The sequence below is a fragment of the Nocardioides sp. GY 10113 genome (assembly GCF_004919105.1).
Lineage (GTDB): Bacteria > Actinomycetota > Actinomycetes > Propionibacteriales > Nocardioidaceae > Nocardioides.
Window position 1 is genome coordinate 230,687 of sequence record NZ_STGK01000004.1, and the last position, 112,307, is coordinate 342,993.

At 73.3% G+C, this 112,307-nt stretch carries 111 protein-coding genes, 2 tRNA genes and 1 pseudogene (2 of these 114 running past the window's edge); 86 read left to right on the forward strand and 28 right to left on the reverse strand.

Annotated features, from left to right (window positions below):
• A protein-coding gene (locus E8D34_RS07145) for a red chlorophyll catabolite reductase (protein WP_168929361.1) crosses the window boundary here: on the reverse strand, positions 1-120 show its 5' portion. It extends 714 nt beyond the left edge of the window; 120 of the gene's 834 nt are visible here — the first part of the coding sequence; it begins with the start codon at positions 118-120; its stop codon lies off the left edge, out of view.
• Between the two features lie 49 nt (positions 121-169).
• Between E8D34_RS07145 and E8D34_RS07150 the strand changes: the two genes are divergently transcribed.
• The 15 genes from E8D34_RS07150 to E8D34_RS07220 all read left to right on the forward strand — a co-directional run bounded on the left by E8D34_RS07150 (position 170) and on the right by E8D34_RS07220 (position 13,673).
• The gene (locus tag E8D34_RS07150) at positions 170-520 is read left to right on the forward strand and encodes a hypothetical protein (protein WP_136593923.1); all 351 of its coding nucleotides are present in this window, start codon (positions 170-172) and stop codon (positions 518-520) included.
• Entirely contained in the window at positions 517-1,230 is a 714-nt protein-coding gene (locus E8D34_RS07155) for an alpha/beta fold hydrolase (RefSeq protein WP_136593924.1), read from the forward strand. Before E8D34_RS07150 ends, E8D34_RS07155 begins: the two co-directional genes overlap by 4 nt.
• Positions 1,227-1,778: a MaoC family dehydratase gene (locus tag E8D34_RS07160; RefSeq protein ID WP_136593925.1), complete on the forward strand. Its 552-nt coding sequence runs from the start codon at positions 1,227-1,229 to the stop codon at positions 1,776-1,778. The genes E8D34_RS07155 and E8D34_RS07160 overlap by 4 nt, the downstream gene beginning before the upstream one ends.
• 3 nt (positions 1,779-1,781) lie before the next feature.
• Positions 1,782-2,813 carry an LLM class flavin-dependent oxidoreductase gene (locus E8D34_RS07165; RefSeq protein WP_136593926.1) on the forward strand — a complete coding sequence of 344 codons (1,032 nt, stop codon included), beginning with the start codon at positions 1,782-1,784 and terminating at the stop codon, positions 2,811-2,813.
• Complete coding sequence (locus E8D34_RS07170) at positions 2,810-4,027, forward strand: CoA transferase (RefSeq protein ID WP_136593927.1); 1,218 nt, start codon at positions 2,810-2,812, stop codon at positions 4,025-4,027. The genes E8D34_RS07165 and E8D34_RS07170 overlap by 4 nt, the downstream gene beginning before the upstream one ends.
• Entirely contained in the window at positions 4,024-5,412 is a 1,389-nt protein-coding gene (locus E8D34_RS07175) for an MmgE/PrpD family protein (protein ID WP_136593928.1), read from the forward strand. The genes E8D34_RS07170 and E8D34_RS07175 overlap by 4 nt, the downstream gene beginning before the upstream one ends.
• A complete protein-coding gene (locus E8D34_RS07180) occupies positions 5,413-6,441 on the forward strand; it encodes a Rid family hydrolase (protein WP_136593929.1) in 1,029 nt (342 codons plus the stop codon).
• A gap of 2 nt (positions 6,442-6,443) precedes the next feature.
• Complete coding sequence (locus E8D34_RS07185; protein WP_136593930.1) at positions 6,444-6,941, forward strand: MaoC family dehydratase N-terminal domain-containing protein; 498 nt, start codon at positions 6,444-6,446, stop codon at positions 6,939-6,941.
• Positions 6,938-7,423, forward strand: a complete 486-nt coding sequence (locus E8D34_RS07190) for a MaoC/PaaZ C-terminal domain-containing protein (protein ID WP_136593931.1) — start codon at positions 6,938-6,940, stop codon at positions 7,421-7,423. Before E8D34_RS07185 ends, E8D34_RS07190 begins: the two co-directional genes overlap by 4 nt.
• Positions 7,420-8,577: an acetyl-CoA acetyltransferase gene (locus E8D34_RS07195; protein WP_136593932.1), complete on the forward strand. Its 1,158-nt coding sequence runs from the start codon at positions 7,420-7,422 to the stop codon at positions 8,575-8,577. The genes E8D34_RS07190 and E8D34_RS07195 overlap by 4 nt, the downstream gene beginning before the upstream one ends.
• Complete coding sequence (locus tag E8D34_RS07200; protein WP_136593933.1) at positions 8,574-9,047, forward strand: OB-fold domain-containing protein; 474 nt, start codon at positions 8,574-8,576, stop codon at positions 9,045-9,047. Before E8D34_RS07195 ends, E8D34_RS07200 begins: the two co-directional genes overlap by 4 nt.
• A 1-nt stretch (position 9,048) precedes the next feature.
• Positions 9,049-10,209 (forward strand): acyl-CoA dehydrogenase family protein, encoded by a 1,161-nt coding sequence (locus E8D34_RS07205; protein ID WP_136593934.1) that lies wholly within the window; start codon positions 9,049-9,051, stop codon positions 10,207-10,209.
• Positions 10,199-11,086, forward strand: a complete 888-nt coding sequence (locus E8D34_RS07210; protein WP_240771192.1) for an aldolase/citrate lyase family protein — start codon at positions 10,199-10,201, stop codon at positions 11,084-11,086. Before E8D34_RS07205 ends, E8D34_RS07210 begins: the two co-directional genes overlap by 11 nt.
• A 108-nt stretch (positions 11,087-11,194) precedes the next feature.
• Complete coding sequence (locus E8D34_RS07215) at positions 11,195-12,574, forward strand: hypothetical protein (RefSeq protein WP_136593935.1); 1,380 nt, start codon at positions 11,195-11,197, stop codon at positions 12,572-12,574.
• Positions 12,575-12,869: 295 nt separating this feature from the next.
• Positions 12,870-13,673, forward strand: coding sequence for a hypothetical protein (locus tag E8D34_RS07220; RefSeq protein ID WP_136593936.1), 804 nt, complete (start codon positions 12,870-12,872; stop codon positions 13,671-13,673).
• Between the two features lie 60 nt (positions 13,674-13,733).
• Here the strand turns inward: E8D34_RS07220 and E8D34_RS07225 are convergent, their stop codons facing one another.
• The 6 genes from E8D34_RS07225 to E8D34_RS07250 all read right to left on the reverse strand — a co-directional run bounded on the left by E8D34_RS07225 (position 13,734) and on the right by E8D34_RS07250 (position 20,581).
• Entirely contained in the window at positions 13,734-14,543 is an 810-nt protein-coding gene (locus E8D34_RS07225; RefSeq protein ID WP_136593937.1) for an SDR family oxidoreductase, read from the reverse strand.
• A gap of 19 nt (positions 14,544-14,562) precedes the next feature.
• Positions 14,563-16,029 (reverse strand): dihydroorotase family protein, encoded by a 1,467-nt coding sequence (locus tag E8D34_RS07230; RefSeq protein WP_136593938.1) that lies wholly within the window; start codon positions 16,027-16,029, stop codon positions 14,563-14,565.
• Positions 16,030-16,039: 10 nt separating this feature from the next.
• Positions 16,040-17,506, reverse strand: coding sequence for an MmgE/PrpD family protein (locus tag E8D34_RS07235; RefSeq protein WP_136593939.1), 1,467 nt, complete (start codon positions 17,504-17,506; stop codon positions 16,040-16,042).
• Entirely contained in the window at positions 17,503-18,378 is an 876-nt protein-coding gene (locus E8D34_RS07240) for a cyclase family protein (protein ID WP_240771193.1), read from the reverse strand. The genes E8D34_RS07235 and E8D34_RS07240 overlap by 4 nt, the downstream gene beginning before the upstream one ends.
• Before the next feature lie 23 nt (positions 18,379-18,401).
• The gene (locus E8D34_RS07245; RefSeq protein ID WP_136593940.1) at positions 18,402-19,595 is read right to left on the reverse strand and encodes a CoA transferase; all 1,194 of its coding nucleotides are present in this window, start codon (positions 19,593-19,595) and stop codon (positions 18,402-18,404) included.
• Between the two features lie 110 nt (positions 19,596-19,705).
• The gene (locus tag E8D34_RS07250; RefSeq protein WP_136593941.1) at positions 19,706-20,581 is read right to left on the reverse strand and encodes a 3-methyladenine DNA glycosylase; all 876 of its coding nucleotides are present in this window, start codon (positions 20,579-20,581) and stop codon (positions 19,706-19,708) included.
• A 32-nt stretch (positions 20,582-20,613) separates the two neighbouring features.
• Here E8D34_RS07250 and E8D34_RS07255 point away from each other — a divergent pair, with 32 nt between their 5' ends.
• The 6 genes from E8D34_RS07255 to E8D34_RS07280 all read left to right on the forward strand — a co-directional run bounded on the left by E8D34_RS07255 (position 20,614) and on the right by E8D34_RS07280 (position 24,693).
• The gene (locus tag E8D34_RS07255; RefSeq protein ID WP_136593942.1) at positions 20,614-21,426 is read left to right on the forward strand and encodes a fumarylacetoacetate hydrolase family protein; all 813 of its coding nucleotides are present in this window, start codon (positions 20,614-20,616) and stop codon (positions 21,424-21,426) included.
• On the forward strand, positions 21,423-22,901 hold the full coding sequence (gltX, locus tag E8D34_RS07260) for a glutamate--tRNA ligase (RefSeq protein WP_136593943.1): 1,479 nt from the start codon (positions 21,423-21,425) through the stop codon (positions 22,899-22,901). Before E8D34_RS07255 ends, gltX begins: the two co-directional genes overlap by 4 nt.
• Positions 22,888-23,883 carry a type II CAAX endopeptidase family protein gene (locus E8D34_RS07265; RefSeq protein ID WP_240771195.1) on the forward strand — a complete coding sequence of 332 codons (996 nt, stop codon included), beginning with the start codon at positions 22,888-22,890 and terminating at the stop codon, positions 23,881-23,883. Before gltX ends, E8D34_RS07265 begins: the two co-directional genes overlap by 14 nt.
• 75 nt (positions 23,884-23,958) lie before the next feature.
• Positions 23,959-24,033: transfer RNA gene (locus E8D34_RS07270), tRNA-Gln, on the forward strand.
• 132 nt (positions 24,034-24,165) lie between these two features.
• Positions 24,166-24,462: a hypothetical protein gene (locus E8D34_RS07275; protein WP_136593944.1), complete on the forward strand. Its 297-nt coding sequence runs from the start codon at positions 24,166-24,168 to the stop codon at positions 24,460-24,462.
• A gap of 158 nt (positions 24,463-24,620) precedes the next feature.
• A tRNA-Glu gene (locus E8D34_RS07280) sits at positions 24,621-24,693 on the forward strand.
• Between the two features lie 234 nt (positions 24,694-24,927).
• Here E8D34_RS07280 and E8D34_RS07285 read toward each other — a convergent pair.
• The 8 genes from E8D34_RS07285 to E8D34_RS20705 all read right to left on the reverse strand — a co-directional run bounded on the left by E8D34_RS07285 (position 24,928) and on the right by E8D34_RS20705 (position 35,649).
• Positions 24,928-26,754: a glycosyl hydrolase family 28-related protein gene (locus tag E8D34_RS07285; protein ID WP_206056591.1), complete on the reverse strand. Its 1,827-nt coding sequence runs from the start codon at positions 26,752-26,754 to the stop codon at positions 24,928-24,930.
• A 213-nt stretch (positions 26,755-26,967) separates the two neighbouring features.
• Entirely contained in the window at positions 26,968-28,557 is a 1,590-nt protein-coding gene (locus E8D34_RS07290) for a hypothetical protein (RefSeq protein ID WP_136593946.1), read from the reverse strand.
• Positions 28,558-28,704: 147 nt separating this feature from the next.
• A complete protein-coding gene (locus tag E8D34_RS07295) occupies positions 28,705-29,988 on the reverse strand; it encodes a HAMP domain-containing sensor histidine kinase (protein ID WP_136593947.1) in 1,284 nt (427 codons plus the stop codon).
• A gap of 20 nt (positions 29,989-30,008) precedes the next feature.
• A complete protein-coding gene (locus E8D34_RS07300) occupies positions 30,009-30,692 on the reverse strand; it encodes a response regulator transcription factor (RefSeq protein ID WP_136593948.1) in 684 nt (227 codons plus the stop codon).
• A 114-nt stretch (positions 30,693-30,806) separates the two neighbouring features.
• Positions 30,807-31,673 carry a hypothetical protein gene (locus tag E8D34_RS07305; protein ID WP_136593949.1) on the reverse strand — a complete coding sequence of 289 codons (867 nt, stop codon included), beginning with the start codon at positions 31,671-31,673 and terminating at the stop codon, positions 30,807-30,809.
• The gene (locus tag E8D34_RS07310; RefSeq protein WP_136593950.1) at positions 31,670-32,656 is read right to left on the reverse strand and encodes a hypothetical protein; all 987 of its coding nucleotides are present in this window, start codon (positions 32,654-32,656) and stop codon (positions 31,670-31,672) included. The genes E8D34_RS07305 and E8D34_RS07310 overlap by 4 nt, the downstream gene beginning before the upstream one ends.
• Positions 32,657-32,752: 96 nt before the next feature.
• Positions 32,753-35,059 (reverse strand): MMPL family transporter, encoded by a 2,307-nt coding sequence (locus tag E8D34_RS07315; protein ID WP_168929362.1) that lies wholly within the window; start codon positions 35,057-35,059, stop codon positions 32,753-32,755.
• Entirely contained in the window at positions 35,056-35,649 is a 594-nt protein-coding gene (locus E8D34_RS20705; RefSeq protein ID WP_168929363.1) for a hypothetical protein, read from the reverse strand. Before E8D34_RS20705 ends, E8D34_RS07315 begins: the two co-directional genes overlap by 4 nt.
• Positions 35,650-35,717: 68 nt before the next feature.
• Here E8D34_RS20705 and E8D34_RS07320 point away from each other — a divergent pair, with 68 nt between their 5' ends.
• Positions 35,718-36,194 (forward strand): hypothetical protein, encoded by a 477-nt coding sequence (locus E8D34_RS07320; RefSeq protein WP_136593952.1) that lies wholly within the window; start codon positions 35,718-35,720, stop codon positions 36,192-36,194.
• Positions 36,195-36,267: 73 nt separating this feature from the next.
• Here E8D34_RS07320 and E8D34_RS07325 read toward each other — a convergent pair whose 3' ends face one another.
• Complete coding sequence (locus E8D34_RS07325; protein ID WP_136593953.1) at positions 36,268-37,269, reverse strand: alpha/beta hydrolase; 1,002 nt, start codon at positions 37,267-37,269, stop codon at positions 36,268-36,270.
• 241 nt (positions 37,270-37,510) lie between these two features.
• Here E8D34_RS07325 and E8D34_RS07330 point away from each other — a divergent pair, with 241 nt between their 5' ends.
• The 6 genes from E8D34_RS07330 (at position 37,511) to E8D34_RS07355 (ending at position 43,080) form a co-directional block, all read left to right on the forward strand.
• Positions 37,511-37,906 carry an SHOCT domain-containing protein gene (locus E8D34_RS07330; protein WP_136593954.1) on the forward strand — a complete coding sequence of 132 codons (396 nt, stop codon included), beginning with the start codon at positions 37,511-37,513 and terminating at the stop codon, positions 37,904-37,906.
• A gap of 198 nt (positions 37,907-38,104) precedes the next feature.
• Entirely contained in the window at positions 38,105-40,732 is a 2,628-nt protein-coding gene (locus E8D34_RS07335) for a LuxR C-terminal-related transcriptional regulator (protein WP_136593955.1), read from the forward strand.
• A gap of 110 nt (positions 40,733-40,842) precedes the next feature.
• Complete coding sequence (locus E8D34_RS07340; RefSeq protein ID WP_136593956.1) at positions 40,843-41,280, forward strand: DUF6325 family protein; 438 nt, start codon at positions 40,843-40,845, stop codon at positions 41,278-41,280.
• 1 nt (position 41,281) lies between these two features.
• Positions 41,282-41,635 carry an SHOCT domain-containing protein gene (locus tag E8D34_RS07345; protein ID WP_136593957.1) on the forward strand — a complete coding sequence of 118 codons (354 nt, stop codon included), beginning with the start codon at positions 41,282-41,284 and terminating at the stop codon, positions 41,633-41,635.
• Complete coding sequence (locus tag E8D34_RS07350; RefSeq protein ID WP_136593958.1) at positions 41,632-42,147, forward strand: hypothetical protein; 516 nt, start codon at positions 41,632-41,634, stop codon at positions 42,145-42,147. The genes E8D34_RS07345 and E8D34_RS07350 overlap by 4 nt, the downstream gene beginning before the upstream one ends.
• 96 nt (positions 42,148-42,243) lie before the next feature.
• On the forward strand, positions 42,244-43,080 hold the full coding sequence (locus tag E8D34_RS07355) for an adenylate cyclase (protein WP_136593959.1): 837 nt from the start codon (positions 42,244-42,246) through the stop codon (positions 43,078-43,080).
• Between the two features lie 30 nt (positions 43,081-43,110).
• Here the strand turns inward: E8D34_RS07355 and E8D34_RS07360 are convergent, their stop codons facing one another.
• Positions 43,111-44,670 (reverse strand): Ppx/GppA family phosphatase, encoded by a 1,560-nt coding sequence (locus tag E8D34_RS07360; protein ID WP_136593960.1) that lies wholly within the window; start codon positions 44,668-44,670, stop codon positions 43,111-43,113.
• Positions 44,671-44,774: 104 nt separating this feature from the next.
• Between E8D34_RS07360 and E8D34_RS07365 the strand changes: the two genes are divergently transcribed.
• A complete protein-coding gene (locus E8D34_RS07365; protein ID WP_136593961.1) occupies positions 44,775-47,555 on the forward strand; it encodes a cation-translocating P-type ATPase in 2,781 nt (926 codons plus the stop codon).
• A gap of 57 nt (positions 47,556-47,612) precedes the next feature.
• On the opposite strand, the gene E8D34_RS21520 is transcribed toward E8D34_RS07365, so the two are convergent.
• A complete protein-coding gene (locus E8D34_RS21520) occupies positions 47,613-47,945 on the reverse strand; it encodes a thiamine pyrophosphate-dependent enzyme (protein WP_276606583.1) in 333 nt (110 codons plus the stop codon).
• Positions 47,849-49,303 carry an NAD(P)/FAD-dependent oxidoreductase gene (locus E8D34_RS07375; RefSeq protein WP_136593963.1) on the reverse strand — a complete coding sequence of 485 codons (1,455 nt, stop codon included), beginning with the start codon at positions 49,301-49,303 and terminating at the stop codon, positions 47,849-47,851. Before E8D34_RS07375 ends, E8D34_RS21520 begins: the two co-directional genes overlap by 97 nt.
• 108 nt (positions 49,304-49,411) lie before the next feature.
• On the opposite strand from E8D34_RS07375, the gene E8D34_RS07380 reads away from it, so the two are divergent.
• The 3 genes from E8D34_RS07380 (at position 49,412) to E8D34_RS07390 (ending at position 53,122) form a co-directional block, all read left to right on the forward strand.
• On the forward strand, positions 49,412-50,974 hold the full coding sequence (locus E8D34_RS07380; protein ID WP_136593964.1) for a DUF389 domain-containing protein: 1,563 nt from the start codon (positions 49,412-49,414) through the stop codon (positions 50,972-50,974).
• Between the two features lie 152 nt (positions 50,975-51,126).
• Positions 51,127-52,635 carry a DNA-3-methyladenine glycosylase 2 gene (locus E8D34_RS07385; RefSeq protein WP_136593965.1) on the forward strand — a complete coding sequence of 503 codons (1,509 nt, stop codon included), beginning with the start codon at positions 51,127-51,129 and terminating at the stop codon, positions 52,633-52,635.
• 7 nt (positions 52,636-52,642) lie between these two features.
• A complete protein-coding gene (locus E8D34_RS07390) occupies positions 52,643-53,122 on the forward strand; it encodes a methylated-DNA--[protein]-cysteine S-methyltransferase (RefSeq protein ID WP_136593966.1) in 480 nt (159 codons plus the stop codon).
• A gap of 41 nt (positions 53,123-53,163) precedes the next feature.
• Here E8D34_RS07390 and E8D34_RS07395 read toward each other — a convergent pair whose 3' ends face one another.
• Both E8D34_RS07395 and E8D34_RS07400 read right to left on the reverse strand, forming a co-directional pair.
• The gene (locus E8D34_RS07395; protein WP_136593967.1) at positions 53,164-53,415 is read right to left on the reverse strand and encodes a hypothetical protein; all 252 of its coding nucleotides are present in this window, start codon (positions 53,413-53,415) and stop codon (positions 53,164-53,166) included.
• Positions 53,416-53,508: 93 nt separating this feature from the next.
• Entirely contained in the window at positions 53,509-54,231 is a 723-nt protein-coding gene (locus E8D34_RS07400; RefSeq protein ID WP_136593968.1) for an IclR family transcriptional regulator, read from the reverse strand.
• A gap of 87 nt (positions 54,232-54,318) precedes the next feature.
• On the opposite strand from E8D34_RS07400, the gene leuC reads away from it, so the two are divergent.
• The 3 genes from leuC (at position 54,319) to E8D34_RS07415 (ending at position 57,504) form a co-directional block, all read left to right on the forward strand.
• A complete protein-coding gene (gene leuC / locus E8D34_RS07405) occupies positions 54,319-55,731 on the forward strand; it encodes a 3-isopropylmalate dehydratase large subunit (protein WP_136593969.1) in 1,413 nt (470 codons plus the stop codon).
• 23 nt (positions 55,732-55,754) lie between these two features.
• Positions 55,755-56,354 (forward strand): 3-isopropylmalate dehydratase small subunit, encoded by a 600-nt coding sequence (gene leuD / locus E8D34_RS07410; protein WP_136593970.1) that lies wholly within the window; start codon positions 55,755-55,757, stop codon positions 56,352-56,354.
• 202 nt (positions 56,355-56,556) lie between these two features.
• The gene (locus E8D34_RS07415; RefSeq protein ID WP_136593971.1) at positions 56,557-57,504 is read left to right on the forward strand and encodes an HU family DNA-binding protein; all 948 of its coding nucleotides are present in this window, start codon (positions 56,557-56,559) and stop codon (positions 57,502-57,504) included.
• A gap of 15 nt (positions 57,505-57,519) precedes the next feature.
• Here the strand turns inward: E8D34_RS07415 and cofC are convergent, their stop codons facing one another.
• Positions 57,520-58,149, reverse strand: coding sequence for a 2-phospho-L-lactate guanylyltransferase (gene cofC / locus E8D34_RS07420; RefSeq protein ID WP_240771197.1), 630 nt, complete (start codon positions 58,147-58,149; stop codon positions 57,520-57,522).
• Positions 58,150-58,256: 107 nt separating this feature from the next.
• Here cofC and E8D34_RS07425 point away from each other — a divergent pair, with 107 nt between their 5' ends.
• The 4 genes from E8D34_RS07425 (at position 58,257) to E8D34_RS07440 (ending at position 62,938) form a co-directional block, all read left to right on the forward strand.
• Complete coding sequence (locus E8D34_RS07425; protein ID WP_136593973.1) at positions 58,257-59,459, forward strand: NAD(P)/FAD-dependent oxidoreductase; 1,203 nt, start codon at positions 58,257-58,259, stop codon at positions 59,457-59,459.
• A 42-nt stretch (positions 59,460-59,501) separates the two neighbouring features.
• Positions 59,502-61,109: an alpha/beta fold hydrolase gene (locus tag E8D34_RS07430; RefSeq protein ID WP_136593974.1), complete on the forward strand. Its 1,608-nt coding sequence runs from the start codon at positions 59,502-59,504 to the stop codon at positions 61,107-61,109.
• 99 nt (positions 61,110-61,208) lie between these two features.
• Positions 61,209-61,937, forward strand: coding sequence for a lysophospholipid acyltransferase family protein (locus E8D34_RS07435; protein WP_168929364.1), 729 nt, complete (start codon positions 61,209-61,211; stop codon positions 61,935-61,937).
• A complete protein-coding gene (locus tag E8D34_RS07440; protein ID WP_136593976.1) occupies positions 61,934-62,938 on the forward strand; it encodes an NAD(P)H-dependent glycerol-3-phosphate dehydrogenase in 1,005 nt (334 codons plus the stop codon). The genes E8D34_RS07435 and E8D34_RS07440 overlap by 4 nt, the downstream gene beginning before the upstream one ends.
• 46 nt (positions 62,939-62,984) lie before the next feature.
• On the opposite strand, the gene E8D34_RS07445 is transcribed toward E8D34_RS07440, so the two are convergent.
• A complete protein-coding gene (locus E8D34_RS07445; protein ID WP_136593977.1) occupies positions 62,985-64,127 on the reverse strand; it encodes a PLP-dependent aspartate aminotransferase family protein in 1,143 nt (380 codons plus the stop codon).
• 24 nt (positions 64,128-64,151) lie between these two features.
• Between E8D34_RS07445 and E8D34_RS07450 the strand changes: the two genes are divergently transcribed.
• A complete protein-coding gene (locus E8D34_RS07450) occupies positions 64,152-65,288 on the forward strand; it encodes a D-alanine--D-alanine ligase family protein (RefSeq protein WP_136593978.1) in 1,137 nt (378 codons plus the stop codon).
• Positions 65,289-65,369: 81 nt separating this feature from the next.
• On the opposite strand, the gene E8D34_RS07455 is transcribed toward E8D34_RS07450, so the two are convergent.
• Positions 65,370-65,603, reverse strand: a complete 234-nt coding sequence (locus E8D34_RS07455) for an Lrp/AsnC ligand binding domain-containing protein (RefSeq protein WP_206056604.1) — start codon at positions 65,601-65,603, stop codon at positions 65,370-65,372.
• Between the two features lie 147 nt (positions 65,604-65,750).
• Between E8D34_RS07455 and E8D34_RS07460 the strand changes: the two genes are divergently transcribed.
• Positions 65,751-66,749: a thiamine-phosphate kinase gene (locus E8D34_RS07460; RefSeq protein ID WP_136593980.1), complete on the forward strand. Its 999-nt coding sequence runs from the start codon at positions 65,751-65,753 to the stop codon at positions 66,747-66,749.
• 167 nt (positions 66,750-66,916) lie between these two features.
• Here the strand turns inward: E8D34_RS07460 and rpmB are convergent, their stop codons facing one another.
• Complete coding sequence (gene rpmB, locus E8D34_RS07465; protein ID WP_136593981.1) at positions 66,917-67,102, reverse strand: 50S ribosomal protein L28; 186 nt, start codon at positions 67,100-67,102, stop codon at positions 66,917-66,919.
• A 198-nt stretch (positions 67,103-67,300) separates the two neighbouring features.
• Between rpmB and E8D34_RS07470 the strand changes: the two genes are divergently transcribed.
• The 11 genes from E8D34_RS07470 to E8D34_RS07520 all read left to right on the forward strand — a co-directional run bounded on the left by E8D34_RS07470 (position 67,301) and on the right by E8D34_RS07520 (position 79,556).
• Positions 67,301-69,034 carry a DAK2 domain-containing protein gene (locus E8D34_RS07470; RefSeq protein WP_240771198.1) on the forward strand — a complete coding sequence of 578 codons (1,734 nt, stop codon included), beginning with the start codon at positions 67,301-67,303 and terminating at the stop codon, positions 69,032-69,034.
• A gap of 23 nt (positions 69,035-69,057) precedes the next feature.
• Positions 69,058-71,322 (forward strand): ATP-dependent DNA helicase RecG, encoded by a 2,265-nt coding sequence (locus E8D34_RS07475; RefSeq protein ID WP_136593982.1) that lies wholly within the window; start codon positions 69,058-69,060, stop codon positions 71,320-71,322.
• The gene (rsmD, locus tag E8D34_RS07480; protein WP_136593983.1) at positions 71,319-71,915 is read left to right on the forward strand and encodes a 16S rRNA (guanine(966)-N(2))-methyltransferase RsmD; all 597 of its coding nucleotides are present in this window, start codon (positions 71,319-71,321) and stop codon (positions 71,913-71,915) included. Before E8D34_RS07475 ends, rsmD begins: the two co-directional genes overlap by 4 nt.
• 10 nt (positions 71,916-71,925) lie before the next feature.
• Complete coding sequence (coaD, locus tag E8D34_RS07485) at positions 71,926-72,420, forward strand: pantetheine-phosphate adenylyltransferase (RefSeq protein ID WP_136593984.1); 495 nt, start codon at positions 71,926-71,928, stop codon at positions 72,418-72,420.
• A 103-nt stretch (positions 72,421-72,523) separates the two neighbouring features.
• Positions 72,524-73,099, forward strand: coding sequence for a YceD family protein (locus E8D34_RS07490; RefSeq protein ID WP_136594053.1), 576 nt, complete (start codon positions 72,524-72,526; stop codon positions 73,097-73,099).
• Positions 73,100-73,116: 17 nt separating this feature from the next.
• Positions 73,117-73,302 carry a 50S ribosomal protein L32 gene (gene rpmF, locus E8D34_RS07495; protein ID WP_136593985.1) on the forward strand — a complete coding sequence of 62 codons (186 nt, stop codon included), beginning with the start codon at positions 73,117-73,119 and terminating at the stop codon, positions 73,300-73,302.
• 19 nt (positions 73,303-73,321) lie between these two features.
• Positions 73,322-74,038 (forward strand): ribonuclease III, encoded by a 717-nt coding sequence (rnc, locus tag E8D34_RS07500; RefSeq protein WP_136594054.1) that lies wholly within the window; start codon positions 73,322-73,324, stop codon positions 74,036-74,038.
• A 38-nt stretch (positions 74,039-74,076) separates the two neighbouring features.
• Positions 74,077-74,982: a bifunctional DNA-formamidopyrimidine glycosylase/DNA-(apurinic or apyrimidinic site) lyase gene (gene mutM, locus E8D34_RS07505; protein ID WP_136593986.1), complete on the forward strand. Its 906-nt coding sequence runs from the start codon at positions 74,077-74,079 to the stop codon at positions 74,980-74,982.
• Between the two features lie 80 nt (positions 74,983-75,062).
• Complete coding sequence (locus E8D34_RS07510) at positions 75,063-75,257, forward strand: hypothetical protein (protein ID WP_136593987.1); 195 nt, start codon at positions 75,063-75,065, stop codon at positions 75,255-75,257.
• Between the two features lie 250 nt (positions 75,258-75,507).
• Positions 75,508-79,107, forward strand: coding sequence for a chromosome segregation protein SMC (gene smc, locus E8D34_RS07515; RefSeq protein ID WP_136593988.1), 3,600 nt, complete (start codon positions 75,508-75,510; stop codon positions 79,105-79,107).
• Entirely contained in the window at positions 79,107-79,556 is a 450-nt protein-coding gene (locus tag E8D34_RS07520) for an acyl-CoA thioesterase (protein WP_136593989.1), read from the forward strand. The genes smc and E8D34_RS07520 overlap by 1 nt, the downstream gene beginning before the upstream one ends.
• Positions 79,557-79,576: 20 nt before the next feature.
• Here the strand turns inward: E8D34_RS07520 and E8D34_RS07525 are convergent, their stop codons facing one another.
• Positions 79,577-80,641, reverse strand: a complete 1,065-nt coding sequence (locus E8D34_RS07525; protein WP_136593990.1) for a hypothetical protein — start codon at positions 80,639-80,641, stop codon at positions 79,577-79,579.
• A 171-nt stretch (positions 80,642-80,812) separates the two neighbouring features.
• On the opposite strand from E8D34_RS07525, the gene E8D34_RS07530 reads away from it, so the two are divergent.
• The 14 genes and pseudogenes from E8D34_RS07530 (at position 80,813) to E8D34_RS07590 (ending at position 93,836) form a co-directional block, all read left to right on the forward strand.
• On the forward strand, positions 80,813-81,001 hold the full coding sequence (locus E8D34_RS07530; RefSeq protein WP_136593991.1) for a hypothetical protein: 189 nt from the start codon (positions 80,813-80,815) through the stop codon (positions 80,999-81,001).
• 79 nt (positions 81,002-81,080) lie between these two features.
• Entirely contained in the window at positions 81,081-82,253 is a 1,173-nt protein-coding gene (gene ftsY, locus E8D34_RS07535) for a signal recognition particle-docking protein FtsY (protein WP_136593992.1), read from the forward strand.
• A 150-nt stretch (positions 82,254-82,403) separates the two neighbouring features.
• Entirely contained in the window at positions 82,404-83,750 is a 1,347-nt protein-coding gene (locus tag E8D34_RS07540; protein ID WP_240771200.1) for an ammonium transporter, read from the forward strand.
• Positions 83,747-84,085, forward strand: coding sequence for a P-II family nitrogen regulator (locus tag E8D34_RS07545; RefSeq protein ID WP_136593993.1), 339 nt, complete (start codon positions 83,747-83,749; stop codon positions 84,083-84,085). Before E8D34_RS07540 ends, E8D34_RS07545 begins: the two co-directional genes overlap by 4 nt.
• Entirely contained in the window at positions 84,019-86,439 is a 2,421-nt protein-coding gene (locus E8D34_RS07550; protein WP_276606584.1) for a [protein-PII] uridylyltransferase, read from the forward strand. The genes E8D34_RS07545 and E8D34_RS07550 overlap by 67 nt, the downstream gene beginning before the upstream one ends.
• A 48-nt stretch (positions 86,440-86,487) precedes the next feature.
• Complete coding sequence (gene ffh, locus E8D34_RS07555; protein ID WP_136593995.1) at positions 86,488-88,071, forward strand: signal recognition particle protein; 1,584 nt, start codon at positions 86,488-86,490, stop codon at positions 88,069-88,071.
• Between the two features lie 10 nt (positions 88,072-88,081).
• The gene (locus tag E8D34_RS07560; RefSeq protein ID WP_136593996.1) at positions 88,082-88,456 is read left to right on the forward strand and encodes an NYN domain-containing protein; all 375 of its coding nucleotides are present in this window, start codon (positions 88,082-88,084) and stop codon (positions 88,454-88,456) included.
• Positions 88,457-88,618: 162 nt separating this feature from the next.
• Complete coding sequence (locus E8D34_RS07565) at positions 88,619-89,695, forward strand: amidohydrolase family protein (RefSeq protein WP_136593997.1); 1,077 nt, start codon at positions 88,619-88,621, stop codon at positions 89,693-89,695.
• Positions 89,696-89,875: 180 nt separating this feature from the next.
• Positions 89,876-90,334 carry a 30S ribosomal protein S16 gene (rpsP, locus tag E8D34_RS07570; RefSeq protein WP_136593998.1) on the forward strand — a complete coding sequence of 153 codons (459 nt, stop codon included), beginning with the start codon at positions 89,876-89,878 and terminating at the stop codon, positions 90,332-90,334.
• Between the two features lie 4 nt (positions 90,335-90,338).
• Positions 90,339-90,578: an RNA-binding protein gene (locus E8D34_RS07575; protein ID WP_136593999.1), complete on the forward strand. Its 240-nt coding sequence runs from the start codon at positions 90,339-90,341 to the stop codon at positions 90,576-90,578.
• A 117-nt stretch (positions 90,579-90,695) separates the two neighbouring features.
• Entirely contained in the window at positions 90,696-91,271 is a 576-nt protein-coding gene (rimM, locus tag E8D34_RS07580) for a ribosome maturation factor RimM (RefSeq protein ID WP_206056592.1), read from the forward strand.
• Positions 91,268-91,942 (forward strand): annotated as a pseudogene (gene trmD / locus E8D34_RS21295) (tRNA (guanosine(37)-N1)-methyltransferase TrmD); the annotation flags it as partial. The gene rimM and the pseudogene trmD, both read left to right, overlap by 4 nt.
• Positions 91,943-92,035: 93 nt before the next feature.
• Entirely contained in the window at positions 92,036-92,419 is a 384-nt protein-coding gene (locus E8D34_RS21300; protein ID WP_240771217.1) for a GNAT family N-acetyltransferase, read from the forward strand.
• 211 nt (positions 92,420-92,630) lie between these two features.
• A complete protein-coding gene (locus E8D34_RS07590; RefSeq protein WP_240771202.1) occupies positions 92,631-93,836 on the forward strand; it encodes an ammonium transporter in 1,206 nt (401 codons plus the stop codon).
• A gap of 82 nt (positions 93,837-93,918) precedes the next feature.
• On the opposite strand, the gene E8D34_RS07595 is transcribed toward E8D34_RS07590, so the two are convergent.
• Positions 93,919-95,151 carry a Fic family protein gene (locus E8D34_RS07595; protein ID WP_136594002.1) on the reverse strand — a complete coding sequence of 411 codons (1,233 nt, stop codon included), beginning with the start codon at positions 95,149-95,151 and terminating at the stop codon, positions 93,919-93,921.
• A gap of 177 nt (positions 95,152-95,328) precedes the next feature.
• On the opposite strand from E8D34_RS07595, the gene rplS reads away from it, so the two are divergent.
• The 10 genes from rplS (at position 95,329) to E8D34_RS07645 (ending at position 103,924) form a co-directional block, all read left to right on the forward strand.
• On the forward strand, positions 95,329-95,703 hold the full coding sequence (rplS, locus tag E8D34_RS07600) for a 50S ribosomal protein L19 (RefSeq protein ID WP_136594003.1): 375 nt from the start codon (positions 95,329-95,331) through the stop codon (positions 95,701-95,703).
• A gap of 133 nt (positions 95,704-95,836) precedes the next feature.
• The gene (gene lepB, locus E8D34_RS07605) at positions 95,837-96,661 is read left to right on the forward strand and encodes a signal peptidase I (RefSeq protein ID WP_136594004.1); all 825 of its coding nucleotides are present in this window, start codon (positions 95,837-95,839) and stop codon (positions 96,659-96,661) included.
• A 23-nt stretch (positions 96,662-96,684) separates the two neighbouring features.
• Positions 96,685-97,386: a ribonuclease HII gene (locus tag E8D34_RS07610; RefSeq protein ID WP_136594005.1), complete on the forward strand. Its 702-nt coding sequence runs from the start codon at positions 96,685-96,687 to the stop codon at positions 97,384-97,386.
• Positions 97,383-97,691: a DUF2469 domain-containing protein gene (locus E8D34_RS07615; protein ID WP_136594006.1), complete on the forward strand. Its 309-nt coding sequence runs from the start codon at positions 97,383-97,385 to the stop codon at positions 97,689-97,691. Before E8D34_RS07610 ends, E8D34_RS07615 begins: the two co-directional genes overlap by 4 nt.
• 127 nt (positions 97,692-97,818) lie before the next feature.
• Positions 97,819-98,277 (forward strand): TadE family protein, encoded by a 459-nt coding sequence (locus tag E8D34_RS07620; RefSeq protein WP_136594007.1) that lies wholly within the window; start codon positions 97,819-97,821, stop codon positions 98,275-98,277.
• 110 nt (positions 98,278-98,387) lie between these two features.
• A complete protein-coding gene (locus E8D34_RS07625) occupies positions 98,388-98,804 on the forward strand; it encodes a YraN family protein (protein ID WP_136594008.1) in 417 nt (138 codons plus the stop codon).
• Entirely contained in the window at positions 98,804-100,408 is a 1,605-nt protein-coding gene (locus tag E8D34_RS07630) for a YifB family Mg chelatase-like AAA ATPase (protein ID WP_136594009.1), read from the forward strand. Before E8D34_RS07625 ends, E8D34_RS07630 begins: the two co-directional genes overlap by 1 nt.
• Positions 100,405-101,565, forward strand: coding sequence for a DNA-protecting protein DprA (locus tag E8D34_RS07635; protein WP_136594010.1), 1,161 nt, complete (start codon positions 100,405-100,407; stop codon positions 101,563-101,565). The genes E8D34_RS07630 and E8D34_RS07635 overlap by 4 nt, the downstream gene beginning before the upstream one ends.
• Before the next feature lie 23 nt (positions 101,566-101,588).
• Positions 101,589-102,947, forward strand: a complete 1,359-nt coding sequence (locus E8D34_RS07640; RefSeq protein ID WP_136594011.1) for a deoxyribodipyrimidine photo-lyase — start codon at positions 101,589-101,591, stop codon at positions 102,945-102,947.
• 35 nt (positions 102,948-102,982) lie between these two features.
• Positions 102,983-103,924 carry a tyrosine recombinase XerC gene (locus tag E8D34_RS07645; protein WP_136594012.1) on the forward strand — a complete coding sequence of 314 codons (942 nt, stop codon included), beginning with the start codon at positions 102,983-102,985 and terminating at the stop codon, positions 103,922-103,924.
• On the opposite strand, the gene E8D34_RS07650 is transcribed toward E8D34_RS07645, so the two are convergent.
• A complete protein-coding gene (locus tag E8D34_RS07650) occupies positions 103,872-104,522 on the reverse strand; it encodes a M23 family metallopeptidase (protein WP_136594013.1) in 651 nt (216 codons plus the stop codon). The two genes, E8D34_RS07645 and E8D34_RS07650, sit on opposite strands and share 53 nt — an antisense overlap.
• A 151-nt stretch (positions 104,523-104,673) precedes the next feature.
• Here E8D34_RS07650 and E8D34_RS20710 point away from each other — a divergent pair, with 151 nt between their 5' ends.
• The 10 genes from E8D34_RS20710 to rlmN form a co-directional block, all read left to right on the forward strand.
• Positions 104,674-104,832 carry a hypothetical protein gene (locus tag E8D34_RS20710; protein ID WP_168929365.1) on the forward strand — a complete coding sequence of 53 codons (159 nt, stop codon included), beginning with the start codon at positions 104,674-104,676 and terminating at the stop codon, positions 104,830-104,832.
• Between the two features lie 401 nt (positions 104,833-105,233).
• Positions 105,234-106,091: a 30S ribosomal protein S2 gene (gene rpsB, locus E8D34_RS07655; protein WP_206056593.1), complete on the forward strand. Its 858-nt coding sequence runs from the start codon at positions 105,234-105,236 to the stop codon at positions 106,089-106,091.
• A gap of 39 nt (positions 106,092-106,130) precedes the next feature.
• Positions 106,131-106,940, forward strand: a complete 810-nt coding sequence (gene tsf / locus E8D34_RS07660; protein ID WP_136594015.1) for a translation elongation factor Ts — start codon at positions 106,131-106,133, stop codon at positions 106,938-106,940.
• A 173-nt stretch (positions 106,941-107,113) separates the two neighbouring features.
• On the forward strand, positions 107,114-108,244 hold the full coding sequence (locus tag E8D34_RS07665) for an SPFH domain-containing protein (protein ID WP_136594016.1): 1,131 nt from the start codon (positions 107,114-107,116) through the stop codon (positions 108,242-108,244).
• A 17-nt stretch (positions 108,245-108,261) separates the two neighbouring features.
• Complete coding sequence (locus tag E8D34_RS07670) at positions 108,262-109,497, forward strand: hypothetical protein (RefSeq protein WP_206056594.1); 1,236 nt, start codon at positions 108,262-108,264, stop codon at positions 109,495-109,497.
• A gap of 93 nt (positions 109,498-109,590) precedes the next feature.
• Positions 109,591-110,304: a UMP kinase gene (pyrH, locus tag E8D34_RS07675; protein WP_136594017.1), complete on the forward strand. Its 714-nt coding sequence runs from the start codon at positions 109,591-109,593 to the stop codon at positions 110,302-110,304.
• Positions 110,305-110,338: 34 nt separating this feature from the next.
• A complete protein-coding gene (gene frr, locus E8D34_RS07680) occupies positions 110,339-110,893 on the forward strand; it encodes a ribosome recycling factor (protein ID WP_206056606.1) in 555 nt (184 codons plus the stop codon).
• Between the two features lie 38 nt (positions 110,894-110,931).
• A complete protein-coding gene (locus E8D34_RS07685) occupies positions 110,932-111,801 on the forward strand; it encodes a phosphatidate cytidylyltransferase (RefSeq protein WP_346763606.1) in 870 nt (289 codons plus the stop codon).
• The gene (locus E8D34_RS07690) at positions 111,798-112,229 is read left to right on the forward strand and encodes a hypothetical protein (RefSeq protein ID WP_240771203.1); all 432 of its coding nucleotides are present in this window, start codon (positions 111,798-111,800) and stop codon (positions 112,227-112,229) included. The genes E8D34_RS07685 and E8D34_RS07690 overlap by 4 nt, the downstream gene beginning before the upstream one ends.
• A gap of 65 nt (positions 112,230-112,294) precedes the next feature.
• Positions 112,295-112,307 carry the 5' end (the start) of a 23S rRNA (adenine(2503)-C(2))-methyltransferase RlmN gene (gene rlmN / locus E8D34_RS07695; protein ID WP_136594020.1) on the forward strand. It continues 1,145 nt past the right edge of the window, so 13 of the gene's 1,158 nt are visible here — the first part of the coding sequence; its start codon is at positions 112,295-112,297; the stop codon falls past the right edge of the window.

The following is a 112,307-nucleotide window of genomic DNA, read 5'->3' on the forward strand; positions in this document are numbered from 1 at the left end:
GATCCGGTCCTTGGCCTCGCTCAGGATCCCCCAGAGCGCCGACCACAGCTCGGAGTTGTCGACGTCGGGCGCCTCGGCCAAGAACTCGTGAATGGTCTTGATCTGTGTGCTGCTGCTCATATGCCGGAGCATATGGATATATGATCTATTTCGCTAGGAGGTGAGGCGAATGATCGTCGTGGTCAGCCAGGCATGGACCAAGCCCGCGGAGGAGCACGCCCAGGCCTACATCGCCCTGAACGGCGAGTTCGGGCGGTTCTTCCGGGCGCACCCGGGCTACCGGGGCCGGCGCCTGGTCCGCGGGGTGGAGAACCCGTGGCACTTCACGCACCTGCGCTACTTCGACACGGTCGAGGCGTACGAGGAGTGCACCCGGGCCGAGGGCTACGTCGAGCACACCGTCGCCATGTACGAGCACCTGGAGCCCTACGACTCGTACCCGCGCGAGTACCTCGAGGTCGTCATCGACGAGCCCGACCCGCGCGCGGCGTCGGACCTGGCCGGTGAGCCCGCCCCGTGACCTCCTTCGTCCTCGTCCACGGCGCGTTCCGCGGCGGCTGGGCCTGGCGCCGCGTGCGCCCGCACCTGATCGCCGCCGGCCACGACGTGCACGCACCCAGCCTGCTCGGCGCCGGCGAGCACGCCGGCCTGATCGACGCGGTGACCGGCCTGGAGGTCTGGGTCGACCAGGTCGCGCGGCTGATCGAGCTCGAGGACCTGTACGACGTGGCGCTGGTCGGCCACAGCCAGGGCGGCCTGGTCACCACCGCGGTCGCGGCCCGGATCCCCGAGCGGATCGGCCACCTGGTCCACCTCGACGCGGCCGTCCCGGCGCCGGGCGAGCGCGCTGTCGACCTCCATCCCGGGGGAGCGCCCGACCCGCTGCCGCCGCGCGCCGCCGTGGTCCCCGCTCCCGCTCCCGCGTCCGACCTCGACGCGTCCGCCGCGGCCTGGCTGGCCGAGCGGACCACCGCCACGCCGGTCGCGGTCGCGCTCGACCCGGTCCCCGCGGCACCGGACGGCGTACCGGAGCACTTCGTCTTCTGCGACGCGACCCCGCCGGGCTATCCGGCCACGGCGGTCCGCGCGCGGCTCGACGCCGAGCGGCGCGACTACCGCCTCCTCGAGAGCGGCCACGACGCGCCGCTGACCGCACCCGCGCAGGTCGCGCGGCTGCTGATCGACGTGACGACGGCCGTGCCGTCGTCCAGGGAAAGGAGTCCACGATGACGGTTCAGAAGGGCTGGGAGGGCCGGTTCTTCGAGGACTTCGCGGTGGGTGACGTCTACCAGCACCCCCTCGGCCGCACGGTCACCGAGAACGACAACATCACGTTCTCGCTGATGACGATGAACACCAACCAGATGCACTTCAACAGCGAGTACGCCGCCCGCTCGGAGTTCGGGAAGCCGCTGGTCGTCTCCACGCTCACCGTCGCGATCGCCGTCGGTCAGAGCGTCACCGACCTGACCCAGAACGCGTTCGCCAACCTGGGCTGGGACGAGATCCGGATGACCCACCCGGTCTTCGCCGGCGACACGCTCTACAGCGAGTCGCTGGTGCTGGAGAAGCGGGAGTCCGACAGCCGCCCGCACGCCGGCATCGTCACGGTGAAGACCCGCACGCTCAACCAGCACGGCGACGAGGTGTGCTCGTTCAAGCGGACGTTCTACGTCTACAAGGCCGGCGCCGAGCAGCTGGAGGGGATCTTCCCCGTGGGCAAGCGGTCGCTCGAGGCCGGCACGCCCCTCGCCGACTCCGCCGAGCGCCGGGCCTGACCCGTGCGGATCACGTTCGCCCCGTGGGGGGAGACCCTCGCCGAGATGGCCGACGCCGCGGCCCGCGCCGAGCGGGCCGGGGCGGCGGTGGTCTGGGCGCCGGAGCTGCACCGCAGTGCCACCGTCAGCGCCGCCGCGCTCGCCCAGGCGACCAGCACCGCCCAGGTCGGCACCGCGATCGCGCTCGCGTTCACCCGCAGCCCGATGGTGACCGCGCTGGAGGCCCTCGACCTCGACGAGATCTCCGGCGGCCGGTTCCTGCTCGGGCTCGGCACCGGCGTGCAGCGGCTCAACGAGGACTGGCACCACGCCCGGTGGGGCAAGCCGGTGACCCACCTGACCGAGACCGTGCGCAACGTCCGCGCCTTCTGGGCCGACGCGTGCGCGGGTCGCGAGATCGACCTGGACGGCGAGCACGAGCCGATGCGGATCCGCGGCTACGAGCGGCCCTACCCGATGGTCCGCGACAGCATCCCGGTCTACCTGGCGGCGATGGGCCCCGCGATGACGAGACTGGCCGGGCGGATCGCCGACGGCTGGATCAGCCACGAGCTCTGCTCCCCGGCCTACCTGAAGTCCCGGATCCTGCCGGAGGTCGAGACCGGCCTGGAGGCCGCCGGCCGCGACCGCGACGAGATCGAGCTCGTGGTCTCCGCCTGCTGCTCCGTCGACGCCGACCCGGCCGCCGCGGTCGACCGGGTCCGCGGGCACGTCGGGTTCTACGCCAGCGTCCGCACCTACGCCGACTTCTTCGACTTCCACGGCCTCGGCGAGGCCCAGCAGCGGGTGGTCGAGGCGTTCCGCGCCGGGGCCGGCGCCGAGCACCTGGCCGAGGTGGTCACCCCCGGCATGGTCGACGCGATCACCCTGAACGGCGACCGGGACCGCGTCGCCGAGCAGCTGTCGGCGTACGAGGGGATCGCGGACGCGGTCAAGCTCTCCGCCCCCACCCACGGGCTCACCCCGGCGCAGGTCCGCGCCGGCCAGGACGAGGTCATCGCCCTGATCCACACGCTGACAGGAGGACGGCAGTGAAGCCGCTCGAGGACGTCCGGATCATCTCGCTGGAGCAGTACGGCGCCGGCCCGTTCGGCAGCGTGCACCTGGCCGACCTCGGCGCCGAGGTGATCAAGATCGAGGACCCGCGGGTCGGCGGCGACGTCGGCCGGTACGTGCCGCCGTACTTCTCCGGGGAGGACTCCCTCTTCTTCGAGACCTTCAACCGCAACAAGCGCTCGCTCTCCCTCGACCTCTCCACGCCCGCCGGGCGGGAGGTCTTCGAGGAGCTGGTCAAGGTCTCCGACGTCGTCTACTCCAACCTACGCGGGGACGTGCCGGCGAAGATCGGCATCACCTACGACCAGCTCAAGCACCTCAACCCGGCCATCGTCTGCTGCTCGCTGACCGGCTTCGGGATGACCGGGCCGCGGCAGAAGGAGCCCGGCTACGACTACGTGCTCCAGGGGCTGGCCGGCTGGATGGACCTGACCGGCGAGCCCGACGGCCCGCCCACCAAGTCCGGCCTGTCGCTGGTCGACTTCTCCGGCGGCTACGTGGCCGCGCTCTCGCTGCTCGCCGGGCTGCACGCGGCCCGCCGTGACGGGGTCGGGATGGACTGCGACGTCAGCCTCTACGACACCGCGATGGGGATGCTCACCTACCCCGCGACCTGGCACCTCAACGCCGGCTACACGCCGACCCGGACCCGGCACTCGGCGCACCCGTCGCTGGTGCCGTTCCAGGCGTTCGAGGCGAAGGACGGCTGGTTCGTGGTGGGCTGCGCGAAGGAGAAGTTCTGGGCGCGGCTGGCCGACGTGGTCGGCCACCCCGAGTGGGCCGAGGCCGGCTCGCCGTACGGCGACTTCTCCGGCCGCCAGCAGCGGCAGGCCGAGCTCGTGGCCCAGCTGGAGGAGATCTTCAAGCAGCGCACGGTCGACGAGTGGCTGGGCGAGCTCTACCCGGCGTCGGTGCCGTGCGGGCCGATCAACGACGTGCCGGCCGCGCTGCGCGAGGAGCACACCATCGCCCGGAACCTGGTGGTGGAGACCGAGCACCCGCACTACGGCACCGTGAAGCAGGTCGCCTCGCCGGTCCGCGTCGGCACCGAGCCGCCGACGTACCGCCGCGCGCCGCAGCGCAACGAGGACTTCGGCTGGGTGATGGACGACGTGCTCGGCCTGGACGCCGAGCGGGTCGCGCGGCTGACCGAGGACGGCGCCTTCGGGGACCAGCCCGGGAGCGGCGCTTGATCGCCCCCGACCTGGCCCGCTGGGCGGTCGGCGACGTGGTGGTGCCGGTCGCCGTCCGCGAGGCCGCCCTGCGCCACCTCCTCGACGGCCTCGGTACGGCGGTCGCCGCCGCCCGAGCCGACGCCGCCGGCCCCGCGGTCGAGGTCGCGCGCGGCCTCGGCGGTCCCGCGGAGGCGACGATCCTCGGCGGCCGCGACCGGGTCGGCGCGCCCGCCGCCGCGCTGGCCAACGGCACGCTGGTGCACGCGCTGGACTTCGACGACACCCACGCCGGCGGGCTGGTGCACGCGACCTCGGTCGTGCTCCCCGCGGCCCTCGCGGTGGGGGAGCAGGTCGGGGCGACCGGCGCCGAGGTGCTCGTCGCCGCGGTCGTCGGCTACGAGGTCGCCTGCCGTGTCGCCGCGGCCGCGCCGCACGGGTTCCACGCCCGCGGCCTGCACGCCACGATGGCCGCCGGGGTCTTCTCCTCGGCGGCGATCGCCGCCCGCCTGATGGGGCTCGACGGCGCCACCGCGACCCACGCGCTCGGCATCGCCGGCAGCCAGGCCGGCGGGCTGCTGGCCTTCCTCGCCACCGGCGCCAGCACCAAGCAGCTCCACCCCGGCTTCGCCTCCCAGGCGGGGATCACCGCGGCCCGACTGGCCGCCGCCGGCGCCACCGGCCCCGAGACCGTCCTGGACGGGCCGCACGGGCTCTACGACGCCCTGACCACCGGGGTCGTCGAGCGGACGGCGATCCTGGCGGGCCTCGGCGGCGCCGACCCGACGGACTGGGAGACCACCCGGATCGGCATCAAGCCCTGGCCGACCTGTCAGCTCGCCCACGCCAGCATGGCGGCGGCCGGCGCGGCCCTGAGCACCGCCGGTGCGACGGCCGGCGACGTCGTCGCCGTGCATGCGCTGGTCCACCCCGACTCGGCGTCCGTGGTCTGCCCGACGGATCGCGATCCCGCCCGCCCCGCGAGCCCCTACGCGGCGAAGTTCAGCCTGCCCTGGAGCGTCGCCGCACTGCTGCACGACGGCACCGTCGGCGTCGACACCTACCGCGACGACCAGCTCGCGCGTCCCGAGGTCATCGCGCTGGCCGCGGCCACCACCTGGGAGCCCACGACCGGCCCCGCGGCCGGGATGGCCGCGGCCGATGCCGCCGGCGAGGTGACGCTCACCCTGGCCGACGGCCGCCTGGTCACCGGCCGCGTCGACCGCAGTCCCGGCGGCGGGGCGGCGCCGTTGAGCGACGCCGACCTGCTGGCCAAGTTCGCCGGCAACGCCGGACCCGGCTCCGTGCCGCTGGTGACCGCGCTCCGCGGCCTGCCGGACGCCCCCGACCTGACCGACCTGATCACCTGTGCGGCCGACGCGGCCGCCGTACCGATGGAGGCCTGAATGACCGGCAGCGGATCGATGCAGCACGGCTCGATGGAGCAGCAGGCGCGCACCGCCTACGCGGCCGCACTGGCGCGGCTCGAGGCGTCCGGCCTCGGCCCCGAGCACGTCACCCGGGTGACCGAGAACGTCACCGTCGCAGGACTGGCCGAGTACCCCGACGCCGCCGGCGTCCGCGCCGACGTCCTCGGACCGGACGCCGGTGTCAGCACGGTCGTCGTCGAGGGGCTGATCGACTCCGACGCCCCGCTGGCCGTCGAGCTGCACACCGACGGTCCGGGCGACGACGGCGTGCTCCACCTGCCCACCGTGGTCCCGGTCGACGAGCACGGCGACCTGGTCGCGCCCGGCGACTTCGTGGCGCAGTACCGCTACTGCCTGGAACGGGCCGGCGACCTGCTGGAGAGGGCCGGCCTGACGTTGGGGCACGCGGTCACCACCTACGACTACTCCACGCCCGACACCCGCGCGGTCTACCGCAAGACCCACCACGTCCGGAAGGAGCTGCTCGGCCACAACGACGGCACCGTCTACCCGGGCGCGGGCGGCATCCTGATGTCGCGCCTGCACGTGCCGGGCCAGCTGGTCGCCATCGACGTGACCGCCTCGCGGCACCCGCTGGAGCTGGTCAACCCGGGCTGGTCGCGCTACGACACCCTCACCTACGCGCCGGGCGTGAAGGCCGGCCGGACGCTGTTCATGTCCGGCTTCGCCGCGCTGGACATGGAGACGCAGGCGGCGCTGCACGAGGGCGACCTCGGGGCGCAGGCGGAGGCGACGTACGGCGCGATCCTGCACCTGCTCGCGCACGCCGGGCTCGGCCCCGAGCACCTGGTGCACACCGTCGAGTACTGCGTCGCCTCGGCGGCGGCGGACTTCAAGGAGGTGCTCGAGGTCCGGGAGCGCCTGCTCGGCCCCGGTGCGCCGGCGCCGAGCGCCGCGCTGTGCGACTGCCTGCTGCGGCCCGAGTTCCTGCTCGAGGTCTTCCCGACCGCGCTGTACCCGGCCGACCACGAGGGGCAGGGGTGACGATGAGCCTGCTCACCGACGAGGTCAGGGCGCTGGTCGGCCGGACCAAGGTCTACACCGCGCCCGAGCCGTTCGGCGCCGCCGCCGGGCGCTACTTCGGGCTCGCGATCGGCGACGACAACCCGCTCTACTCCGACCCCGACCACGCGCGGGCGCACGGGCTGGCGGGGGTGACCGCGCCGCTCACGCTGGTCTGCGAGACCAACCAGTACGCGGCGCTGCCGATGGACCACGAGGGCTACGCCGGCCACACCTGGGACCTCGACATCCCCGGCACCCGGCAGGTCCGGGGCGGGAACAGGTACACCTTCCACCGCCGGATCCGGCCCGAGGACGTGGTCACCGCGACCTGGCGGATCACCGGCGTCAGCGAGAAGGTCACCGGCTCCGGCAACGCGATGCTCATCGTCTCCTCGACCGCCACCTACACCGACCAGCACGGCGAGCCCCTCGCCGAGAACGCCGAGACGATCATCTTCGTCGGACTGGAGAAGGCATGAGCGCCCCCACCGAGGCGGCTCCCGCGGAGTACGCGGACCAGTCGAGGATCGCGGTCGGCGACGCCGTCGCGCCGCTCGAGCGCACCATCACGCTGACCGACATGGTCGCGTACGCCGGCGCCACCTGGGACTGGCACCAGCTGCACTACGACACGGCCTACGTCGCGCAGAAGAAGCTGCCGGCCCCGATCGTGGACGGCCAGGTGTTCGGTGCGCTGCTGGTCGAGCAGCTCCAGGACTGGCTGGGCCCGCTCAGCTTCGTCCGTGAGCTGGAGTTCACCTTCCGCAACCTGGTCTTCGCGGGCGAGACGGTGCGCTGCACCGGGACCGTGACCGCGGTCTCGGAGGGGCGGCTCGAGGTCGACCTCGCGGTGCACGTGGTCGCCGACGACGGGTCGCCGGGGCGGGCCGCGGCGGCGCCGGCGCGGGCCGTCGTCCTGCTGGGCCGCGCGGACGGGCCAGGGGCCGGGGGCGGCGCGTGAGCCGCGGTGGCGGCGGCGTCGCGATCGTCGGCGCCGCCGAGTGCGACCTCGGGGTGACCGGGAAGTCGATCCTGCACCTGCAGACCCAGGCGGTCACCCGGGCGCTGGCCGACGCCGGGCTGACCCTGGCCGACGTCGACGGCATCGCCACCACCGGCGTCTCCCGATTCTCCGCCACGCAGCTGGCCGACTACCTGGGGATCGAGCCGACCTGGACCGACTCCACCTTCGCGGGCGGCAGCGCCTTCGAGATGTTCGTCGCCCGTGCCGCGCAGGCGATCGAGGCCCGACAGGCCTCGGTGGTGGTCATCTCGTTCGCCTCCAACCAGCGCTCGGCGGCCTCCCGCAAGCTCGGCGGCGTGTTCGATCCGTGGGTGCCCGAGGCCCAGTTCGAGGAGCCCTACGACCCGCTCTACCCGCTGTCCTACTACGCGATGGCCGCCCAGTCCTACCTGCACCGCTACGGCCGCACGCACGCCGAGCTGGCGGAGGTGGCGGTCGCGGCGCGGGAGTGGGCGCTGCTCAACCCGGCCGCCTTCCGCTACGGCAAGGGCTCCCTGAGCGTCGACGACGTGGTCGGCGCGACGCCGATCTCGACCCCGCTGACCGCCGCCGACTGCTGCCTGGTCACCGACGGCGGCGGCGCGATCGTGCTGACCTCGCTGGAGCGGGCCCGGGACCTGCCGACGACCCCGGTCAGCGTGCTCGGCTACGGCGAGCGGACCACCAACATCTCCTTCACGACCGTCGACGACCTCACCGTCACCGGCGCCGTCGGGTCCGCCTCGGACGCGTTCGAGCGGGCCGGGATCACCGTCGCCGACGTCGACGTCGCCCAGGTCTACGACTCGTTCACGATCACCGTCGCGCTCACCCTCGAGGCGCTCGGCTTCTGCCAGCCGGGCGAGGCGCTCGACCTGGTCGCCGGCGGCGCCATCCGCCCCGGCGGGTCCTTGCCGCTCAACACCTCCGGCGGCGGTCTCTCCTACTGCCACCCCGGCCAGTACGGCGTGCTGCTGCTGGTCGAGGCCGTGCGCCAGCTGCGCGGCGAGGCGGGGGACCGGCAGGTGCCCGGCGCCGAGGTCGCCGTCGCGCACGGCACCGGCGGCATCCTCTCCACCCACGCCACCGTCGTCCTCGGGAGGACCCGATGAGCGCCCCGACCAGCGGGCGCGCGCCCGAGGCGACGTTCGGCGCGGTGCCGCCCGCCGACGAGGTCACCGCCGGCTGGTGGCGGGCCACCGGCGAGCACCGGCTCACCGTGCAGACCTGCGGCTGCGGCCACACCCAGCACCCGCCCCGCGCGCTGTGCACCGGCTGCGGCGCCACCGACCTGCTCACCCTCGCCCCGACCGAGGGGACGGGCGTGGTGGACAGCTTCACCGTGGTCCACCGGGCGCCCCGGCCGGACCTGCCCACGCCGTACGTCGTCGCGCGGGTGCGGCTGGCCGAGGGGCCGATCCTGCTCACCCGGCTCGAGGGGGCGGGCGTCGGCAAGGAGCCCGACTCGTGGCGGATCGGAGACCCGGTCTCCGTCGCCTGGCACGACCTCGACGACGGTCGCGCCCTGCCCTACTTCGTCCCCGCCGTCACCGGCACCGACCAGCACCACCGAGAGGCCTGAGATGGACTTCCAGCTCACCGAGGAGCAGCGCGAGTTCAAGGCGCTGCTGCGCACCTTCGTCGACAAGGAGATCGTGCCGGTCGCCCGCGAGTGGGAGCAGACAGGCCGCTACCCGACCGAGATCGTCGCCGGCATGGCCGACATGGGCCTGTTCGGGATCACCGTTCCCGAGGAGTACGGCGGCCTCGACCTGGACCCGGTGGCGTTCGCGCTGGTCTTCGAGGAGATCGCCCGCGGCTGGATGGGCATCGCCGGCATCCTCGGCAGCCACTCGCTGGCCTGCCGGCTGATCGCGATGCACGGCACGCCCGACCAGAAGCAGCGCTATCTGCCGGGGCTGGCCACCGGCGAACGGCGTACCGGCATCGGCCTCACCGAGCCCGACGCCGGCACCGACCTGCAGGGGATCCGCACCACGGCCCGCCTCGACGGCGACCACTACGTGGTCAACGGCTCGAAGATGTGGATCACCAACGCCCGGTACGCCGACCCGCTGCCGGTGCTGGTCAAGACCGACCCGTCCGCGTCCCCGGCGCACCGGGGGATGAGCGTCCTGCTGATCGAGGCGGACACACCGGGCTACCAGGTCACCAAGGACATCCCGAAGCTCGGCTACAAGGGCACCGAGTCCTGCGAGATCCACCTGGACGACGTGCGCGTGCACAAGGACCAGCTGGTCGGCGGGGTCGAGGGCATCGGCATGCAGCAGGTGCTCTCGGCACTGGAGTGGGGCCGGGTCAACATCGCGGCCCGCTCGGTCGGCATCGCGCAACGCGCCCACGACGAGGCGCTCGCCTACGCCCAGGAGCGGCACGCGTTCGGCAAGCCGATCGCCGACTTCCAGGCGATCCAGCTCAAGCTCGGCGAGCTCGGCACGCAGGTCCAGGCGGCGCGGCTGATGGCCTACTGGGCCGCCGACGCGGTCCGGGCCGGTCGGGCCGACGGCGCCACCGGGATGGCGAAGATCTTCTGCTCCGAGGTCGCGCTGCAGGCCGCCATCGACTCGATGAAGGTCCACGGCGGCTACGGCTACTCCACCGAGTTCGAGGTGGAGCGGCTCTACCGCGACGCGATCCTGATGAGCATCGGCGAGGGAACCAACGACATCCTGCGCACCGTCGTGGCGAAGTCGCTGATCAAGGGGGAGACCCGTGTCGGCTGAGCCTGCGTCCGCGCCGGACACGGACGCGCCCGGCCCCCGGCTGGCGCGCTCGGCGCTCTACGTCCCCGGCGACGCGCCGGAGAAGCTCGAGAAGGCGCTGGACCGGGGCGCCGACGAGGTGATCGTCGACCTCGAGGACGCCGTCGCGCCCGCCCGCAAGGAGTACGCCCGCTCGACGGTGGCCGACTGGCTGAGCTCGGTCGACCGCACCGACGTCGCGGTGACCGTCCGGGTGAACGCCGGCGAGCTCGGCCTGGTCGACGTGGCCGCGATCGCGGGCGCACCGGCCCTGGCCGGCGTGGTGCTCGCCAAGGCGGAGCGTGCCGCCGACGTGCTCGCCGTGGACCGGGTGCTGGCCGCCGCCGGATCGGCGGCGGGCGTCGTACCGCTGCTGGAGAGCGCTGCCTCGATCCTGCGGGCGGGCGAGATCGCGGCCGCGCCGCGGGTCCACCGGCTGCAGGTGGGGGAGGCGGACCTGCGCGCGGACCTCGGCGTCACGCTCGGACCGGACGAGCGGGAGCTGCTGTACGTGCGCTCGCAGGTGGTGCTGGTCTCGGCCGCGGCCCGGATCGCGCCGCCGATCGCCCCGGTCTCCACCGACTTCCGCGACCTCGACGCGCTGCGCCGATCCAGCGAGGCACTGGCGCGGATGGGCTTCGTCGGCCGCGCGTGCATCCATCCGGCCCAGGTGGCGGTGGTCAACGACGTGTTCACCCCGAGCGAGGCGGCGCTGGCCGAGGCGGCCGACGTGCTGGCCGCGCTGGCCGCCGCGGGCTCCGGGGTCGCGGTGGACGGCCGCGGCCGGATGATCGACGAGGCCGTGGCGAGGCAGGCGCGGGCCGTGCTGGCGCGGGCCCCGCGCGGGGACCGCCCCTGATTTAACGTCGGCGTCACCCAAATCGGCGATATAAGAGATGAGATATTGTATATCTTCCGAGTGAGACCCAGGCCACACCTAGGGGTCCGGGCCGACCGAGGAGGAAACATGCAGTTCCATTCGATCAGGGGCCGCCGTGGGCTGGCGTCCCTCGCCAGCGGTGCCGTCGTCGCGAGCGCGCTCGCCGTTCCCGTCCTGATGGCTGGCCCGGCGCAGGCGACCGCCGTCGAGGGGATGGACCTCGACTGCCTGTTCGGTGAGTCGCCGTTCTCTCCGACGGTCGATGTCGAGGTCACGGCGGAGTGGGACCGCGCGACCGGCCGCGCCGCGCTGTCCGTCGACTTCGGCCCGATCGCCAACCCGGCCCCGGGGTTCGTGTTCATCGAGGACGCCGCTCACAGCGCGACCGTCTCGGTCACGGTGGACGGTGGGGCGAGCCCCGTTGAGCTTGCCGGCTCCATGGTCGCCGACTTCGGGGGCGGCCAGCCGGTCGACCTTCCGGCGCTGACCGGTGTGATCGGTGCGAAGGGCGAGTCGCTGAGCGTCGTCCTCGGTGAGCTGGATGTCACCATCGACAACTACGGTTTCACCTGCAGCCCGAGCGAGACGCCGGCGGCTGCGACGGTCCCGATCATGTTCCCCGAGGACGCGGGCGACCTGAGCTACCTCTGCACGTTCGGCAACAACAAGTTCGCCTACATGACCGACGTCGAGATGTCCGCGAAGCGCGACCTCGCCGGCGACGTCACGCTGAGCGCCACGTTCGATGACATGCCCAACACCGCCCCGGTGTTCATCGCGCTGACCGACCAGGAGATCACCGCCACCCTCGAGGCGTACGTCGACGACGCGGAGCTGCCGCTGACGGGCTCCTACCAGGGCGACTTCCGCGGCGGCGTCGCGGTGGCGATGCCGGCGATGTCGGCGTCGCCGGAGACGGAGGGCTCCACCCTCCAGGTGGTGGCCGCCGGGATCACCACGGCGGTCGGCGCCAGCACCTCGATCCCGTGCACCCTCGAGCAGTCGGCCTCCGAGGGCGCCCTCTTCGAGATCGAGGTGGTCGACCCGACCGAGGAGTGCGTCGCCGCGGACGCGGCGGAGACCGAGGCCGAGGGTGAGGTCGCGACCGCGACCGCCGCCGTCGCCGCTGCGAAGAAGGCGGTCGACGCCGCCGCGGCCAAGATCAAGAACGCCACCGCCCAGCTGAAGGCCTCGCAGGCCAAGGCCCAGAAGGCCAAGGCCAAGGCGACCAAGGCGACCAAGGCGTTCAAGAAGAAGAAGAACGCCACGACGAAGAAGGCGATGGCCAAGGCCAAGCAGGCGCTGAAGAAGGCCAACTCGACGGTGGCCGCCAAGAAGAAGGCGCTGGACAACGTGAAGCCGTCGCTCGGCTCGGCGAAGTCGACGCTGGCGAGCGCCACGGTCGCGCTCGAGTCCGCTGAGGACGCCCTCGCGGCCGCGACCGCGCTCGTCCTGGAGGAGTGCTGATCCACTGAGTCCGCGTCCCGGCGCTCGTCCGAGCGCCGGGACGCGGGCCGCTTGAGGCCACGGCCTCCGTCCCGCGCCGTGGGGGAGCGGGCGGAGGCTGTGATGGGACCGAGGTCCCGGGGCGCGGCGCGCTCCGGGACCTCGGGTTTTTTCCGCGAGCTGCGCGCGGCCGCGGCCGCGCGCCCGCGGCGGATTTTGCGATCTCGTAACGCACGGGACTTTCGTCCTGCCCAATATTCTATATCGTAGACGTATTCCGAATTGATTGCGGGGGGCCGTTAACCGAGGAGGAGACGTGAAGTTCCCTACGATCAAGGCTCGCTCGTCCCGCGCCCTGCCGATCGGCGCCGTCGCCGTGGGGCTCGCCGTGGCGACGCTCGCCGCCGTCGGTCCCGCGCGTGCCGCCACGTCGGCCGAGGTCCCGTTCGGGTGTGCGTTCGGCGCCAGTGAGTTCGTCTACGCGACCGCGGCCAGCTTCAGCGCGAGCTTCACCGGCGCGAGCACGGCGAAGGTGTCGGTCAAGCTCGACGAGATGCCGAACACCGCGCCGGCGATCCTCAGCTTCGAGGACCGGGAGTTCGTGGGCGAGATGGAGACGACGGTCGGCGGCAGTCCGGTCACGCTGACCGGCAGCCGCAGGGGTGACTTCCACGGCGGTGTCAACGTCCCGATGCCGCCGATGAGCGGCACCGTCACCGGGGCCGCGAAGAGGCTCGCCGTCGAGGTCGACAGCCTGAAGCTCACCGTCGTCGACCTCGCCGAGATCCCGTGCACGCTGGAGGTCCCGGTCTCCGTCGACGTCCCGGTGGTCGCCACGACCACCAGCAAGGCGACGGCGACGTACAAGAAGCGGAAGGCCAAGCTGGTGACCACGGTCAAGGCCGTCGCCGGCACGCCGACCGGCAAGGTCACCTACCTGGTCAAGAGGGGCACGAAGAAGGTGGCCTCGGAGAAGGTGCCGCTCGCGAAGGGCAAGGCGACGCTGGTGCTGACCAAGGCGAAGGTGAGGAAGAAGGGCAAGTACACGGTGAAGGTCACCTACCCGGCCAGCACCTACTTCACGAAGTCCACGGCGAAGACCTCGTTCAAGGTCACCTGAGCCCGCGGGTCGACCCGCCGCGAGTCGGCAGGAACCTTCCTGCCGACTCGCGGGGCGGGACTACAGGCCGTAGCGCTCCAGCACGTCGTGCCGGTCGGCGTACCCCGGGGTGAGGAACCGCCGGGTGATCCGCGCGGTGGTGAGCCAGGCGATCGCGTCGCCGTTCTTGGTGCTCGCCAGGATCCGCTCGACCAGCACCGGGGCCACGTCGTCGACGTGGTCGGTGAGGATGTTCAGGATCCGCCGCTGGCCGCTGACCTGCTCCGGGGCCGAGGCGGCCTCGCGCAGCCAGCCCTCGGTGATCAGGATCCCGGGGCGGACCTGGCCGACGGTGACGTCGGTGCCGGCGAGCTCCTTGGCCAACGCGCGGGTGAAGTGGTCGAGACCGCGCTTGGTGGCGCCGTACACGCCCATGTTGGGCCGGATCTTCCCGTCGCTGCCGCCGCCGAGCATGTTGAAGATCCGGCCGTGGCCCTGCTCCCGCATGCCCCGGACGGCCGACTGGCAGCCGTGGATGGTGCCCATCATGTTCGTGGTCACCATGGCTCGGACCGCGCCGGGAGGCGTGTCCGCGATGGACGTCGTCGTGTGCGCCACCCCGGCGTTGTTGATCCAGATGTCGATCGACCCGAGCTCGGTGACCGCCTTCTGCCACAGCTCGTCGACCGCGTCGGCGTCGGTGACGTCGACGGCGTAGCCGCGCACCTCGCCGCCGGGCTGCTCGGCCAGCGAGGCGAGAGCGGCCTCGATCCTGCCGGCGTCGCGGCCGGTGACCACGACGTTGTGCCCACGTGCGTGGAGCTCGCGCGCGAGGGCGAAGCCGATGCCCTGCGTGCTACCGGTGATGACGACGTTCTGCGGTGTGCTCATCGTTTCCTCGCTTCCGTGGTCACTGGGGGCGGCGCAGGTAGCGGCCGGTGGGCGCAGCGGTGGTGACCACGCCGTCGGTCATGATCCGGTTGCCCCGCAAGAACGTGTCGGTGACCTTCGCGGTCAGCTTCGCGCCCTCGAAGGGGGTGTACTCCTGGGTCGACTCCGACTCCTCGGCGCGCACCGTCCAGACGTGGTCGACGTCGACCAGCGCGACGTCGGCGTCCAGGCCGACCCGGATCGCGCCCTTGCTGCCGCCCAGGCCGTACCGTGCGGCCGGGTTCGTCGCCGTCAGCTGGGCGACCCGGCCGAACGAGAGCCCGCGCCTCGAGCCCTCGCTGACCATCCCGGCGAGCAGGTACTCCGCGCCGCCGAAGCCGGACTTGGCCACGAAGACGTCCTCGCGGTCCTCGCCGAACTTCATCTCGTCCTTGCAGCAGGCGTGGTCGCTGACCACCCAGTCGATCTTCCCGTCCAGCAGGTAGGACCACAGTGCCTCGACGTCCTCGCGCGGGCGCAGCGGCGGGTTCACCTTGCCGCCGACGCCGTGCGCGGTGTCGCAGTCGGCGAGCAGGTGGCCGACGGTGACCTCCCGGCGGAAGTCGATGTGCGGGAACGCCGCGGCCATCGTCAGCGCCGCCTCCACCGCCTTGCGGGAGGTGAGGTGGAGCAGGTTGATCGTCGGCAGCTGCGTCTCGTGCGCCAGGTAGGAGGCGATGGTCACCGCCAGGCCCTCCGAGTGCGGCGGCCGCGAGGCGGAGTACGCCGGCAGGCCGGTCAGCGTGCCGTCCTCCTCGACCATCTTCGTGTAGGCCGCCATGATCTCGGCGGTCTCGCAGTGCAGCGAGAGCGAGATCCGGTCGGCCAGCTCCGGGTTCTCCTCCCGGGCCTTCTGGATGCCGCGCATGACGAACTCGAAGTGCGCGTAGTCGTAGCGCTCGCCCTCGGGGGTCATCAGGAACGAGGACTGGTCGCTGGAGCGCCCGTGCAGGCCGTGGCTGCCGTAGAACATGAAGACCTTGAACGAGGTCACCCCGTGCTCGGTGACCAGCGCCGGGATCTCGTCGATGTGCTGCTTGCTCATCGGTGCCAGGTGGTAGGCGTAGTCGACCAGCGCCCGACCCTCGGTCTGCTCCAGCACCTCGGGGAAGAAGTCGGCGTACGGGCCGCCCTTGTTCAGGTAGTACTGGCCGGTGCGCATGTAGGTCAGCGCGGTCGTCACGCCGCCCTGCGCGCAGGCGCGGCTCTCGCTGGCCGCGTCCTCGGGCAGCGGGTTGTAGATGCCCCAGTGCTGGTGCCCGTCGACGACGCCGGGGAAGGCGACCTTGCCGCCGGCGTCGACGACCTCGACGGCAGAGTCCGGGTCGAGGCCCGCCTCGAGCGCCACGAACCGGCCGTCCTTGATGCCGATGTCGACCGGCTGCGGTTCGTCGTGGCCGTCGAGGACCACCGAGACGTTGGTGATGATCAGGTCGAGGTCGGGCACGGGGGTCTCCTCAGTTCTCGTTCTGGACGTCGGTGAAGCTGGCGAGCAGGGGCATCAGGTCGTCGATCGGGTCGGCGCCGGCGAGCCCCAGCACGCGGTCACGCACGGCGGCGGTGGTGGTGTCGGAGAGGCGGCCGGCGACGTTGTCGCGGAACTTGCGGCCGAGCTCGTCGGCGCTCAGCGGCCGCGCGGGGCCGCCCCGGTTGGTGAGCACCTCCTCGACGAGGGTCTCCCCGTCCGTGGTCACCACGGTGACCACGGCCGGGAACTGGTGCGGGTAGATCGCGTCGCAGCGCCGGTCGCCGACGACGGTCACCTTCGCCATCAGGTCCCGGCGTACCGGGTCGGTGGCCAGGGCGTCGGTGTAGTCGTCCAGGCCCACCGCGAGTCCGCCGCCGCCGATCAGGCCGGCCGCGAACGCGTACGGTCCGCTGAACTGCGCCTGGTAGCCGGTCTCCGGGGCCTGCTTGACCGCGAGCGGCTCCCCGATCGTGCGGACGGTGGAGGAGGCGACCCCGACGGTGACGGACGCGACCCGGTCGGGGGTGAGGCCGCGGGCGGCCAGCGCCCGACCGGCGTCGACGGTGGTGTGGGTGAAGTGGTTCGCGGGGTACGGCTTGAAGAAGATCCCCGGCACCGCCCAGTCCGTACCCAGGCCATCGGTGATCTCGGCCGGGAAGAACCGGCCGTGCAGCCAGGCCTCGAAGAAGCCGAACCGGCCCTCCAGCACGCTCGGCGGGCCGGTGAACCCGCGCCGCACCAGCTGCGCCGCGGTCACCGCGGACTGGGCGGCGATGCCGCAGTGCAGCCGCTTGACGGTGCCGCCGGTGCGGTTGGCCTCGATGATCCCCGACGCCATCGACGCGGTCAGGCCGAGCGCGTGCAGCACGTCCGCGGCCGCGTCGGTGGAGTCCGCGCCGTACAGCAGCGAGGTGGCCACCGCGCCGCCCATCGCGCCCGTGATCGAGGTGGCGTGCTGGCCGTGCTCGAAGAAGACCGAGTTGCCCAGCTCCGCGTCGTAGCCGGCCATCCCCAGCCGGACCGCGACCTCGAGCCCGACCGCGATCGCGCGGACCAGCTGCTCCCCGTCGGCGCCCACGTGCTCGGCGGCCGCCAGCGCCGCCGGCACCACCGACGCAGAGGGGTGCAGCACCGAGGGCAGGTGGGTGTCGTCGTAGTCGAGCGAGTGCGCCAGCACGCCGTTGGCCAGTGCTGCCTGGGCCGCGGTCACCCGCGTCGGGACGCCGACGATCGTGGCCTGCGCGTGGCCGCCCTGGTCGAGCACGTGGTCGACGATCATCGCGCTGGTCTCCAGGCGGTGCGCCGCGACGCAGAGGCCGAGCACGTCCAGGACCCGCTCCCGGACGCTGGCGGCGACCTGGTCCGGTACGCCGTCGCGATAGGCGGCGACGGCGAAGTCGGCCAGCGCGGCGCCGAGCGTCGGCGCGGCGGTTCCGAGCGGGGCTGCCACGGTCATCGGCCGACCACCGCCAGCGGGCGCACCGGCGAGCCGGTGGCGCCGTAGAACTTCAGCGGCGAGAGCACCAGCAGGAACTCGTGGACGCCCGCTGCGGCCAGCGCCTCGAGGTCCATCGCCTCGACGATGTAGATGCCGCGCTCGACCAGCAGCACCCGGTGCGCCGGCAGCAGCCCGTGGCCGGCGCCGGGGGCCAGCCGCTCGTAGGCGATCGTGTCCGCGCCGGTGGCGTGGATGCCGTGGTCCGCCAGCCAGGTGGCGCCGGCCTCGCCCACGCCGGGCACGCCGGTGCTCAGGCCGCGGTAGGTGTCGCCGTCGCCCGCGTCGAAGTGCTGGCCCCAGCCGGATCGGACCAGCACCACGTCGCCCGGGCGGATCGCGCTGCCCTGGCGCTCGGCGGTGGCGGTCAGGTCCGCGACGGTGATCTCCTGGCCGGCCTCCAGCCGGCCGACGCCCAGCGTCGTGGGCACGTCCAGGAGGACGCCGCGGCGGACCATCGGCTCGATCGTGTGGGCGCCGAGCTCGGCGTACCGGCCGCCCTGGAGCGCGGCGTCGGCGTCCAGGCCGCCGTACAGCTTGCCGTCCTGGGAGACGTGGGACAGCGCATCGATGTGGGTGCCGACGTGCGTGCCCATGCTGATCATGTCGTTGGCCGCCGAGCCGCCGTCGGCGCGCACCATGTCGCCGTGGCGGCGCGGCAGGGCGTGCCAGTACGCCGGGTGGTTCGGCGACTGCGGCATCCCGACGGTCAGGGTGCGGCCGAGGTCGAAGACCGTCAGCCCCTGCGCGACGGCGTCGAGCAGCAGCGCCGTCGTGTCAGTGGCGGCATCGGTGGCGGCATCGGGTGTGGGGGAGTGGGCGAGGTCGGTCACGGGCTTCCTTCTCGGTTTCCTGCTCAGGCGATCGCGCCGTCGGCGCGGAGCTGGGCGATGTCGTCGGGGGCGATGCCGAGCGCGGCGAGCACGTCGTCGGTGTCGGCGCCACAGTCGCGACCGGAGAACCGGATCGCGCCGGGCGTCTCGGACATCCGCCACATCACGTTGTGCTGCAGGACGGCGCCGAGGTCCTCGTCGGGCACCTCGACCAGCAGCCCGGCCTCCCGGACGTGCGGGTCCTCGACGATGTCGCGGGCGTCGTAGATCGGGGCGATCGCGGCGCCGGCCTCGGTGAAGGCGTCGACCACCTTCTCCCGGGTGCGCGCCCCGATCCAGCCGCCGACCATCGCGTCGAGCTCGTCGGCGTGCTCGGCGCGGCTGTGCCCGGCGGCGAACCAGGGCTCGTCGATCACCTCGGGGTGGCCGACCAGGCGCATCACCCGCTCGGCGATCGCCTGGGCGCTGGTGGAGATCGCCACCCAGTAGCCGTCGGCGGTGCGGTAGGTGTTGCGCGGCGCGTTGTTGGTGGACCGGTTGCCGTGCCGGGTGCCGATCGCTCCGGTCTGCTGGTAGACGCTGGGCCCGGGGCCGACCGCGGTCATGATCGGGCTGAGCAGGTCGAGGTCGATGACCTGGCCGCGTCCGTTCTGCTCGCGGGCGTAGAGCGCCATCGAGACCGCCGAGGAGGCGGCGATGCCGGCGATGGAGTCGGCCAGCCCGAAGGCCGGCAGCGTCGGCGGTCCGTCGGGCTGGCCGGTCAGGTGGGCGAAGCCGCTCATCGACTCCGCGAGGGTGCCGAACCCGGCGCGCGAGGCGTAGGGGCCGGTCTGGCCGAAGCCCGTGACCCGGACCAGGATCAGGCGCGGGTTGAGCTCGTGCAGGACGTCCGGGCCCAGTCCCCAACGCTCCAGCGTCCCCGGCCGGAAGTTCTCGACCACCACGTCGGCCTGGGCGGCGAGCGCCTTGAAGATGTCGGCGCCGTCGGGGTGGGAGAGGCTCAGCCCGATCGTGTGCTTGTTGCGGGCGATCTCCTTCCACCAGATCGGCACGCCGTCCTTGCTCGGGCCGTGGCCGCGCATCCCGTCGCCGGCGGTCGGGTGCTCGATCTTGATCACCTCGGCGCCGAAGTCGCCGAGGAGCTGGCAGGCCAGGGGGCCGGCGAGGATGGTCGAGGCGTCGATCACGCGGATGCCGGTCAGTGGGCCCTGGGTCATCGTCGTCCTGTCGTCGTCTCCAGCGAACGACAGAATCATATATCATCTACGAGTGCGCGCGAGCGTGCATCGGCACGAACCCGTGCCGTCGGGACCGGTGCGGCGGCGGGTCAGGCGAGGACGGCCGAGGCGCCGAGCAGCCGCTCGCACTCCGCGACCAGCCGTGCCCGCAGCGGCGCTGCGCGCTCGGTGAACGCGCGCTGCGCCTCGACGTACTCCCGCTTGCCCTCGGGCGTCTCGATCCGGATCGGCTCGAAGCCCAGCGCCGCGAGGTCGTACGGCGCCGCGCGCATGTCCATCACCCGGATCTCCCAGGCGAGCTCGAAGCAGTCGGCGACCAGGTCGGAGGAGACCAGCGGGGAGAGCCGGAAGGCGTGCTTGTAGAGGTCCATGCCGGCATGCAGGCAGCCCGGCTGCTCGAACGCGTCGCGGTCGTCGCGACCGGGGGAGAGCGCGTTGAGCGGTCGCGCCGGGGCGGTGAAGAACCGGAAGGCGTCGAAGTGCGAGCAGGCGATCCGGTGGCCCTCGACCACCTCGTCGGTGCCGGCCGGCCCGAGGCGCAGCGGCCAGGCGTTGTGCCGCAGCTCGTCGGTGGTCTGGCGGTAGACCATCGCCCACTCGTGCAGGCCGAAGCAGCCCAGGTGGGCCGGGCGGGCGGCGGTGGCGCGCAGCAGCCGGTGCAGGGTGGTCAGCAGGACCCGCTGCGAGGCCAGGTGTGCCTCGGTGACGGCCGCCGCTCCGCCCGGACCGACGTCGTAGCCCTTCAGCGCGGCGTGCTCGTCGGATCCGGCCAGCCCCACGCCGTACCCCGGGTGCCAGCGGCGCAGCTGCGCCGGGCGATAGGAGTAGTAGGTGAAGAGGAAGTCGAACACCGGGTGCTTGGTCCGCGCCTCGCGCCGGGCCAGGTGGGGTGCGGTGTAGCGATCGATCCGCGCCGCGTGTGACGCGGCCCGCTCCTGCCACTCGGCCCGCTCCAGCACCTCCACAGCGCCCCAGGGTAGGCCGATAGGCTCGCCGGGTGCGCATCGCCAGATTCACCACAGGGGAAGAGCCCGGCTTCGGGATCGTGACCGGGGACCTCGACGAGTACGGACAGCTGGGCGAGGACGCCCGGATCGTCGCGCTGGCCGGTGACCCGCTCTACGTCGGCATCAAGCTGCTGGAGCAGGAGTACCGGCTCGACCAGGTGAGGCTGCTGGCTCCGGTGCTGCCGCGGAGCAAGGTCGTCGGCGTCGGGCGCAACTACGCCGCGCATGCCGCCGAGATGGGCAACGAGGTGCCCGAGGAGCCGCTGCTCTTCCTCAAGCCCAACACCAGCGTGGTCGGCCCCGGCGACGCCATCTACTACCCGCGGCAGTCGCAGAACGTGCACTACGAGGGCGAGCTGGCCGTCGTGATCGGCCGGATCTGCCGCGACGTGCCCGCCGAGCAGGCCACCGACGTGATCTACGGCTACACGATCGGCAACGACGTCACCGCCCGCGACCTGCAACGCTCCGACGTCCAGTTCACCCGGGCCAAGGGCTTCGACTCGTTCTGCCCGCTCGGCCCCTGGATCGAGACCGACCTGGACCCGAACGACTTCTCCGAGGGGCGTCGGGTGCAGACCTACCTCAACGGCGACCTGGTGCAGGACGGCACCACCGCCGACATGGTCCACGACATCCCGTCCCTGATCGCCCACGTCTCCAGCGTCATGACGCTGCTGCCCGGCGACGTGATCCTCACCGGCACCCCCGAGGGCGTCGGTCCCATGAACATCGACGACGAGGTCGAGGTCAGCATCGAAGGCCTCGGCTCCCTCACGAACAAGGTGGAAGCACGAGCATGAGCACTGAGATCAGCAGCCCGGTCCGGGTCCGGATGGCCCCCTCGCCGACCGGCAGCCCCCACGTCGGCCTGGTCCGCACGGCCCTCTTCAACTGGGCCTTCGCCCGCCACCACGGCGGCACCTTCGTCTTCCGGATCGAGGACACCGACAAGGAGCGCAGCACCGACGAGTCGCTGGCCTCGATCCTCGACCTGATGCGCTGGCTCGGCCTGGACTGGGACGAGGGCCCGGAGGTCGGCGGCCCCTTCGCGCCGTACAAGCAGAGCGAGCGCTCCGACCTGTACGCCGACGCGCTGGCCCGGCTCAAGGAGAGCAGCCACACCTACGACTGCTACTGCACCAACGACGAGGCCGCGGCCCGCCGCAAGGCGGCCGGCTCCAAGGTGCAGGGGTACGACGGCTTCTGCCGGGAGCTGACCCAGGAGCAGGTCGACGCCTTCGTCGCCGAGGGACGCCAGCCCGTCGTGCGGTTCCGGATGCCCGACGGCTCGATCACCTGGAACGACCTGGTTCGCGGCGAGGTCACCTTCGAGACCGAGTTCGTGCCCGACTACGCGCTGTGCCGGGCCAACGGCGACCCGCTGTACACGCTGGTCAACCCCGTCGACGACGCGCTGATGGAGATCACCCACGTGCTGCGCGGCGAGGACCTGCTCTCCTCGACCCCGCGCCAGATCGCCCTGTACGAGGCGCTCAAGGAGGTCGGCATCGCGAAGGCGACGCCGGAGTTCGGCCACCTGCCCTACGTGATGGGCCAGGGCAACAAGAAGCTCTCCAAGCGCGACCCGGAGGCGCACGCGCTGGCCTACCGCGAGCAGGGCTTCATCCCCGAGGGGCTGCTGAACTACCTCGCGCTGCTCGGCTGGGCGATCGCCGCGGACCGTGACGTGTTCAGCCTGGAGGAGATGGTCGAGGCGTTCGAGATCGGCGACGTCAACCCGAACCCGGCACGCTTCGACCTGAAGAAGGCCGACGCGATCAACACCTCCCAGATGCAGCTGCTGTCGGTGGAGGAGATCACCCACCGGGCGCTGCCGTTCCTCAAGCGCGACGGCGTCGTCTCCGACCCGGTGAGCGACGCCGACGCGCAGCTGCTGGAGCTGGCGATGCCGCTGGTCGCCCGCCGGATCAACAAGCTCACCGAGGCCTCGGAGATGCTCGGCTTCCTTTTCGTCGACGAGGAGCACTTCACCCTCGACGAGGCCGACGCGGCCAAGCTGCTGGACGACCAGGGTCGGGAGGTGGTGGCCGCGGCCGTCGCCGCGCTCGAGCCGCTGGAGTCCTGGTCGACCGCGGCGATCCAGGAGGCCCTGCAGTCCAAGCTGACCGAGGAGCTCGGTCTGAAGCCCCGGGTCGCCTTCGGCCCGGTGCGGGTGGCCGCGACCGGTCGCCGGATCTCGCCGCCGCTCTTCGAGTCGCTGGAGCTGCTCGGTCGGGAGCGGGGCCTCGGCCGGCTGCGCCGTGCTGTCGGCTGAGGCCACCGCCCCGGCCGCGGCCGAGGCGGCGGAGGGGTTGCGGTACCACCGGCTGCTGGCCCGCGGGGCCCGTGGCGGGTGGCGCGCCCCGGTGGGTGTGGTCCTGCTGGCGGTCCTGGCCCTCGGGGGACAGTTCGTGCTGGTGAACGCGGTCGCCGTCGCGCTGCTGGTCGGCGGCGTCGACGTCGACCGGATCGGCGACCTGCTCGCCGGCGACCCGGTCACGCCGCTCTTCCTGGGTGTCGTCAACGCCGGGTGGGCGTTGGCCATCCCGTCGGTCTGGCTCGTCGTGTGGCTGGTGCACCGCCGCCGGACCGGGTGGTCGGCCTCGGTGGTCGGCCGGATCCGTTGGGGATGGCTGGCCGCCTGCCTCGGCGTGGCGCTGGGAGCGCTGGTCGTCACGCTGGTGGTCTCGGCACTCCTGCCCGTGCAGGGCGACGCCGGGATCGAGACCACCGGCTCGCTGAACCCCTGGACGGCGCAGACGCGCGACTTCGTCCTCGTCGTGCTCCTGCTCACCCCGCTGCAGGCGGCGGGGGAGGAGTACGCCTTCCGCGGCTACCTCACCCAGGCCAGCGGGCGCCTCTTCGGCCGCTGGGGCGACCGGGCGTCGATGGTGGTCGCGGTGCTGGTGCCGGCCACGCTGTTCGCGCTCGCCCACGGGCTCGGGCAGGATCTGCCGATCTTCTTCGACCGCTTCGCGTTCGGCGTCGTCGCCGGGGTGCTGGTGATCCTGACCGGTGGCCTCGAGGCCGGGATCGCGATGCACGTGCTCAACAACTTCTTCGCGTTCGGGCTCGCTCTGGCGTTCGGGGACATGACCTCGGCGCTGACCCCGACCGGCGGCACCTGGTGGAGCATCCCGGTGACCCTCACGCAGTCGGTGAGCTACCTGGTCGGGTGCCTCCTGCTGGCCCGCCTGATGCGGGTCGCGGATCGCGATGGTGGGGCCGTTTTGGAGGGGTCGCGGGCCCGCGTGTAGTGTTTCCCGTCGTTGGCCAGGCCACCGGAAACGGGGTCTGGGCGATGCACCGGAGAGCAATCTCCAGTGAACCGATGGTCTATGGTGTAATTGGCAGCACGACTGGTTCTGGTCCAGTTAGTCTAGGTTCGAGTCCTAGTAGACCAGCCAAGCAGGAGGCCGGGCAGATGCCCGGCTTCTTCTGTTTTTCCTTCCCCTCTCCGCTGTGCGGGCCCGATCCGCCGGGTGCGGATACCCCAGATGGGCGGCGACGCCGCGCGTCGCCGCTGCGACGCTCCTGGGATGGTCGTCGCGCGCCTCGCCCGGTCCGAGCGGCGCTCCGGCACGTCCGGACCGGCGCGCATCGCCGCCGAAGCGGTGGCGATGGCGCTGGCCGTCGCGATCGGGGCGTTCCTCGTCGCCCGCTGCGGGCTCTACTTCGGCTCCTTCTTCGCGGTCGTCGCCGTGTTCGCCAGCACGCTGCCGCGGCGCGGGGTCGACGGCCTGGTGACGCTGATCATCGCGCTCCCCGTGCTGGTGTTCGTCTGGGTGCTCATCGGGGCCGGTCTGTTCATGGCCCTCGACCTCGGGTTCGACTGAGGCCTCGGTGGTCCGCCCCGGGGCGGCGTCGCACCCGGATCGCGCCGGGGGGACGCAGGTCACAGGCGTGGAGGGTGTCCCGATTTGGCCCTCCCGCGACGGGTCCCCTAATGTTCTACATGTCGCCGCGAGGGAAACCGAGCGGAGGACACAGATAAGCCCCCGTTGTGTAGCGGCCTAGCACGCCGCCCTCTCAAGGCGGTAGCGCCGGTTCGAATCCGGTCGGGGGTACATCATCCGGAGACGGGCCTGATCGGCGGAGACGCCGGGCGGGCCCGTTTCTGCTTTTCCTCGATATCCGCCCGAGATCGGCGGGCGGCACTCTCCTGCACCACACTGTCTGCCGCACTGGGTGGCCCTTCGCGTTGCCTCCGGACCATGGCATCGGACTCGTGCCGACGTCGACGGGTCGACCGGAGCCGCGGACGCGCCCATGGCGCCGCCGTGCGCTGCCCCTGCCGCGGGCTAGGGGTAGGTCACGACCGTCACCGGGACGTCCGCGTTCGCGATCGTCGAGGGTCCGCCGGTGCCGTTGATGACGTTGCGGATGCCGCCCATCCCGGCACCCGGGTCGAGGAAGACCGTGAGCAGGTCGTGCATCCGGACGCCGGGGGTGTTCGGCACCTCGAACGCGTTCGAGGCGAAGATGTCGACGCCCTGGTTGAAGAAGCTGTAGGACCCCATCCCGTAGCCGGTGAAGTGCTTCACGTGCGGCGAGACGACGAACGCGGGATACCCCTCCTCGGTCGGGCTGGCTCGCCAGGCTTCCTGGCTCGGCGGGTCGTAGGGCATCTCGTTCTGGAAGAAGACCACGGTGCCGTTCTCGCCGTTCCAGATGACCTCGGTCTTCTGGTAGTGCTCGACGAACAGGCCGGTCGCGGTGACGTCGTCACCGTTGACGATCAGGCCGGAGTCGGCGGTGTTCTGCGTCCAGCCGACGCCGCTGCCGTGGTCGGCGCGCCACGCCCAGATGTCGTCGAGGATGACGTGGTCGCTGTTGACCTCCAGGCTGACCTCGGCCTTGCCGACGTACGGTCCGCCGATCCGGAAGAAGACGTCCTGGAGGGCGGTCGGGTTGCCGGGGTCGCTCCAGCCGTTGTGCTCGCGGGCCTGGCTGCCGGCCGCGCGCTGGGTCCCGACGCGCAGGAGGACGGGCGAGCTCTGCGCGCCGGCATCGAACGTCACGCCGGCGATGTCCACTCCCGGTACGTCGGCGACGGTCATCGGCACGACGCCGTTCTTCGGGGTGAGCGAGGCCAGGCCGAGGCCGAGCACCACCGTGTCCGCCCGCTTGACGCGGATGGTCTGGGTGATGTCGTACACACCCGGGGTGAACAGCAGGTTCTTGCCTCGCGCCAGCTGTGCATTGATGGTCTGCGCGGAGTCGGACGGGCGCGCGACGAAGAAGTCGGAGAGGTCGATCGAGCGGCCCGGCGTCAGCCCCGAGGACCACGTGTGACCGCTGGAGTCGGTGACCGCCGCGGGCACGAAGACGTGGTATCCGGACGAGTCGGCGTAGAGGTACGGCTTCTCGCGGCTCGCCGGGGTCGTCGGCAGGGTGGTGTACGGCCCACCGCACGAGGGATCGGCGGGGAAGCACTGGGGCGGGGCACCCGGGGAGCCGGAGAAGACTTGGTTCCAGACCCCGTTGCTCCAGCCGTTCAACGACGTGTTGCGCACGTAGAACTGCTGCTGGGAGCCGTTGATGACCAGAGCGTCGAACGCGGAGTCGGCGATGAAGCCCCCGCTCGCGAACGACGGGTTGGTGCAGTAGTCCATCAGGGTGGTCTGGCCCTTGACGTGCACCCGGCGCAGGGGCGCGGCCTGGGAGACGGCCCAGAACTGGCCGGAGTAGCAGCCGAAGTCCGGGGTGGTGACGTTGATGGTGAGGTTGGACATCGAACGCCAGAAGTTGTTCAGCGCGAAGCACCCGTTGGTGCCGCACTGGTTCCGCACGTAGACCGAGCCGTTGATGGTGACGTCGCCGGGTGACCTCCCGAGGCCGGCCACCTCGGTGTAGTAGCCGACCTGGAAGTTCAGCGGCTCGTCCGGGGTGCCGTAGGTGCCCGGCTCGAAGAGCAGCGCCACCCTCTCGGCGCCGAACTCGTTGCCCACCTGCTCGTTCGCCACCTGGTCGACGACGGCCCGGATCTGGCCGACCGACATGGAGGGGTCGAAGACGTGCACGTTCGGGCCCAGGTCCACGTCCGTGGACGGTGGTGCAGCCGCGGGCGCCGCGTTCGCCGGCGTCGTGGCCGCGGCCGACAGCACCGTGGCCAGCGCGAGTGCCACCGCGCCGATGCCCGCGGCGAGAAGCCGGTGCCGGCGCCTTCCCGGTTCACGTGTGCCGGTCGCTCGTCCTCCGCCGATGGAGCCCATGGAGCCCATGCTCCTCCCCACGGCCCCTCGCGGCAACGGGGAGGAGGAACCCGCCGGGCGTGACGGGCCGACGCGGCACTGCGCTCGGGCTGCACGCCTGTTGGGACGGCGTCGATCCCGGCCCGGTCAGGCAGCCGGGAACGCGGCCTTCCGCACCTGCTGCTGGCCGAAGTCGGCCGCCCACCCGCCGGCGTTGTTCTCGACGTCGCGGAGCAGCAGCCGCGAGTGAGCGTCGTACCGGTCCATCCAGCGCTGGGTCTGGCTCCGGGCCTCCCCGCGCCAGTAGTCGTACTGCATCTTGTACCAGGCGTCGGCCTCCTTCTGGCTGTCCTGGTTCGTCCGCCAGCCGTACCAGGGCGACCAGTCCTGGCGCACGGCCCGGTCCTTCTTGGTGATGTTGATGGTCCGCTCGCGGTAGTCGTTGCCGCGGATCTCGCCGATGTTCGCCCGCAGCTCGTAGCTGGTGTAGCGGGTGAGAGCGCCGCCCGAGGTCTGCTTGTGGTTGTGGAAGGAGTCGTAGTACACGTACGACGTCGGGATGGCGCGGTCCTCGAGGTACCGCTGCAGCGTCACCCCGCCGTGCTTGGCCGGGTCGTAACCGTTCGCCATGCCCCGCAGCGCCGGCTCGAGGACGTCGCGGCGCAGCCCGTTGTGGCGCGACCAGCCGTTGCCCTGCACCTGCTCGGTGCTCCACGCCGAGAACAGACGCGCGCCGTTCCTGGCCTGGACGACCGGCTCCCCGGTCGGCGGGGTGACGTCCGGGGTGACGCCGGAGGCGTAGAGCTCCATCGTGGCGGCGATGGCGTCGGTGGTGAGCCGGTTGCGGGTGACCGCGACGGTGCCGTCCTGGTCCCACTCGGTCAACAGGTCCATGGCCGCCAGCCCCTGGGCGTACGCCGCCCGGTAGCCGTCGCGGACCTCGTCGACCTGCTCGTAGTACTCCCACTCGAAGTCGGTCACCGTGGAGGCGTCGGCCGCCTTCATCATCAGCGGGATCGTGCCGGTGACCGGGTTGGAGGCGAGGAAGTCAAGCTCGCCCATCGACGTGTTGACCACCAGCGCCATGTCGGAGACGTTCTTCTCCGACGGGGTCAGGTCGTTCTCCACCCAGTCGGCCACGGAGCGGGCGGCGGTGTCGATCCGGCTGGCCGCGATGCCGGCCTGGGTGTAGGAGTTGTAGAAGTTCGTCTTGTCCTGGCCGTGCAGCACCTCGTGCATCAGCTGCAGGATGCGGGTGACGTCGGCCTGCAGGGCCGACATCGAGTGCCCGAGCTGGCGCAGCGCATCGCTGACGTCGGCGCCGGAGCCGAGGCCCAGGCCGGCGATCACCTCGTCGAGCGCCCAGCCGGTGCCCGAGGAGAACGCCTCGCTCAGCAGCCGGCCGCCGAAGTCCTTGGCCAGGGTCGTCGGCCCGGCGCTGGCGGTCGCCGCGGGTGCCTCGGCCAGCATGCCGTCGGCGCGCAGGCGGTCCAGCGCCGCTGCCACCCGCTGCTCGTCCTTCTCCCGGTCCTCGGCGGACCCGGTGGTGGGTGCGACGCCGGTCGCTGCTGTCGGGGAGGGCGCGGCGGTCGCAGCGCCGAGGTCGATCGCGGAGAGCGCGAGCGGAGTGCTCAGCAACAGGATCGCGCCGCGCACGGACGTGCGCTTGAGCGGGGACATGCCTGCCGCCGCGGGGGTCCGGCGGCCGTCGACCTTCGGTTCGGTGGTGGTGCTCATCTCGTCCTCTCGGTGGTGAGGCCCCCGGGGTGGGATCGCCTCGTCCCCTCCACGGTCGATGAGCGCTGCCGAACGTGACCTGCGGCGAACCTGAACTCTTCCTCAACCGGGCGCCCGGCACGGCGCGGGTGCCTCGGTGCGGCGCCGTCAGCCGTCGACCACGGGGAGCGTGGCGCGGGCGCGGGCGCCACCGATGGGGGCGCGCTCGAGGTGCAACGCCCCACCGGTCCGCTCGACCGTGCGCCGCGCGATGTCGAGTCCGAGCCCCGTGGACTCGCCCGGGCTCACACCGCGTCGTGGCGGCGTACCGGTGGGGAAGCCCGGCCCGGCGTCGTCGACCACGAGCTCGACCGCTGCCCCGGCGGTGTCGGCCACGGCCACCTGGACCGGGGTGCCCGGCGGGGTGTGGTGCAGCGCGTTGGAGACGAGGGCGTCGACCACCGCCTCGAGGTCCTCGGCGTCGACCGCCACCCGGCGCGCGCCGTCCGGGCCGATCGCGACAGTGAGGCTGCGGTCGCCGTCACGTGCGACGTCGGACCAGTCGGCGATGCGGTCCGCGACCACGGTGCACAGGTCGCACGACGCGGCCGTCCCGGCAACGGGCTGGCCGGATGCGTGACGGAGGTCGAGGATGACGTCGGTCAGGGTGCGCTCGAGCCGGTCGACTCGCTCGGCCAGCCGGTGCGTGGCGGGGGAGTCCGGCAGTGCCTCGACCTCGAGGTGCAGCGCGGTCACCGGGGTGCGCAGCCGGTGGGCCAGGTCCGCCCCCGACTCGCGTTCGCGGGCCAGCAGTCGGTCCACCTCGTCGGCGAGCCGGTTGAAGGTGGTGGCGAGGTCGCGTAGCTCGGGCGGCCCCTCTGGCGTCGCACGGGCCGTGAGGTCCCCGCCGCCGAGCCGCCGGGCGGTCCTCGTGAGCCGGACGGTCGGCGTGGCGATCGAGCGCGCCGCCAGGAGACCGGTGGCACCGCCCACCAGGATCGCGAACCCGGTGCTGAGCGCCAGCACGACCAGGATCCGTCGCGGGGCGGGGGCGGTCGCGTCGTCGGCGGCCGAGGCCCGGACCACCCGCGGCGCGGCTCCGCCGTCGTCCGCGGGATCGCCGGGCAGGTCGACGATGATCCGGTGGCCCACGGTGGTGACCACCCGTTCGCCCCCGAACGCCTCCGCTACCCGGCGGTCCGCGGCCTCGTCGGTGCCGACCGCCGTGCCGTCCGGCCAGAAGACGGCGATGCTGACGCCGGGGTGCCCGTCCTCGAACCGGCCGATCGCGGACCGGATCTCTCCCGGGGGAGCGTCGGGGGTCACCGCGCTGTCGAAGGTGGTCGCCGCGATCACCAGGTCCTGCACCGCCGCGTCGTGGCGGACGGTGCGCAGCAGGAGCAGCAGCGGGACCAGGAAGACGAGCACCACCGCGACGGTCGTCAGGGCCATGATCGACCCGAGCCGGCGCCTCACGGGTCGGCGGGCCGGGCGAGCTTCACGCCGACGCCGCGGATCACGTGGAGGTACCTCGGTTCGGCGCTGGTCTCCCCGAGCCGGCGACGCAGCGCCGAGACGTGGACGTCGATGGTGGAGTCGGTCGAGGAGATCGGGTGGTCCCAGACCTGCTGGGCGATGGTGCGTCGGGAGACCACCTCGCCGGGACGGGATGCCAGCAGTCGCAGCAGCGCGAACTCCTTGGGCCGCATCTCGATCCGTACGCCGTCCAGCGTGACCTCGTGCGCGCCCGGGTCGATGACGAGGCCGCCGACCTGGATCACCGGGTCGCGGTCGGCGCGCTCCCGGCGGAGCAGGGCGTGGATCCGGGCGTCGAGGTGGCGTCCAGAGAACGGCTTGACCACGTAGTCGTCCGCCCCGCCCTCCAGCGCCCGGACGATGGTCGGCTCGTCGTCCCGTGCGGTGGCGACGATCAGGGGGAGGTCGCTGAAGCCGCGGACCATCCGAAGGACGTCCAGCCCGTCGAGGTCGGGCAGGCCGAGGTCGAGCACGGCCACGTCGGGCGGGGTGTCGACCAGCAGCGCCAGCGCCTCCGACGCCCGGTGCGCGACCGACACCAGCCGTCCCCGCTGGCGCAGCACCTGGGCCAGGGAGGCGGCGATCTGCTCGTCGTCCTCGATCAGCAGCACATGTGTCACTTCGGACCCCCACGGGGTGGCGCCGGCCGCCCCGGGCCGTGCGCCTGGGAGCGACGTGCGGATCACCCGATGCTAGACGAGCGCGGCCGTCCGTACCGACCGCCGGTGTGCGGGCTAGAGCTCGATCAGGCCGCCGCCGGGCTCGCCGCCGCCGGGCTCGCCGCCGCCGGGCTCGCCGCCGCCGGGCTCGCCGCCGCCGCTCTCGCCGCCGTCACCCGTGCCCTTGCCCTCGCCACCCGTGCCGTCACCGTCTCGCGTGCCTTCGCCGCCGTCACCGTCACCGCCACCCGCACCCGTGCCCTCGCCACCGTCGGTCGTCGCGCCCAGTCGGTGGCTGGCGATCGCGATGCCGCCGGAGTCGACGTTCTCGGGGGTCACGCCGGACTGCCAGGGCGCCACGATGGCGGCCTCGACGCGGTGGCGGACGAGGTCGACCGGGATGCTCGTTCCGGAGGCCTCGAGCTCGATGCCGCAGCACTGGATGTGCTCCCACAGGCACTGGCCGAGGTTGTCCAGGGCGGTCTTGGTCTCCGCCGCGACGTCGTCGCGCGCGCAGAGCTCGGTGAGTGGCCCCTTGGTGAGGGCCGCCAGCTCGTCGTAGGCCGTGGACCCCGCCTTGCGCATCTCGGCCGGGATCGTCGTGGCGTATCCGTCCGGCATCTCGGGCCGGAGTGCCGCCCAGCGCTCGAGGTTCTCCTGGACGCGGGTGAAGCGCGCCTTGAGGTCCCCGAGCTCGTTGCCATCGACCCCGTCGTCGAACCGGAGCTCCTGGAACGCCTCCCGCCAGACCCGGTAGGAATACCAGTCCTCCCTCTCTGCCGGCGGGTCGAGGAAGCCGTCAAGGACCTTCTCGGAGGCGATCAGCCCGTCGGGGACGTTGTCGAGAACCGTCTTGGCGGTCCTGTCGAACGGGAAGGAGGCGCGGCCCCGATCCACCGTGGGGTTCCCGACGGTGGCGGCCCATGCGCGCCAGTCAGTCATGCCGGGGTCACCCTGCCCTTCGCGAAGTCGACGTCGAACGCCCAGGAGAACTCGTGGGACCACGGCAGCGCGATGTACGAGCCGGTCACGACGCCCAAGGTCTGCATCGGGTAGTCACCTGGACCCCGGGTCAGGTCGTAGTCGCCGGGCCTGACCAGTGCCGTTCCCTCCCCGACCAGCTGGACCTTCTGGCCGACCGGGTTCTTGAACCAGTGCGCGGGCGCATTGCTCCACCAGATCACCTTCGCCATCCACACGGTGACCGAGACGTGCAGCCGCGCGGTCCTCGGGTACTGCTTCTGCGGCGCGAGCGCCTTGAAGGACGCCGCTGTGACGAGCGGGAGGTTGCCCGCGGCGCGCGGTGGGAGGCCGGCCAGGTACTGGTCCGATCCCACCAGGCTGAACGGGTTCACGTACGGGCCCGCGTTGCTCAGGCGCAGGGGGAAGCGCTGGTGCACCACCTCGCTGCCGCCGAGGTTGCTCTTGTGGCTGGTGTGGCTCTCGGTCTCGAAGTCCTGGTAGCCGCGCGATGCCGACTGCGAGGCCGACCACGACTCGCTCGCGGTCAGCTGGTGTCCGAAGAACCCCACGGTCGTGCTGCTGGACGTGGAGGAGGACCCGGACCCGCCGGCCGACGACGGCTGGGGGGTCTCGGTGTCGACGGCGTAGGCGCCGTCGTCGAACCACAGCCTGGTGTCGACCGAGTGCGTGTAGTACCCGCGGCACTCGCGGGTGTTTCCACCCATCTGGCCCGGGGAGAACGTGCTCCCCGCGGCGAGGTCGGCCACGACGTAGTACTCGTTGGCGCTGTCGGTGTCGTTCGCGTCGACGGCCTGCACGTAGCCCGCGACGTTCATCTGGAGCAGGACGCTGGCCTGCTGCCCGCCGGAGTCCGCCTCTCCCATCCTGGGGGTCTGCGCCGCGGTCGTGCCCCCGACCGTCACCGTGCCCCACTTGATCTTCGTCCCGGTTCGCAGCGGCACCGTTGCCTCCTGGCTGAGAGGGGTGGAGCCATCGCACCTAAGCACTCGGGCTCGACCCCGGTCAAGGAGGCGGACGGCGGCGATCCGTGCACCGCGTCAGGGATCGACCGTCGTACGTCTCTCCGTGGGCCGGACGAACCGGTTGCTCGGCCAGGCCGCCGCCGGTCCGAGCACGGTGAGCAGTGCGGGCACCATCAGCAGGCGGACCACGAACACGTCCAGCGTGATCCCCAGCGCGACGGCGAAGGCCAGCTGCCGGAAGGGCAGCAGCGGGACCAGGCCGAGCAGGCCGAAGCTGGTGCCCAGGGCCAGGCCGGCCACCGCGACCGCGCTGAGCGCCGAGGGCAGCGCGGCCAGCAGGGCGTGGCGGACGGAACGACCGTGGGCAGCCTCCCAGACGTGACCGACGGTGAAGATGTTGTAGTCCGACCCGAACGCCAGCAGCAGCACCGCGGCGGCGAACGGGACGTAGAAGGTCAGCCCCTGGCCGGGCGCCAGCACGTCGAACACCGCGCCCGTCACGGTGAGGGTCGCGCCGAGCGAGAGCAGCGAGCTGCCCAGCAGCAGGACCGAGGCCAGCACCGAGCGGAGGAAGACCAGCAGCATCACCAGGTTCGCCGCGAGCGCGGCCAGCGCGATCCGGATCAGGTCGTCCTGCGTCTGGTGGACCAGGTACGACGCGGTGGCGGTGTCGCCGCCCAGCGAGGCCGTGGCCCCCCGCAACCCCGCGCGGGCGGCCAATGCGGGCAGCCGGTCGCTCAGCCGGTCGATGTCGTGCACCGCGTCGGCGCCGCCGGGGTCGGAGTCCAGCACGACGAGGTACCGGGCCGCGTCGCCGTCGCGGGCCACCAGCACCCCGGCCTCCGCGCGGACCGGCATGGCCCCCGGGCCGAGCACGCCGGCCACTCCCGGCTGGCGTTCGAGCGCGGTGCCGAGCGCGGTCAGCGCCTCGTGGCGCCGCCCGATGCCCTTCCCCTCGAGCAGCACGACCGTGGGGGAGAGGATCCCCTCCGCGAAGCCCGCCTGCGCGGCGGACGCGGCCTCCCGCACCGGCTCGCGGGCGGGCAGCGTGTCCACGAAGGAGACGCCCAGGTCGAGCCGGAGCAACGGCGCCGAGGCGAGGAGCAGGATGGTCACGCAGCCGCCGAGCACGGCGCCGGCGACCCGCCGGCTGCCGGCGATCGACTCGACGGCGCGGCGCGGCCAGCGCGGCCGGCGTACCCGGACCAGGCGGGCCCACCGCGAGGCCCAGACCGAGGCCGGAGGTCGACGTCCCGATGCCCGGCGCCCCGGCCAGAAGATCCGGTCGCCGAGCACGGCGAGCAGGGCGGGGACCAGGGTGATCGCGACGAGGAGGCCGACCAGCACCGTCAGCGCCAGCGCCGGCCCCAACGTGCGGAAGAACGGCGACTCGGCCGCGAGCAGCGCGGCCGTGCCCGCCGCGACCGCCAGGCCGGCGACGCCGACGATCGGCGCCGAACGGGCGATGGCGCGGGCAGCGACGTCGCGGCCGGCGGCGGTGGAGCGCCGGCCGGGGCCCAGGTCGCGCAGCGCGGAGCAGAAGAAGACCACGTAGTCGGTGACCACGCCCAGCAGCAGCGCCACGACGACCGGCTCCAGCTCGTCGGGGCTGGGCAGGTCCAGCAGCGCGGCCACGTAGCCGGAGACGTGCAGCGTGACCACGTAGGCGGTGGCGGCGGTTCCGGCGGTGACCAGCGGGGCCACCAGCGAGCGGAAGCTCGCCGCGACGATCAACGCGATGGCCAGCAGCGTCGCCAGCTCCACCGTCGGCAGGGAGCTGCGGATGATGCTGCCCTGGGCGATGCGCGCGGGCGCGGACCCGGTGACGCCGACGACGTGGTCGCGCTCGGTGAAGAAGCGGTCGGCGTACCGATGGGCCGCCCGGGTACGGGCCCCCAGCGAGGTGCCCGGTCCGAACAGCAGGTAGGTCAGGGCGGTGGTGCCGGACTCCCGCGCGCCGGGGAAGAGCCCGCGCGCGTTGGTCAGCGGCAGCGCCCCCCGGATCGGCGCCACGTCGCCGGCCTTGCCGCGATCGACGGCCGCCGCGCGGACCACCGTCCGGGCGTGCGCGTACGGCGACAGCCCGTCCGCGTCGCGCTGCACCACGACGGTCCGGGAGCTGAGCGGGAACCCGAAGATCTCCACCGACCGGATCTCGGTCTGCACCGCGGGGGTGTCCGCGGAGAGCACGCCGCGCAGACCGCTGCCGCCGGGACGGTCGGCCGCGGGGGCCAGCGTCAGGCCGACCAGCGCGCACGCCCAGAGCGCGAGGATCGCCCACCGTGCGCGGACGACGGATCGGGCGAACGCACGCGCCGCCCGGCCGCCCTCCCGGCCGGGTGCCTCCCGCCCCGCGCCCGGATCGGGCGAGCCGCCGGTCACCGCACCGAGATCCCCAGCCGCGCGAGCTCCGCGCGCGCCAGGCGGCGCCGCGCGTCGTCGTCCATCCGGGCCGAGGTGACGAGCGGCAGCACCACCTCGACGGGCAGGTTGGCCATCGCGTGCGCCGCGAGGTAGCCCTCCAGCGCCGGCCCCATCCCCGATTCCGCCAGGGAACGGCGCAGGCTGACCACCGTGCGGTGGCGCGCGAGCCGCGGAGGCAGGTAGAGGGCCGCGACCGAGGCGATCGGGATGACGGTGATCGAGATCCCGAGCAGCAGCGCCAGCTGGCGGAGCTGGCCCTTCACCTCCTGCCCGCGGGCGGTGATCTCGGTGCCGCTCTGCGCGATCTGGCGGCCGATCTCGCCCGGCCGGTCGCCCACGAGCGGCACGTCGGCCATGCTGGCCAGGCCCTCCCCGGCGGCGCTGGTGGCGCGACCCGAGCGGGAGATCGTGTCGCCGGCGTCGGCGGCCTGCCACAGGGTGACCCCGGTCCAGGCGCCGACCACGACCCACAGCGCCACCCAGAACAGGACCAGGCCGTCCCAGGTGTGCACGGTACGGCTGTCAGCGGCTCCTACGGTGCGACGCATCGATCGTCCCTCCGGTCTCCGTGTGACCTCTACCCGAATGGGAAGGCTCTACACCAGAGGTGATCGAGATGAGCGAGCACGACGAGCCGACCACGCACCCCGACCGACCCTCCGGTCACAGCGCCGGACCGGCCTCCGGGGCGGTGCTGCCGCGCCGCAACCCGTGGCCGGGTCGACTGGTCCCCGCGGCGACCTTCCTCGTCGGGGTGGTCCTCGGCGGGCTGCTGGTCGCGGCCGCGTCGGGCGGCGACGAGCCCGGGGCGCCGGCGGAGCCGTCGGCGACGACGGACGGCCCCAGCCCCTCCACGGGGGCCACCGTGATCACCGTCCCCGGCGCGTGTCAGCAGGCCGCGGAGAACCTGCGCGAGGCGCTGTCGCTGATCCGCGACGGCACCAACTCCGTGGAGGGCTTCCGGCCGGACCGGATCGTGGAGCTGCTGGACCGGCTGGAGGACATCGACAACGAGACCCGCCCGCTGCTCGACGAGTGCGGAGACGTGGAGGTCTCCGAGTCGCCGGCACCGGGGAGCGCGTCGACCGGCTGAGCGGAGCTGCCCACCCGATGGCGGCCGGTCGCGGCCGGTCGCGCCCGGTGACGCTCAGTCGCGTCGGTCGCGGTCAGTCGCCGAGCGCCTCGTCGATGCCGTCGACGAACTCGACGCTGGCCGCCGAGATCTGCTGGCGGGCCGCGTCCTGGCTGATCGTGGGCGTGCCGTCGCCCGGCTGGGTGCCGTAGTCGCCGAAGAACGCGTGCGCGGCGCCGTCGACCACGGTGAAGTCGGCGTCGGCGGGCAGGTCGGCGCGGGACTCCTCGATCCGCTCCGGGGTGGAGAGGCCGTCGCGGGATCCGGAGATCGACGCCACCGCCGTGCTCAGGGAGTCGCTGACGTCCTCGGCGGGGTAGGAGGCGTAGAGCAGCAGCCCGACCGCGGGAGCATCGGCGTCCTCGTCGGCGTCGTCGGCCTCGATCGCGGCCACCACGCCGCCCAGGGAGTGTCCGCCGACGACCCACCTCTCGACGTCGGGGTAGTCGCCGCGGGCACCGTCGAAGGCGCCGACGGAGAGGAACGCGATGCTCAGCGGCTGCTTGGTGATGACGACCGTGTGGCCGGCCTCCGCGAGCGGGCGGAGCACGGCGGCGTACGCGCGGGGGTCGACCTTCGCCCCCGGCTGGAAGAAGACCCCGGTCGGGCTGGTCCCGCCGGTCGGGGACAGCTCGATCCGGGTGGCGGACTCGGTGACCGTGACGGCGGCGTCGGAGCGCATCGCGCCCAGTGCGGGCTCGACCGCGCTCAGCGGGCGGAGCCACGCGACGGCGGCGACCCAGGCGACGCCGGCGACCAGCAGCGCGATGCCGAGTGCCCGCCGCCAGCCCCGGCGGCGGGGGAGCGCGCGTCGAGCGCGCCACACGACGAGCAGGCCGCCGAGGGCGGTGACGGCCAGCAGCACGGCGTACGCCGGGTGGCCGTGGACCACGCCACCCCACTCGGTGAGGCAGGCCCAGGCCACCACCAGCAGGCCGGCCGCGGCGACGGCCAGCACCAGCCACCGCCACCAGGCCGGGGCGAGGTCGGGGGTCGCGGGGTCGCCGGTGCGGTCGGTGGGTGCGGAGTCGTTCATCGCTGTCCTGTCGATCGCCGCCGACGAGGTTGCCGACGGTAGGTCGGTAACTTATCCCGCGGCAGCCGAGGCGGCAAAGACATGGGGCGTCCAGCCCGGGGCGCCGCGCTCCACCCGGGCGCGGGTGGTGCCGCACCACCCCGGGGCCGGCGACGCTGAGGGTGGCGCAGCGGGTGCACGCCCGTCGCGCTGCGGGACGCGGGAGCCACCCGCGGCCGCCGACGGGAAGGGGACTGCTGCCATGGACTCCATCACCACCGACTTCTGGGACGTCCTGCTCTGGAGCTTCTGGTTCTTCATCTGGTTCACCGCGTTGATGGTCTGGTTCCGCTGCCTGTGGGACCTGTTCGGCGACCACACGCTGAGCGGCTGGGCCAAGGCGGGGTGGACCGTCCTGCTGATCCTGGTGCCCTGGTTCGGCGCGTTGATCTACCTGATCGCCCGCGGCCGCAGCATGGGTGAGCGCCAGCTCTCCCGGATGGTCGACGCCCAGGAGCAGCAGGCCGACTACATCCGGCAGGTCGCCGGGTCCTCGTCGGGCGCCGCCGACCAGATCGCCCGCGGCAAGGAGCTGCTCGACTCCGGCGCGATCACCCAGGAGGAGTACGACGCGCTGAAGGCGCGGGCGCTGGCCTGACCCGAGCCCAGCCGGAGCGGGCCCCGACCGGGACCTGTGACCCGGGGCCGCGGGTCACAGGGGCCCTGTCGGGTGGACCCGCCGATCCCTACGATCGGTCCAGGTGGACCGCGGGCGCGAGCCGGCCGGCCCGGTCGTGGGACGACCGGCGGTGCCAGGGCGCCGGTCCATCCGCGTGGGTGAGGCGGAAGCGGGCACATGGACCAGAGCGCGGAGCAGGTGACGACCGGCAGCCGCCTGCCCGGTTCCGCCCTCTTCCTCGCCAAGCTGCGTCCGCCCGCGAGCGTGCACCTGGTCCAGCGGCCGCGGCTGCTCGACCTGCTGGAGGACGCCCTGGCGTCGCCGATCGTCGTCGTCTCCGCCCCCGCGGGCTCCGGCAAGACCGCGCTCCTGGCCTCGTGGGCGGCGCAGACCGCGCTGCCGTGCGCGTGGCTCTCCCTGGACGAGTGGGACCGTGACCCCGTGCGGCTGTGGACCGGCCTGCTGGCGTCCGTGGACACGGTCGTCCCGGGCGTCGCCACCTCGGCCCGTGCCGTGCTGACCCGGCGCGGACGGCTGGACGAGGTGGTCGCGACGCTGCTGGGCGACCTGGAGGCGGCCGCCCTCGACGCCGCCGTCCTGGTGCTCGACGACGTGCACCTGATCGACGACGTGCCCGAGGCCGTGCGGTCGCTCGCCATGCTGGCGGCGTACCTGCCCGAGGGCCTGCGCCTGGTGCTGATCGGCCGCCGCCGACCCGGCCTGCCGGTCGACCGGCTCCGGGCCCAGGGCCGGCTCCGGGAGGTCTCCTTCGCCGAGCTGCAGTTCTCCGACGAGGAGGCCGCGGCGATGCTGCGCCGGCTGGCCCCCGAGATCGGGGAGGACGAGCTCGCGACGACCACCGAGCGCGCGGCCGGCTGGGCGGCCAGCCTGCAGCTCAGCGGCCTCGCCGCCCGCGCCGCCCGGGCGCGATCGGGCGAGCCGCGCGGCTCGGACGCCGAGCGGCTCACCGACGACTACCTGTGGCACGACGTGCTGGCGGACGAGGCCGCGCCGGTGCTCGACGTGATGCGCGCCGCCGCGGTGGTGGACCGGATCGACGCGGACCTGGCGCGGGCGCTGACCGGCCGGCGCGATGCCGGCGAGGTGCTCGAGTCCGCCTGCGACCGCGGGCTCTTCCTGACCCGGCTCTCACAGCCCGGGTGGTACGCGCAGCACGAGCTGGTCCGCCGTCTGGTGGAGCGTGACCTCGGTGCCCGGGACCAGGAGGCGTGCCGCCGGATGCACGCCCGGGCCGCCGAGTGGTACGACGAGGCGGGCGAGCCGGCGCTCGCGGTCCGGCACTGGCTGCGTGCCGACCGACCTCGGCAGGCGCTGCGGTCGGTGGCCGTCAACAACGGGACGCTCTACGACGAGGGCCGCGAGTCCGTCGTCGTGCAGGCCGTCGCGCAGGTGCCGTCGGAGGTCGTCGCCGGTGACCTGGACGCCGCGCTGGACTACGCGTGGGCCCACGTCGTCGTCGACCGGCGGGTGCTCCTGGACACCGTCGACCGGATCGCCGAGCTGGCCGCCCGCCGCGACCTGGACGATCGCACCCGGGGGCGGATCGGCTTCATGGAGGCGGTCGCGGCGCTGCACCGCGGCGAGTGGGCGGCCGTGCCGGAGTGCGCGGAGGCGGCGCTCGCGCACTTCGGCGCACGGCCGTGGTCGGACACGCTCGGCCGCTTCGGGTGGAACGTGCTGGCGCGCGGGGTCGCGTTGACCGAGCGGTGGGATGACGAGGCACCGCTGGTGCGCCGCGCCCATCGCATGGTCGCCGTCGACCGGCCGCGGCAGCTCGCCTTCGAAGGCACCCGTGCCCTCGGCCTGGCGCTGGGCGGGCGGCCGCTCGAGGCGCTGGCCGTGGCCGCGGACACCGAGGACCACGCGCACGTCGCCAGCATGAGCATCCTCTCCCTGGAGCTGTCGCTGGCCGAGGCGGTCAGCCACCGCGAGCGCGGCGAGCGTGACCGGGCGCGGACCCTGCTGGCGGGCCTGGCCGGCCGCCCCACGACGCCGCTGCCGTACGTGCCGTTCCGGGCGGCCCTGGAGCTGGCCGAGTGCGACGTGGCCACCGGCCGGCCCGAGGACGCGGAGCGACGGCTGGCGGCGGCGCGGTCGCTGATGGTGGACGGCTTCGCCGGGCCCGGGGCGACCGCGTGGGTCGAGACCGTCGAGGTGGTCGTCGCGGTCGCCGCGGGGGATCCCGGACGAGCGGAGGAGGCGGCGCGCCGGATCACCGAGCCGACCTGGCGCGCGATCGGCCTCGCCCGGACCCATCTGGGTCGCGGCGACCGGGCCGCGGCAGCGGCCGACCTCCCGGGGCCGGTCGGCGTGCCGGAGGGCTCCGTCCGCCAGCGCGTCCTGGTCGACCTGCTGCGGGCCCGTGCCGCGTCGGGGGAGGAGGCCCGCGAAGCACTGTGCCGGGCCGCCCGGCTCGCCTCCGAGCACGGACTGGTCCAGACCGTCGCCGCCGAGTGCTCGCCGGCCACGGGCCTGCTCGACCGGCTCGAGCGGGTGGCCGACGTCGTACCGGAGGCGTGGTTGCAGCAGGTGCGGCACGGGGCGGCGCAGGACGCGCTGGGCGGGTCGGAGGTGGCGGCCGCCCAGGCGCTGACCGAGCGTGAGCGCGACGTGCTCCGGATGCTGCCCAGCAGGCTCACGGTGGGCGAGATCGCCGACGAGCTCCACCTGTCGCGGAACACCGTGAAGTTCCACCTCAAGGTCATCTACCGCAAGCTCGGCTGCGGCTCGCGCGCCGAGGCCGCGGCGGTGGCACGACGCCTCGGCAGGGTGCGTCGCGACTAGGCCCGGCGGGGCGCGGCCCGGACCACCCCGCCGCGGGTGAGCCCTGCCCACCCGCGACGGCGCGACGCTGTGGCGGTCATCACCAGAGCCGATCGGCGAGAGGACCCCCCATGGACGCCATCAACACCGGCCCGGTCGACGTCGTCTTCCTGCGCTTCCCCGGCAACCGGTTCAACGGTCGGATCCTGCCGGCGCTGAGGGACCTGGTCGCCGCGGACCTGATCCGGGTGCTCGACCTCCTGGTCGTCGCCAAGAACGCCGAGGGCGACCTGGCGGTGGCCGAGCTGGGCCAGGTGGCTCAGGAGCTGGACGTCGACGTCGCCGACCTGCTCGACGAGATCCCCGGCGGCTGGCTCGACCGCGACGACGCCGAGGAGGTCGCGCCGCACCTCGACCCGGAGACCACCTTGGCGCTGCTGGCGATCGAGAACCTCTGGGCGATCCCGTTCGTCGACGCGGTTCGCGACGCCGGCGGCGAGCTGGTCGACCAGGCGCGGGTCGGCGCCGAGCTGGTCGCCGAGATCCGTGCCGCGGCGGAGGAGGTCTGAGATGCCCGGGCTGATCCGCGGGATGGCCCGCACCGCCGTCGTCGCCGGCACGGCGACCGCCGTCTCCAACCGGGTCTCGCGGCGGCAGGCGAACCGCTGGGCTCAGCAGGAGGTGTCCCAGCAGCCGCAGTACGCCGCCCCGCAGCAGTACGCCGCCCCGCAGCAGTACGCCGCCCCGCCCGGCTACTACGAGGCGCCGCCGGCCGCGCCGGCCGCGCCGTCCCCTGCGCCGACCGCGTCCGGCCCGGGCGACGACCTGACCACCCAGCTGCAGAAGCTCGCCGACCTCCACGCACGGGGCATCCTGTCGGATGCCGAGTTCGCGGCCGCGAAGGCCCGGCTGCTCGGCGCGTGAGCCGCGTGAGCGCCGAGCCGGACCGGACGCCGGAGGAGGACCGCTGGGGGCTGCTCCGCGGCGGCGAGGGCCTGATGACCGGCACGGTCGTGTCGGCGGCGGTGATCGCGGCCACGGCGGGCCACGTCGACTCGACGCTCCAGCTGGCCACCGCCATCGTCGGCACCACCCTGGTGTACTGGCTCGCGCACCTGCACGCCGCCGCGATCGGGTCGGCCGTCCATCAGCGGCTGCATCCGCTGCACGCGCTGCGCTCGGCCGCGACCCACACCTGGACGGTGGCGGCGGCGTCCCTGGTGCCGCTGGCGATCCTGCTGGTGGCGCGCGCGTTGGGCGTGGACGAGCTCGGTGCGGCGTGGATCGCGCTGTGGGCGACCGTGGCGCTGCTGGCCCTCTACAGCTACCTGGCCGGGCGCCGTGGTGGGCTCGGTGTCCGCGACAGCATCGTCTGCGGCGCGGCGGGGTGCGGGCTCGGGCTGGTCGCCGCGGCGCTCAAGGCCGCGCTGCACTGAGCACCACTGAGCACCGGCGCCGGCCCGACCGGGCGCGATCACGGGGTTCACCCCCGTCCGGGTGGTTCCGGGTCACCCACGAGAGGAGCAGACTCCGTGAAGGACCACGAGGAAGGGGTGAGCGCGATGGCCTCCACCGCGCCGGAGCCGGTCGTCACCGAGGAGATGGAGGAGATCGCGCCGCGACTGACCCACGAGCAGCTCGGCGAGCTGCTGGCGCTGCTCCAGGGATCGGACTCGGTCGAGCTGAAGGTGACCGTCCCGCAGGCCGATCGGCGCGCCACCGTCGAGCGCCTCGGGATGGACGTGCTGGACGCCGAGATCCGGCAGGTGGCCTTCTTCGACACCCCTGACCTCCGCCTCTTCGAGCACGGCGTCGTCGTCCGCGCGCGGCGCATCCAGCGCCGGGACGGCGACAGCGTGGTGAAGCTACGGCCGGTGGATCCCGCGCACCTGACCGACAAGCTCCGGAAGGCCGCCGGGTTCGGCGTCGAGGTGGACGCGCTGCCCGGCGGCTTCGTCTGCTCCGCGCGGATGAAGGCCAAGGTCGAGGACGGCCTGCTGCGCCGGGTCTTCGCCGGCGAGAAGGCGGTGCACAAGCTCTTCACCAAGCACCAGCGGTCGCTCTTCGAGGACCATGCCCCCGACGGCATCGCGCTCGATGACCTGGCCGTGCTCGGTCCGATCAACATCCTCAAGCTCAAGTTCACCCCCGAGGGCTACCCGCGCCCCCTGGTGGTCGAGCTGTGGTCCTATCCGGACGGCGGTCAGATCCTCGAGCTCTCCACCAAGTGCGCCCCGGCCGACGCGTTCGCGGTGACGGCCGAGACGAAGGAGTTCCTGGCGGCCCGGGGCGTGGATCTCGGCGCCCCGCAGCAGACCAAGACCAGGACGGCGCTGGCGTACTTCGCGGGCGGCGGCGATGACGGGTAGGGGGTCTCAGGACGTGACGCGTAGGGGGTCTCAGGACGTCGCGACGGGATCGAACCGCTCCGCGAGGACCCCGTGACGCAGACCCCGGTCGCTGACGGTCACGGTGTCCTGGCCGCTGAGGGTCAGGATCGTGCGGACGATGCACGCGCCCGCGAGGATCACCTCGGCCCGCGCCGGCTGCAGTCCCGCGAGCTCGCGGCGCTGGTCGGCGGTGCGCGCGCGGTAGAGCTCGATCTGGCGGTCGATCTCGGCCAGGTCCAGCCGGGTGCCGTGCACCGCGTCGGGGTCGTAGTCGGCCAGGCCGTGCCGGACGGCCGCCAGGTTGGTCGAGGTGCCGCCGATCGCGATCACCGCGTCGGGGCGCGGCCGTCCCGCGAGCCGGTCCAGGTCGGCGGCGATGCCGGCGAGGGCCTCGTCGAGCACGCCGTCGTCGACCGGGCCGTCGAGCCCGTACCGCTCGGTGAACCGGACCGCGCCGACGTCGACGCTGAACTGCTCGCCGGGCTGCCGCGGGGAGCCGAACGTGAACTGGCTGCTGCCGCCACCGGAGTCGAAGACCAGCAGGTGCTCGCCGTCGACGTCCAGGGTGGAGACGGCCGCCAGGTACGCCAGCCGCGCCTCCTCCTGCCCGGAGATCACCTCGACCGACACCCCGCACCGGCCGAAGACCGTGTCCACGAAGGCGTCCCGGTTGGGGGCCATCCGCAGCCCCGCGGTGCCGACAGCGGCGATCTCGACCGGGCCGCCGGCGCGCGCCTCCCGGGCCATCTCCTCGATCGCGGCAGCGGCCCGATCCATGGCCGGCGCGATCAGCGCACCGGTCTCGGCCAGCCCCTCGCCCAACCGGGCCACCACGGCCCGGTCGACCAGCGTGTGCAGCCGCCCGTCCCGCCGCTCCGCGAGGACGAGCTTGACCGAGTTGGTGCCGACGTCGATCACCGCGCACCGCTGCGGCGCCCACCCGAGCAGCGAGCGGAGCCCGCGCGCCATGCAGGTGTTGTGACGCTCGGCCAGTCCCAGCCGGGCCACGGCCGCCACGACCAGGGCGGGGTCCGTCGCCTCCACCGCGACGGTGGTGGTGGAGGCGGTGGTGTCGCCGTCGCCGACCGTCAGGTCGGTCACCTCGACCAGGCAGCCCTCGAACGTCGTACGGCGCCGGAGCTTGTGGACCCGCGCCAGGCGGAGGTCGTCGCGGGGACCGACCAGCTCGTCGGCGACCTCACGCTCGGAGTAGGTCGGGCGGTCCGTCGGTGGCGCGTCGACGCCGGCCGCCGCGAAGGCGGTGGCCAGGGCGTCGGCGTCGAGCGGGAACGGCTCCTTCATCGTCGGGCGCCACTGCTGCAGGCCGTGTCCGTCGAGGTGCTGCTGGACCTTGGTGTCGACCACGCCGTCACGGAGCTTGACCGACCCGTCGCCGACGAGGGACAGCAGGTACACCTCGTCGCTCTCGTGGCTCTCCGTGGCGGGCAGCGCGGCCAGCGTTCCCGCGCGCAGCGCGTCCGCGTCCGCCGGGCCGGCGAAGGTGCGCCACTCCCAGCGCGGCACCACCGCGGGGGCGGTGGGGTGGGCCTGCGGGTCGCCGTCGGTCATGGTCTTCCCCTCCCGGTGGTCCACGTGGCCACACGGCGACGATATTCGGCACTACGTTCGCACTGTCAACGATTCGTGATCCGACGTACGGCGAAGGACACCGCATGAGCGACGACGTGACGACCGACCGCCCGACCGGCCAGCCCGCGGGCGCGCCCTGGTTCGCGCGGACCGCTGAGGAGGCGCTGGCCGCGCTGGGCAGCGACGCCGCCGGCGGCCTCTCCGGGGCGGAGGCCGACCAGCGGCTCGCCCGCTACGGCCCGAACGAGATCACCAGCGAGCAGCCGCCGTCGGTGTGGGCGGTCGCCGCCACGCAGCTGCGCGACCCGATGAACCTGATGCTCGTCGCCGTGGCGGTGGTCAGCTTCGCGATCGGCGAGGCCTCGACCGGGCTGATCGTCGCGCTGCTCGTCGCCTTCAACGTCTTCCTCGGCTCGCGGCAGGAGCTCAAGGCGCGGGAGAGCGTGGACGCGCTGTCGACCATGCAGGTGCCCCAGGCCCGGGTCCTGCGCGACGGAGCGGTGTCGCAGGTGCCGGCGGTCGACCTGGTCCCCGGGGACGTGCTGCTGCTCGAGGCCGGCGACATCGTGCCCGCCGACGGCCGGATCGTCCGCTCGGCGACCGTGGAGGCCCAGGAGGCCGCGCTGACCGGCGAGAGCGCCCCGGTCGCGAAGGGGGCGGCGGTGCTGGAGTCGGACGACGTCCCGCTCGGCGACCGCGCCAACATGCTCTTCCAGAACACCTCGGTGACCCGCGGCACGGCGACCGTGGTGGTCACCGAGACCGGGATGGCCACGCAGATGGGTCAGATCGCCTCGATGCTGACGAAGGTCACCCGCACCCGGTCACCGCTGCAGCGCGAGCTCGACGGGCTGACCAAGGTGCTCGGCATCATCGCCTGGGGCGCGGTGGCGCTGATCGTGGTCGTCGGATTCGCCCGCGGCACCGACGCGAAGGACCTGCTGCTGCTCGGCACCGCGATGGCGATCTCGGCCATCCCGACCGGCCTGCCGGCGTTCGTCTCCGGTCTGCTGTCGATGGGCGCCAAGCAGCTGGCCGAGTCGAAGGCGGTGGTGAAGAACCTGACCGACGTCGAGACGCTCGGCGCGACCAGCGCGATCAACACCGACAAGACCGGCACGCTGACCCTCAACGAGATGATGGTCTCCACGATCTTCACCAACGGCTCGTGGTTCGAGGTGCAGGGCGAGGGCTACCGCAAGACCGGGACGGTGCTCTCCGTCGCCGGCGTTCCGGTGCCGGACTTCACCCGGCTGGCGCTGGGGCTGGTCCTCGACAGCGATGCGACGGTGAGCGACGACGGCACCGTGATCGGCGACCCCACCGAGGCGGCGCTGGTGGTGCTCGCCGCCAAGCTCGGGATCAGCGCGGAGGAGACCCGGCGCGCCTACCCGCGCCAGGCGGAGGTGCCCTTCGACTCCGAGTACAAGTTCATGGCGACCTTCCACAAGGTCCAGGTCGAGGGCGTCGAGCGGGTGATCGAGCTGGTCAAGGGCGGTCCCGACGTCGTCATCGCGCGCTGCACGAGCGCCGGGGGACCGCTGCGCGACCAGCCGGTGTCGATGGAGGAGGCCCGTGCCGGCATCGAGGCGGCCAACGCCGAGATGGGGGAGCGCGGGCTGCGGGTCCTCGCGTTCGCCTACCGGTTCGTCGACGAGGCCGACCTGGACACCATGACGGCCGACCCGATGTCGCTCACCCAGGACCTGGTCTTCGTCGGGATGGTCGGCATCATCGACCCGTTGCGGCCCTCGTCCAAGGAGGCCGTCCGGGTCGCGCTCAAGGCCGGCATCGACGTCCGGATGATCACCGGCGACCACGCGGTGACCGCCCGGGCCATCGGCGCCGACCTGGGGTTGGGCCCGGGCGCCATCAGCGGCGCGGAGCTGGCCGACCTCTCCGACGCCGAGCTGACCGCCCAGCTTCCCCAGCTCCACGTCTTCGGCCGGGTGACGCCGGAGGACAAGCTCCGGCTGGCGCGGGTGATGCAGGAGAGCGGGCTGGTCGTGGCGATGACCGGCGACGCGGTCAACGACGCCGCCGCGCTCAAGCAGGCCGACATCGGCGTGGCGATGGGCAGCGGCAGCGAGGTCACCAAGCAGGCCGGCCGGATGATCCTCACCGACGACAACTTCGGCACCCTGGTGCACGCCGTCGAGCTCGGCCGCAAGGTCTACGACAAGGTCGTCTCCTACGTCCGCTACCAGATGACCCAGCTGCTCTCGCTGGTGATGCTCTTCGTGGCGGCGACCGTCTTCGACATCAACGACGGCGTCGCGCTGACCCCGACGATGATCCTGTTCCTGCTCTTCTTCTTCACCTCGGCCGGCGTGGTGATCATCGCCGTCGACCCCGGCGACCCGGACATCATGGAGCGCCCGCCGCGCGACCCGAGCCTCCCGATCACCCACCGCGCGGCCGTCCTCGGCTGGCTGCTCTACGCCGGCGTGCTGTTCCTGGCGGCGCTGGTTCCGCTGGTCGCCGGGCCGGACGAGCCGAGCACCACCGAGGCGAGCGCCGCGATGACGATGACCTTCGCGGTGATGGGTCTGGGCACCGTCTTCAACGCGCTGACCAACCGGCGCGACCCGGGCAGCGGACTCTCCGCGCCCGTGCTCAAGGCGATCGGCATCGGGCTGGTGCCGGTGGCGATCCTGGTGCTGGCGACCGAGCTGCCACGCCTCCAGCAGGCCCTGCTCACCGTCCCGCTCAGCGGCGGGGAGTGGCTCGCCTCGATCGCGCTCGCGCTGGCGCTGCCGCTCGTGGTGGAGGGCAGCAAGCTGGTACGCCGGAGGCGGGCCGCCACGGCGGCCCCGATCGACGTCCACGTCGCGACCGCCCCGGAGCGGGCGGCGGCGCGCTAGCGGGCGCGCCGGCGAGCCGCCGGCGAGCCGCCGGCGCGGCCGGTCGGGCGGTGCGGGTCAGGCGTGGGACTCCAGGAGCTCCTTGGTCTTGGCGATCGCGAAGCCCCAGGCCTGGTCGACCGTCGGCTTCGGTGGCACGGCGATCTCGTCGGCGTTGGTGACGACGTCGACCAGCGACGGCCCGGCGTGCGCCAGTGCCTCGCGCAGCGCCGGCTCGACGCCGTGCGGGTCCTCGACCCGGGCAGCGTGCAGCCCCATCGCTGCGGCGACGCCGTCGAACTCTTGGTGCGTTCTCAGGGGCGACGCGCGAGGCCGGCCAGCGCCGCCCCGGCCGCGTGGTAGCCGGCCATCCCGTGCACGCCCGCGCCGGGCGGGGTCGCGGCGGAGCACAGGTAGACGCCCGGCACCCCGGTCGCGTAAGGGGTGCGTGTCGCGCGGGGACGCAGCACCACCTGCAGGCCGGTCGCCGCGCCGGCGCCGATGTCCCCGCCGACGTAGTTGGCGTTGCCGGCCTCCAACGCCGCCGGTCCCTTGGCGGCGACCGCGACGATGCGCTCCCGGACACCCGGCGCGAAACGCTCGATCTGGCTCAGCACGGCCTCGGTGGCATCGCCGGTGTACCCGTGCGGCACGTGCGCGTAGGCGTAGACCGGATGGACGCTCCCGTTCGACCGGGTCGGGTCGGCCAGGTACTGCTGCCCGACCAGCACGAACGGTGCCGCCGGCATCTCGCCGCGGGCGGTCGCCGCCTCCACCCGGGCGATCTCGGCGGCCGTGCCGCCCAGGTGCAGCGTGCCCGCGCGCCGGCACTTCCGGTTGCGCCAGGGGACGCCGCCGTCGACGGCGAGGTCGACCTTGAACGCGGCCGGGCCGTACCGGAAGCGGGCCAGGGACCGCCGTACCCGGGAGGGGAGGCGGTCGCCGAGGATCTCCAGCGCTCCGGCCGGTGCGGTGTCGAGGAGCACGAGGTCGGGCGCCGCGGCGTGCCCGGTGTGCTCGCCCAGCTCGGCCAGCGACCGCACCCGGTGGCCGGTCACCACCCGGCCGCCGTGGTCGGCCAGCTCGGCCAGCAGCGCCCGCGTGATCGCCTCGCTGCCGCCCTCGGCGACCGGCCAGCCGACGGCGTGCGCCGCGGCCGCCAGGAGCATGCCGGCCGCCCCGCTCAGCGGGATGTCCAGGCGGCCGAACGCGTGCGCCGCGATCCCGGTGAGCAGCCCGCGCGCCGGCTCGTCGGCGAAGCCGCGCGCCAGCCACGTGGCCGGCGCCAGCGCCCGCGCGCCGAAGCTGGCCAGGGTGAACGGGTGCCGGGGCACGTGCAGCACCGGTCCGAGCACCTCGGCGGCGAGGTCGTCGAAGTGCCGCGCGGCCGGACCGACGAGCCGCCGCCAGCGGTCGGCGTCGGCGCCCAGCGACGCGGCGGTCACGGCGACGTCCGGAGCGGCGTCGCGGGCCAGCAGCCCGGCGCGACCGTCGTCGAGGGGGTGGGCCAGGTCGATCTCCGGCCATCGCCAGCGCAGGCCGTGGCGCGCCAGGTCGAGCTCGGCGAGGTACGGCGAGGCGACGCCGGTGGGGTGGAACGCGGCGCACTCGTCGTGGAGGACGCCGGGGACGGTGAGCTCGCCGCTCCGGGTGCCGCCGCCGGGGCGGGTCTCCGCCTCGACCACCGTCACCTCGACCCCGGCACGCGCCAACCGGATCGCGGCGGTCAACCCGTTCGGCCCGCTGCCGACCACGACGGCGTTGGTCATGCGGGGACCCTAGCGACCGCGCTCGGCGGCCCGACGGCATGACTCGCCGTCGCGATCCGGCGCCGCGTTTCTGCGGCGCTCGGGCGCCGCGCGCGCCATGCTGAGGCCATGGTGGCCTCGGAGACCTCCAGCGACCGATCGTCGGGACCGGGCACGACCGGCCCGCCCGGCTGGCGGATGCCGGCGCCGGGGCCGACCGGCGTGGCGGAGCTGGCCCGCGCCGTCGTGGCGGTGGTGGTGCTCGCCGCCTGGGTGCTCCTCCCGGACCAGCAGGCGGGGGTCCTGGTGGCCGCCGGCCTCGCCGCCCTCGCACTGGCCGGGCTGGAGGCCTACGCCGCGACCCGCCTCGAGCCCCGTGGCCGCGGGCCGGCGCTGCTGCGCGCCCTCGGGCCGCTGGCGGGTGGCGTGACGCTGATCCTGGTCGCCCAGGACACGTCGGTGTACCGGCTGGCCGTCGGCTTCGGCGTCCTGCTCGTCGTCCGGGGGATCGCCGACCTGATCGGCGCAGGGGTCGTCGGTCGACGGGCCGGGATCCTGTTCTGGCTGCTCGGGCTGGGGCTCGCCGAGGCGGGCGGTGGCCTGCTCGCGCTGGGCCGACCCGAGCTGTTCGGCCAGGCGGTGGTGGCGCTGATCGGGCTCGCCTGGCTCGCCGGGGCGGTGGTCGCGGTGCTCGCCCCGCCCCCGCCGATGGTCCGCCGGTTCACCACGGCGCCCTACCTCGAGCGCAGCCAGATGGACGAGGCCGAGCACCGCAGGATCGAGGACGAGGTCTCCGGCATCGGACAGCGCCGGGTGGCCCGGTTCCTGGTGCTGCTCTCGATGTCGGCGGTGATCGCCACCTTCGGCCTGCTGTCCAACTCGGTCGCGGCGGTGATCGGCGCGATGATCGTGGCGCCGCTGATGCTGCCGATCCAGGGGCTCACCGCGGGCCTGGTCGCGGGCCGCCGGCGCGACGCCCTGGGCAGCGCGGCGCTGCTGGCCAGCGGCATCGTCACCGTCTACCTGATCTCGATGGTCATCGGCACCACCGCGCTCGACCTCGCCTTCGACCTCGCCAACGCCTCGATCCAGGCCCGCACCAGCCCCACGCTGGCCGACCTCGGGATCGCGCTCGCCGCGGGCACCGTGGGCGGCTTCGCGCTGGTCCGCGCCGACGTGGCGGCCTCGGTCCCGGGCGTGGCGATCGCGGTCTCGCTGGTGCCGCCGCTGTGCACCTCCGGGGTGACGCTGGCCGGCGGCGACGGCGGTGCCGCCTGGGGCGCGTTCCTGCTGTTCGCGATCAACTTCGTGGCGATCGTCGCGGCCGTCGGCGGCGTGCTGATCCTGGCCGGCTACGGCGCCGCCGGCGTGGCCGGGCGGTGGCTGCTCGCGGTCGGCGCGGTCGTGGCCGTCGTACTGGGCCTGCTGTCGACGCCGCTCGCCGAGACCGAGCGCGACAACATCGACGAGCGGGCGCTCTCGGTCGCCACCACCAGTCGGTTCACCGCCTGGGCGGAGCCGATCCAGCCCGCGCGGCTGCTCGCGGTCGAGGTCGACGGGTGGCGGGTCTCGGTCCTCTTCGCCTCCGCGGACGAGCCACCGCCCGGCGACGACCTCGAGGCCGCGATCGAGGACGACGTGAAGCACGACGTCACGCTGGAGCTGAGCTGGGTCCAGGCCGAACCCCGGTGACGCGAGTCGGTCGTGGGGACCGGCCGCGTTGGGGGTTCTGGTCGGCCGAGTTGCGAGTTGTGGCCGGCCGAGCTGGGGGTTGCCGACCCCGGGGCCGCCGTGCTGTCCGATTTCCGCTAGAAGCAGTCGGGGGCGGCGGGCAGGATGGAGCCATGAGCACCACCGTCGCCGGCGTCCCGACGCTGGACCCCACCACCTGCTACGCGGCCGTCCGGTCGCGCGACCGCAGGTTCGACGGCGTCTTCTACACGGCGGTCCGCACCACCGGGATCTACTGCCGCCCCTCCTGCCCGGCCCGTACGCCGGCCGTTGCCAACGTGACCTTCCACCCGACCGCCGCCTCCGCGCAGGCGGCCGGCTTCCGCGCCTGCAAGCGGTGCCTGCCCGACGCCGTGCCCGGATCCCCGGAGTGGGACCTGGGGGCGAGCGTCGCCGGCCGCGCGATGCGGCTGATCGCCGACGGCGTGGTCGACCGCGACGGTGTCGAGGGGCTGGCCCAGCGGCTCGGCTACAGCGCCCGCCATCTCGGCCGCGTGCTGCGCGCCGAGCTCGGCGCCGGGCCGCTCGCGCTGGCGCGCACGCAACGTGCCCAGACCGCCCGGGTGCTGGTCGAGACCACCGACCTGGCCTTCGCCGACGTGGCGTTCGCGGCCGGCTTCAGCAGCGTCCGCCAGTTCAACGACACGCTGCGCGAGGTGTACGCCGCGACGCCCACCCAGCTGCGCGGGCGCCGCGGCGGTCCGCGCTCGGCCGGCTCGATCGACCTGCGGCTGGCCGTGCGCGCCCCGTTCGCCGGGCGTGCGTTCGCCGACTTCCTGCGGCCCCGCGCGGTCGCCGGCGTGGAGCGCGTCGACGACGCCGACGGCGGGCCGCCGACCTATGCCCGCACCCTGCGCCTGCCGCACGGTCCCGGGCACGTGCGCCTTGTGCTCGACGACGTCCCGGCCGGCGCCGGCACCGGCTTCGTCCGTGCGCGGTTCACCCTGGAGGACCTCCGCGACACCGCCGCCGCCGTGGCCCGGGTACGACGCCTCCTCGACGCCGACGCCGACCCCGTCGCCGTGGCCGACCACCTCGGCGGCGACGCGCTGCTCGCGCCGCTGCTCGCGCGCCGACCGGGCCTCCGGGTGCCGGGCCACGTGGACGGCGACGAGATCGCCGCCCGGGCGGTGCTGGGGCAGCAGGTCAGCGTCGCCGGCGCCCGCACCGTGGCCGGCCGCCTGGTCGCCGAGCACGGCACGCCGTACGAGACCGGGGTGGAGGGGCTGACCCACCTGTTCCCGGACGCGGCCACACTGGCCGGGCTGGACCCCGACGCGCTGCCGATGCCGCGGGCCCGCGGCCGCGCCCTGGTCGGCCTGACCGCCGCGCTGGCCGCCGGCGACGTGGTGCTGGATCGCGGGCCGGACCGTGACGAGGTCCGGGCCCGGCTGCTGGCGCTGCCCGGGATCGGGCCGTGGACCGCCGACTACGTGGCGCTGCGGGCGCTCGGGCATCCCGACGTCTTCCTGCCCACGGACCTGGGGGTGCGGCACGCGCTCGCGGCGCTGCCGGGATCCGCAGCGGCCGACCCCGCGCGGTGGGCGCCGTGGCGCTCCTACGCCCTGCTGCACCTGTGGACGTCCCTCGGGGACGGGCCCGCGACGTACGAAGGAGAATGAGACCGAGATGTGGACCGTGACCGAGAGCCCCGTGGGGCCGCTGCGCGTCGTCGAGCACGACGGCGCGATCACCGCGATCGAGTTCAGCCCGTTCCGGACCGGCGACGGGCGACCGCGCGGTGAGCGCGCGGACGACCACCCGGTGCTGGCCGCCGCGGTGCGCCAGCTGGGGGAGTACTTCGCCGGGGAGCGCCGCGACTTCGACCTCCCGCTCGCCCCCATGGGCAGCCCCTGGCAGCGCGCGGTCTGGGACCAGCTGCTGAAGGTCGGCTACGGCGACACCGCGTCGTACGGCGAGATCGCCGCCCGGCTCGGCAAGTCCAACGCCGCCTCGCGGGCCGTGGGCACCGCCAACGGCGCCAACCCGATCCCGATCGTGATCCCGTGCCACCGGGTGATCGGCGCCAACGGCACCCTGACCGGGTACGCCGGCGGCGTGGAGCGCAAGCAGATCCTGCTCGGCCTGGAGCAGGACGCCCTGTTCTGACGGACCGCGCTATCGCGGCGCGCCTGCCCGGCCGCCGTCGATCAGGGGCACTTCGCTCCTTCCGCGATCGTCACCCACCCCTTCGGACGCGTGGTCTCGGGCGACAGGTAGGCCCGGTGGCCGTCCGGAGTGAGCACCATGTCCATGGGGGCCGAGCACGCGTCGTCGGACGCGATCGACGGCACCCGGTGGAGGAGGCCGATGCCGGCCGTCGCTGCGAGGAAGAGGAGTTGGGCGACGACGGCCACCGCCGCGAACGCGATGACCATCGACTCGAGCGGGGCTGTCCGCACGCGGGCGAAAGGTGTCACCGCCGCATCGTGGGTCGGTCGCCGGGCTGGGCGCATCCCCGAAGTGGCGGGTGTTGGAACCGCCGGCCGCTGTGGCTACTCCGCGGCCGCGCGGCGCAGCGACTCCGAGAGCCGCTCGGCGGCGGCCAGCACCGCGGGCGCGTGCATCCGGCCGGGCTGGCGGGTGAGCCGCTCCAGCGGGCCGGAGACGGAGACCGCGGCGATCACCTTGCCGCCCGGCGAGCGGACGGGCGCGGAGACCGAGGCGACGCCGGCCTCGCGCTCGCCGATCGACTGCGACCAGCCGCGGCGGCGGATCGCGGAGAGCTCGGCGGCGGAGAAGGCGGCGTTCTGCAGGCCGCGGTGGATGCGCTCCGGGTCGTCCCAGGCGAGCAGCACCTGGGCGGCCGAGCCGGCGCGCATGGTCAGCTGGGAGCCGACCGGGATGGTGTCGCGCAGGCCCGAGGGGCGCTCGGCGGCGGCCACGCAGACGCGGTGGTCGCCCTGGCGGCGCCAGAGCTGGGCGGACTCGCCGGTGATGTCGCGCAGCCGCGCGAGGACCGGCCCGGCGGTGGCCAGCAGGCGGTCCTCGCCGGCCGCGGCGGAGAGCTCGGCCAGGCGCGGGCCGAGGACGAAGCGCCCCTGCATGTCCCGCGCGACGAGTCGGTGGTGCTCCAGGGCGACCGCCAGCCGGTGCGCCGTGGGGCGCGCCAGCCCGGTGCCCGCGACCAGACCGGCGAGGGTCGCCGGTCCGGACTCCAGTGCGGTCAGCACCAGGGCCGCCTTGTCGAGAACGCCGACTCCGCTCGAGTTGTCCATATGGCAATACTGCCGTCTCGGATCCTGGGATGCAAGCGTATGCTGCATCACGCAGGTTCAACGACGCACGAATCGAGGGAGCGAGTCATGGGCAAGACCCTGGCTGAGAAGGTGTGGGACGAGCACGTCGTCCGATCGACCCCGGGTGAGCCCGACCTTCTCTTCATCGACCTTCACCTCATCCACGAGGTGACCAGCCCGCAGGCCTTCGACGGCCTCCGCCTCGCCGGGCGCCGGGTCCGCCGCCCCGACCTCACCCTGGCCACCGAGGACCACAACGTCCCGACCCTGGACTGGGACAAGCCGATCGCCGACCCGGTGAGCAAGACCCAGGTCGACACGCTGCGCAAGAACGCCGCGGAGTTCGGCGTCCGGCTGCACCCGCTCGGCGACGTCGAGCAGGGCATCGTGCACGTGGTCGGCCCGCAGCTGGGCCTCACCCAGCCCGGCATGACCATCGTCTGCGGCGACTCCCACACCGCCACCCACGGCGCCTTCGGGTCGATCGCCTTCGGTATCGGCACCTCCGAGGTGGAGCACGTGCTGGCCACCCAGACGCTGCCGCAGGCCAAGCCGAAGACCATGTCCGTCACCGTCAACGGCAGCCTGCCCGAGGGCGTCACCGCCAAGGACCTGGTGCTGACCCTGATCGCCCACACCGGCACCGGCGGCGGCCAGGGCTACATCGTGGAGTACCGCGGCCAGGCGATCGAGGAGCTCTCCATGGAGGGCCGGATGACCGTGTGCAACATGTCGATCGAGTGGGGTGCCAAGGCCGGCATGATCGCCCCGGACGAGACCACCTTCGCCTACCTCGCGGACAAGCCCGAGGCGCCCAAGGGCGAGGCCTGGGACGCCGCCGTCGCGCACTGGCGGACCCTGGTCACCGACGAGGACGCGGTCTTCGACAAGGAGATCGTCCTCGACGCCGCCGAGATGACCCCGTTCGTCACCTGGGGCACCAACCCCGGCCAGGGCGTGCCGCTCGGCGCCACCGTGCCGAGCCCGGACGACTTCGCCGACGCCACCGACCGCCAGGCCACCGAGAAGGCCCTGCAGTACATGGGGCTGACCGCCGGCACGCCGATGCGCGAGATCGAGGTCGACACCGTCTTCGTCGGCTCGTGCACCAACGGCCGGATCGAGGACCTGCGCCTGGCCGCCGAGGTGATCAAGGGGCACAAGGTGGCCGACGGCACCCGGATGCTCGTCGTGCCCGGCTCGGTGCGGGTCCGCCTGCAGGCCGAGGCCGAGGGCCTCGACAAGGTCTTCATCGAGGCCGGGGCCGAGTGGCGCGGCGCGGGCTGCTCGATGTGCCTGGGCATGAACCCCGACCAGCTCGCCCCCGGCGAGCGCAGCGCCTCGACCTCCAACCGCAACTTCGAGGGACGCCAGGGCAAGGGTGGCCGCACCCACCTGGTCTCGGTGCCGGTCGCCGCGGCCACCGCCGTGCGCGGCACCCTGTCCTCGCCCGCCGACCTGGTCCCGGCCACGGTCTGATCCCGCCTCAGGAGCCGAGAACAATGGAGAAGTTCACCACCCACACCGGCGTCGGCGTCCCGCTGCGCCGCAGCAACGTCGACACCGACCAGATCATCCCGGCGGTCTACCTCAAGCGGGTCACCCGCACCGGCTTCGAGGACGGCCTGTTCTCCGCCTGGCGCAACGACCCGGAGTTCGTCCTCAACCAGCCCGCGTACGCCGCCGGCTCGGTGCTCGTCGCTGGCCCGGACTTCGGCACCGGCTCCTCGCGCGAGCACGCCGTCTGGGCGCTGCAGAACTACGGCTTCAAGGTCGTGCTCTCGGCCCGGTTCGCCGACATCTTCCGCGGCAACTCCGGCAAGGCCGGGCTCGTCGCCGGCCAGGTCGACGAGAAGGTCGTCCAGCGGCTGTGGGACTACCTCGAGGAGAACCCGGGCGGCGAGATCACCGTCGACCTGGAGAGCAAGACCGTGCGCACCGCCGACGGGTCGGTCGAGGACAGCTTCGACATCGACGACTACACGCGCTGGCGCCTGATGGAGGGCCTCGACGACATCGGCATCACGCTGGGTCACGAGGCCGACATCGCGGCGTACGAGGCGACGCGGCCGTCCTGGAAGGCATCGACCCTCCCCGCCTGAGCGCCGCCTCCGTTGCCCCGCCGATCGCTGGATCGGGCGGGGCAACGGCCAATTCCGGGCCTCCCCGGGAACTCCGACGCGCCGGGGTGATTGTGAGCGCGGCCATTCCTGCCTAGCGTTCGGCACAAGGACCACGGGCGCCTGCCCCGGTCGCAACAGCGGACGAGTGGCAGCGACGTCGCTCGGAGCGGAAGGACAGGCAGTGAACAAGACCGAGTTGATCGACGCGCTCACCGAGCGCTTCGACGGCAACCGCAAGGCGGCAGCCCAAGCGCTGGACGTCGTCCTCGACACCATCACCCGTCAGGTCGCCAAGGGGGAGAAGGTCGCGATCACCGGCTTCGGCTCCTTCGAGAAGGCGGTCCGCGGGGCGCGGACCGGGCGCAACCCGCAGACCGGCGAGCCGCTGAAGATCAAGAAGAAGGCGGTGCCCAAGTTCACCCCCGGCGCCGACCTCAAGAACGTCATCTCCGGCACCAAGAAGCTTCCTCCGCTGCCGAAGACCGCCAAGAAGGCGGCCGCGGTGGCGACGGCCCCCGCGCGCGTCGCCGCCAAGACGGTGACCGCCCCGGCCAAGGCCGCGGCGAAGAAGTCGGCTGCGAAGAAGTCGGCGGCCAAGAAGTCGGCGGAGAAGTCGGCGGCACCGAAGGCGGCGGCCCCGGCCAAGGCGGCACCGGCCAAGGCGGCACCGGCGACGTCGGCGCCCGCGGCGAAGAAGGCACCGGCTGCGAAGAAGGCGCCCGCTGCGAAGAAGGCGCCCGCGGCGAAGAAGGCGCCCGCGGCGAAGAAGGCGCCGGCCGCGAAGAAGGCGCCGGCCGCGAAGAAGGCACCGGCCGCGAAGAAGGCGCCCGCGGCGAAGAAGGCGCCGGCCGCGAAGAAGGCGCCGGCCGCGAAGAAGGCGCCGGCTGCGTCGACCCCGAGCAAGACGACCGCGGACGCGGTCACCGCCGCCAAGGCCACGCCGGCGAAGAAGGCGCCCGCCAAGAAGGCACCGGCGGCGAAGAAGGCACCGGCCGACAAGGCACCGGCGAAGAAGGCACCGGCGAAGAAGGCACCGGCGAAGAAGGCGCCAGCCAAGAAGGCGCCCGCGGAGAAGGCGCCCGCGGAGAAGGCGCCGACGGAGAAGCCGACGCCCGCCGACGGTTCCTGAGCGCCCCCGGGACTCCTACGCCTCGCTGCCGGGGGACGCGGCCAGCGCCGCCCGGGTCCGCGGACCGACGCCGAGCCCGACCGCGTCCTCCAACGAGGGGAGGTCGTCCACGTCGCGCCGCAGCGAGGCCAGGAGTCCGCGGACCGGGCGGGCGCCCGCGTCCTCGTGTGCGCGGGCCGAGCCCACGCCGAAGCGCGGCAGGAAGGAGGCCCGCGGGGCGGCGTACAGCACCGTGCCGGTGCCGTCGGCGTCGGCGACGAAGTGGCTGCCCGCCCCGGCGGCCGCGATCGATGCCAGCGCCTGGTCGAGGTCCTCGGGCCGCAGCGCGGGAAGATCGGCCAGCAGGGCGGCCGGTCGCAGGTCCGGCCACCGGCGCGCCGCCTCGGCGGCGGCCTCGCGCAGCGCGGCGTTGAGCCCGCCGCCGGGGTCACGGGTGGTCGCGGCGCCGAGGTCGCGCAGCGTGGCCGCGAACGCCTCGTCGTCGGTGGTGACCAGCACCCGGGCCACGAGGTCCGCCGCGAGCGCAGACTGCACGGTGTCGATGGCCAGCGCCGCGGCGAGGCCGGGGCGGTCCGGAACGCCGACGAGCCGTGACTTGCCCGCCCCCGGGGACTTCACCGGGACCAGCAGGACGAACGCGGACATGCCCGGCATCCTCCCAGCCGGAGCTCGGCCTCCCGGACCGAGGGTCTCCAGGCGACCTCCACACGGTCTCCAAGGCCGCGGCCCCGCGCCGCCGCAGGGTGGTGGGCATGACCATGAACCAGTCCCAGGACCAGACCTACGACGTCGCCGTGGTCGGCGCCCGCTGCGCCGGCTCCGCCACCGCCCGACTCCTCGCCGCCCGCGGGCTGCGGGTCGTGGTGCTCGACCGCAGCGCGCCCACGCGTGACGTGCTCTCCACGCACGGCATCGTGCGGCCGGGTGTGGTCCAGCTGCACCGCTGGGGCCTGCTGGACGCCGTGATCGACTCCGGCGCGCCGGCCGTCCGCGAGATCACCGTCGGCGCGCCCGAGTGGGAGCGCACCGTGCCGGTGCGGGCGCGCGCCGGGGTCGACCTCCTGGTCGCCCCGCGGCGGTACGTGCTCGACGACCTGGTCGCGCGAGCCGCCGTCGAGGCGGGCGCCGAGCTGCGGACCGACGTGTCGGTCACCGGGCTGCTCCGCGACGGCGAGCGCGTCGCCGGCGTCTCCGGTCGCACCCGCGCCGGCGAGTCGGTGAGCATCCGCGCACGGCACGTGGTCGGGGCGGACGGACTCCGCTCCACCGTCGCGCGCCTCGTCGGCGCGCCGATCACCGCCTCCTACTCGACCGATCTCGCCGCGCAGTACGCCTACGTCCAGGGCGGGGCGTGGCAGGGCTACGAGTTCCACGCGGGGCACGACTCCTACTCGGGTGTCTTCCCGACCCACGACGGCGCCGGCTGCGTGTTCGTCATGCGTCCGGCCCACGTGCTCGACGAGCGACCCGCCCGCGGCGAGGACCGCGGCCGGGCCTTCCTGGACCTGCTCGCGGCCGCCGCGCCCCGGCTCGCGGCCCGGGCCGCCGGCGGCCGCGTGGTCGGGGGCGTGCGCAGCGGCTCCCGGTTGCCGAACCACCGTCGCCGCGCCCACGGTCCCGGCTGGTCGCTCGTCGGCGACGCCGGCTACCACCGCGACCCGATCAGTGGGCACGGGATCTCCGACGCGTTCCACCACGCCGAGCTGTTGGCCGACGCCCTCGCCGGGTGGCTACACGGCGGCCGGCGGGAGCGGGCAGCGCTCGCCGACTACGAGGCTGAGCGGGACGCCGTCTCCGCCGACCTGTTCCGGATCACCCGCGAGCTGGCGATGCTGCCGGACGGGCCTCGCTTCGCCGAGCTGCAGTCCGAGCTCGGAGCGGCGATGGATCGGGAGGCCGACGAGCTCGCCGCCCGGCCGACGCCGCCGGGGCTCGCGGAGCCGACCGCGGCCTGAGTGACCGCCGATCGCGGGCGTCGAGTCGCCGGTGGTGCCACGATGGGCGATGTGGTGCTGATCCTGGCCGACGGCCTGGAGCTCGACGAGACGCTCTTCGAGCTCCGGCGGGACGGTCGCGCGGTGCCGCTGGAGCCGCAGGCCTTCGACGTCCTCCTGCACCTGGTGCGCCACCGCGACCGGGTGGTGCCCAAGGAGGAGCTGATGGAGGCCGTCTGGGGTGGCCGCTTCGTCTCGGAGTCGGCGGTGACCAGCCGTATCAAGCAGGTACGGCGAGCGCTCGGCGACGACGGCCGTACCCAAGGCCTGGTCCGCACCCAGCACGGACGTGGCTACCGCTACGTCGGGCCGGTCGGGGAGGCGCCGCCCCGCGACGTGCCGACGACGCCCGTCCGGGCCGCCGCGCCGGCCGCTCCTCCCGCGGCGCGGCCGCGGCCGCCGGTGCGCTACACCGTCAGCGACGGCCTGCAGATCGCCCACCAGGTGACCGGCGGCGGCCCGCTCGACCTGGTGCTGATCCCCGGCTTCATCTCCCACCTCGACCTGGACTGGGACGACCCCCGTCACGCGCACTTCCTGGACCGGCTCGGCGGCTTCGGTCGGCTGATCCGCTTCGACAAGCGGGGGACCGGGATGTCCGACCGGCCCTCCGGCGTACCGGACCTGGAGACGCGGATGCACGACGTGCTGGCCGTGATGAAGGCGGTCGACTCCGACAGGGCCGTGCTGGTCGGCTACTCCGAGGGCGTCCCGATGTCGCTGCTGATGGCGGCTCTGCACCCCGAGCGGGTCCGCGGCCTGGTCCTGTACGGCGGCGCCTCGTGCCGCACCTGGCGGCCGGACTACCCGTGGGCCAAGCGGCCGGAGGAGCGGCGCGCCTACACCGACCACCTGGTCGCGACCTGGGACTGGGCCGGCGACATCCGCTACCGGTGCCCGGACGGCGCGGACGAGGCGATGCAGCGCTGGTGGGAGCGGCGGATGGGGGCCGCGGCGACGCCGTCGACCGTGCGGGCGCTGATCGAGATGAACTCCACGATCGACGTCCGCCACGTGCTCCCCAGCATCGCCGCGCCGACGCTCGTGCTGCACCGGTCCGGCGACGAGCTCTTCGACCCCGCCGAGGCGGCCTACATCGCGGACCGGGTGCCCGGCGCGGAGCTGCGGTTCCTGGAGGGCCGCGACCACGTCCCGTGGGGTGACGCCGACCAGATCCTGGACGTGGTGGAGTCGTTCCTCGCCTCGATCCCCGAGCCCAGCGGCGAGCGGGCGCTCGCCGCGGTGGTCGCCGTGGCCGGGTCGGGCGCCGACGCGGTCGTGGCGGCTCTCACGGCGTCCGGCGGCCGCCCGCGGCGGCGTACGGACGGCGCCCCGGTGCTGCTCTTCGACGGTCCGGCGACGGCGATCCGCGCCGTACGCCGGGCGGTGGCCGGCGGGGTGGCGCCCGGCGTGGCGGTCGGGGTGGCGATCGACGAGGTGGCTGTCGACGATGGCCCGGTCTCGAGCGCGGGGGTCGACGAGGCGGTGACCCTGGCCGCCGGGGCTCCGCCGGGGTGCATCCTGGCCGACGCCACCGCGGCGGTGCTGCTCGCCGGCTCCGGGATCACCGTCGAGACCGGTGGGTCGGGCGCCCGCGTGGTCGGAGCGTGAACCGGCCCGGCGTGTCGCCGCGGTCGGCGCCTCGCTGGTCGGGCAAGGCGGTGCCCGGGGTCGCCGGCCGGTAGCCTGCCCCCCGTGAGGGTGCGTGCCATGACGGAGAAGCGGGGCTGGGCGATCGGCTTCGCCGCAGTGATCTTGAAGCCGACGTTGCTGGCGACGACCCGTCGCGAGTGGATCGGCGGCGAGCACATCCCGGCCGAGGGCGGTTTCGTGATCGCGCTCAACCACATCTCCCACGCCGACCCGCTCACGGCCGCGCACCTGGTCTACGACCACGGCAGGATCCCCCACTACCTGGCGAAGTCCGGGCTGTTCAGGAACAAGGCACTCGGCAGCTTCCTGCGCTCGGCGGGCCAGATCCCGGTCGAGCGGGAGAGCCGTGGCGCGGTCGGGGCGTACGCCGCCGCGGTCCGAGCCGTCCGCGAGGGCAAGTGCGTCGTGATCTATCCCGAGGCGACCATCACCCGGGACCCCGAGATGTGGCCGATGCGCGGGAAGTCGGGCGCCGCCCGGATCGCGCTGGAGACCGGCTGCCCGGTGATCCCGGTCGGCCAGTGGGGCGCGCACGAGATCCTGCCGCCGTACACGAAGAAGCCGCACGTGGTCCCGCCGCGCACCGTCACCATGCGGGTCGGGGCACCGGTGGACCTGTCCGACCTGGTGGGGCAGGAGCGGACCCCCGCGGTGGTGGCCGAGGCCTCCGACCGGATCCTGGCCGCGATCACCCGCGAGGTCGAGGAGATCCGCGGCGAGCAAGCACCCGCCGAGCGCTACGACATGCGCGTGCACGGCGATCGATTCAAGAAGGGACGCAAGTGAGCGAAAAGGTCGCGGTGCTCGGCGCCGGCTCCTGGGGAACGGCGTTCTCGATCGTGCTCGCCGACGCCGGCAACGACGTCACGATGTGGGCGCGGCGGGACGAGCTGGCGGAGTCGATCAACGACCGCCATGAGAACACCGACTACCTGCCCGGCATCGAGCTGCCACACGGCATCAGCGCCACCCACGACGCGGAGAAGGCGCTGGCCGGGGCGGACATGGTCGTGCTGGCGGTGCCGTCCCAGTCGCTGCGCGACAACCTGCCGACGTTCCGGCCCTTCATCGCCGACGACGCGGTGCTGGTGTCGCTGATGAAGGGCGTCGAGCTCGGCACCCTCAAGCGGATGTCGGAGGTGATCGGCGAGGTGGCCGACGTCGGCCCGGAGCGGATCGCCGTGGTCAGCGGTCCCAACCTCGCCCGCGAGATCGCCCGCCGTGAGCCCGCCGCCTCGGTGGTGGCGTGCGCCGACGAGGAGGTCGCCGTCCGGCTGCAGAAGCGCTGCCACTCGCCGGCGTTCCGCCCCTACACCAGCGTCGACGTCCTCGGCTGCGAGCTCGGCGGCGCCTACAAGAACGTCGTCGGTCTCTGTGTGGGTATGGCGGTCGGGCTCGGCTTCGGCGACAACACCACCGCCTCGCTGATCACCCGCGGCCTCGCCGAGACCGCCCGGCTGGCGATGAAGCTCGGCGCCAACCCGCTCACCCTGATGGGCCTGGCCGGACTCGGCGACCTGGTCGCCACCTGCTCCTCGCCGCTCTCGCGCAACCGCACCTTCGGCGAGAAGCTCGGCCAGGGCATGACGGTGGAGGAGATCTACGCCTCCACCCGCCAGGTCGCGGAGGGGGCGAAGTCCTGCTCCTCGATCCGCGCGCTGGCCGCGCAGCACGGGGTGGAGGTGCCGATCGCCGAGCACGTCGACGAGGTGGTCGCCGGCCGGCTGAGCACCAGCGAGCTGATGGAGCGCTTCATCGCTCGCGACACCAAGTCCGAGATCGGCTGACACCCGCCGGTCGGGTCGAGGGGGCGCCGACCCCGGAGTCGGCCGATCAGAAGGCGACCTTGTCGAGCGCCTGCGCCAGGTCCGCCCACAGGTCCTCGACGTCCTCGATGCCCACCGACATCCGGATCAGCCCCTCGGGGATCGTCGCCGACTCGGTCTTCCAGCGGCGGCGCCGCTCGAACATCGACTCCACGCCGCCCAGCGACGTCGCGTGCACCCACAGCGAGGTGCTCCGGACCACCAGGTCGGCGCGGTCGGCGTCGGCCAGCACCGGGGCCAGCACCGCGCCGAAGCCGGGGTAGCGGACCTCGACGACGGCCGGGTGGTCGGCCAGCCGTCGGGCCAGCTCCTTCGCGTTGGCCTGTGCCCGCTCCAAGCGGACGTCGAGCGTCCGCAGCCCGCGCAGCGCCAGCCAGGTCTCGAACGGTCCGGCGAGGTTGCCCGTCAGGTCCCGGCGGGCCTTGAGGGCGTCGTACACCGCCGGGTTGGCGGTGACCAGGGCGCCGAGCTGGACGTCACTGTGGCCCGAGAGGTACTTGGTCGCCGAGTGCAGCACGATGTCCGCGCCGAGCTCGAGCGGGCGCTGCAGCAGCGGGGTGGCGAAGGTGTTGTCGACGACCACCGTGATCCCCAGCTCGTGGGCGGCCGCGGTGAGCGCCGGGATGTCGGCGATCTCCAGCGCCGGGTTGGTGGGGGACTCCAGCCAGAGCAGCGCCGTGTCCTCGTCCTCGCGCATCGCCGCGATCACCGCCGCGGTGTCGGTGACGTCCACCAGCTTCGAGCGCAGCCGCCCGCGCATCTCCGCGTCGCCCATCGCCACCAGGCAGCCCTGGTAGGCGTGCCGCGGCGCGACCACGGTGCCGCCGTTGCCGACGAGGTCCAGCAGCGTGGTCGCCGCGGCCATCCCGGAGGCGAAGCTGAGCGCCTGGCCGCCCTCGAGCGCGCCGAGCGCCTCCTCGAAGGCCGTCCACGTCGGATTGCCGTAGCGCCCGTACTCCAGGTCGCCGGTCGCGACGTACGTCGCAGCCATCGTGATCGGCGGGTTGAGCGGCTGGTCCGGCGTGCGCGGTGGGCGCCCGGCGGCGACCGCCACGGTGCTCGGCCGCCAGCCGGCGCCCGCGCCGTGGACGGCGGCGGTCGCGGGCGTGGCGGGGGCGGAGCCCTCGGGTGCGGGGGAGTGATCAGCCATGAGGCAACGGTAGGGTCTGCCCCGATGAACGCGACGACCGGACCGAGCCCGACCCGACGGACCCGCGTGGCGGTGGTGTTCGGCGGACGTTCCAGCGAGCACGCCATCTCCTGCGTCACCGCGGGCAGCGTGCTCAGCGCCCTCGACCGCAGCACGTACGACGTCATCCCGATCGGCATCGCGCCCGACGGCCGCTGGGTGCTCGAGGCGGACGACCCCGAGCGGCTGCGGATCGGCGGCCCCGACCAGCTGCCGGCCGTCGACGCCGACCGCCCGGGCGTCACGCTCGCCCGCACCGAGGCCGGCGCCGGGCTGACGGTGAGCGAGCCGTCGGCACCGCCGCGGGCGCTCGGCGAGGTCGACGTGGTGCTGCCGCTGCTGCACGGCCCCTGGGGCGAGGACGGCACCATCCAGGGGATGCTGGAGATGGCCGACGTCCGCTACGTCGGCGCCGGCGTGCTGGCCTCCGCGGTCAGCATGGACAAGGCGTACATGAAGATCGTGCTCGCCGCGGCGGGCCTGCCGGTGATGCAGAGCATCACGGTGACCGCGCGGGAGTGGGCCGCGGACCAGACGGGTGCCGTCGAGCGCGCGGAGCAGCTCGGCTACCCGCTCTTCGTGAAGCCGGCCCGCGGCGGATCCAGCATCGGGATCGGCAAGGCGCACGACGCCGCCGGCCTGACCGCCGCGATCGAGGAGGCGCTCCGACACGACCCGAAGGTCCTGGTCGAGGTCAGCGCCGAGGGCGGCCGCGAGGTCGAGTGCGGCGTGCTGGAGACCCTCGACGGCGGCGTCGAGACCAGCGTGCCCGCGGAGATCCGGATCACCGGCGAGCACGAGTTCTACGACTTCGCCGCGAAGTACCTCCCCGAGGAGCACACCGAGCTCGACGTCCCGGCGGTCATCCCGGACGAGGTCGCGCAGCGGCTGCGCGACCTGGCGGCGCAGGCCTTCCGCGCGGTCGGCTGCGAGGGCCTGGCCCGGGTGGACTTCTTCCTGATGCCCGACGGCTCCCTGGTGGTCAACGAGCTGAACACGATGCCGGGGTTCACCCCGTTGTCGATGTTCCCCCGGATGTGGGCAGCCAGCGGCCTGGAGTACGGCGCCCTGGTGGACCGGCTGCTGCAGCTCGCGCTGCGGCGCGACACCGGCCTGCGCTGAGCCGCCCGGGCGCAGCGCGGCCCGGCGTCGATCGCCGGCGCGCGGTCACCCTCGGCGGCTGACCGCGCTCGCCCGGCTCGGTCAGATGTGGACGACCGGGCAGGTCAGCGTGCGGGTGATGCCCTCGAGGTTCTGCACCTTCGAGACGACCAGCTGGCCGAGCTCGTCGACCGAGCGCGCCTCGGCGCGGACGATCACGTCGTACGGGCCGGTCACGTCCTCGGCGAGGGTGACACCCGTGATCTGCCCGACCTCGCGTGCGACCTCCGCGGCCTTGCCGACGTCGGTCTGGATCAGGATGTAGGCCTGCACCACCATGGGTCGCGCTCCTCGCGTCGGGGTTGGGGGATCTTGGGCAACCTACTCCTGGGACGTGTCGCGGCGCACATCGACAATTCTCGAGGCGCCCGGCACGTGCGTGCCGCCTCCGTCGGCGGCCGGCCCGTCTGATGGGATGGACCCATGCCGGACCGCGCTCCCCAGACCACACCCGTGCCCGCCTCGGCGACCCTCGCCGACCTCGGTGAGTTCGGCCTGATCGACCGGATCGACGAGATCGTGAGCGCGCTGGCGCCCGGCGACGACGTCCTCGTCGGTCCGGGTGACGACGCCGCGGTGCTGCGGGTGCGCAAGGGCCACGTGGTGGTCTCCACCGACGTGATCGTCGAGGGGCGGCACTTCCGCCGCGAGTGGGCGGACGCGGTCGACGTGGGGCATCGGGCCGCCGCGCAGAACCTCTCCGACATCAATGCCATGGGCGGTCGCGCCCAGTGGCTGACCGTCGGCCTGGCCGCACCGCCGGACCTGCCCGCCTCCTGGGCGCTCGACTTCACCCGCGGCTTCGCCGAGGAGGCGGCCGCGGTCGGCGCCGGCGTCGTCGGCGGCGACGTCACGGCAGCGGACAGGATCGTGATCTCGGTGACCGTGATCGGCGCGTGCGCCGTCTCGCCGGTGCTGCGCTCCGGGGCGCGTCCCGGCGATCGGGTGGCCCTCTGCGGGCGGCAGGGCTGGGCGGCCGGTGGCCTGGCCGTGCTCGGCCGCGGCTTCCGGTCGCCGCGGGTGCTGGTCGAGGCCTACCGACGCCCCGAGCCGCCGTACGCCGCCGGGCCGGTGGCCGCGGAGACCGGCGCGAGCGCGATGATCGACGTCTCCGACGGCCTGCTCGCCGACGCCGGCCACCTGGCTCGCCGCTCGGGCGTGGTGCTGGACCTGCGCACCGGGGCCTTCGACGTCCCCGAGCCGCTGCTCGCGGTCGGCGCCGCGACGGGAGCCGACCCGATCCAGTTCGTGCTGGGCGGGGGAGACGACCACTGCCTGCTGGCGACGTTCCCGGCCGACGTGGCGCTGCCCGACGGGTGGCGGGAGGTCGGCGTCGCCCGCGAGCTCACCGACCCCGACGGGCCGTCGGTCACCGTCGACGGTGCGGCGTACGACGGTCCCACAGGCTGGACCCACTTCTGACGCCGACCCGTGGCTTGGGCCCCCGCGACCCGTGAGTTGGGCCCCGCGACCCGGATGCCCAACCCCCGGCTCGGCGGTACCCAAGCCCCGGCTCGGCAAAAATGCGTCGGGCCGGCAGGACCACCCACCCCGCGAGGTGGGAGCCCTGCCGGCCCGAAGGCGTCAGGTCAGCGCGAGACCTTGCCGGCCTTGAGGCAGCCGGTGCAGACGTTCATCCGCTTCGGGGTGCCGTTCACGACGGCGCGGACGCGCTGGATGTTGGGGTTGAAGCGACGCTTCGTGATCTTGCGCGACCACGGCCGGTTGTTTCCGAACGCCGGCTTCTTGTCGCAGATGTCGCACACGGCGGCCACGGTGACTCCTAGGAGATTGCGGTTGATCAAGTCGGACAGCTCGAGCAGCGGGACCTCGCGGTTCCGGCCCGGCGCGCACACCCGGTGGTGGCTCGCCGTGGCCTGCGGTGCACAGGCCTGCTTCGGGCAACCGGAAGAGAATATCCGACGCGCGCCCGCGCGCCGAAATCGTCGAGGCTCACACTAGGGTGACCCCCGATGGACGCGCGCATGGGTGGGGAGACCGAGCGGGGGGTCGGGGCGACCACGCCCGCGGATGCCGAGCCGTTCTCGTTGCCGATCCTGCTCCGGTTCGTCGACGTCGCCGTCGACGCCATGGCGGCGGCCCGCGAGGAGATCGACGGGCTCAACGTCTACCCGGTGCCGGACGGCGACACCGGCACCAACATGTACCTGACGCTCGTCGCTGCCCGCGACGCGATCCGGGAGCACGCCGAACGGCCGGCCCCGGAGGCGCTGGCCGCGTTCGCCCGCGGCGCCCTGCTAGGCGCCCGCGGCAACTCCGGGGTGATCCTGAGCGAGATGCTCGGCGCGCTCGCGCGTCGGTTCGCCGATCCCGCGCCGGGCCGGCAGGCGACCGTCGTCGCCGAGGCGCTGGTCCAGGCCAGCCACGCCTGCTACGCCGCGGTCGGCGAGCCGGTCGAGGGCACCATCCTCACGGTGCTGAGGGCCGCCGCCGATGCCGCCCGCGGCGCCGCGTCCGCGCCGACGGCCGACACCCGGGACGTCTTCTCCGCGGCCGCCCAGGCTGCCCGCGAGGCGCTGGTGCACACGCCGGAGCAGCTGCCGGTGCTGGCCGCCGCCGGGGTGGTCGACGCCGGCGGCCGTGGCATGTGCGTCCTGCTCGACGCGGCCGAGCGGGTGGTCACCGGCCGGCGGTCCGTCGACCGCGCCGCGCCGATCGGGCAGCGGGCGCCTGCCGTGCTGCACCCCGGAACCGCCCACGCGTCCGCGGGCACCGCCGGCACCGTCGGCACCGCCGGCACCGAACCCGCGGGCGAGGCCCACCCCTCGTTCGAGGTGATGTACCTGCTCGACACCGACCCGGACGGCGCCGCCGCGTTGCGCGCGGCGCTGGGCGAGATCGGCGACTCCGTGGTGGTGGTCGGGGCGGACCAGCTCTGGAACGTCCACGTGCACGCCGACGACGCCGGTGCGGCGGTCGAGGCCGCGCTGGCCGTGGGCCGCCCGCACCGGATCCGGATCACCCACCTGCTCGAGCAGGCCGGCGACCACGCGGCGACCGACGCCGTCCCGCCCGCCGTACGACGGGTCGTCGCCGTCTCCGCCGGACCGGGGCTCTCCGCGATCTTCGGCGAGGCCGGGGCCGTGGTGGTCGAGGGCGGACCGGGACGCCGGCCCTCGACGGGCCAGCTGCTGGAGGCGATCGTGGCCAGCGGCGCCCGCGAGGTCGTGCTGCTGCCCAACGACGAGAACACGGTCCGCGCCGCGCAGGCAGCCGCGACTACGGCGGAGGCCGACGACCCGCACGGGATCCGGGTGGCGGTGATCCCGAGCTACGCCCAGGTGCAGGGCCTGGCGGCGCTGGCGGTGCACGACCCGGGCCGGTCGTTCGACCAGGACGTCACCGAGATGACCGCCACCGCCCGCCACGTGCGGCACGGGGCGGTGACCATCGCCGCGCGGAGGGCGATGACGATGGCCGGCCCGTGCGAGCCGGGCGACGTGCTCGGCGTGATCGCGGGCGACTTCGCCGTGGTCGGCTCGACCCGGAGCGGCGTGGCCACCGTGGTGCTGGAGCGGCTGCTGGCCGCCGGCGGTGAGATGGTCACCCTGGTCGCCGGGGCGGACGGCGGCGACGAGCTCGCCGACTCGATCACCGCCTGGGTCGAGAAGCATCACCCGCACGTCGACGTCGTCACGTACCAGGGAGGGCAGGAGCGCTACCCGCTGCTGCTCTCCGTCGAGTGAGGAAGCCGAGTGAGGAAGTCGCTGTGATCACCCTCGAGTCCCCGCTGACCGCGGTGCTCGGTGCCACCACGCCGGCCAAGCGGAAGAAGTTCGAGTCCGGTTTGGGCCTGCGCACCGTCGGCGACCTGCTGCGCCACTTCCCCCGCCGCTACCTGGAGACCGGGTCGCTGAGCCGGGTGCACGACCTGCGGATCGGCCAGCTGCTCTGCGTGGTCGGAGAGATCGACTCCTGCACGACCCACACCTATCGCGATCGGCGCAGCGGCCGGAACGCCTACCGGGTGGAGGCGGTGCTGCGCACCGACGGCGCCCGGCTGACGATGACCTTCTTCGCCAAGAACCCCGGCACCGCCCAGTGGCACGCCGCCCGGGTCGCGGAGGGCAACCGGGGGGTCTTCCTGGGCAAGGCCGACCGCTTCCGCGACCAGTGGCAGCTGGTCAACCCGCAGATGACGATCTTCGGGATGGCCGACCAGGGCGAGGACGACGCGGCGGGGTCGGCGGCCGCCGACGACAGGGTCAGCGAGGTCCTCGACTTCGGCAACCTGTTCCCGATCTACCCGCTGACCAAGGGCGTGGAGTCCTGGGACGTCGCCCGCGCGGTGAAGTTCGCGTTGGGCGTGGTCGAGGAGCTGCCCGAGATCATCCCCGCCGCCGTCCGCGAGGAGTACGACGTCCTCGAGGTCGCCCGGGCCTACGACTGGGTGCACCGGCCCGAGCACCGGGACCAGGTCGAGCAGGCGCTGCACCGGTTCCGGTTCGAGGAGGCGCTGATCACCCAGCTGGTGCTGGGCCGGCGCCGGCGTGCCCGGCGTGGCGAGGGCGCGGTCGCGCGCACCGGCGGCGGTGGCCTGCTGGCGGCGTTCGACGAGCGGCTGCCGTTCACGCTGACCGACGGGCAGCGCCGGGTGGGGGAGCAGATCGAGGCCGACCTGGCGCAGGAGCACCCGATGAACCGGCTGCTGCAGGGCGAGGTCGGGTCCGGCAAGACCCTGGTCGCGCTGCGGGCGATGCTGCGGGTGGTCGACTCCGGCGGCCAGGCGGCGCTGCTGGCGCCGACCGAGGTGCTCGCCCAGCAGCACTACCGGTCGATGTCGGCGATGCTGGGTGACCTGGCGGCCGGTGGCCTGCTCGGCGCGCTGGCCGGTGGGGAGAGCACCTGCGTGGAGTTGCTGACCGGTTCGATGACGAAGTCCCAACGCACCGGCCCGCTGTCGCGGGTGGCCAGCGGCGAGGCCGGGATCGTGGTCGGCACCCACGCCCTGCTCCAGGACCAGGTGATGTTCGCGGACCTGGGCATGGTGGTGGTCGACGAGCAGCACCGGTTCGGCGTGGAGCAGCGGGCCGCGCTGACCGAGAAGGCGTCGGCGCCGCCGCACCTGCTGGTGATGACGGCGACGCCGATCCCGCGCACGGTCGCGATGACCGTCTTCGGCGACCTGGAGACCTCGACGCTCTCCGAGCTGCCGGCCGGTCGGGCGCCGATCCAGTCCAACGTGGTGCCGCTGGCCGACCACCCGGCGTGGTTCGGGCGGGTCTGGGCGCGGGTGCGCGAGGAGGTGGAGAAGGGGCACCAGGTCTACGTGGTCTGTCCGCGGATCTCCGGCGACGACGCCGAGGCCTCCCAGGTCGAGAGCGTGGAGGTGGACGAGAACGGCGACGAGGTGGTCCGGCCCGCCGCGGCGAGCGTCGAGGAGGTCCTCGACCGCCTCACCGCCGGGCCGCTGAGCGGACTCCGGCTGGCCGGCCTGCACGGCAAGCTGCCGGCCGAGGAGAAGGACGCGACGATGCGCCGGTTCGCGGCCGGCGAGGTCGACGTGCTGGTCTCCACGACCGTGATCGAGGTCGGCGTGGACGTCCACAACGCGACCGCGATCGTGATCCTCGACGCCGATCGGTTCGGCGTCTCCCAGCTGCACCAGCTGCGCGGCCGGGTCGGCCGTGGCGGGCTGCCGGGGCTCTGCCTGCTGGTCACCGGTGCGGAGCAGGGCAGCGATGCCCGGGAGCGGCTGGACGCCGTCGCGGCGACCACCGACGGCTTCGTGCTGAGCCGCATCGACCTGGAGCAGCGCCGGGAGGGCGACGTGCTCGGTGCCTCCCAGGCGGGACGCCGCTCGAGCCTGGAGAACCTGCGGGTGCTGCGCGACGAGGACACCATCGTGGCCGCCCGGCGGGCCGCCGAGGACCTGCTGGAGGCCGACCCCGGGCTCACCGCGGCGCCGGGGCTGGCGGCCGAGGTGCGCGACCTGGAGGTCTCCGCGCAGGCCGACTTCGCGGAGATGTCGTGACCCGGATCATCGCGGGGCACGCGCGCGGCCGGCGGCTGGCCACCCCGAAGGGCGACGCCACCCGGCCGACCAGCGACCGGGTCCGCGAGTCCCTGTTCTCCGCGGTGGAGTCGCTGATGGGCTCCCTGGACGGGCTCCGCGTCCTCGACCTGTACGCCGGGTCGGGGGCGCTCGGGCTGGAGGCCTGGTCGCGGGGCGCGGCCGCGGTGACGCTGGTCGAGTCGGACAAGCGCACCGCGGCGCTGGTCCAGGCGAACGCGCGCGACCTGGGCTGCGCCGTGGCGCGGGTGCAGGCCCGCACGGTGGGCGGCTTCCTCGCCGAGCCGCCGCCGGAGCCGTTCGACGTGGTGGTCAGCGACCCGCCGTACCCGTTGACCGAGGAGCGCCTGGCCGAGGACCTGGCCCTGCTCGCCGCGCCGGGGTGGCTGGCGCCGGACGCGCTGGTGGTCGTGGAGCGCAGCCGGCGCAGCCCCGAGCCGACCTGGCCCGCGGGCCTGGCCCGGCTCGGCGGACGCCGCGGCGAGCGCCGCTACGGCGAGACGACCCTGTGGTTCGCAGAGCCGGTGCTCGCCGGTGCTGGGGACGACCGCTAGCCTCCACGTCATGACCCGAGCCGTGTGTCCCGGATCCTTCGACCCCGTCACCAACGGCCACCTCGACATCTTCCGCCGGGCCTCCGCGCTGTTCGACGAGCTGATCGTGGCCACCGGCAGCAACCCGTCCAAGAGCAGGTTGTTCGGGCCCGAGGAGCGGCTGGAGATGCTGCGCGAGTCCTGCGCTGGCCTGCCGAACGTCACCGTGATGGGATTCACGGGGCTGATCGTCGACTTCTGCCGCGACCTGGGCGCCCAGGCGATCGTCAAGGGCCTGCGCGGCGGCAACGACTACGAGTACGAGCTGCCGATGGCGCAGATGAACGCACACCTGACCGGGGTGGAGACGGTCTTCGTGCCGACCACCGCCTCGCTGGGCTACGTCTCCTCGAGTCTGGTCAAGGAGGTCGCCTCGCTCGGCGGCGACGTCTCCGAGCTGGTGCCGCCGCTGGTCCACGACCGCCTGACCGCCCGCCTGGCGGCCCGTTCGGGGGAGCCCGCGTGAGGTCGACGACACCCGGCGACGAGGGGGCACGGGGTTTTGCTGACCGTCCCTGCCGCCACTACGATTGTCCCGATTTGTTGTGCCCGGACCTGGAAGTGAACCCCTGACTGCCCTGGACCCGAGAGCGCCGCTCGTGCTCGATACTCGCGAGCTCGGTCGCCGCGCGGGGTCCCAGACAGAGGTATCGCGGACGGTTCCGGCCCCGGCAGATCTCGGTATCGAAGTCCTGTCCGTTCCCGAGGGAGCGCCGGTCGAGCTCGACCTGCGTCTCGAGGCGGTCATGGAAGGCGTGCTCGTCACCGGTGAGGCCTCGGCGGAGCTGGTCGGTGAGTGCGTGCGGTGCCTGGAGGAGATCCGCGACGAGATCGTGGTGAACTTCCAGGAGCTGTTCGTCTACGACGACTCCCGTGACTACCACCCCGGTAGCGAGGAGGAGGACGAGACCAACGTGGTCCAGGACGACCTGATCGACCTGGAGCGCGTACTGCGGGACGCGGTGGTGCTGGCACTGCCGTTCCAGCCACTGTGCCGGGAGGACTGTCCCGGGTTGTGCCCCGAGTGCGGGGTGCGCCTGGCCGATGATCCGGACCACGCACACGAGGCTGCGATCGACCCGCGCTGGGCGGCCCTCGCCCAGCTCGACAAGGACTCCACCGCTGACAGCAGCGGTGAGGATTAGGCAACGAGGAGAAGACAGTGGCTGTTCCGAAGCGGAAGATGTCGCGCAGCAACACGCGGCACCGTCGGTCGCAGTGGAAGACGGTCGCCCCGGCTCTGGTGACCTGCGCCAACCCGGCGTGCGGCGCCAAGCACCTGCCCCACCGTGCGTGCGGCACCTGCGGCCAGTACGGCGCGCGCGCCGAGCGTCGCCAGGTTCTCTGATCCTGACGTAGGGGTCACGATCACCTACGACGAGCTGCGGCGAGCGCTCGGGGACCCGGAGCTGGACCCCGAGCTGCTCGATCGCGCGCTCACCCATCGCTCGTACGCGTACGAGAACGGCGGGCTGCCCACGAACGAGCGCCTGGAGTTCCTCGGGGACTCCGTGCTCGGCGTGGTGGTGACCGAGACCCTCTACCGCAAGCACCCCGACCTCCCGGAGGGCCGCCTGGCCAAGCTCCGGGCGGCGGTGGTCAACGCTCGCGCGTTGGCCGGGGTGGCGCGCGACCTCGGCCTGGGCCAGCACATCAAGCTGGGCCGCGGCGAGGAGACCACCGGCGGTCGGGACAAGGCATCGATCCTGTCCGACACCGTCGAGGCGGTCATCGGCGCCATCCACCTCAGCGGCGGCATCGAGGTGTCGGCGGGTGTCGTGCACCTCCTGTTCGACCCGCTGATCGAGGCCGCCTCGGCGCTCGGTGCCGGCCTGGACTGGAAGACCTCCCTCCAGGAGCTGGCGGCCGAGCACGCCCTCGGCGTGCCCGAGTACGTGATCGAGGACGAGGGTCCCGACCACCAGAAGACGTTCACCGCGCAGGTCCGCGTCGGCGATCGCCTCTACGGCAACGGCACCGGCCGTTCCAAGAAGGAGGCGGAGCAGGGCGCCGCGGAGACCGCGTACGGCGAGATCGTGGGCGCGCTCGGCGGCTCCGAGGCAGCCGCCGCCGGCAGCGACTGACGGTCGCCCGAGCCTTCCGCGTACCGGCTGGTTCCGAGTTGCCCGAGCTGCCCGAGGTCGAGGTCGTCCGCGCCGGCCTGGAGCGCCACGTCGTCGGCGCCACCGTCGCCCGTGTCGACGTCCTCCACGACCGCCCGGTCCGCCGCGACCCGGGCGGCGCGAGCGGTTTTGCGGCCGCGATGACCGGTCGGCGGATCGAGGCCGCCCGCCGCCGCGGCAAGTACCTGTGGCTCCCGCTGGACAACGGCGACGCGCTCCTCGCCCACCTGGGGATGAGCGGCCAGATGCTCGTCCAGCCCGCCGGCGCCCCCGCGGAGCGGCACCTGCGCGTCCGGTTCGGGCTGAGCTTCCCTCCGGGCACCGAGCCCGACGCGGCGGCCGGGGGAGTGCTCGCGGGCGAGCTGCGGTTCGTGGACCAGCGGATGTTCGGCGGCCTGTCGGTCTCCCCGGGCGGCGCCGACCTGCCCGCCGAGATCGCCCACATCGCCCGTGACCCCCTCGATCCGGCCTTCGACGACGAGGCGTTCGTGGCGCGGGTGCGCCGTCGTACCTCGGGGATCAAGCGGCTGCTCCTGGACCAGGGGCTGATCTCGGGCGTCGGGAACATCTACGCCGACGAGGCGCTGTGGCGGGCGCGGCTGCACGGCGAGCGCCCCGGCGACCGGCTGCGCCGGGCCCAGGTGAGCGAGCTGCTCGACCACGTCCGGGTGGTGATGGGCGACGCGCTGGCCCAGGGCGGAACCTCCTTCGACGCGCTCTACGTGAACGTGAACGGCGAGTCCGGCTACTTCGACCGCTCCCTCAACGCGTACGGCCGCGAGGGGGAGCCGTGCGGTCGCTGCGGCCGGCCGATCCGACGGGTGGCGTTCATGAACCGCTCGTCGTACTACTGCCCCGGCTGCCAGCCGCCGCCGCGCGGAGCGCGACGCGCCCGCTCCGTTTGACCGGAGCGGAGCGAGGTGGGACTCTTGGAGACGGCCCCTTGTTCCCGGGCCCTCTCGCATCCCACCGGAAGGCACTCTTCATGGCCAAGGCGCTGATCGGTCACCTGAACAGCGACCTCCGCGACCCCCGTCTCGCCGCCGACAACGCTCGGCTGCGCAACCGGGTCGCCGAGCTGGAGTCCCTGGTCCTCCGACTGTCGGAGGACAACGACCGGCTGATGGCGGCCCGTGCGGCGGAGCTGCTGAACGATCCGCAGGAGATGCAGCCCGCCTGACCCGGTCGGGTCCCGACGTCCCGCGGCTCGGCGACCTCGCCGCCTGAGCCGTTCGCTCATGCCCGTGCCTCCCGTGCCGATCTGCTGACCGGGGTGGCCCGGCGCGCCATGACCGTGCCGGCACCGGGTCCCCGCCTCGGGGCGCTCCGCCGGTTAGGCTGAGGCGCGCTGGCTTCCCCCTCGGCCGCCGCCCTCGGGTGGTGAGTCGCGCAGCAGTCCGGCACCGCCGAGCAGATCTGGGAGCCCCGCGTTGTACCTGAAGAGCCTGACCCTGAAGGGGTTCAAGTCCTTCGCGTCCGCCACCACCCTCCAGCTGGAGCCGGGGATCACCTGCATCGTCGGGCCCAACGGATCCGGCAAGTCCAACGTCGTCGACGCCCTCGCCTGGGTGATGGGCGAGCAGGGCGCCAAGTCGCTGCGCGGCGGCAAGATGGAGGACGTCATCTTCGCCGGCACCTCCGGCCGTCCCCCGCTGGGTCGGGCCGAGGTGGTGCTGACCATCGACAACTCCGACGGCGCGCTGCCGATCGACTACGCCGAGGTGACGATCAGCCGGACGATGTTCCGCACCGGCGGCTCGGAGTACGCGATCAACGGCACGTCGTGCCGCCTGCTCGACGTCCAGGAGCTGCTCAGCGACTCCGGCATCGGCCGGGAGATGCACGTCATCGTCGGCCAGGGGCAGCTCGACTCGATCCTGCACGCCACCCCGGAGGACCGCCGCGGGTTCATCGAGGAGGCCGCGGGCGTCCTCAAGCACCGCAAGCGCAAGGAGAAGGCGCTGCGGAAGCTGGACTCCACCGAGGGCAACCTGACCCGTCTGGCGGACCTGCTCACCGAGATCCGCCGCCAGCTCAAGCCGCTCGGGCGCCAGGCGGAGGTGGCCCGGCGCGCGGCGACCGTGCAGGCCGACGTCCGTGATGCCCGGGCCCGGTTGCTCGCCGACGACCTGGTCACCGCGCGGACCTCGCTGGAGCAGGAGCTGGCCGACGAGAGCGCGCTGACCGCACGCCGTGACGAGGTCGAGGCCGCGGTCGCCGCCGGCCGCGAGCGCGAGGCGGTGCTCGAGGCCGCGTTGCGCGAGGACCTGCCCGCGCTGGCCGCGGCGCAGGAGACGGTCTCCGCGCTGAACGCGCTGCGCGAGCGGGTGCGGGGCACCCGGAGCCTGGCCGGCGAGCGGGTCCGCAATGCGTCGGCCGCCGGCGAGGAGGCGTCCCTGGGGGACCCCGGGCGCGATCCCGAGCACCTGGAGCAGCAGGCCGCCCGGCTGGCCGCCCAGGAGGCCGAGATCGCGGCCACGGTGGCCGAGCAGCAGGCGGCGCTGGAGGCCGCCGTGGTGGCGCGCAAGCAGTCCGAGGAGGCGGCGAGCGCGGAGGAGCGGCGGGTGGCGGCACTGCTGCGCGCGGCCGCCGATCGCCGCGAGGGACTCGCCCGGCTGCACGGCCAGGTGAACGCGCTCAAGTCGCGGGCCGCGGCCGCCGCCGAGGAGATCGGCCGGCTCGAGCAGGCACGGACCGACGCGCTCACCCGGGCCGACCGGGCCCAGCGGGACTTCACCGCGCTGGAGACCAAGGTCGCCGGGCTGGACGCGGGCGAGGAGGGCCTGGACGCCGAGCACGAGGCGGCGGTCGGTGCGTTGGACGCGATCGAGGAGCGCCTGGCCAAGACCCGCGCGGAGGCCCAGCAGGCCGACCGCGACCGTTCCGCGCTGGGGGCCCGCAAGGAGGCCCTGGAGATCGGCCTGGCGCGCAAGGACGGCGCCGGCGCCCTGCTCGCCGCCAGCGACACGGTCTCGGGGCTGCTGGGCTCGGTCGCCGCCCTGGTCACCGTCCGCGCCGGCTACGAGGCGGCCGTCGCGGGCGCCCTGGGCGCGGCGGCGGACGCCGTGGCGGTCACTGACACGGATGCCGCGGTCGACGCGCTGCACCACCTCAAGGACGACGACCTCGGTCGGGCCGGGCTGCTGCTCGGCGGCCACCCCGACGACCGCTCCGGCTGGCCGACGCTTCCCGTCGGGGCGACGTACGCCGCCGAGGTCGTGGAGTGCCCGGACCAGGTCCGCGGCGCGCTGACCCGGCTGCTGCACAAGACCGCGGTGGTCGACGACCTCGCCGCGGCCCGGTCGCTGGTGGCCGACCTGCCCGACGTGATCGCGGTGACCCGCGACGGCGACCTGCTGGGTGCGCACTTCGCTGCGGGCGGCTCGAACGCCCAGCAGTCCCTGATCGAGATCCAGGCCGCAGTCGACGAGGCGGCAGCGGCACTGGCCGAGGCCACCGCGGCCGGCGAGCGCCTCGCGTTCGACCTCTCCCGGCTCGAGGCCGAGCGGGGTGAGGCCCAGCAGCGCGCCGACGTCGCGCTGGCCAGGCTCCACGAGTCCGACGCCACCCTGGCCGCCGTCGCGGAGGAGCTGGGTCAGTACGGCTCCCAGGCGCGCTCGGCGCGCGCCGAGGCGGACCGGCTCACCGAGGCGATCGCGAAGGCCGAGTCCGCGCGCGAGCAGGCGCTCGTCGGGCTGGCCGAGCTGGAGCAGCGCCTGGCCGGCGCCGAGGAGAGCACCGAGGAGGAGCCGGACACCACCGAGCAGGAGCGCCTGGTCGAGGCCACCCGAGCGGCCCGGCAGGCCGAGATGGACGCACGGCTGGCGCTGCGCACCTCGGAGGAGCGGGGGCGGGCCCTGCACGGGCGGGTCGACGGCATGCGCAAGGCCGCGGCCGCAGAGCGCCAGGCCCGCGCCCGGGCCGCCGAGCGGCGTGAGCGACTGCTCCGGGAGGGCCGGTCGGGCGAGGCCGTGGTGACCGCTGCGGGCTACGTGCTGGAGCGGCTCGAGCTGTCGGTCGAGCGCGCGGTCGCCGAGCGCACCGCGATCGAGGAGTCGCGCCGCGAGCGCGAGGAGCAGCTGGTCACCGTCCGCGGGACGCTGCGGGACCTGGACCGTGAGCTCGCGGAGCTGGTCAGCTCGGTGCACCGCGACGAGCTCGCCCGGGCCCAGCAGCGGATGCGGATCGAGCAGCTCGAGGAGCGCGCCCTGGAGGAGCTGGGGCTCGAGGCCGACGCGCTGGTGGCCGAGTACGGGCCCGACCAGCCGGTGCCGGTGCTCGACGCCGCCCCCGACGCCGCCACCGGTGAGGCCGACGACGCGGCCGACGGTGAGGCCGCCGAGCCGGCACCGCGGACCGTGCCCTACGTGCGCGAGGAGCAGGCGAAGCGGCTCAAGGCCGCCGAGCGGGCCCTGGCGATGCTCGGCAAGGTCAACCCGCTGGCGCTGGAGGAGTTCGCGGCGATGGAGGAGCGCCACCAGTTCCTCTCCGAGCAGCTGGAGGATCTCCGGTCCACCCGCAAGGACCTGCTGGACATCGTCAAGGACGTCGACATCAAGGTCGAGCAGGTCTTCACCGAGGCGTACGCCGACGTGACCCGTGCCTTCGACCAGACCTTCGCCCGGCTTTTCCCCGGTGGTGAGGGACGCCTGATCCTGACCGACCCCTCGAACATGCTGACCACCGGCGTCGAGGTCGAGGCCCGCCCGCCGGGCAAGAAGGTCAAGCGGCTCTCGCTGCTCTCGGGAGGTGAGCGCTCGCTGGTCGCGGTGGCGTTCCTGGTGGCGCTGTTCAAGGCCCGGCCGTCGCCGTTCTACATCCTCGACGAGGTCGAGGCCGCGCTGGACGACACCAACCTCGGCCGCCTTCTCCAGATCTACGAGGAGCTGCGGGAGAACTCCCAGCTGCTGGTGATCACCCACCAGAAGCGGACGATGGAGGTCGGCGATGCCCTCTACGGTGTGACCATGCGCGGGGACGGCGTCTCCGCGGTGATCAGCCAGCGCCTGCGAGAGGACACGACCGCCTGATGCCCGCCGAGCGACCGCGCCGCGACTCCTACGTCGCCTGGCGCCGGGCCACCACGCGCTGGTCCGACGACGACGCCTACGGGCACCTCAACAACGCACGCTACTTCGACCTGATCGACACCGCCGTCAACGCCCACCTGGCCGAGGCCACCGGCGTGGACATCCGGCAGCTGCCGCAGATCGGGGTGGTCGCGGAGGTCTCGTGCCGCTACTTCGCGGAGATGGGCTACCCGCGGCCCATCGACCTGGGGCTCGTGGTGGACCGGATCGGCACCTCGTCGGTGGTCTACCGGGTCGGGCTCTTCCAGGGCGACCCCGAGGGGGAGGGGGCGCTGGCCAGTGCGGAGGGCCGGTTCGTGCACGTGTACGTCGACAACACCGACCCGGCCCGCCCGGTCACCCCGCTGCCGGACGCGATCCGGTCCGCGGTGAGCCCGCTGCTGCGCTGAGCCCCGCGAAGCCGGCCGCCTCAGGTCCGGGCGACCTCGCGCTCGGCGATCCGACGGATGCCCGCCCACTCCGCCTCGGGCAGCCCCAGCAGCGGCAGGTAGTGGTCCAGACGGGCCGGGTCGAGCCGATGCTCCGGCTCGGTCGACTCCTTGACCGCCGCGGTGAAGAGCGGGCGGTCGGCCGCCTCGAGGTACCGCTCGGCCACGATCCGGTTCGTCTCCTCGAAACCGGCCAGGTACGCCGCCCGCCGGTCGGCCGGCAGGCTGAGCGGCTCCCCGGCCTCGGCGGCCAGCAGCGGGATCAGGGGACCGTTGTCGATGCGCCACTGCGCCATCCCCTGCTCCTCGACCCGGAACAGGTTGATCACGCGCAGCACCTCGACCGCCTCCGCGCCGAGGCTCTCGTTGCGGTCCACCGGCACGGCGAGGTCGCCGACCTCGACCGGCACCCCGACGGCGTCGAGGAAGTCCTGGTAGAGCGAGCCGCCGCGGAAGCGCGCGCGCTCGAAGGGCCGGACGACCACGGCGTCGGGGCGCATCCCCGTGCGCCAGGCGTCGAGGCGGGCGGCGTAGTCGTAGAGGCGACCCCGGTCCTTGGCCGCCCACTCCGAGAGCCGCACGGTGCTGCCGATCTTGACCGCCTGCTGGTAGCTGCTGAGCAGGTGGTCGTCCTGCCGGCGCAGGTAGGCGACCACCCGCACGGATCGGGCGCGCCCGGCGAACAGCGCGCGGGCGCGGTCGATGGCTCCGGGCCTGGCGGTGAAGAGGCCCTCGTCGGAGAGCAGCACGTGGCCGGCACCGGTCGACACCTCGTCGAGCAGCCGGGCGGCGGTCTGGCTGCGGAACGCCGCGACGTCGTCGTTCTTGCCGCGCTTCCAGAGCCGGTGGGAGACCAGCTGCTGGTCGGGCATCAGCATCATCCCGAAGCGTCGGTGCCGCGTCGCGCCCGGGGAGCGGGGGTAGAGCCAGCCGCGGCGCAGCAGCTCGTCCCGGTTCTGGTTCAGGAAGCCCTGGAGGGAGCTGGTGCCGGTCTTGCTGCTCCCGATGTGGAGCGTCAGGTCGAACGGTGGTGCTGGGGTGGCCATGCTGTCCCTTCCGCGTGCTGCGCCGACATCCTCCCATCCCGGGCGCTGCCGGTCGCGGTGACCGCCCGGTGGTGCCGGCGTTGCGGGCCGTGGCCCGTGGTCCGGGTATGTTCGCGGCGCCGCCGACGCACTCGGACGTGGGCCGGCGCCATCGGGAAGGGAAGTCACCGCATGCTGTTCATGGTGCTCGGGATGGTCATCAGCATGGTGGCCGCGGGCCTGGTCGTCCTCTACGTCGCGTACCCGCACCGCGGGCAGCGGATGCCCGGGGTGCCGTGGGTCGGTGAGGCGATGGGCCGGGCAGCGGACGCCGCTCCGGTGATCGACGAGGTCGAGGGCGACCTGCTGCGCCAGCGCTGAGTCGCCGCCGGGCGGTTGAGGACCGCTCGCGTCGCCCGCGGTATCGCGAGGCGGGACCGCGCCTGATTGGATGAGCCCCATGCAGGATTGGCTCTACCTCGTCATCGGGATCGCCGTTCTCGGCGTCCTGCTCCTCGTCGGACTTCTCGTCCTGCCCCGACGGCGCTCGTCGCCGCCGGCCTCGACCGACGTCCTGGCGCCGGAGCGACCCGCCGCGCCCGAGGAGCACCCGCCCGGTGACGGGACGACAGCAGTCCTCGAGCCCGAGGTCCTCGAGCCGGAGGTCCTCGAGCCCGAGGTCCTCGAGCCCGAGGCGCCGGTCCTCGAACGCCCGGAGAAGCCGGCCTCCCGGCTGGTCCGACTGCGCCAGCGGCTGGCCGGATCGGGCGCGTTCGGCCGCGGCCTGCTCGGTCTGCTGAGCCGGGACAGCCTGGACGAGGACACCTGGGAGGCGATCGAGGACCTCCTGATCGGCGCGGACATCGGGGTGGCGCCGACCCAGGAGCTCGTCGAGCGGCTGCGCACCCGGATGCGGGTCGAGGGCGGCACCGACGGCGCCACCGCTCGGGCGATCCTGCGCGAGGAGCTGATCGACCTGGTCGGCCCCGAGATGGACCGCTCCCTGCGGGTCAGCGGCGAGGGGGACAAGCCCGGCGTGCTGCTGGTGGTCGGGGTCAACGGCACCGGCAAGACCACCACGGTCGGCAAGATCGCTCGGATCCTGGTGGCCGAGGACCGCACGGCGCTGCTCGGCGCGGCCGACACCTTCCGCGCAGCGGCGACCGAGCAGCTGGCGACGTGGGGCGAGCGGGTCGGTGTCGAGGTCGTCCGCGGGCCGGAGGGCGGCGACCCCGCCAGCGTGGCCTTCGACGCGGTCAAGCGAGGCGTGGACGAGGGCGTCGACACCGTCGTGGTCGACACGGCCGGGCGCCTGCAGAACAAGGCGGGTCTGATGGACGAGCTCGGCAAGGTCAAGCGCGTCATCGAGAAGCAGGCGCCGGTGACCGAGGTGCTCCTGGTCCTCGACGCCACCACCGGCCAGAACGGCCTGATCCAGGCCAAGGTGTTCTCCGAGGTCGTCGACGTCACCGGCATCGCGCTGACCAAGCTGGACGGCTCGGCCAAGGGCGGCATCGTGGTCGCGGTGCAGCGCCAGCTCGGCGTACCGGTCAAGCTGGTCGGCCTGGGCGAGGGCCCGGACGACCTCGCGCCGTTCGAGCCGGAGGCGTTCGTCGACGCGCTGCTGGGCTGATCCGCCGGCCTCCTCGCGGGTCCCGCAACTCGTTACATCCCGGAAACAATCCGTCGAGGGTGCGGAAACTTCCGCCCACGAAGGTTCTCCCAAACCGGAGGCGCGGGCGCCGTACGCGCGCCGCCCGCGACCCGGATCGAGAGCCCGGAGGTGACGGTGGAAAACGGCTACTACACGTGGATGCTCGTGTCGTCCTCGCTGGTGCTGCTGATGACGGCGCCCGGCCTGGCCCTGTTCTACGGCGGCATGAGCCGGAGCAAGTCCGTGCTGAACATGATGATGATGTCGTTCAGCGCCCTCGGCATCGTCGGCATCGTCTACGCCCTGTGGGGCTGGTCGATGTCCTACAGCACGACCTTCCCCACGGCGGACGGCGTGACCGGCGGCGAGGTCGGGCAGTTCTTCTCCAACCCGTTCACGCAGTTCGGGCTCGAGAGCACCGACCCCGCCAACTACGTGTTCGTCGCCTTCCAGATGACCTTCGCGGTGATCACCGCGGCGCTGATCAGCGGCGCCGTCGCGGACCGCTTGAAGTTCTCCGCCTGGCTGGTCTTCGTCCCGATCTGGGTCACACTCTCCTACTTCCCGCTGGCCCACATGGTGTGGGGCGGCGGCTTCCTCAGCGACGTGCAGAACGGCCTCGCCGACCTGCTGTTCGCCGGTGACGGCGCCGCTGAGGTCGCGCCGATCGACTACGCCGGCGGCACGGTCGTCCACATCAACGCCGGCGTCGCCGGCCTGGTGCTGGCCCTGCTGGTGGGGCGTCGGCTCGGCTTCGGCAAGGAGCCGATGAAGCCGCACAACCTGACCCTCACGATGATCGGCGCCGGCCTGCTCTGGTTCGGCTGGTTCGGGTTCAACGTCGGCTCCATCGTCAACCTCGACGACTACACCACCGAGACCGGCCTGGTCTGGCTCAACACGACGCTGGCGACCTGCGCCGCGATGCTCGGCTGGCTGGTGGTGGAGAAGCTCCGCGACGGCAAGTCGACCTCGCTCGGCGCCGCCTCCGGCGTGGTCGCCGGCCTGGTCGCGATCACCCCTGCCTGCGGCAACCTGATGCCGTGGAGCTCGATGGTGCTGGGCCTGGTCGCCGGTGGGCTCTGTGCCCTCGCGGTCGGCCTGAAGTACCGATGGAACTACGACGACTCCCTCGACGTCGTCGGCGTCCACCTCGTCGGTGGTCTCGTCGGCACGATCGGGGTGGGCTTCCTCGCCTCGAACGGGGGAGGCCTGCTGACCGGCGGTGGCGCCAAGCAGCTGGTGGTCCAGGTCTGCGTCGCGCTCTTCGCGATGCTCTGGTCCGCGGTCGCCACCCTCCTGGTCGCGCTGGCGATCAAGTACACGATGGGTCTGCGCCTCGACGAGGAGGCCGAGGTCGAGGGAATCGACTTCATCGAACACGGCGAGTCTGCCTACGATCTCGGGACCAGCGGGGGCGCACGGCGTGCGTCGGTCCTCGGCTCGGGATCCACTGCAACGGAGGTAAGCGCATGAAGCTGGTCACCGCAGTCATCAAGCCGCACAAGTGGGAGGACGTCCGCGAGGCGCTGGAGACCTTCGGTGTGACGGGCATGACCGTCAGCGAGGTCAGCGGCTACGGACGGCAGAAGGGCCACACCGAGGTCTACCGCGGCGCGGAGTACGACATCGCGCTGGTGCCCAAGATCCGGATCGAGATCGTGGTGGACGACGGTGACACCGACGACATCGTCGGGATCATCACGAAGACCGCCCAGACGGGTCGGATCGGGGACGGCAAGGTCTGGGTCAGTCCGATCGAGACCGTGATCCGCGTCCGCACGGGCGACAAGGACGCAGCCGCGCTGTAGCGCACAGGTCGTCGACAGGTCAGGCGGCACACGCGACGGCCCGATCGCACGAGCGATCGGGCCGTCGGCGTACGGGGAGCAGGGAGGGACCGATGACCGGAGTGGAGCGGGGGGTACGCACGGACTCCGCCGACGCGCTCTGCGCGAAGGCGTACGCCGGCGCGAACGGGCCCGAGACCGGTGTCGCGCTGGTGGCCGTCGGGGGCTACGGGCGCGGTGAGCTGGCGCCCTTCTCGGACCTGGACGTCGTGCTGGCCTACGACGAGGGGGTCGACACCGCCGCGCTGGCCCAGCAGGTCTGGTACCCGTTGTGGGACTCGGGTGCGCGGCTGGACCACTCGGTGCGCAGCCTGCCGGAGATGCTGACCGCCTTCGAGAGCGACATCAGGGTCGCCTCCGGGCTGCTCGACGTGCGGCACGTGGCCGGCGACCCGAACCTCACCCTGCGGCTGCGCACCACGGTGCTCGCGCAGTGGCGACGGCGGGCGCGGGAGCGCCTGCCCGAGCTGAAGGCGATGGTCGACAGCCGCTACCGGCTGGTCGGCGAGCTGGCGCACCTGTCGGTCCCGGACCTCAAGGAGGCGGCCGGCGGCCTGCGCGACGCCACCGTCCTCAAGGCGCTCACCGCGACCTGGCTGGTCGACGTGCCGGCCTCCGACCTGGAGCGCGGCAGGCGCCAGCTGCTCGACGTCCGCGACGTGCTGCACAGCATCGCCGGACGCGCCACCGACCGGATCGCGCCCGAGCACTGGAGCGGGCTGGCGGAGGGCCTCGGCCTGGAGGACGAGCTGGCCGCGCAGCGACACGTCCGCGAGCTCGGTCGCCGGATCCGCCACCTCTCCCGGCTCGCCTGGCGCCGCGTGGACGACGCGCTGCGGCGCCCGGTCGCCGGACGCCCCCGGCGACCGGAGCTGGAGCCCCTCGGCCCGGGCATCGCTCGCTCCGGGGGCGAGGTGGTGCTGGACCGTGGCGCACGTCCCGACCAGGACCCCGTGTTGCTGCTGCGCGCCGCCGCCGAGGCGGCCACCCGCGACCTCGTGCTGGCGCCGCCCACGGCCGCGCGCCTGGTGCGGGAGGGGGCGCCGCTGCCCGAGGTCTGGCCGGCCGAGGCGCGCCAGCACTTCGTCCGGCTGCTGGCCGCCGGCCCCGGGATGCTCGGGGTGTGGGAGACGCTGGAGGAGACCGGCGCGCTCGACCTGGTGCTCCCGGAGTGGGAGCGGATCCGGCTGCTGCCGCACGCCTCGCCGATCCACCGGTTCACCGTCGACCGGCATGCGGTGGAGACCTGCATCGAGGCCTCGGCCCTGATCCGTGGGGTGTCCCGGCCGGACGTGCTGGCGGTCGCGGCGCTGCTGCACGACATCGGCAAGGGTGGCCTGACGGCGCACAGCGTCGCCGGTGCCCCGATCGCCCGCGGGGCCGCCACCCGGATGGGCTTCGACCCCGATGCCATCGACCTGATCGAGCAGTTGGTCCGCTGGCACCTGCTGCTCGCGCGCGTGGCGACCACCCGGGACCCCGACGACCCCGCCACGGTCGAGGCCATCACCGCCCATGTCGACGACCCCGAGGCGCTCTCCCTGCTCACCGCCCTGACCGAGGCCGACGCCAAGGCCGCCTCGGCCCAGGCCTGGACGTCCTGGCGGGCAGGCCTCGTGCACGACCTCTCCCGCCGGGTCGCCTCCGCCCTGGCCACCGGGAGCGTGCCGCCGGCGATCCCGGCCGAGGACATCGCGCTGCCCGAGATCCCCGAGTCCGGCTCGGTGGTGCTCGTGGAGCCGGTGCCGGAGGGGTGCCGGGTGACCGTCGTCGCCGAGGACCGGGTGGGACTGCTGGCCGACGTTGCCGCGGTCTTCGCCCTGCGTCGCATCCACGTGCACGCCGCGCGCGCCTGGGCGCAGCAGGACATCGCGGTCTCGGTCTGGGACGTGGCCGAGGAGGCGTTGGACCCGCGGGCGCTCAACGACCAGCTGGAGGGCATCGCGGCGGGACGGGTCGACGCCCGGCACCGCCTCGAACCGCGCGCGGCCGGCGCCGACGACCTCGAGCCGACCGTGGTGATCCGCCCCGAGGCGAGCGAGCAGGCCACCGTGATCGAGGTGCGCGCCAGCGACCGCCTCGGCGTGCTGCACCTGGCCTGCGACGCGCTCGCCGGCCTCGACATCTCCGTGCGCTCGGCCCACATCTCGACGCTCGGTCCCCAGGCGGTCGACGTCTTCTACGTCCAGGAGGCCCACGCCGGCGCGCTCTCGGAGACGCGGGCGGCCGCGGCGGCCCACGCGATCCGGGATCGGATCAGCCCGCCGAGGTCCCAGGACGGCCGCGAAACAGGTCCCTCGGGGCCGCGCCGTTAGAGTTGCCCCTGTCCGCCGTGCCCACCCGCGCCTGCTCGAGGATCCACCTTGTTCGCCACTCTCTCCGATCGCCTCACCGCGACGCTCAAGAACCTTCGTGGGAAGGGTCGCCTCTCCGAGGCCGACATCGACGCCACCGCGCGTGAGATCCGGATCGCCCTGCTCGAGGCCGACGTGGCGCTGCCCGTCGTCAAGGAGTTCGTGGCCGCGGTCAAGGAGCGGGCCCGCGGCGAGGAGGTCAGCGGTGCGCTGAACCCCGCCCAGCAGATCGTGAAGATCGTCAACGACGAGCTGGTCACGATCCTCGGCGGCGAGACCCGCCGCCTGCGCTACGCCAAGTCCGGCCCGACGGTGATCATGCTCGCCGGCCTCCAGGGCGCCGGCAAGACGACGCTGGCGGCCAAGCTGGCGCTGTTCCTCAAGGACCAGGGCAAGTCCCCGCTGCTGGTCGCCTGCGACCTGCAGCGGCCCAACGCGGTCAACCAGCTCCAGGTCAACGGCGAGCGGGTCGGCGTCCCGGTCTTCGCCCCCGAGCCGGGCAACGGCGTGGGCGACCCGGTGCAGGTGGCCCGCTCGGCCGTCGACGAGGCGACCCGCAAGCTGCACGACGTGGTCATCGTCGACACCGCCGGCCGCCTCGGCGTGGACGCGGAGATGATGGCCCAGGCCGCCTCGATCCGCGACGCCGTCAACCCCGACGAGGTCCTCTTCGTCGTCGACGCGATGATCGGCCAGGACGCGCTGATCACCGCCCAGGCCTTCCTCGACGGCGTCGGGTACGACGGCGTGGTGCTCACCAAGCTCGACGGCGACGCCCGCGGTGGTGCCGCCCTCTCGATCCGCCAGGTCACCGGGCGCCCGGTCATGTTCGCCTCCAGCGGCGAGAAGATGACCGACTTCGACGTGTTCCACCCCGACCGGATGGCCTCGCGCATCCTGGACATGGGTGACGTGCTGACCCTGATCGAGCAGGCCGAGAAGGCCTTCGATCAGGAGCAGGCGCTCAAGGCGGCCCAGAAGCTCTCGGGCCAGGGCGGCGAGTTCACCCTCGACGACTTCCTCGAGCAGATGCAGCAGGTCCGCAAGCTCGGCTCGATGTCGAAGATCCTCGGCATGCTGCCCGGGATGGGGCAGATCCGCGACCAGCTGGAGAACTTCGACGACCGCGAGATCGACCGCATCGAGGCGATCATCCGCTCGATGACCCCGGCCGAGCGTGCCAACCCCAAGATCATCGACGGCTCCCGCCGCGCCCGCATCGCCAAGGGCTGCGGCCGCCAGGTCTCCGACGTCAACAGCCTGGTCGACCGCTTCTTCGAGGCCCGCAAGATGATGACCGCGATGGCCAAGGGCGGCGGCATCCCCGGGATGCCGGGCATGCCGGGGATGCCCGGCATGGGCGGCCCCGGCGGTGGCAAGCGGGTCAGCGCCAAGCAGAAGGCGAAGGCCAAGACCAAGGGCAAGCAGCGCCGCTCCGGCAACCCCGCCAAGGCCGCGCAGGAGGCCGCCGCCGAGAAGGAGAAGGCGGCACAGGCCGGCAGCAACCCGTTCGGCATCGGTGAGGACATCGACTACGAGCAGGCCGCCGCGAACCTGCAGCTGCCCAAGGACTTCTCGAAGTTCCTGAGCTGACGCCCGCCCGATGCGGACGAAGTCGGTCCTCGTCGTCGACGGCGCGAACGTCGTCGGCGCCCGCGCCGACGGCTGGTGGAAGGACCGCCCCGGCGCCGCCCGACGGCTCCACGAGGAGCTGCTCGTCGCCGACATCGAGTACGACGTCGTCGTGCTGGTGCTGGAGGGGCAGGCGAAGGGCGGGGTCCGGGCCGGTCGCGACGCCCACGTCCGCACCGTGCACGCCCCGAAGGACGGCGACGCCACCATCGTCGCCGAGGCCCGCGCGGCCTCCGAGCGCGGCGACCGGGTGGTCGTCGTGACCGCCGACCGGGCGCTGGACGCCCGGGTGCACGGGGCCGGCGCGACCTGCGTCGGCCCGTCCTGGCTGATCTCGAGGCTGTGAGGCAGGGTCCCCGGTCTCGAGGCTCGGCGCTGGGGCGTCCCGCCCCTCGACCATCGGGCCGGCGGTGGAGGTGCGAGCGCAGCGCTCGTCCTGCGGTGCGAGCGTGCGAGCCTCGAAGAGAGCCTCGGAACCACCACGACCGCGGTTGGTAGGTTCGCCCGCGTGAGCGGCGCGCTGAGGTTCTCCGGTCCTGTCCTTCCCGACGGCGAGACCCGCGAGCTGTGGGTGGTCGACGGGGTGGTCACCTACGAGCGCCCGGCCGGCGCCGAGACCGCGGCCGAGGGGTGGATCGTCCCCGGGCTGGTCGACGCCCACAACCACCTCGGGCTCGAGGACGGCGGCGCCGTCAGCGACGAGCGGATCGAGGAGCAGGCGCTCGAGGACCGGGCCAACGGCGTACTGCTCACGCGCGACTGCGGCTCGCCGGCCGACACCCGGTGGGTCCAGGAGCGCGAGGACCTGCCCCGGCTGATCCGCTGTGGTCGGCACGTGGCCCGCACCCGGCGCTACATCAAGGGCTACGGCCACGAGGTCGAGCCCGACGAGCTGGTCGACACGGTGGCCGAGCAGGCGGCGGCCGGCGACGGCTGGGTGAAGCTGGTCGGCGACTGGATCTCCCGTGAGGAGGGCGACCTGGCGCCGTCCTTCCCGGCGGACGCCGTCGCGGCCGCGATCGGCGTCGCCCACGCCGCCGGGGCGAAGGTGACCGCGCACTGCTTCGGCACCGCGTCGCTGGGCCCGCTGCTGGCGGCCGGCATCGACTGCATCGAGCACGGCACGGGGCTGACCGCCGAGCACCTGGACCGGATGGTCGCCGGGGGAGTGGCGCTGGTGCCCACCGTGCTCCAGACCTCGAAGTTCCCGACCTTCGCCGAGGCGGGGCGCGACAGGTTCCCGGGCTACTCGGCGACGATGGACGCCCTCCACGCGACCCGACGTGAGGTGCTGATGCAGGCGCACGAGGCCGGGGTGGCGCTCTACGTCGGCAGCGACGGCGGCGGCTCGACCCGGCACGGGGTCCTGCACGAGGAGATCCTGGCGATGGCGGACATGGGCCTGCCCGCGTACGACGTCCTCGGAGCCGCCTCCTGGCGCGGCCGTGCCTGGCTGGGGTGGAACCCGGGGCTCGACGAGGGCGACCCGGCCGACTTCGTGGTCTACCCGCGCAACCCGCTCGAGGACCTGACCGTCCTGGCCACTCCCCAGCGCGTGGTGCTGCGGGGCGTCGTCGTCGCGTGACGCCGTTGTGGTCGATTTCGGCCTCGGCGTCGCCCTCTGGCAGAATGTCCCACTGAGTTCTGTGTCGTCGGGAACCCTCTCAACCGGGCGGCGCAGCGCCATCCGAGGCGGCTCGCCGGTGTTCCCCACCTGGTCGCGTCACCTCAACCCACCACAAATTTTCAAGGAGACACCACAACCGTGGCCGTCAAGATCCGCCTGAAGCGCCTCGGCAAGGTCCGGGTGCCGCAGTACCGCATCGTCATCGTCGACTCGCGCAAGAAGCGCGACGGCGCTGTCATCGAGGAGATCGGCAAGTACCACCCCAAGGAGGACCCGTCGTACATCGACGTCGTCTCCGAGCGGGCGCAGTACTGGCTGTCGGTCGGCGCGCAGCCGTCCGAGGCCGTTGCCCGGATCCTCGAGGTGACCGGCGACTGGCAGAAGTTCAAGGGCATTGACGGTGCCGAGGGCACCCTCAAGGTCAAGGAGCCCAAGCGCGACAAGCTCGAGGTCTTCAACGAGGCGCTGAAGGAGGCCGCGAACGAGCCGAAGGCCGCCGCGACCACCGCCAAGAAGAAGGCCGAGAAGGTCGAGGAGCCCAAGGCCGAGGAGGCGCCGGCCGCCGAGGCCGCCGCCGACGAGTCGACCGAGGCCTGAGCCGGTGCTCGCCGACGCACTCGAGCACCTGGTCCGCGGGATCGTCGATCACCCGGACGAGGTGGTCGTGCGCGACCGCCAGCAGCGCCGCGGCTCCGTGCTCGAGGTCCGGGTCCACCCCGACGACCTCGGCAAGGTGATCGGTCGCGGGGGCCGCACGGCCACCGCGTTCCGCACCGTGGTCTCGGCCCTGGCCGGCAGCTCGAGCGCCCGGATCGACTTCGTCGACACCGACCGCCGCTGATCCAGGCGCCGTCTGGCACCGCCGGGCACGGCCCGGCATCGCTCCACGAACGGGCGTCTCCCTCACGGGAGGCGCCCGTTCGGCGTTCCCGCAGGTCCCGCCGTAATCTCTCCTGTCGTGGAGAGCATCGAGGTCGTCGTGGGTCGGATCGGCAAGCCGCACGGGATCCGGGGTGAGGTCACGGTCGACGTCCGCTCCGACGAGCCCGACCGGCGCTTCCACCCGGGCGCGGTGCTCCGCGCCGCGCCGCCCCGCGGTTCGGACTTCCCGCACGCGACGCTGACCGTCGAGGGCGCCCGCTGGCACCAGTCGGTCCTGCTGCTGGCCTTCGAGGAGATCCCGGACCGCAACGCCGCCGAGGCCGCCCGCGGGGTGGTCCTGCACGCCACCGTCGACGCCGAGGAGCGTCCGGAGGACCCCGACGAGTTCTACGACCACCAGCTGATCGGGCTCGCCGCCGTCGACCTCGACGGCACCCCGTTGGGCGAGGTCACCGGGCTGGTGCACGGTGCCCAGGACCTGCTCCGGCTGCGCACGGTCGCCGGCCGTGAGGCGCTGGTCCCCTTCGTGACCGCCCTGGTGCCCGAGGTCGACCTCGACGGCGGCCGGGTGGTCATCGCCGACCGTCCCGGCCTGGTCGCCCCGGCGCCCGACGAGGACCAGGGCGATGCGGGGGAGGGCTCGGGCTTGTGAGGCTCGACTACCTCAGCATCTTCCCCGACTACCTCGCGCCGCTGCAGCTCTCGCTGCCCGGCAAGGCGGTCGCCAGCGGCCTGCTCGACCTGCACGTCCACGACCTGCGCCAGTGGACCCACGACCGGCACCACACCACCGACGACACGCCGTACGGCGGCGGCGCCGGGATGGTGATGAAGCCCGAGCCGTTCGGCGAGGCCTTCGAGGCGCTCGAGGTCGGCGCCGGCGACACCGTCGTCTTCACCACCCCGTCGGGTCAGCCCTTCGACCAGCGGGTCGCCGAGGACCTGGCCACCCGGTCGCGGCTGGTCTTCGCCTGTGGCCGCTACGAGGGGATCGACCAACGGGTCATCGACCACGCCCGCTCGATCGCCGAGGTCCGCGAGATCAGCCTCGGCGACTACGTGCTCAACGGGGGAGAGGTCGCCGCGCTGGCGATCACCGAGGCCGTGGTGCGGCTGCTGCCGGGCTTCATGGGCAACGCCGAGTCCCTGGTCGAGGAGTCGCACGCCGAGGGCGGGCTGCTGGAGTACCCGGTCTACACCAAGCCCCGGGTCTGGCGGGACCGCGAGGTGCCCGACGTGCTGCTCAGCGGCGACCACGGCCGGATCGCCGCCTGGCGCCACGACCAGGCCGTCCGTCGTACGGCGGAGCGTCGGCCCGACCTGCTCCACCCCTCCGCGCTCGACGACGGCACCCCGATCGTGCGCGCCGGGCGCGGCGACGCGGAGGAGCTGCTGACGCTGCAGCGCGCCTGCTGGGTGCAGGAGGCGCTGGCCAACGACCTGCTCGACATCCCCGCGCTGCACGAGGGCCTCGACGAGGTCCGCGACTGGATCGGCACCTGGGAGACCTACCTGGTGCGGCGCGCCGGCCGGCTGGTCGGCGCCGTACGCGCGCGGCTGGACGGCGAGGTCTGGGAGATCGGCCGGCTGATGGTGGCCCCCGACCTCCAGGGACAGGGGCTCGGCCGGGCGCTGCTGGACCACGTCCAGGCGGTCGCGCCCGCCGGCGCCACGTCGTACGCGTTGGTGACCGGGGGACGCAGCGAGCGGAACCTGCGGCTGTACAAGAAGGCCGGGTTCCGGTTGCGGCGCGACCTCGCCGCGCCGGTCGGTGCCGTGACGCTGACCAAGGCCCGCTAGGCCGGGCTACATGGCTGTGACACTCCACACCAACCTGTAACAAGCGCGAAACCTCGATCAGGCCTCGGTGAAACCCGGCCCCGCCAACATTCTTGGCACGAAGCGGGCCGGATGACGCTTGCCCGCGGCACCATTCCCGAGATTCTTGTGAGGACTCTGCATGTCTGTAGATCTTTCATGGCAGTTGCTCTGTGCTGCCCTGGTCCTGTTCATGACGCCCGGACTGGCGTTCTTCTACGGCGGCTTGGTGAAGCAGAAGTCCGTCGTCTCGATGATGATGCTGAGCTTCGGCTCGATCGCCGTCGTCACGCTGCTGTACGTCCTGATCGGTGGCACCGGCATCGCCGGTAACGGCACCGACGGCGGCAGCAAGCTCTTCGGCAACCCGTTCCAGGACTTCGCGATGGCCGACCTGATGTCGGGCGTCGGTGGCGGCGAGGCGGGCAACGCCTTCGGTGCCCACGCGTTCCTGGTCGCCTTCTGCATCATCACGGTCGCGCTGGTCTCGGGTGCCGTCGCCGACCGTGCCCGCTTCTGGCCCTGGATGCTCTTCGCGACGCTGTTCACCATCTTCGTGGTGTTCCCGACCTTCCGCTGGATCTGGGGCGTCGACCCCGACGGCAACTTCTACGGCTGGCTCGCCAACGACGTCTGGGGCCTCGGCACCGGCGCGCTCGACTGGGCCGGTGGCACCGTGATCCACCAGTCCGCCGGTGCTGCCGCGCTGGCTCTCGCCCTGGTGCTGGGCAAGCGCAAGGTCGGCTTCTCCAAGGAGGAGGCGATCCCGCACAACGTCCCGCTGGTGCTGATCGGTGCCGCGATCCTGTGGTTCGGCTGGTACGGCTTCAACACCGGTGTCTACGGCGCCGACGAGGGCCAGACCTCGCTGATCTTCTTCAACACCCTGGTCGCCCCGGCCGCCGCTCTGCTCGGCTGGATCGCCGTGGAGCACTTCAAGGAGGGCAAGGCCACCGCGGTCGGCGCCGCCTCCGGCATCGTGACCGGTCTGGTCGCCATCACCCCGGCGTGCGCGTTCCTGACCCCGATCTGGGCGATGATCCTCGGCCTGGTCTCCGGCGCCATCTGCGCCTTCGCGGTCGACCTGAAGTTCAAGCTCGGCTTCGACGACACCCTCGACGTGGTGGGCATCCACCTCGTGGCCGGTTTCATCGGCTGCCTCTGGGTCGGCATCTTCGGTGCCGAGGCGCTGACCGGCGGCAGCCTGGTCTTCGGCGGCGAGATCAAGCTCTTCCTCGCCCAGCTGTTCTCCTCGCTGACCGTGATCGCGTTCTCCTTCGCCGTCTCGTTCGTCTTCGCCATGGCGATCGAGAAGACGATCGGCTTCCGCGCCAAGGAGGAGGACGAGGTCGCCGGCCTCGACCTCGCGCTCCACGGCGAGGGCTACGCGCTCAACTGATCGCGTCGCCTGCGCCGACGCAGCACGCAGCAGGCCCGTCCCGGTCTCCCCGGGGCGGGCCTGCTGGCATGTCGGGCGGAGGTCAGGCCTGGGTGCGCATCCGACGGCTCGACGCGCGGATCCGCTCGCTGAGGTGCTCCACCTCGCCGAGGACCTCCTTCGCCAGCCACACCGGCGACCGCCGCGAGCGGGGTGCCCTGGCCAGCACGCCGTCGGAGACGAGCTGCTGGAAGAGCGCCTTCGCGTCCTCCGGTGCCAGCCCGAGCCGCTCCACGACCAGGTCGACGTTGACGATCGGCTCCTCCGTCAGCAGGTCCAGCAGCCGGAAGGGCGGCGTGCCCGGCCGGGTGACGCCGGTCCGCTCCTGCCAGCCCTCGCGGATCTCCCGGATGGTCGTCGCCGTGGTCCAGGACTCCGCGGCGGCGATCGACGCGGCGCTGGCCAGCATCGCGATGATCGTGTGCGCCCGCCCGGCGCGGTAGTCGTCGAGCGCCGCGAAGTACCGGTCGCGGTGGGCGACCAGGGCCGAGGCGACCGGCACGGTCAGGTGCTTGGTCACGCGACGCCGGCGCAGCACGGCGTGGATCAGCGTGCGCCCGATCCGCCCGTTGCCGTCGATGAACGGGTGGATCGACTCGAACTGCGCGTGCACGATCGCCGCCTGCGCGACCGGGGCGAGGTCGTCGCGGTTCGCGAACGCGAACAGGTCGGCGAGGTAGTCCGGCACGGTCTCCGGCGGCGGCGGCACGTGCAGCGCCCCGCGGGGGGAGTAGTCGCTGCCGCCGACCCAGTTCTGCGTGGTGCGGTACCGGCCGGCCCGGTGGGCCTCGTGGGGGTTGCGGGCCATCAGGTCGTGGTGCGCCTCGAGGACCGCCTCGCTGCGCACCTTCCGGGTCCGACCCGCGTCGTTGATCATCCGGGTCAGCGCCGCGGTGGCCGACGCCATGGAGATCGCCGAGGAGCTGGCGCCGACGCCGAGGAGCGCGCGTCCGTAGTCGGCGAGCCCGGCGTCGACGTTCTCGATCTTGGAGGAGTCGATCGACTCGGTGCGCAGCTGGAGCGGGTTCAGCTCCATCAGCGTCCGGCCGTGCACCAGGTCGAGGTGGCCCAGGTTGCCCGCGCTCGCGGTGGTCATCGCCGCGAGCGGCCGCTCCAGCTCGAGGTCCAGGTCGGCGATCATCGGGGGCAGCGCGACCCGGACCTCCCGGACCTGCTTGTCGGCCCGGGGGCCGCGCACGGTGCGCTGGCGCCAGGGGCGGACCTCGTAGGTGTGCGGTGCCCAGTCGAGCGGTACGGCGGTCGCGGGCTCCGTCATGGCGCCATCCTCGCAGCCGGGCCGACGCCCCCTGGCGATTTCGCCAGGCCGCAGCCGCGTGGGATGATTCTTCGTCGGCACCGCGGACGCTTCTGCCACAGGGGAATCGTCGGACGCGGATGCCCCCGCATTCGAACCACGACCGCGGTTGACCTGTGGCACTCGCGAGGAGCAATCATGAGCAACGCCCCGTCCGTCGCCGGTCGCAGCGTCGTCGCCGAGCTCGGCAACGCCACCAAGCGCACCGACATCCCCGCCTTCCGCGCCGGTGACACCGTCAAGGTGCACGTCAAGGTCGTCGAGGGCAACCGTTCCCGCGTCCAGGTCTTCCAGGGCGTCGTGATCCGCATGCACGGTGCCGGCATCGGCCGCACCTTCACCGTCCGCAAGGTCTCCTTCGGTGTCGGCGTCGAGCGGACCTTCCCGCTGCACTCGCCGATCTTCGAGACCATCGAGGTCGTCACCCGCGGTGACGTCCGCCGGGCGAAGCTGTACTACCTGCGCAACCTGCGCGGCAAGGCCGCCAAGATCAAGGAGCGTCGCGAGGCCTGAGCCACGCCGCTTCGAGACGACCTCCGACCCGTCCGGGTCGGGGGTCGTCTCGTCTTTTCCGGGCACTCGGCGGACCGTGCGCTCGGCGAGGCCGTCGTCCGGCCCGACCGGTTGGTGCCTACACTCGTCCACCGTGACCACTGAAGTCCCCGACGTCCCGAACGGCTCGGCTGCGACGGGGGACCCGATCGGCTCGGGATCGTCCGGCGGCCGGCGCCGCGCGAAGCGCAGCCGCAAGCCGCTCCCGGTGTGGCAGGAGAGCATCCTGCTGCTCGCTGTGGCGCTGGGACTGGCGGTCGTGATCAAGGCGCTCTTCGTCCAGGCGTTCTACATCCCCTCGGAGTCGATGGAGCCGGGGTTGATCAAGAACGACCGGATCCTCGTGGAGAAGCCGTCGTACTGGTTCGGGCGCTCCCCGCAGCGCGGCGACGTGGTGGTCTTCGAGGACCCGGGCGGCTGGCTGGGGGCCACGGACGAGCGGGGGCCGACCGGCATGGCGAACCTGCTCTCCAAGGTGGGGCTGTACCCGACGGGCGGTCACCTGGTGAAGCGGGTCATCGGCGTCGAGGGGGACGTCGTCCGCTGCTGCACCAAGAAGGGCCAGATCGTCATCAACGGCGAGCCTGTCGACGAGAGCTCGTTCCTCGCCGACGATCCCGGCGAGTGCGACGCCGAGCGGGCCGACCTCGGCTTCCGCCGGATGTGCAACTGGACCATCGGACCGATCCCGGCGCACAAGGTGCTGGTGATGGGGGACAACCGCAGCAACTCGCGCGACGCCCGCGCCCACATGTGCCGCCCCAACCAGGATCCGTGCACCGACAGCCCCTGGGTGGACACCAGCCGGGTGGTGGGCAAGGTCTTCGCGCTGGTCTGGCCGCAGGACCGGTGGAAGTGGATCAGCCGCCCCGAGGCGTTCGCGGACGTGCCGGACGCCGAACCGGCCGGCGACGACTGACGGAGGGACCGGGTGGACGGGCGATGAGCACCGCGCCGAGCCTGCGCGTCGTACGCCGGATGATGCGCGGTGGCCTCGCCTCCGTGGCCGGCGTCGACGAGGTCGGTCGGGGAGCGCTGTGCGGACCCGTCACCGTCGCGGTCGTCCAGGTGACCGAGGCGACCCGGAGCGCACCTCAGGGCGTGCGGGACAGCAAGCTGCTGACCGCGGACGCCCGCGCGCGGCTGGCGCCCAGGATCCGGCGCTGGGCGCCGCACGGCGTCGGGCACGCCAGCCCGGCCGAGATCGACGAGTACGGCGTCATCGTGGCGCTGCGGCTGGCCGGCCACCGAGCGCTGGCGGCGCTGCCGGAACCGCCGGCGGCGGTGCTGCTCGACGGCAACCACGACTACCTCACCGCCCCCGAGCAGGACGCCTTGTTCGCGCCGCCGGACCTGTTGGCGCAGACGCCGCCGGTGGTGACGATGGTCAAGGCCGACCTGCGGTGCGCGGCCGTGGCCGCGGCCAGCATCCTGGCCAAGACCGAGCGGGACACGATCATGGCGGGCCTCGCCGCGGACTTCCCCGAGTACGGCTGGGCGGCGAACAAGGGGTACGCGGCGCCGGACCACCTGGCCGCGCTGAGTCGGCTGGGACCCACCCCCCACCATCGCGTCTCCTGGCGGCTGCCGGGGCTAGGATCGGTCGCGCAGGAGGCAGTCGTCGTGGGGGAGGAAGTCGTATGAGCGCTGAGGACCTCGAGCGGTACGAGACCGAGCAGGAGCTCAACCTCTACCGGGAGTACCGCGACGTCGTCGGGATCTTCAAGTACGTCGTGGAGACCGACCGTCGGTTCTACCTGTGCAACTCCGTCGACGTGAAGGCCCGCTCGGAGGGCGGCGACGTCTTCTTCGAGGTCTCGATCTCCGATGCCTGGGTGTGGGACATGTACCGTCCCGCGCGCTTCGCGAAGAGCGTCAAGGTGCTGACCTTCAAGGACGTCAACGTCGAGGAGCTGGCCACCTCCGACTTCGAGCCGCCGAAGGGCTGAGCGCCCGGCCCTCCGGCTCGGCGGTTCGGCGGTTCGGTCGATATCCGCCCCACGCGTCCCGCACGCCACTACGCTTCAGCCCATCTGGGGCGCGGGGGAGGCGCCCGGGGGGAGCAGAGGTGGGGGCATGTTGCGTTCGTACGGCGCCGCGGTGCGCTTTCGGCGAGGGTCCGGCGCGTCGCGCCGTCGCGGTCGCGGAGCCGCCGCGGTCGAGTTCGCCCTCGTGCTGCCGATCCTGCTGTACCTGGTCTTCGGGGTGATCGACTTCGGCGTCGCGCTCTCCTTCCGCCAGTCGGTGAGCCAGGCGGCCGCCGAAGGGGCGCGGGCGGCGGCCGTCCAGGTCGACCCCAGCCTGCGTCAGGACGACTCGGTGGCGGCGATCGAGAGCGCGCTGAGCGGGACCGGCAAGTCCTGCTCGTCGGCGGGGATGACCTGCGGCTTCGAGGCGGCCCCGGCGTCCTGCCCGGCGTGCGTGAAGGTCAGCGTCTCCTACGACTACAAGGAGTACCCGCTGATCCCGTCGGTCCCCGGCTTCGGGATCCTCTTCGACACCTTCTCCCACTCGGTGATGATCCGCACCAGCTGACCCGGTTGTCGGCGCCTCCCCTGGGGACGGCGGCCGGCGTCCACATCCGGTCCGTCGACGGGCCCGGCGCGCGGGCCGACCTCGACATCCTCCTGCCAGGAGGTAGGACGATGACGGATGCGGTGGACATCGGGTCGGGCGCGGACCGGCCCTCCCCGGGCAGGGTCCCGGACCGGCGCCGGCAGGCGCTGGGCGCCTACGGCGAGGACGTGGCCGCGCGGCACCTGACCGCCGCCGGCCTCGTGCTGCTCGACCGGAACTGGCGGTGCGCCGAGGGCGAGATCGACCTCGTCCTCCGGGCAGGTCGCACCCTGGTGGTCTGCGAGGTGAAGACCCGCAGCAGCCTGGCCTCGGGCACCCCGCACGAGGCGATCACCGACGCCAAGCTGGACCGGCTCAAGCGGCTGGGCGAACGCTGGGTCGAGGAGCACGGCATCCGCCCGGACGGGATCCGGATCGACCTGGTGGCGGTGCTCCGCCCCCGACGCGGACCGGCCGTCGTCGACCACGTGGCGGGGCTGCTCTGATGGGCGTCGCCTCGGCCAACGCGGTCGCGCTGCGCGGCGCGCTGGGCCACCTGATCGACGTGGAGGCCGACGTCTCGACCGGTCAGGCAGGGGTGCTGGTGGTCGGCCGGGCGGACGCGGCGCTGCGCGAGGGCCAGGAGCGGGTCCGGATGGCCGTGATCAACAGCGGGCTGGAGTGGCCCACCAGCAAGCGGGTCACCGTGCTGCTCGCCCCGGCCGACCTGCCGAAGTCGGGCACGCACTTCGACCTGGCGATGGCGATGGCGGTGCTGGCCGCGGACGACCAGGTGGATCCGATGGCGCTCGCCGGCACCGTCTTCGTCGGCGAGCTGACCCTGGCCGGCGGGCTGCGCCCGGCGCTCGGCGTGCTGCCGATGGTCCTGGCCGCCGCCGAGCGCGGGATCCGCCGCGCCTTCGTCCCCGAGACGCAGGTCGAGGAGGCCGCGCTGGTGCCCGGGGTCAGCGTCTACGGCGTGCGCTCGCTGGGGCAGGTGGTCGCCCAGCTGCGGGGCGAGGAGATCCCGCAGGCGCCGCCGGTGGCCGGCGCCTCCGGCACCCCGTTGCTCACCTGGCGCGGCGAGGAGCGGCTCGAGGAGCTCGACCTCGCCGACCTGGTGGGGATGACGGATGAGAAGTACGCCCTCGAGGTCGCCGCGGCCGGTGGCCACCCGCTGCTGCTCTCCGGCGCCAAGGGGTCGGGCAAGACCAGCCTCGCCGAGCGGATCCCGACGATCCTCCCCGACCTCGCTCCCGAGGAGTCCCTCGAGCTGACCGCGATCCACTCCCTGGCCGGGGTGCTGAGCCCGGGGGCGGGGCTGCTGCGCCGGCCACCCTTCGCGGCCCCGCACCACGACGCCAGCAAGGCCAGCCTGATCGGCGGCGGCACCGGCATGGTGCGGCCGGGGGCGATCTCCCAGGCGCACGCCGGGGTGCTCTTCCTCGACGAGTTCGCGCTCTTCCGCAGCGACGTGATCGAGGCACTGCGCCAGCCGCTGGAGAGCGGCGAGATCACCGTCGCCCGGCGCGAGGAGTCGGTGACCCTACCGGCGCGCACGATCCTGGTGCTCGCCGCCAATCCGTGTCCCTGCGGTGACTACGTCCCCGGCCGGGGACGGCACGGCTGCACCTGCCCCGAACGGCTCCGCCGCGACTACCGGCGCAGGGTGTCGGGCCCGATCGCCGACCGGATCGACATCACGCGGCACGTGCTCGCGCCCACGCCGGCGGCCCGGGACCGCTTCGCCGCTCCGGAGACCTCCGCGGAGGTCCGGTCCCGGGTCGCGGCGGCCCGCGACCGGCAGGCGGACCGGTTCGCCGGCCGCAGCTGGCGGCTCAACAGCCAGGTCCCCGGCCCGCGGCTGGCCGACGACTTCGCCGTCGACGCCGAGGCCCGGGCGCACCTGGACCGCCTGATGTACGACGGCCGGCTCAGCGCGCGGGGCGTGGTCCGGGTGCTCCGACTGGCCTGGACCGTCGCGGACCTCCGCGCGGCCGGCGAGGGGCGCCGGCCGGACAGGACGGATGTCGAGGTCGCGCTGCGGCTGCGGGCCGGTGACCCGCTCGACCTGCCCACCCTCGGCGCGGCGTCACGGGTCGGCCGATGAGTACCACGACGAGCGCCGGGACGAGCGCCGGGGCGAGCGCCGACCGGCTGGCCCGGGTGGCGCTCAACGCGGCGGCCGAGCCCGGCGACATGGTGTTCACCGGGCTGGTGGACGAGCTGGGCGCGGCCGAGCTGGTCCGCACCCTGACCGAGAACCCCGACCACAGCGACCTGTTGAGCGCCGTCGCCGGCCGGCTCGCGCGAGTGGACCCGGCGGGGGTGCTGGAGCGAGCGGACGCGGCCGGCTACCGGTTCCTCACCCCCGAGGACGACGAGTGGCCCGCGGGGCTCGCGGACCTCGGCGCCGCGGGTGCCGTCAACGAGCGCGGCGGGGTGCCGATCGGGCTCTGGGCACGAGGGCCGCGCCGGCTCGACGAGCTGGCCGCGGGCCTGGCGGTGGTCGGTGCGCGCTCGGCGACCAGCTACGGCGACCGGGTCGCCGGCGACCTCGCCGCCGTGGTCGGCCAGGCCGGGTTCCCGGTCGTCTCCGGGGCGGCGTACGGGATCGACCACGCGGCCCATCGTGGGGCGCTGGCCGCGGGCGCCCCGACGCTCGCCGTGCTGGCCTGCGGGGTCGACCGCTGCTATCCGCTGGCGCACCGCCCGCTCCTGGAGCACCTGGCCGCGGAGCACCTGGTGATCTCCGAGGCGCCGCCGGGCGCCGCGCCGCACCGGGTCCGTTTCCTGGCCCGCAACCGGCTGATCGCGGCGCTGAGCCGGGGCACGGTCGTCGTGGAGGCGGCGGTGCGCAGCGGCGCGCTGAACACCCTCAACTGGGCGCAGCGGATGCACCGGGTCACGATGGGCGTGCCCGGCCCGGTCACCCAGGCGACCTCGGAGGGGGTGCACCACCAGATCCGCACCGGCGGGGCGACCCTGGTCACCGGCGGACAGGACGTCCTGGAGCTGATCGGGGCCGCCGGGAGCCATCTGCTGGAGGAGCCACGGGCCGAGCCCGCCGCGCGCGACCGGCTCCGGGTGCGGCAGCGACAGGTCCTGGACGCCGTCCCGGTCGCCCGACCGGCCACGGCCGGGTCGATCGCCCTGGTCGCGGGCCTCGCGGTGACCGAGGTGTACCGGACGCTGCGCCACCTCCAGGAGCACGGCTTCGTCGAGCACACCCGTGGTGGGTGGCGGCTCGCGACGAACGCACCCTAGGAGCGTCTTCCTAGGGTGGGTGCGTGAGCACATCCGTCCTGTGGTTCCGCCGAGACCTGCGGTTGCGCGACCACCCCGCGCTGGCGGAGGCCGCCGCTGCCGGGCCGGTGGCCGGGCTCTTCGTCCTCGACCCGCGCCTGTGGGCCGGCGCCGGCGACGTGCGGCGGGCCTGGCTGGCCGCCTGCCTGCGGTCCCTCGACGACTCGATGCAGGGGCGGCTGATCGTCCGCTGGGGCGACCCGGCCGCCGAGGTGCCCGCGCTGGCCCGGGCCGTCGACGCCGACCGGGTGCTGGTCACCGGCGAGTGCACGCCCTACGGCGCCGCGCGGGACGGCCGGGTCAGGGACGCGCTGGGTACGATCCGGCTGGACGAGGTGGGCACGCCGTACGCGGTGGCGCCGGGCACGGTCCGCAACCGCGCGGGGGACCCCTACCGGGTCTTCACCCCGTTCTCCCGGGCCTGGCGCGAGGTGCCGGTCGCCGGCCCGCTGTCGGCCCCCGACGTCGACTGGCTCGGGGATCCCGAGGACGGCGCCGATGCCACTCGGCGGGCGCACGAGGCGCTCCGGTCGGCGCTGGACCCGGCCCCCGCGAGCCTGCCGCCCGCGGGGGAGGACGCGGCGCTCGAGCGCTGGCGTGCCTTCGCCGGCTCCGACCTCGCCGACTACGCCGACGCGCGCGACCTCCCCGCCGCCGACCGCACCTCGCGGATGTCGCCGTACCTGCGGTTCGGCGTGGTCCATCCGCGCCAGCTGCTGCACCAGGTGCGCAGCCACCGGGGCGAGGGGCGGCAGACCTACGAGAACGAGCTGGCCTGGCGCGAGTTCTATGCCGACGTCCTGCTGCACCAGCCGGCCTCCGCGTGGAGTGACCTGCGCCCCCTCGGCCTCGCGTACGACGATCCCGGGCCCGAGCTGGAGGCGTGGCGGCGGGGGCGCACCGGCTTCCCCGTCGTGGACGCCGGCATGCGGCAGCTGCTGGCCGAGGGGTGGATGCACAACCGGGTCCGGATGATCACCGCGAGCTTCCTCACCAAGGACCTGCACGCCTGGTGGCCGGTCGGTGCCCGGCACTTCCTCGCCCATCTCCTCGACGGTGACCTCGCCTCGAACAACCACGGCTGGCAGTGGGTCGCCGGCACCGGCACGGACGCTGCGCCGTACTTCCGGGTCTTCAACCCGATCTCCCAGGGCCTGCGATTCGACCCCGGCGGCGACTACGTGCGGCGCTGGGTCCCCGAGCTCGCCCACCTGCCCGGCAAGGTGGCCCACGAGCCGTGGCGGCATCCGGACGGCTACGCCCACGGCTACCCCGAGCGGATCGTCGACCACGACGAGGAACGACGCGACGCGCTGGCCCGCTACCAGGCCGCGCGCGCCTGAGCCGGTTCGCGGCCGGCCTTCCCTACGATCGAGCCGTGAGCGGCAGCCAGGGGCAGGAGTCGGCGCTGGTCGAGTCCTGGGCCCGGCTGCTGGGGGAGTACGAGCGGCACCTCGTCGGGGAGCGCGACCTGGCGCCGCACACGGTCACCGCCTACCTGGGCGACGTCGGCGGGCTGCTCGAGCACGCCCAGCGCTCCGGGATCACCGAGGCGGCCGGCCTCGACCTGCGCCTGCTGCGCAGCTGGCTGGCCAAGCAGCAGAGCATGGGCCTGGGACGCACCACCCTGGCCCGCCGCGCGACCGCTGCCCGGGTCTTCACAGCCTGGCTGGAGCGCACGGGTCGCACCGCGACCGACGTCGGCTCCGCGCTCGGCTCGCCCAAGCCGCACCGCACGCTGCCGGCGGTGCTCCGTGTCGAGGAGGCCCGCGAGCTGGTTCGGGCCACGGCGGAGCGGGCCGACGACGGCACCCCGACCGGCCTGCGCGATGCCGCGCTGATCGAGCTGCTCTACGCGACCGGGATGCGGGTGGGGGAGCTGGTAGGGCTCGACGTCGACGACCTCGACCGCGACCGCAACGTGGTCCGGGTGCTCGGCAAGGGCCGCAAGGAGCGCACCGTCCCGTTCGGGATCCCCGCCGCCCGGGCCGTGGACGCCTGGCTGGTGCGCGGACGACCCGCGCTGACGCGGCCCGGCTCCGGGCCGGCACTCTTCCTCGGCGCCCGCGGCGGGCGGATCGACCAGCGCGCCGTCCGCACCCTGGTGCACCGCCGCCTCGAGGACGTCCCCGGCGCCCCGGACCTCGGGCCGCACGGCCTGCGGCACAGCGCGGCCACGCACCTGCTCGAGGGCGGGGCGGACCTGCGCTCGGTCCAGGAGCTGCTCGGCCACGCCTCACTGGCCACCACCCAGCGCTACACCCACGTCACCACGGACCGGCTGCGGCGCGCCTACCGACAGGCGCACCCACGAGCCTGAGCGGTGGGTCCAGGCCGGGCGCCGAGGCGGGCGCCGGGCCGAGCGTGAACGTGAACCGAGGGTCGAGGGCGGGCGCGGCCGACCACAGCGGCAGCAGCCGCACCGGCGCCGCCCCCACGAGTGACAGCGGATCCAGGTAGGTCTCGCCGGCGATCAGGCCCCAGTGCAGACAGGCCCGCGGGAAGCAGTGGGAACCCACCAGCCCCAACCGGCCCAGCGCGTCTCCGGCCGTCACCTCCTGCCCGACCCGCACGACCGCGGTCACCGGCTGGTAGGTGGTGCGGGTCGCGCCGTGGTCGACGACCACCACCCCGCGACCCGCCACGCGCCCGGCGAAGCTCACCCGACCGGGCAGCGCGGCGCGGACCGTCGCGCCGGGCGCGGCCACCAGGTCCACCCCGCGGTGGCCGGCGCCGTACGGCATGCCGGGCGGGTCGAACCGCGCGGCCACCGCAGGAGCCGGGCGCAGCGGCCAGGTCGCGACCGGGTCGGGGTCGGCGGTGGCCGCCGGCGGGACGGCCGCGAGGGCCAGCAGGACCAGGAGGAGCGCCAGGGCGGCGAGGCGCGACGAGCGTCGCAGGGCGAGGAGGGAGCGCATGCGGGGAGCGTGCCCGGCGGCGCCGTGATCGACGACCCCGGCGGCCCGGCCTGGGGATGACGGCGGGGTCGAGGCATGCCTGTGGACGATCTGGGTACGGTCCGCGGCGCCTGACCGTCCACCAGGGCGGTCACCCACGAAAGGAGAAGTCTTGCCTCTGTGGCTCGTCCTCATCATCGCCGGCCTCGTCGTCCTGGTCCTCGGCCTCGCCGGCCTCGGCCAGTTCTTCATCTACCTCGGGCTGATCGGTGCCGTGGTCGGCGTCGTCCTGGTGATGGTCGGCAGGGGAGAACGGCGGGTCGGTGGCTGACCGCCACCGTCCCTCCGCGCGTCGTACGCCCCCGTCGTACGCTCGAGGCCCGCACCAGCGCTCCCGCCGGTGCGGGCCTCGCTGTGCTGCGGGGCCGCCGCTCGCGCTCGCGGATTGGTGACGGGGTGCCGCACCGGCGTAGAGTGACGGACGCAATCCTCAGGGATTGACTTCGCACGTCCGCACACCGCGACGGGTCCTGCACCTCCGGGGGTCCGAACCATCGTGGGCGTCGATCCTCAGTCCGCCCGGCTCGCCGGGCGGTCGGATCGCGCGCGGGCGTCAGGGCCGAGGGCACCTGCCCGAGGCAGCAACTGAAAACCAACAGCGAGTCCGCCCGGTCCGGCCTGGTTCAAGGTCGGGCACAACGGTGCGCGGACTCCACCACCAGGAGAAACATCATGGCAGTCGTCACCATGCGCCAGCTGCTCGAGAGCGGCGTGCACTTCGGACACCAGACCCGTCGCTGGAACCCGAAGATGAAGCGCTTCATCATGACCGAGCGCAACGGCATCTACATCATCGACCTGCAGCAGTCGCTGGCCTACATCGACCGCGCCTACGCGTTCATCAAGGACACCGTCGCCAAGGGCGGTTCGATCATGTTCGTGGGCACCAAGAAGCAGGCCCAGGAGGCCATCGCCGAGCAGGCGACCCGCGTCGGCATGCCCTACGTGAACCAGCGGTGGCTGGGCGGCATGCTCACCAACTTCCAGACCGTGCACCAGCGGATCAACCGCCTGAAGGAGCTCGACGAGCTCAACTTCGACGACGTCGCCGGCTCGGGCCGCACCAAGAAGGAGCTCCTCCAGCTCAAGCGCGAGCGCGACAAGCTGGACAAGACCCTCGGTGGTATCCGCGAGATGACCCGCACCCCCTCCGCGGTGTGGATCGTGGACACCAAGAAGGAGCACCTCGCCGTCGAGGAGGCGCGCAAGCTCCGGATCCCGATCATCGGCATCCTGGACACCAACTGCGACCCCGACGAGGTCGACTTCCCGATCCCGGGCAACGACGACGCCATCCGCGCCGTGGGCCTGCTGACCCGGGTCATCGCCGACGCTGCCGCGGAGGGCCTCATCGCCCGCTCCGGTGGCAAGGGCGAGGGCGCCGCGACCGCCGCCGAGGAGCCGCTGGCCGAGTGGGAGCGCGAGCTCCTGGCCCAGGGCGAGAACGCCGAGGCGCCCGCCGCCGAGGCCCCCGCCGCCGAGGCCCCCGCCGCTGAGGCCGCCGAGGCCGAGGCTCCGGCCGAGGCCTGATCCGCTCCCGTACACCGACGTACCTGAAGAGGAACACACATGGCTTACACCGCTGCCGACGTCAAGAAGCTCCGTGAGCTGACCCAGGCCGGCATGATGGACTGCAAGAAGGCCCTCGACGAGGTCGACGGCGACTTCGACAAGGCCGTCGAGCTGCTCCGGGTCAAGGGTGCGGCGAAGGCCGCCGCTCGCGCCGCCGAGCGCGAGGCCTCCGCCGGTCTGGTCGCTGCCTCCGGCAGCGCCCTGATCAGCCTCAAGGCCGAGACCGACTTCGTCGCCAAGAACGAGGCGTTCATCAACGCCGCCCAGGCGATCGCGGACGCCGCGAACGAGGCGAAGATCGGCGACGCCGAGGCGCTCAAGGCCGTCTCGCTCGGCGACAAGACCGTCGGCGAGACCGTCGACGAGCTCGCCCGCACCATCGGCGAGAAGATCGAGCTCGGCGAGGTCGCGTACTTCGACGGCAACACCACGGTCTACCTGCACAAGAAGGCCTCCGACCTGCCCCCGACCCTCGGCGTCCTCGTCGAGTTCGAGGGTGACGAGGCCGCGGCCAAGCAGGCCGCCCAGCAGGCCGCCGCGCTCAAGGCGCAGTACCTCACCTCCGACGAGGTCCCCGCGGACGTCGTCGAGAAGGAGAAGGACGTGCTGACCAAGAAGACGCTGGAGGAGGGCAAGCCGGAGGCTGCCGTCGCCCGCATCGTCGAGGGTCGCATCGGCGCCTTCTTCAAGGAGATCGTGCTGCTCGACCAGGAGTCGGTCTTCGAGTCCAAGAAGTCGGTGAAGCAGGTCCTCGACGCCGCCAACACCTCGGTCTCGCGGTTCGCCCGCTTCGAGGTCGGCGCCTGAGGCATCCCGCCTCCGTCGTACGACGGCCGGTCGTCACGCAGCAGCGTGACGACCGGCCGTCGGCCTTTTCCGCCCGAATCTGCGGGGTCGGACGCGGCCGCGCAGGGTAGGTTCGAGCCGCAGGAGGGCCGGTCGTCGGTCCTCCGACCGGACCGAAGGGGCAGGCAAGCCAGATGGGCTTCATGGACAAGGTCCGCGGCCAGTTCGTCGACATCATCGAGTTCCTCGACGAGAGCCGCGACACCATCGTGTGGCGCTTCCCGCGCCAGGGCAACGAGATCAAGATGGGGGCTCAGCTCGTCGTCCGCGAGGGTCAGACGGCGGTCTTCGTCAACGAGGGTCAGATCGCCGACACGTTCACGCCCGGCACCTACACGCTGGAGACCCAGAACCTGCCGATCCTGTCCACGCTGAAGGGCTGGAAGTACGGGTTCAACTCGCCGTTCAAGGCCGAGGTGTACTTCGTGGGCACCCGCCTCTACACCGACTTCAAGTGGGGCACGAAGAACCCGATCACGCTGCGTGACGCCGAGTTCGGCATGGTGCGGCTGCGGGCCTTCGGCACCTACGCCCTCCAGGTCACCGACGCCGCCGCGCTGCTGCGCGAGCTGGTCGGCACCGACCCGCAGTTCCGCACCGACGAGGTCTCGGAGTTCCTGCGCCAGAACGTCGTCAGCCAGGTCGCGACCTCGCTGGGCAACGCCAACATCCCGATGCTCGACCTGGCCGCGCACCAGGACACCATCGCGTCCAACCTGGCCGAGACGCTGACCGGCAACCTGCGGTCCATGGGCGTCAGCATCCCGCGGTTCGTGATCGAGAACGTCTCGCTCCCGCCCGAGGTGGAGAAGGTCCTGGACAAGCGCACCTCGATGGGGGTGCTGGGCAACCTCGACCAGTACACGAAGTTCCAGGCGGCCGAGGCGATCGAGGACGCCGCCCAGAACCCGGGCGGCGGCGCGGGCGCCGGTGTCGGCCTGGGCATGGGCATGGCGGTCGGCCAGCAGATGGCCGGCGCGCTCAACCCGAACGCTCCCCAGGGCGGTCAGTCGGCGCCGCAGGGCGGCGCGCCCGTGCCGCCGCCGCTGCCGCCGACCGAGAAGCCGTGGTACCTGGCCGTCGGCGGCCAGCAGGTCGGCCCGGTCGGGCTCGGTGACCTCCCCGCCAAGGTGAGCGCCGGTGACCTCACGCCGGCCACCCTGGTCTGGCAGGAGGGGATGGCGGCCTGGACGGCCGCGGTCGAGGTCCAGGCGCTGCGGCACCTGTTCCCGGTGGCCCCGCCGCCGCTCCCGCCGCAGGCCTGAGCCCGGAGAGGGTGCCGATGACCAGCACGCCACCGCCGGTGCCGACCGGCGAGCCCGGCCCGCCGCCGCTGCCCGGCGCCGACCCCGCGGTACCGCTCGAGGTGACCGAGACCCTGGCCGCCAACGAGACGGTCCCGCACGGCGAGGTCGGCCGCAGCGAGGACGCCGCGCCGCTCTCGGCGGTCTGCCCGACCTGCGGGTCGCAGACGTTCTACGCCCCCGGCACCATGCTGCTGCGCTGCGAGAGCTGCGGCTCCGAGCGCGAGATCGCGCCGACCACGGACACGATCGACGAGCTCGACTTCGAGGAGTGGCTGGCCAGCAACCAGCACACGACCGTCGCCGGCGTGGCCGGCCACGAGCTGTCCTGCAGCCAGTGCGGCGCCTCCTGCATCACCACCGACCTCGCCTCGGCCTGCCAGTTCTGCGGTGGGGCGCTGGTCGCACACGACGTACCGGCCGGCCTGGTCGTCCCGGAGGCGGTGATCCCGTTCGGGGTCGACGGCAAGGAGGCGCGCGAGGCGTTCCGGACGTGGGTCAGCTCGCGCTGGTTCGCCCCGAACAGGCTCAAGAAGGTCGGCGACACCGAGGCGCTGCGCGGCACCTACCTGCCGCACTGGACCTTCGACGCGCAGACCGACAGCGACTACACCGGCCAGCGCGGCGACTACTACTACACGACCGAGACCCGCACCGTCTCCGACGGCAAGGGCGGCACGCGCACGGAGACCTACCAGCAGCGGCACACGGCGTGGCGGCCCGCGGCCGGTCGGGTCGCGCGGTTCTTCGACGACGTGGTGGTGCCGGGCAGCCATGCGCTCGACCCCGCCATGGTCGACAAGGCGGGGCCCTGGGAGCTGAGCCGGGCGGTGCCCTACCAGCCCGAGTTCCTCACCGGATACTCCGCGGTGCGCTACGACGTCGATCCCGCGGCCGGCTCGGAGCAGGCCCGCCAGAAGATGGTCGAGGTGATCAAGGACGACGTACGCCGTGACATCGGCGGCGACGAGCAGCGGATCAGCACGCTGGGCGTGATCTACACCCAGGCCACCTTCAAGCTGATGCTGATGCCGCTGTGGATCGCCACGTACCTCTACGCCGGCAAGACCTGGCAGGTGATGGTCAACGCCAACACCGGCGAGGTGGTGGGCAGACGCCCCTACAGCTGGGTCAAGATCACGGCGGCAGTGGTCGCCGCGGTGCTGCTGCTCCTGGTGATCCTGGTCATCTGGAGCTCCAGCAGCAGCGGGTGAGCCCCGGCGGCCGCGGGAGCGCGGTTGCCGCCGCACGCCGGGACGGCGGTAGTCTCGGCCATTGCTGGACGTTGGTCGACAGGAAGGTTCTCGGTGCCCGGTTACAAGCGTGTTCTCCTCAAGCTCTCCGGTGAGGTGTTCGGCGGTGGCAAGCTCGGGGTCGACCCCGACGTGGTCGGTTCGATCGCGAAGGAGATCGCGGCCGTCGTCGAGTCCGGCGCACAGGTCGCCGTGGTGACCGGTGGCGGCAACTTCTTCCGCGGCGCGGAGCTCCAGCAGCGCGGCATGGACCGGGTCCGCGCCGACTACATGGGGATGCTCGGCATCGTCATGAACTGCCTGGCGCTGCAGGACTTCCTGGAGAAGCTGGGCGTGGACACCCGGGTGCAGACCGCCATCACCATGGGCCAGGTCGCCGAGCCGTACATCCCGCGCCGCGCGATCCGGCACATGGAGAAGGGGCGCGTGGTCATCTTCGGCGCCGGTATGGGCATGCCTTACTTCTCCACCGACACCGTGGCCGTGCAGCGGGCGCTGGAGAGCAAGTGCGACGTGGTCCTGGTCGCGAAGAGCGGCGTCGACGGCGTCTACAGCGCCGACCCCAACATCGACCCGACGGCGACCAAGTACGACGAGCTGACCTACGACGAGGCCATCTCGCAGGGCCTGCGGATCATGGACCAGACGGCCTTCGCGCTGTGCGGCGAGAACAAGCTCCCGATGGTCGTCTTCGGGATGGAACCGGAGGGCAACATCCTCCGGGTCGTCCAGGGTGAGAAGATCGGCACGCTGGTCAGCGCAGGCTGACGCGGCCGAGCGACGAGACGAAGGAGCACCGGTGATCAACGACATCCTCAACGAGGCCGACGGCAAGATGTCCAAGTCGGTCGAGGCGACGCGCGAGGAGTTCGCCGCGATCCGCGCCGGCCGCGCCCACCCGAGCATGTTCAGCAAGATCCTGGTCGACTACTACGGCAGCCCGACCCCGATCCAGCAGCTCGCCTCGTTCACCGCGCCCGAGGCCCGGATCATCCTGGTGCAGCCCTTCGACGTGGGTGCCATCAACAACGTCGAGAAGGCGATCCGCGACTCCGACCTCGGCGTCAACCCGTCCAGTGACGGCAAGGTCCTGCGCTGCGTGTTCCCCGAGCTGACCGAGGAGCGCCGCAAGGAGTTCATCAAGCTGGCCAAGGAGAAGGCGGAGGGCGGCAAGGTCGCCGTGCGCCAGGTCCGGCAGAAGGCCAAGCAGAACCTCGAGAAGCTCGAGAAGGACGGCGAGGTCGGCAAGGACGACGTCACCGGCGCCGAGAAGCGCCTGGACGCCATGACCAAGAAGCACGGCGATTCGATCGACGAGCTGCTGAAGGCCAAGGAAGCCGAGCTGCTCGAGGTCTGAGGACCGGCAGCTTCCCCACCTCCACCATGAGCGGACCCTTGACGACCGATCCTGCCCCGCCGACGAAGGACCACGGCCGCGCCGGCCGGGACCTCAAGGCTGCGATCGCCTCGGCCGTCGTGCTGCTGGCCGCGATCGCCGGATCGCTGCTGTTCTGGAAGCCGGCGTTCATGGTCCTGGTCGTGGCGGCCGTGGTGGTCGCCGTGTGGGAGCTGCGCCGCGGGATGCTGGCCCAGGGCATCGACCTGCCCGAGCAGCCGCTGATGGTCGGCGGCGTGACGATGGTGGTCGTCGCCTACCTGTTCGGTGCCGAGGCGCTGGTCACCGCGACCGCGGTCAGCGCGCTGGTGATCATGCTGTGGCTGCTGCGCCGCGGGGTCGACGGCTACGTCAAGAACGCCACCGCGTCGGTCTTCATCCTGATCTACGTGCCCTTCCTGGGCTCGTTCGTGGCCCTGTTGCTGGCCGAGGGCGGCCTGGGCGGCGGCGGCCTCGGCAACGAGGGCGTGGCCGGGATCCTGACCTTCATCCTGGTCACCATCGCCTCCGACATCGGCGGCTACGTCGCCGGCGTGCTCTTCGGCAAGCACCCGATGGCGCCGGTGATCTCGCCGAAGAAGTCCTGGGAGGGCTTCGCCGGGTCGGCGATCGCTTGCGTGGCCGCGGGCTGGGCGCTGGTGGTCTACCTCCTCGACGGGCCGTGGTGGGTCGGTGTCTGCCTGGGCCTGATCGCCGTGGTGATGGCCACGCTCGGCGACCTGTGCGAGTCGGTGATCAAGCGCGACCTCGGGATCAAGGACATGAGCCAGGTGATCCCCGGCCACGGTGGCCTGATGGACCGGCTCGACTCCCTGCTGGCCACGATCGCGCCGATCTGGCTGCTGCTGCACTACGGGGTGTTCACGTGACCGACGTGCCGACGACCGCCGCCGGCGCGGGGACGGTGGACCCCCGGCCGGAGCCGGGAGCCGTGGAGGGCCACGAGCCCGGCGTACGCGACGATGCCGACAGCGAACGGCGCCGGCGGCGGCCGGACTGGTGGCACCGCGACCACCCGGTCTTCGGCCCGCTGGCGGGCTTCTACACGGGGATGCTCTTCATCATCGTGGTCCCGGGCGCCTACGGCGCGCTGCTGAAGTCTCTGGTCGGCTCCAGCCGTGGCGAGGAGCTGTTCCCGTTCGTGGCGCTGACCCTGGTGGTGCCGCTCGGGCTGCTGGTGCCGACGAGGACGCGGCGGTTCGCCCGGTACATGCTGCTCGGGTGCGCGTCGACCGCGATCGTGGTGGTCGGCGTGGCCGCGGTGGTCCTCTGGTTCCTGATCACGCGCGACAGCTAGCGGTGCTCGCGGGCGATCCCTCGTGAGTTAGTGATCGGGCCGCGAGGGTGGGAGAATCGAAGGTGATGTCCGAGCCGT

What these genes read in the sequence shown, in the direction of transcription:
- E8D34_RS07150 (WP_136593923.1), top strand. Translation starts at nt 170, where the DNA reads ATGATCGTCGTGGTCAGCCAGGCATGGACCAAGCCCGCGGAGGAGCAC.
- E8D34_RS07160 (WP_136593925.1), top strand. Translation starts at nt 1,227, where the DNA reads ATGACGGTTCAGAAGGGCTGGGAGGGCCGGTTCTTCGAGGACTTCGCG.
- E8D34_RS07180 (WP_136593929.1), top strand. Translation starts at nt 5,413, where the DNA reads ATGACCGGCAGCGGATCGATGCAGCACGGCTCGATGGAGCAGCAGGCG.
- E8D34_RS07185 (WP_136593930.1), top strand. Translation starts at nt 6,444, where the DNA reads ATGAGCCTGCTCACCGACGAGGTCAGGGCGCTGGTCGGCCGGACCAAG.
- E8D34_RS07190 (WP_136593931.1), top strand. Translation starts at nt 6,938, where the DNA reads ATGAGCGCCCCCACCGAGGCGGCTCCCGCGGAGTACGCGGACCAGTCG.
- E8D34_RS07200 (WP_136593933.1), top strand. Translation starts at nt 8,574, where the DNA reads ATGAGCGCCCCGACCAGCGGGCGCGCGCCCGAGGCGACGTTCGGCGCG.
- E8D34_RS07205 (WP_136593934.1), top strand. Translation starts at nt 9,049, where the DNA reads ATGGACTTCCAGCTCACCGAGGAGCAGCGCGAGTTCAAGGCGCTGCTG.
- E8D34_RS07215 (WP_136593935.1), top strand. Translation starts at nt 11,195, where the DNA reads ATGCAGTTCCATTCGATCAGGGGCCGCCGTGGGCTGGCGTCCCTCGCC.
- E8D34_RS07225 (WP_136593937.1), bottom strand. Translation starts at nt 14,543, where the DNA reads ATGAGCACACCGCAGAACGTCGTCATCACCGGTAGCACGCAGGGCATC.
- E8D34_RS07235 (WP_136593939.1), bottom strand. Translation starts at nt 17,506, where the DNA reads ATGACCGTGGCAGCCCCGCTCGGAACCGCCGCGCCGACGCTCGGCGCC.
- E8D34_RS07245 (WP_136593940.1), bottom strand. Translation starts at nt 19,595, where the DNA reads ATGACCCAGGGCCCACTGACCGGCATCCGCGTGATCGACGCCTCGACC.
- gltX (WP_136593943.1), top strand. Translation starts at nt 21,423, where the DNA reads ATGAGCACTGAGATCAGCAGCCCGGTCCGGGTCCGGATGGCCCCCTCG.
- E8D34_RS07275 (WP_136593944.1), top strand. Translation starts at nt 24,166, where the DNA reads ATGGTCGTCGCGCGCCTCGCCCGGTCCGAGCGGCGCTCCGGCACGTCC.
- E8D34_RS07290 (WP_136593946.1), bottom strand. Translation starts at nt 28,557, where the DNA reads ATGAGCACCACCACCGAACCGAAGGTCGACGGCCGCCGGACCCCCGCG.
- E8D34_RS07295 (WP_136593947.1), bottom strand. Translation starts at nt 29,988, where the DNA reads ATGGCCCTGACGACCGTCGCGGTGGTGCTCGTCTTCCTGGTCCCGCTG.
- E8D34_RS07305 (WP_136593949.1), bottom strand. Translation starts at nt 31,673, where the DNA reads ATGACTGACTGGCGCGCATGGGCCGCCACCGTCGGGAACCCCACGGTG.
- E8D34_RS20705 (WP_168929363.1), bottom strand. Translation starts at nt 35,649, where the DNA reads ATGCGTCGCACCGTAGGAGCCGCTGACAGCCGTACCGTGCACACCTGG.
- E8D34_RS07320 (WP_136593952.1), top strand. Translation starts at nt 35,718, where the DNA reads ATGAGCGAGCACGACGAGCCGACCACGCACCCCGACCGACCCTCCGGT.
- E8D34_RS07325 (WP_136593953.1), bottom strand. Translation starts at nt 37,269, where the DNA reads ATGAACGACTCCGCACCCACCGACCGCACCGGCGACCCCGCGACCCCC.
- E8D34_RS07330 (WP_136593954.1), top strand. Translation starts at nt 37,511, where the DNA reads ATGGACTCCATCACCACCGACTTCTGGGACGTCCTGCTCTGGAGCTTC.
- E8D34_RS07335 (WP_136593955.1), top strand. Translation starts at nt 38,105, where the DNA reads ATGGACCAGAGCGCGGAGCAGGTGACGACCGGCAGCCGCCTGCCCGGT.
- E8D34_RS07340 (WP_136593956.1), top strand. Translation starts at nt 40,843, where the DNA reads ATGGACGCCATCAACACCGGCCCGGTCGACGTCGTCTTCCTGCGCTTC.
- E8D34_RS07345 (WP_136593957.1), top strand. Translation starts at nt 41,282, where the DNA reads ATGCCCGGGCTGATCCGCGGGATGGCCCGCACCGCCGTCGTCGCCGGC.
- E8D34_RS07360 (WP_136593960.1), bottom strand. Translation starts at nt 44,670, where the DNA reads ATGACCGACGGCGACCCGCAGGCCCACCCCACCGCCCCCGCGGTGGTG.
- E8D34_RS07365 (WP_136593961.1), top strand. Translation starts at nt 44,775, where the DNA reads ATGAGCGACGACGTGACGACCGACCGCCCGACCGGCCAGCCCGCGGGC.
- E8D34_RS07375 (WP_136593963.1), bottom strand. Translation starts at nt 49,303, where the DNA reads ATGACCAACGCCGTCGTGGTCGGCAGCGGGCCGAACGGGTTGACCGCC.
- E8D34_RS07380 (WP_136593964.1), top strand. Translation starts at nt 49,412, where the DNA reads ATGGTGGCCTCGGAGACCTCCAGCGACCGATCGTCGGGACCGGGCACG.
- E8D34_RS07385 (WP_136593965.1), top strand. Translation starts at nt 51,127, where the DNA reads ATGAGCACCACCGTCGCCGGCGTCCCGACGCTGGACCCCACCACCTGC.
- E8D34_RS07390 (WP_136593966.1), top strand. Translation starts at nt 52,643, where the DNA reads ATGTGGACCGTGACCGAGAGCCCCGTGGGGCCGCTGCGCGTCGTCGAG.
- E8D34_RS07400 (WP_136593968.1), bottom strand. Translation starts at nt 54,231, where the DNA reads ATGGACAACTCGAGCGGAGTCGGCGTTCTCGACAAGGCGGCCCTGGTG.
- leuC (WP_136593969.1), top strand. Translation starts at nt 54,319, where the DNA reads ATGGGCAAGACCCTGGCTGAGAAGGTGTGGGACGAGCACGTCGTCCGA.
- leuD (WP_136593970.1), top strand. Translation starts at nt 55,755, where the DNA reads ATGGAGAAGTTCACCACCCACACCGGCGTCGGCGTCCCGCTGCGCCGC.
- cofC (WP_240771197.1), bottom strand. Translation starts at nt 58,149, where the DNA reads ATGTCCGCGTTCGTCCTGCTGGTCCCGGTGAAGTCCCCGGGGGCGGGC.
- E8D34_RS07425 (WP_136593973.1), top strand. Translation starts at nt 58,257, where the DNA reads ATGACCATGAACCAGTCCCAGGACCAGACCTACGACGTCGCCGTGGTC.
- E8D34_RS07430 (WP_136593974.1), top strand. Translation starts at nt 59,502, where the DNA reads ATGGGCGATGTGGTGCTGATCCTGGCCGACGGCCTGGAGCTCGACGAG.
- E8D34_RS07435 (WP_168929364.1), top strand. Translation starts at nt 61,209, where the DNA reads ATGACGGAGAAGCGGGGCTGGGCGATCGGCTTCGCCGCAGTGATCTTG.
- E8D34_RS07445 (WP_136593977.1), bottom strand. Translation starts at nt 64,127, where the DNA reads ATGGCTGATCACTCCCCCGCACCCGAGGGCTCCGCCCCCGCCACGCCC.
- E8D34_RS07450 (WP_136593978.1), top strand. Translation starts at nt 64,152, where the DNA reads ATGAACGCGACGACCGGACCGAGCCCGACCCGACGGACCCGCGTGGCG.
- E8D34_RS07460 (WP_136593980.1), top strand. Translation starts at nt 65,751, where the DNA reads ATGCCGGACCGCGCTCCCCAGACCACACCCGTGCCCGCCTCGGCGACC.
- E8D34_RS07470 (WP_240771198.1), top strand. Translation starts at nt 67,301, where the DNA reads ATGGACGCGCGCATGGGTGGGGAGACCGAGCGGGGGGTCGGGGCGACC.
- coaD (WP_136593984.1), top strand. Translation starts at nt 71,926, where the DNA reads ATGACCCGAGCCGTGTGTCCCGGATCCTTCGACCCCGTCACCAACGGC.
- E8D34_RS07510 (WP_136593987.1), top strand. Translation starts at nt 75,063, where the DNA reads ATGGCCAAGGCGCTGATCGGTCACCTGAACAGCGACCTCCGCGACCCC.
- E8D34_RS07520 (WP_136593989.1), top strand. Translation starts at nt 79,107, where the DNA reads ATGCCCGCCGAGCGACCGCGCCGCGACTCCTACGTCGCCTGGCGCCGG.
- E8D34_RS07525 (WP_136593990.1), bottom strand. Translation starts at nt 80,641, where the DNA reads ATGGCCACCCCAGCACCACCGTTCGACCTGACGCTCCACATCGGGAGC.
- E8D34_RS07530 (WP_136593991.1), top strand. Translation starts at nt 80,813, where the DNA reads ATGCTGTTCATGGTGCTCGGGATGGTCATCAGCATGGTGGCCGCGGGC.
- ftsY (WP_136593992.1), top strand. Translation starts at nt 81,081, where the DNA reads ATGCAGGATTGGCTCTACCTCGTCATCGGGATCGCCGTTCTCGGCGTC.
- E8D34_RS07545 (WP_136593993.1), top strand. Translation starts at nt 83,747, where the DNA reads ATGAAGCTGGTCACCGCAGTCATCAAGCCGCACAAGTGGGAGGACGTC.
- E8D34_RS07560 (WP_136593996.1), top strand. Translation starts at nt 88,082, where the DNA reads ATGCGGACGAAGTCGGTCCTCGTCGTCGACGGCGCGAACGTCGTCGGC.
- E8D34_RS07590 (WP_240771202.1), top strand. Translation starts at nt 92,631, where the DNA reads ATGACGCCCGGACTGGCGTTCTTCTACGGCGGCTTGGTGAAGCAGAAG.
- E8D34_RS07595 (WP_136594002.1), bottom strand. Translation starts at nt 95,151, where the DNA reads ATGACGGAGCCCGCGACCGCCGTACCGCTCGACTGGGCACCGCACACC.
- rplS (WP_136594003.1), top strand. Translation starts at nt 95,329, where the DNA reads ATGAGCAACGCCCCGTCCGTCGCCGGTCGCAGCGTCGTCGCCGAGCTC.
- E8D34_RS07610 (WP_136594005.1), top strand. Translation starts at nt 96,685, where the DNA reads ATGAGCACCGCGCCGAGCCTGCGCGTCGTACGCCGGATGATGCGCGGT.
- E8D34_RS07615 (WP_136594006.1), top strand. Translation starts at nt 97,383, where the DNA reads ATGAGCGCTGAGGACCTCGAGCGGTACGAGACCGAGCAGGAGCTCAAC.
- E8D34_RS07620 (WP_136594007.1), top strand. Translation starts at nt 97,819, where the DNA reads ATGTTGCGTTCGTACGGCGCCGCGGTGCGCTTTCGGCGAGGGTCCGGC.
- E8D34_RS07625 (WP_136594008.1), top strand. Translation starts at nt 98,388, where the DNA reads ATGACGGATGCGGTGGACATCGGGTCGGGCGCGGACCGGCCCTCCCCG.
- E8D34_RS07630 (WP_136594009.1), top strand. Translation starts at nt 98,804, where the DNA reads ATGGGCGTCGCCTCGGCCAACGCGGTCGCGCTGCGCGGCGCGCTGGGC.
- E8D34_RS07635 (WP_136594010.1), top strand. Translation starts at nt 100,405, where the DNA reads ATGAGTACCACGACGAGCGCCGGGACGAGCGCCGGGGCGAGCGCCGAC.
- E8D34_RS07650 (WP_136594013.1), bottom strand. Translation starts at nt 104,522, where the DNA reads ATGCGCTCCCTCCTCGCCCTGCGACGCTCGTCGCGCCTCGCCGCCCTG.
- rpsB (WP_206056593.1), top strand. Translation starts at nt 105,234, where the DNA reads ATGGCAGTCGTCACCATGCGCCAGCTGCTCGAGAGCGGCGTGCACTTC.
- tsf (WP_136594015.1), top strand. Translation starts at nt 106,131, where the DNA reads ATGGCTTACACCGCTGCCGACGTCAAGAAGCTCCGTGAGCTGACCCAG.
- E8D34_RS07665 (WP_136594016.1), top strand. Translation starts at nt 107,114, where the DNA reads ATGGGCTTCATGGACAAGGTCCGCGGCCAGTTCGTCGACATCATCGAG.
- E8D34_RS07670 (WP_206056594.1), top strand. Translation starts at nt 108,262, where the DNA reads ATGACCAGCACGCCACCGCCGGTGCCGACCGGCGAGCCCGGCCCGCCG.